Source organism: Pontibacter anaerobius, assembly GCF_026241195.1.
In the GTDB taxonomy this organism is placed as follows: Bacteria; Bacteroidota; Bacteroidia; order Cytophagales; family Hymenobacteraceae; genus Pontibacter; species Pontibacter anaerobius.
The window spans coordinates 115,343-230,685 of the sequence record NZ_JAPFQO010000002.1 but is presented as its reverse complement, the minus strand read 5'-3'; the positions used below and the strand labels follow the sequence as shown (position 1 = coordinate 230,685).

The window sequence follows — 115,343 nt, the reverse complement described above, 5'->3', positions numbered from 1 at the left end:
GAAATGCTCCATCTTGCGGGACTCATCCGAAAAACGGTCGCCGATGCGGCTATGAAGTATACTGGCCTTGCAAAGCGCCTCGTAATTTTCAGGGGCCTCAGTTATTACCTGCTCAAACAAGAGCAGGGCCTCGCTTTCTTTGTAGTTGCTCAAAAGCTGTTCTGCACGCTTCATTAGCTCTGTGTTGCCCGATGCACCACCTTCAGCCCAGGTAACTACCGGGGAAGATGCACAGAGTACACAGCTAAGTATAACAGCTTTAAAGTATCTTTTCATAAATAATTTTATACACGTAATCTACCAAGCACCAGGGACTTTAGCAAGGCTGCGGGAGATAAAATCAGAAAAGATCCAACTGCTTTTTCTCCTTCAGGGCCTTCTTCGCCTCTTCCGTGTCTGTCTCAATTTCTACGGCTTCAGCATCAAGAGGTTGGGTGCCACTGGCCCTTGCTGCCTCCTCGGCAAGCTCCTTCAATTTAGAAGGCAATGACACCGGCTCCTTTTTTACCGATTTCTTCGTTTTAGGCTTGTCTTCCTCGGGCTGCTCCACTACCTGCATTCTTGGCACGTCCACCTCAAATATCTTGTAATAATTGAGCTTATTACCCAACGCTTTCCAGCCTTTTACATCGATAAACTCGTTCAGCAGCAGCTTCTCGCTTTCGCGCTCGCCGCGTATAGAACGCTTGAATTTGATACTAGCCAGCGGCGCTGGGTGGGTAGACACGGCTTCCAGCCTGGAGTTCTTTGTTTCAGGGATGAAAGCAAAACGCTTGCCTATGGTAGTGGTCTCTATTTTGAAACGCTTTACATAGTACGTTTTATTGTCGCCTTCATAATAAATCGCAGAAATCACAAGCTCCGGATCAAACTTCTGAAGTACCTTCAGCTTCTCCACGGTATAGTGGTTTGCCAGGTCAAACGAAGTCAGCTCATAGGTGCCGTCCTCGTACACGGCAAGTATAGCATCATCCGTATTAAAGGATCCTAAGTAACGTCCTCGACCCTCGGTGTTCAGCCTTCCGATCACCTCGTCGTAGTAGATCTCACGACCACCCAGCGTGGACTCACCCAGGCTCTTCTGCACCACTTTCTTCACCGGATACTTGGTAACAATGTTACCGTTAGAGCCCTTGCCCTTGATCATCAGCTCGGCAAAATCAAAGTCGAACACTTTATTTCTGGCAGATGCATTCGGGGTGAGCGTAACTGTTACCACTTCCGACTCAGAGTTAGGGTTTGCCGTCAGGTAGTGCACCCTGGAGCCTTTGTTGCCTTTGGTCAGGTCATACTCCTTATCGCGGGTAATAGACTTTACAGAAAAGCGCTTGGCATACGACACCCCCGACTTACCATCCAGGTAAATCATGTTATAAACCATATGCTCATCGTTCTTATTGTATACCCCGGCAAGTATGATGTCCTTTCCTACAAAGGTCTTATCGGCTACTTTCGTCACCATGAATTTACCGTCTTTACGGAACACAATGATGTCGTCCATATCAGAGCAGTCGCAAACGAACTCGTCTTTGCGGAGGCCAGTACCGATGAAGCCGTCCTTGGCGTTCATGTACAGTTTCTGGTTGGCAATGGCTACGTTCTGGGCGTTGATCACATCAAAGGTCTTCACCTGCGTGCGTCGGTCTTTGCCCTGGCCATACTTCTTCAGCAAGCCCTCAAAGTATGAAATCGCGTAGCGGATCAGGTTCGCCAGGTTATCATCCACCTCAGCCATCTCCTCCTCCAACTTCTTGATGTACTCATCCGCTTTAAAGGAGTCATACTTAGAGATACGCTTGATCTTGATCTCCGTCAAACGGATAATATCCTCCTCGCTTACCTCGCGGCGCAGCAGGTGCTTGAACGGATTCAGCCCGGTATCAATGGCATTTAAAACGGCTTCCCAGGTCTCGCACTCCTCTATATCACGGTAAATGCGGTTCTCGATGAAGATTTTCTCCAGCGATGAGTAATGCCACTTATCCTCCAGCTCTCCTTTGCGGATCTCTAGTTCGCGCTTCAGCAGGTCTACTGTTTTGAAAGTAGAAATACGCAGCAACTCATCCACACCCATAAAGTGCGGCTTATCGTTGATGATCACACAAGCGTTTGGAGAGATAGACACTTCACAATCCGTGAAAGCATAAAGTGCATCCATCGTCAGGTCCGGAGAAACGCCGGCAGGCAGGTGCACCTGTATCTCTACATCGGCAGCGGTATTATCCACTACCTTCTTGATCTTAATCTTATTATTCTCGCTGGCCTTCACGATCGACTCCATCAAACCGGTAGTCGTGGTGCCATAAGGTACATCGCGGATAATGAGCATGGTCTTGTCAACCTTCTCGATGGTGGCGCGAACACGAATTTTGCCACCCCGCTGGCCGCCGTTATAGTTCGTAACATCTATCTGGCCGCCGGTCAGGAAGTCTGGCAGTAAAGTAGTGCTACGCCCCTTCAACACATCAATAGTGCCTTTGATCAGCTCCTTGAAGTTGTGCGGCATAATCTTAGTCGATAAACCTACGGCAATACCCTCCACTCCTTGTGCCAGCAGCAGCGGGAACTTCACCGGCAGCGTTACCGGCTCGTTCTTACGGCCGTCGTAGCTCAACTGCCACTGCGTTGTCTGCGGGTTAAACACTACATCCAGCGCGAACTTGGATAGGCGCGCCTCAATGTAACGAGGTGCCGCCGCACTGTCGCCGGTGCGCACATCACCCCAGTTACCCTGCGTCTCGATCAGCAAATCTTTCTGGCCAATATTCACCATAGCATCGCCGATAGAGGCGTCGCCGTGCGGGTGGTACTGCATGGTCTGACCAATCACGTTGGCTACCTTGTTAAAGCGACCATCGTCCATCTCGCGCATGGCATGCAGAATACGGCGCTGCACCGGTTTTAGGCCGTCCTCGATGGCTGGCACCGCACGCTCCAGAATAACATAAGAAGCATAATCGAGGAACCAGTTTTCGTACAGACCAGAGACAGGCGTTACGTTGTGGATGGTTTCTTCCTCACCGTCCGTGAACTGTACCTCCAACTCTTCGTTTTGCTCTAATTCTTCGTTGTTCAATTCTTCGTTATGCATATACTTCTTCAACTATATCTTTCTCAATCTTCAGGTTCTCGATGATGAACTGCTGACGATCTGGCGTGTTTTTACCCATGTAGTAGCTCAACATCTTCTGGATGGTGGTATCCTTGTGCAGGATCACCGGCTTCAGTTTGATGTTCTCACCGATAAATTTACCGAACTCATCCGGAGAGATCTCACCCAAACCCTTAAAGCGGGTGATTTCAGGCTTTTTGCCCAGCTTGTTGATGGCTTCCTGTTTCTCGGCTTCGTTGTAGCAATAGATTGTCTCCTTTTTGTTGCGCACACGGAACAGCGGCGTCTCCAGGATGTACACGTGACCGTTTCGTACCAGGTCCGGGAAGAACTGCAGGAAGAACGTGAGCAGCAGCAGGCGGATGTGCATGCCGTCCACGTCGGCATCCGTGGCAATTACCACGCGGTTATAGCGCAGGTTCTCCAGCCCTTCCTCAATGTTAAGGGCGTGCTGCAGCAGGTTAAACTCCTCGTTCTCGTATACCACCTTTTTCTTCATGCCATAGCAGTTTAGCGGCTTACCGCGCAAACTGAACACCGCCTCAATGTCCACGTTCCTGGACTTTGTGATGGAGCCGCTCGCCGAGTCGCCCTCTGTGATGAAGAGCGTGGACAACAGTGAGTTTTCGTGCTTATCCTCGTTGAAATGCAGGCGGCAATCACGCAGCTTACGGTTGTGCAGGTTAGCTTTCTTGGCACGCTGGTTAGCCAGCTTCTTCACGCCGGCCATGTCCTTACGCTCACGCTCGCTCTGCTCAATCCGCTTCTTCAGCGCCTCGGCTGTAGTTGGGTTCTTGTGCAGGTAATTATCCAGATGCTCCTTTACAAAATCATTGATAAAGGCACGCACAGCCGGGCCATCAGGCCCCATTTCAATGGAACCTAACTTGGTTTTAGTCTGCGACTCGAACACAGGCTCCTGCACACGCAGCGATATGGCACCAATAATGGAGCCGCGAATATCTGTTGCATCGTAGTCTTTCTTATAAAAATCACGCACCGTCTTCACCACCGCCTCACGGAAGGCCGCCAGGTGCGTACCACCCATGGTCGTGTACTGGCCGTTCACGAAGGAGTAGTACTCCTCACCGTAGTCGTTGCCGTGGGTCAGGGCCAGCTCAATATCCTCCCCTTTCAGGTGGATGATCGGGTAGCGCATACTTTCCTCGTCAGCCTTGTTGCGGAGCAGGTCCAGCAGGCCGTTCTCAGAGTAGTATTTCTTGCCGTTGAAATTGATCGTCAGGCCGGCATTGAGGTAAACATAGTTCCAGATCTGGTTCTCCAGGTAATCCGGGTTAAACTTATAGTTCTTAAAGATGGTGTCGTCCGGCGTGAACGTAGTAAGCGTTCCGTTGCGCTGGCTCGACTCCTGCACCTCCAGGTCCTCTGTCAGCACGCCTTTTTCGAACTCTGCGGCTTTCATCTTGCCCTCGCGCACCGACTGAATGCGGAAGTGGCTGGACAAGGCATTTACAGCCTTCGTACCAACACCGTTCAGACCAACAGACTTCTGGAAGGCTTTACTATCATACTTACCACCCGTGTTAATCTTACTCACACAGTCGATTACCTTACCCAGCGGAATGCCACGCCCATAATCACGGACCTGAACTTTATGATCCGAGATCTTTACCTCGATAGTCTTACCGAAACCCATCACGTGTTCGTCGATGGAGTTATCGATAACCTCTTTAACCAAAATGTAAATACCGTCGTCCGCCGAGGAGCCATCACCCAGTTTACCGATATACATACCAGGACGAAGCCTGATGTGCTCGCGAGGTTCCAGGGAGCGGATGCTGTCTTCGGTGTAATTATGCTCTAACTCTGCCATTCTGTAAGCGTAAGTGTAGTTGATTAGGTAATATCAATGCGAAAGATAGGAAAATATAAGAAGACAAGATGCAACTGAATAGTTCCTACCCAAGGCTAAATTAAGAAGTCTCCTTTAGTTTTACTAATTTTTTTAGTTTATTTCAGCCACTCTAGTGTTAGCCCCCTATACTAACAGCAAGAAGCAGGCGCAGGTTCAGGTGTAGACCATTATTTCCCTATCTTTTTAAGCTAACTTTTTTAGCAATTTTATATATTAATAATTATATGCTTTAACGCATAACATTTGCTTATTTTGAGAGGCAAAAGTAGGGTCTGGAATGAGAAATCAAACGTTATTGAATTGATAAATGGAAATAAAGCTTCCCAAGTACTTTAAATACACTGTTATACTTCTGGGCCTGGCCCTGCTCATCTTTATACTTCAGCAGTTCAAAGCTATTCTGATGCCGCTGGCCTTTGGGCTGCTGTTTGCCCTGCTGTTATTGCCCCTCTCCCGCGACCTGGAGAAGAAGCTGCGTTTCCCGAGGCCTCTGGCCATATTCACCAGCATACTGCTCGTGATCGTGATCCTAAGCCTAATTGTTTGGTTCCTGTCGATGCAGCTTGTTAGCCTGACCTCAGAACTGGACTCCATTGGTAAAAACATGCAGAAGCTGCTGTTTAAGGTGCAGGACTTCTTTTTAACTAATTTCGGTATTGCGCCCCCTAACAAATCCCAACTCATACAAAACGCCATTGGCGGGCTTCAGGAGTTTACTACCACGTTTCTGGGAAGCACCATTTCCATCACCACCGGCGCTATCACCATACTTACCCTGGTGCCTATTTTCGTATTCCTGCTGCTCTACTACCGCGACCACCTGGAGCAGTTCCTGTTTAAATTCGTGACGAAAGACAGGCGAGGCGGAGTGATCCATACTATAACCGACATACAGCATGTCGTGCAGAGTTATATCTCCGGGTTGATGATCGTGATTGTGGTGGTGGCGCTGCTGAACTCGGCGGGGCTGCTTATACTTGGCGTTAAGTATGCCATCTTCTTCGGCGTGTTCGCCTCCATACTTACCATTATACCATACATTGGCATACTTATAGGGGCCTCACTTCCTGCGCTGTTTACGCTGGCTACCACCGGCAACTTGCTGGATGCCGTGCTGGTGGTGATCGTGTTTATGTTCGTGCAGTTTCTTGAGGGTAATTTTATCACGCCTTTTGTGGTGGGATCAAAAGTGAGCCTGAACCCGTTTGCCGCTATACTTGCCCTATTGGTGGGCGGCGAAATATGGGGCGCAGCCGGCATGATTCTTTCCATCCCGATAATTGCCATGATAAAGGTAATCTTTGACGTATATGAGCCCCTGCAGCCCTTCGGCTTCCTGCTCTCCGACATAGACGAGGTAAAGCCCAACAAGAAAGGGCGGGTACACGGTTGGCTTTCTGAGTTTGTAAACGGCATCTGGCGGGGCAAAAAAGGACCAAATGCGTAAACTTGCTAATCCTATTTGCAGCAAAAAAGCAATTGAGGCGATTTGAAACGGAATACTAATAAATTTGGTTTAGGAGATAGCCCTGTAGCTAATGGCAAAGGGCCTGATGACCACGACCTAAACCAGAGCAACTTGTACGCGATAGTAGATATTGAGACAACCGGAGGCCAACCGCACCAGGACAAGATCACCGAGATTGCCATTTTTATACACGACGGGGAGAAGATAGTGGACAAATACCACACACTCATTAACCCCGAGAAACCCATCCCCTTCTTCATCACGCAGCTCACCGGCATTAAAGACGATATGGTGCAGGAAGCGCCGAAGTTTTACGAGGTGGCCAAAGAGATTGTGGAGTTTACCGAGGGAAAGGTTTTTGTAGCCCACAACGTGCGCTTCGACTATTCCTTCATCAAGAAAGAGTTTGCCGACCTGGGCTTCACCTTCCAGCGCAAAACGCTCTGCACCGTTCGCCTCAGCCGCGCGCTGATGCCGGGCCTACCCTCTTACAGCCTGGGCAAGCTTTGCAAAAGTATAGACATCCCGTTGAGCCAGCGCCACCGCGCCATTGGCGACGCCGAGGCAACTGCCATACTATTCGACAAGCTACTGAAGATTAACCGCCCTGTAGTAGACGGCAACATGAACATGGCCTCCGAGCATACCACGCAAGTGCTCAAGCAGGAAATCAAAACCTCGCTCCTGCCACCCGCCATCAGCAAAGAGCAGGTGGATGCGCTGCCGATGGTACCGGGCGTGTACTACTTCCACAACGAAGCGGGAGAGGTAATTTATGTAGGCAAAAGCATCAACATCAAAAAGCGCATAATCCAGCACTTCAATATCGACTACAAGAGCCGCAAATCACTGGACTTTAAGAATAACATAGCCGACATTACCTATGAGCTGATGGGTAACGAGCTGGTATCGCTGCTGTTTGAGTCGGCTGAGATAAAACGCATGAAGCCGCAGTATAACCGGCAACAGCGCCGCAGCGTGTTTAATACGGGCATTTTCTCGTACCTAGATGAAAACGGGTACAAGCGCCTTACGTTCGGTAGCGTGAACAAAGCCGATAACATAAGTATGACGCCGATCATAGCGCTGTCGAACCATTATAAAGCGAAAGGTTTCCTGTTCCATAAAGTGGCCAAGTATAACCTCTGTCAGAAACTGTGCGACCTGTACAAAACATACGGCGCCTGCTTTGATTACCAGGTGCACCAGTGCAGCGGTGCCTGCATTGGCAAGGAAAGCCCGGAGGAGTATAACAAGCGTGTAGAGGAGGCGATCGAATCGTTTACGTTTGAGCACAACAGCTTTGTGATAGTTGGTAAGGGACGAGAACCAGGAGAACGCTCGGTAGTAGTGGTGGAGCATGGCACCTACCTCGGCTTCGGTTTTGTAGACGATACCTTCTCAGCAAATAGTATGGAGGACTTTAAAGAAGCCATCAAGCGGTACAACGACAACAAAGACGTGCAGCAGATAATCCGGAATTATATGCGCGGCAAACACAAGGATAAAGTGCTTGTGTTTGATTAAGATAGAGCTCCGCTGAGGCAACGTTTGCTTTTACAGCAAAAGGCTCCTAAATTCATGTCGCAAAACGGAGGACCCTATACTTCCTCTGCTTTCAAACTAAATTAACCATCATTAAAAATAAATCTGTGAACGAAACAAAAACAAGATTCAGACCCGGCGTACTTTTTGGCGATGAAGTGACAGAGCTTTTTAAGTATGCGAATGAAAATAACTTCGCGCTTCCTGCCGTGAATGTGATCGGTACAAACTCGGTGAATGCCGTTTTGGAGACTGCCAAAGCCGTGAACTCACCAGTGATTATCCAGTTCTCGCACGGTGGTGCCCAGTTCTTCGCCGGCAAAGGCCTGTCCAACGACGAGCAGAAAGCCGCCATTGCCGGTGCAGTATCCGGTGCGCAGCACGTGCACCTGATGGCAGAAGCCTACGGAGTACCAGTGGTACTGCACACGGACCATGCCGCTAAAAAACTGCTGCCTTGGATTGACGGCCTGTTAGATGCCGGTGAAAAATACTTTGAGCAGCATGGCAAACCGCTGTACAGCTCTCACATGCTGGACCTTTCGGAGGAAGAGATCAAAGAAAACATTGAAACCTGCGCCAGCTACCTGAAACGCATGGACCGCATGGGCATGACCGTGGAAATTGAGCTTGGTGTAACCGGTGGCGAGGAAGATGGCGTGGATAACACCGGCGTAGACAGCTCCCGCCTGTATACCCAGCCAGAAGAAGTAGCCTATGCCTACGAAGAACTGAATAAGATCAGCACAAGGTTTACAATAGCGGCTGCCTTTGGTAACGTGCACGGTGTGTACAAGCCAGGTAACGTTGAGTTGCGCCCAGACATTCTTAAGAACTCACAAGATTACATCCAGAAGAAGTTCGGTACGGGCCCTAACCCGGTTCATTTTGTGTTCCATGGCGGCTCGGGCTCAGAAAAGCACCAGATTAAGGAGGCAATTGAGTATGGCGCTATCAAGATGAACATTGATACGGATATGCAGTGGGCTTTCTGGGATGGCATTCGTAACTACTACGAAGGCAAAAAAGGCTACCTGCAGGCGCAGATCGGCAACCCGGATGGCGATGATTCTCCGAACAAGAAATACTACGACCCGCGTGTTTGGCTGCGTGAGGGTGAGAAGAGCTTTATCGCTCGTTTGAAAGAGGCCTTTACGGACCTGAACGCAAATGACCGCAACTAATATTCCTTAAGTATGGCGAGGCGAAAACCTCGCCATACTTTTTTTACACCTTTTCCTTCTGCTCCTGCAGCCACTGGTAAATCTTGTCAGTGTCCTCTTTGCGGCAAAGCTCGGAACCGGGAGTCATGGTGGCCGCTGTTCCTGCTGCCACCCCGAACCGCACCATATCCTCCAGGCTGCCGCCCTGCAGTAGGCACAGCACCATACCTGCCACCATACTATCGCCAGCGCCCACGGCACTCTGCTGCGGCATGGTTGGCGGCACAACGTAACTTATACCCTCCTTAGATGCCAGCATGGCACCCCTTGGCCCCAGCGATACTACCAGCACCTGGCTCTTACCCTCATCTAGGACCTGTCGGGCGATTTCCTCCTGTTCCATAGCCGATATTTTCTCTTTACCAGCCAGTGCCGCCAGCTCACCCAAATTCGGTTTCAGCAAGTATACCCCTTTACCTGCCGCTTTGGTAAGCGCTGGCCCGGAAGTATCCACAATCAGTTTAAAGTTTTTCCGGTTGGCAACCCCTGCCAGTTGCTCATAAAAATCATCGGGCACGCCGGGAGGAAGGCTTCCGCTGGCAACTACATACCTGGGTATCTTCTGCTCAGGCAGTTTCTCCAGATCATCCAGGCACTGCCGCCATTCTGCCTCATACAACTCCGGGCCAGGCATACCAAAACGGTACTGGTTGCCGGAGTTATCCTCCATAACCATAAGGTTCTCGCGGGTCCAGTTCCTCGTTTTGATCGCCTTGAAGTCCACCCCTTCCTTCTCGAGCAGATTGCAGATACCCTCCCCTGCAGGGCCACCCACTAAAATCCACGCGCAGGAGCTGCCTCCAAGCTTTTTAAGCGCCCGCGACACGTTAATGCCGCCGCCGCCAGGCTCAAAGGTCGGCTCATCGCACCGGAGCTTTTTCTCAGGGATCACCTGTGCCACATGGGTACTTTTATCCAGGGCGGGGTTTAGGGTTATCGTGATGATGTCGCTCATGTTGCGTTCTAAAGTATAAACTGATTACCTGATAATATTAAACTCGCGCTGCTCTCCCCTCTGGAAAGTATAAACCTCTCCACGTACACCTATCAGCACTTCATTTGACCATCCCCGGTCGAAAGTGATTTTCATTTTTTCCTGCGTCACCTCCAGCGAGACCCAGTGGCTACGATAACGGATCTTGAAGTTCAGGAAACAAATCTCTTCCGGCAAAACCGGGTTCAGCCACAGCACGTTATCCCTTATCTCCAGGCCAGTGAAACCACGCTGCACCAGGTCTACCGTTCCCGCCATCGCACCCAGGTGTATACCCTCCGGTGTGGTTCCACCCTGCACATCTTCCACATCGCTCATCAGGGCAACTTTAAAGTTATTCCAGGCACGTTTACGGTCTGAGCGAGCCAGCACCCAGGAGTGCACGATCTTACTCAGCGTAGAGCCGTGTGAGGTTCTGTTCTCATAGTACTCAATATTCTCAGGTATACTTTCGGGCTTGAAATCGTAATTGAGCATCTTGAAAATCTGGATAAGCTCCTCGGAAGAAAACAGGTAAAACAGCATCAGTACATCGGCCTGCTTACTGGCTTTATACTTGTTCACGTTGTCGCCCTCGCTCTCCAGTATCCGGTCGAGGCGCATCGACTCGCCATGCTTCGCCTTATACACTTCCCACGGAAACTCCTGCAACTGCTCATACCCCTCAAACTGGGAAATGATCTTCGAGTCGCCGATGAAAGGCACATACATGGCCTCTGAGATATCCCGCCAGCGCTTCAGGTCCTGTTCCGTAATACCTAATTTAAGGTGCAGTTCCTCTACCCGGGAATCATCCAGTATGTCAATTAGCTTTAGTGCCGTCTGGATAACCCAGACAGCCATAATATTGGTGTAGGCATTGTTGTTAAGGCCGGGCTGTCCGGAATCGGGGTAGTCGGTGTGATACTCGTCAGGGCCTACCACGTTGTGTATCTCGAAACGGCCACGCTCCGGGTTGAAGACAGCTATGGTAGACCAAAAAAGCGCAATATCGAAGATCAGCTCGCCCCCCATAAAGGTCATGAAGGCCATATCTTCGTTGGCCTGGAAGTATTGCCATACATTGTAGGCGATCGCGGCGCTGATGTGCCGCTGCAGGTAAGTATTGTCCGGTAACCAGCGGCCGGACTCCGGGTTTAGATGTATGACCTGGCTCTCTTCGCGTCCGTTGCTGCCGCTCTGCCACGGAAACATGGCCCCGCGGTAGCCAGCCTGCGTAGCTGCATAGCGCGCCTCAGGTAAACGGCGATAACGGTAAAAGAGCAGCTCCCGCGTTAATTCGGGCAGGCGTAAGTTCAGAAAAGGGAAAATAAACAGCTCGTCCCAGAAAATATGTCCGCGGTAAGCTTCTCCGTGCAAGCCTCGCGCCGGCACCCCCACATCCATGCCTACGGTGTTAGCCGATACGGTTTGCAGCAGATGGAAGATGTGCAGCCGAAGAACAGACTGGGCTTTTACATTACAGTCCAGTGTCAAGTCGCAGCGGTTCCAGAGGCGTTGCCAGGCACCATTGTGTCGCTCCAGCAGGTGGACGAAGCTTCCCTGCCGGTCAATATTTTTGCGTGCTTCCTGTAGCGGCTCTGTTATAGCCTGATCTCGGGAGGTATGCAGCTGCACCACTTTCTCTACGTGAACCGTTTGCCCCTCCAGGCAGTTTACCTTTATTCGCTGCTCTACATACCCGGCTTCCTCCAGCAATTGGCGCTCCAGTGGCGGAGCGGCGGGCCCCATGAATACACGCGTTCTGGCAGCCTGAGCCATGAGCAACCGCGATTGAACCGTCGCTACCTCCAGGTAAATTGTTTCGTTGTTGTGCTGCCCTTGCGCCAGCGCCTGCAGGTGCTTCCCATTTAGTGCACGGTAGCGCCCGACACCGCTGTTTACTACCTGCCCGTCTAAGGCAGTGGAGATCTCCACCTCCCCGGACCAGTTCAATGGCGTAAGCTCCCACTCGATGGCTGCCACATGTTTATTAGCCATGCTTACCAGCCGCCGACTGTGCAGGGTACTCTCGCGCTCCTTTCCGTCGCGGAACTGCAACTGCCGTATTAGCAAGCCCTGCTGCATGTCCAGCTCCAGCCGAAAGCTGATCACTTCCACCCGTTTCAAATCAAACCACTCCTCCCCCGGGTGTCGGAATGAAAGCGGGAGCCAGTTAGGCCAGTTCACCAGGTCCTCGTTCTCAATCAATTTCCCGGCTATTTCAGTAATGAGCCGGTTGTAACCACCAGCCAGGTAAGTGCCCGGGTAATGTATACTTTCGTCTGCACTGGCTTCCTCAAAGGCACCCCGAGTAGCAAAATAGCCATTGCCGAGGGTGCAAAGCGCTTCCCGTAAAGGCTGTAGTTCAGGTGTCCACTCTTCATAAACTATTCTCCAATCTGGCATGACTTTACTTTTTTAGATATTTTGTCAGCGCTGCCAGAAACTCCTGAACCTCATCCACACTCTCCAACCTGAAGTCTGCGGCTGTTTCCTCATCGTGCTCACCTACCAGTATACTTATACCCTGCCCCTGCAAAGCGGCAAAGGCATCTTCGTCGGTCAGGTCGTCGCCAATATACATCGGTATAATACCGGGCTTGTTCAGTTCCAGTTCTTCCAATAGCCAGTGCACGGCTTTGCCTTTGTGCCAATCCAGGTTTGGCTTCAGTTCCAGTATCTTTTTACCTGGCCCCGGTTTCAGCTCTTTATACTTTGAGAGAACATCTTGCGCCACTTTCAGCACGTCATCAACCTGATCATCAGCCACGTTGCGGTAATGGACGGCTATGGCGTAGCGTTTCCGCTCAACCAAAGCGCCTTGTACCTGGTGCAGGCGCTCGTTCAACTCAGTTTGGGCTTTATCCAGAGCGGGAATGGCTGCGGCGGCTCCGCCCGGTTCGGTATGCATGTTATCAGGGCCTGAGATATCAAACCCGTGGGATCCGGCATAGTATAGATTATCCAGCTGCACCAGCTTCTCCACGTTCGCCCTGTCACGTCCACTAACAACGGCAACAGGGCAAACTTCCGCCAGCTGCCGCAGGGTATGCCGCATGCTGTCAGAAAGTATGGCCTTGTCAGGGTCTTTAACAATGGGGGTCAGGCAACCATCGTAGTCCAGGAAAACGGCAGGAGTTTTGCCCTGTAGTAAGGCCTCTATTTGGTTTAGAGCTGAAGGGAGCGTTATACCGTCCTTTTTGCGTACCTGGTTTTGGGGGGTGTTCTTCATAGTATGGCTTGGTATTTTTTGCAGCACCACATCGGCACCATGTTCTTTTAGTTCATTTGCTTCGCTTGTACGGTCAAGGCCCACCACCAGGGCAAAGCCGCCGGCCTTACCGGCCTCTACACCGGCCAGGGCATCCTCAAAAACAGCCGCCTGCTCCGGCTTTACCTGCAGCCTGCGGACGGCTTCCAGAAAAATATCCGGTGCCGGTTTCCCTTTCAGCCCCAGCTCCGCCGACACGATGCCATCTACCCGCACTTCGAACAATTTCTCAAGCCCTGCCGCGGCAAGTATGGACTGGCAGTTTTTGCTGGCAGAAATTACCGCCGTTCGCAGGCCCCGCCGACGCATCTCTCCAGCAAAGGCAACGGTGTCAGGGTACACGTCCACCCCTCCCTCCTGCAGTAACTCCTGAAAATACGTATTCTTAAGGTTTCCCAAACCGGCCACTGTTTCTTTTCCGGGTGCATCTTCTGGCGTGCCTTCGGGTAGCGTAATCCCGCGTGAAGCCAGAAAATTCCGCACGCCATCATAGCGCGGTATGCCGTCAATGTACCGGCGGTAATCAGTCGCTATACTTAGTGGCTCGTAAACTTTATCTTCACGTTGCCCACGCTGCAGCAGGTATGCATCAAACATACGCTTCCAGGCGTTTGCATGCACCCGGGCCGTTTGCGTTATCACCCCATCCAGATCAAATATCAGTGCTTTAATGTTTCTGAGTTCCAGAAGGTCGAAGAGATGTGGCTGGGACATGATCTGCTGCGTTTTACGGGTAATCGTACAGGGCTGTATTCATCAAAATCATACTATACTTAAGCACATTTGGTTTTTCCTTCGGTTTTATACTTGCTGAAGAATGTAAAAAGCAAAAGCGCCTCTTTTTATGGAAGAGGCGCTTTTGTGAAATATCCGAATCAACAAGAGTATACTTTGTTAGTTCAGGGAGGTAGCTTTCTGTGCTTTGAGTTCTGCAGCAAAACCCTTTATAACAATGTCGGCTCCTTTTGTTTCTAGTCTTTCCTGGTTAAGGCCGCGGTCTATGCCCACAATCAGGCCGAAGTCACCAGCCTTAGCTCCCTCTACACCTCCTTCGGTGTCCTCAAAAACAGCTGTCTCCTGAGGTTGCACACCAAGTCTGCGGGCCGCTTCCAGGTAAATATCCGGTGCAGGCTTGCTTTTCATCTTGAGTTCGTTGGCCACTACTTTATCTACGCGTACCGGGAAAAGCTTATCTAAACCGGCGCGGCGAAGTATGGTGAGGCAGTTGCGGCTACCCGAAACAATGGCTGTTTTCATACCTGCCTGCTGCTGCTCTTTTACCCACTGGATGGCATCATCGAACACCACGACACCGTTTTGCTTCAGCAGTTCATGAAAATAATAGTCTTTGCGTTCGCCCAGACCAACCAAGGTGTTGTTTCCAACCGAATCGCTAGGCTCTCCCTCCGGCAGCGTGATGCCACGGGAAGCCATGAAATTGCGCATGGCATCGATACGGGGCACATCGTGCACATAGGTCTGGTAATCTTCTTTCAGGTTGAAGGGCTCATAGGCCTTGCCATCCTGCTCGCTTCGCTGGCGCAGGAAGGAGTCACACAGCTTTTTCCAGGCTTCGGCATGAAGTCCGGCTGTGTTCGTTATCACACCATCCATATCCAGGATCAGGGCCTTGATATTTCTTTCTTGTATAAGTTTACTCAGATTACTCATAAAGTATAGGCTTTACTTGATAGGTTTTTACTATTAAATAGCAGGCGGTTATTTTTCTATCGGGGCTACTAACTAGCCTGTAGCGTGAACTTACCTGCCCCGGCTGCAGCACAACCACATTTATACTTTGTCCCCAGTTCAGCTGTCGCCAGCATTCATATGGCTCATCAAATATAGTCACATAGGCTCATAACTTCAGCATCTACGGCTATTAAATTGCTTATGTTTGGCATCTCTTTCTTACTGATAGTAGTTTATCCTGTTGGTGTGCGTGGACAAAAACCACCTTATAGTTTTCTATACGGCACCAAACGCACTACAGCTGCTTTTTTCTGATGAACCACTTATAAGCTTCTGCCACCCATACAACCAGGCTGGAAAGCAGGATTATGATCAACAGATCAAGTATAGGCAGTTCTTTAAACCTAAAGACACCGCTCAGCAAAGGTGTGTAGATTACAAGCAGCTGCAAGGCAACGGAGACTACAAAAGCTATGTTTACGTACCGGTTGCTGAATATGCCAATCTCAAAGACAGAGTACTCCAGCGAACGCATGTTGAATGTATTGAATACCTGCGTCATGGATATGACGATGAAAACACCGGTACGGGCAAGATTCTCCCCCTGAGGCAGGTAATAGGAAAACACAGCAAGGGTCAGCCCCAGCATGACCACGCTCATCAGCAGGAGGTACGGCACCACGCCTTTATCCAGTATGCTGGCATCGCGCGGAACGGGTGCGCGTTTCATTATCTCGCCGTGGCCGCGCTCGGTGGCTAGCCCTAGCTCCATCACTCCGTCGGTAACCAGGTTTACCCAGAGTATCTGGGTGGCGGTAAGCGGGAAAGGCCAGCCAAGCAGCATGGTTATGATAAATACCGCCACGAAGGCAAAGTTAGTGGTGAGCAGAAAAAAACTCGTCTGCCGCACATTCTGAAACACAATGCGCCCCTCCCGAATGGCCCGCACAATGGTGGCAAAGTTATCATCCGAGAGCACGATCTGGGAGGCATCTTTAGCCACATCCGTTCCGCGTATACCCATGGCTATGCCAACGTCTGCCCGCTTCAGGGCGGGGGCATCGTTCACGCCATCCCCGGTCATCGCCACCAGGTGGCCTTTACTTTGGAGATGCTCCGCGATGCGCAGTTTTGTGTTAGGGCTTACCCGGGTGAAAACCGAAACGTTATCTACCAGGTCTTCGAAGACGTTCTCCGGCGACTCCAGTTCATCTTCCTGTAAAGCTAATGGGAAAATTTCTTCTGTCTCGTCAGGGTCAAGTATGCCTACCTGCCGGGCAATGGCGGTGCCTGTTTTTTTATGGTCTCCTGTAACCATCATCACCCGGATGCCTGCCGTCTTGCAGTCGCTTACAGCTTGCTGCACCCCGCTGCGGGGCGGGTCTACAATGCCGGTGATGCCTACCCAGATCAGTTCCTGCACATGGTCCGTTTTTGCCTCATCCTGTATGCCATCAGCCTCGCGGTAAGCCAGGCCCAGCACACGCATGGCTTTATCGGCCCACTCATCGTTCTTGTCCTGCACACGCTGGCGCAATTCGTTTGTTAACACCTGGGGACCTTCCTGGGTCAGAATGCGGGTACTCAAAGAAAGGATTTTTTCCGGGGCGCCTACCACTAACAGCTCCCGCTGCCCCGCTACCTCTGCCAGTGTTGCCCTATACTTTTGTTCCGAGTTAAAAGGGAGATCGTCTATCACCTGCACTTCAGGCAGCAGGTTTTCCTGCTTCGCCTCCGCTTTTTTTGCCAGTACCAGCAGCGCTACCTCCGTTGGGTCACCTGTCACCTCCGGCTCACCCGTTTTGCCATCTTCTCCGCGCTTTGGCGCCCCGAAGTGGGCATTATTACATACTTTGGCAATTAGCAGCAGCTGTTGTAGCACCTTGTTGTCCGCAGGATTTATATTTTCTCCGTTTTGCGTCAGCTCTCCCTCCGGAGTGTAGCCTGTACCCGAAACTTCCAACTCCGAACCATCACCCAAAAACACCTTGCTAACCGTAAGTATACTTTTGGTGAGCGTGCCGGTTTTGTCTGTAAGTATAACGGAGACAGACCCAAGCATTTCAGTGGCTGAGAACTCACGGGTAATGGCATTTTGCCGCACCATACGGTTAGCCCCAATCGCCAGCACGATGGTAATCACGGCCGGCAGCCCCTCCGGGATGGAAGACACCAGGGTAGCCACGGTAATCAGCAGTACCTCCTCAAATGCATAATTGCGGACGAAGTAGCCAAGTATAAAAACTACCGCCGAAGTAGCGACAGAGATAACCGCCATCTGTTTTGCCAGCCGCTCGGTTTTCTTCCGGAAGTTAGTGGCCGTCGCTTTGATTGAACCCAGTGAGTGGGAAATTTTACCCAACTCAGTGTCGCCTCCAATGGCCGTCACCACGGCTTTGGCAGAGCCCCTCGCTACGTGTGTACCTTTCCAGAGCATGTTCAGCCTGTCGCCCAGATTGGTATTCTCCTCCAGCGGTTCGGTGTTTTTTTCAATCGGCAGCGACTCCCCTGTCAGCGAGGCTTCGATGGTTTGCAGGTTCTTGCCCCGTACCAGGCGGGCATCTGCCGGAACGCTGTCCCCCTCTTCAAGCACCACTACATCGCCGGGCACCAGCTCCCGCGCTTCCAAGGTTCTGATCCTGCCATCCCGCAGCACCTTCGTCTCCTGCTTCAGCATACTTTTGAGCGCCTGTATCGCCTTTTCAGCCCGGTACTCCTGAAAAAAACCTAGCACCGCATTAAACAGGATCACCCCAAATATCACGTACACATCCACCATATGGTCTGCATACCAGGCTACACCGGCCGCCAGCACCAACACCAGAATCAGGAAATCCTTGAACTGGTTTAGAAAGAGCACAAACGGGTTGATGCCTTCTTTGCCCGTCAGCTCATTAGGGCCATACTCCTTATGCCTCCTTCGGGCCTCCTCCTCCGTTAGCCCCTCCCTGTCGGACTGGAGCTTTTTCAGCGCCTCTTCCGTGCTAATGCTGTAGTAAGGGAATTTTTGATCCATTGCCATTTTTACGCCGGTTCTGGGTAATGATTCGGAATAGTTTTACAGGCTTACGGAATACCCTCTGTGCGCTCCTGCGGCGGCACGTCAGGCCCCTGCTCCGGCCTTGTAGACCGGTTTTCGCCCCCTGTAATGTAGCCGGTTGGTCCGGGAGGAGTGCGTTTGCCTTCATCCTCCTTCAATATCCCTTTTTTCTTTCCGGGTTTCTGATGGGCTTTTCTCTGCTCTTCCATAACAATTCTATTAAACTTAAACTTAGTAAATGATGAGGCAGCCTAAGTATGGCCTTAGCACACAGTAAACCAAACACTCTTTTCCATACTTAGGCATATGCCTACTTACCTACGCAGGCACAGGCATTTTGATGTTGCAAGCCACGTTATGCCCTGCACCAACCCTCCCCTTAAAAAGGAGTTAAATAAAATTTGCAGGATTTTCTAACTTTGGCACCGCAGCCTTTTACCTGCCCCACTTTATACGTAAAAACCGAACCGGCCGAAACACGGTATACCAAATCGAAATATGGATATCCGGGAGCCAAAATATCTCTAAGAAAAAAATATGCTAAAGAACTACTCTCCAACTAAAACCGAAGCCTGGAAGAAACTTGAGGAGCACTTTAACACCGTGCAACCGCAGCACCTGCGCGATATGTTTGCCCAGGATGCAAAGCGTTTCAACAAATTTACCTTCCGCCTGAACAACACGATCTACGACCTCTCCAAGAACCGCATTACTGCGGAAACGCTGCAGCTACTAACACAGCTTGCAAACGAAATGGAGGTATCAAAGGCCATTGAAAGTATGTTCAGCGGCGAGAAAATAAACGCCACTGAAGACCGCTCAGTGCTGCACACGGCCCTGCGTAATTTCTCGGATGAGCAACTGCAGGTTGATGGCGAAAATGCGCTTGAAGAGGTGCGCCAGGTACAGGAGCAGATGCGCACTTTCTGCAATAAACTCCATACGGGAGAGTGGACGGGCTACACCGGCAAACGCATGCAGAACGTAGTGAACATCGGCATCGGCGGCTCCGATCTAGGCCCTAAGATGGTAGTGGAGGCTCTGAAGAAGTACCAGAAACCAGACCTGGAAGTATACTTTATCTCCAACGTGGACGGCACCGACGCGGCCGAAGTGCTGCATAAGCTCGACCCGGAGACAACGCTATTCATCATCGCTTCCAAAACCTTCACTACTAAAGAGACCATTACCAATGCCGAAACGGCACGCGGCTGGTTCTTGCACAAGGCTGTGGACCGCGAGCACATAAAGAAGCATTTTGTGGCCCTTTCTACCAACATAGAGGCCGTAACTAAATTCGGCATTGCCGAGGAAAACGCTTTCCGCTTCTGGGACTGGGTAGGCGGACGCTTCTCGTTATGGTCTGCCATTGGCTTGTCAGTTGGCTGCGCTTTGGGCTACGATAAGTTCGAAGAGTTGCTGCGCGGCGCCGAGTCTATGGACAAGCACTTCCGTACGGCCCCGATGGAGGAGAACATTCCGGTGCTGATGGGGCTGCTGAGCATCTGGTACACTAACTTTTTTGGATGCCAGACGCACGCTATACTTCCGTACGACCAATACCTGCGCCTGCTGCCGGAGTACCTGCAGCAACTCCTGATGGAGAGTAATGGCAAAAGCACCGATCGCAACGGCAACCGCGTGGACTACCAGACCCAGCCTGTGGTTTGGGGCGCAGCGGGCACTAACAGCCAGCACTCCTTTTTCCAGCTCATCCACCAGGGCACCATACTTATACCTTGCGATTTTATAGCCCCCGCCGAGAGCCATAACCCGGTAGGCAACCACCACGCGCTGCTGCTTTCGAACTTCTTTGCCCAGACGGAGGCACTTATGAAAGGCAAAAATGCAGCCGAAGTACGCGAGGAGCTTACTAAGAAAGGCATGGCTGGCGAGGAACTGGAGCAGCTGCTACCGCACAAGCTGTTCGAGGGTAACAAGCCAACTACATCCATCATGATGAAAAAGCTGACCCCGTTTGAATTGGGCAGCCTGGTGGCCATGTATGAGCATAAGACGTTTGTACAGGGCGTGATCTGGAACATCTACAGCTTTGACCAGTGGGGTGTGGAACTTGGCAAGCAGTTGGCAGGCACGATCGAGGGGGAGCTATTACATGGCAAAGCCTCCAGCCACGACAGCTCCACCAGCGGCCTGATCGAGTACTACACCGGAAATAAGTAATTTTTAATAGTTAAGATTTGTGCGTTAAAAGTTAAAAGTAACTCATGTACTTTTAGTACCGCTTAAACTCTCAACCCATAAGCTTAACTTTATCTCTTAATTAAAATACATGAAGCGAGTGCTGATGGTGCTGTTTTGCAGTTTTGCTTTAAGCAGCTGCGCAGACGAAGATTTTTTTCAGCCCGATGCACTTGCCACATCAGAAGAAATAGGTGGAAAAGCCGCTGCCGGTCCGGATAGCGTCTGGGTTATACTTGGGCGCCACTACGATCGCAGCGGCTTTCACCGTTTTTTCTGGGGGAACCATAACCGCAAACTCTGGAACACCCCTGTAAAGCTGCCTGTTTTTAAACTAAACTCGCTGCACGGTGGGCTTATTGTTGTAGAAAAAGGAGGCGGCTACCAAACCACTAGTTTTGAACTGCAGGACAGCACAGGCCGACGCTACGCCCTGCGCTCATTAGACAAGGACCCCAGGCATGTCGTGAGTAAATTCTGGCAAGGCACATTTATTACCAACATCCTCCGCGACCAGACCTCCGCTGCCAACCCTTTCGGAGCGCTGGTGGTGCCTCCACTGGCAAAAGCCGTGGGCGTATACCACACCAACCCCAGGTTATACTATGTAGCCACGAACGACACAATCTTTGGGCAGTATAGCCACGAAGTGCAGGGCAAAGTGTTTATGCTGGAAGAAAAGTATAAACATCGGGCAGACATAGGCCCTGATTTTGGTAAAAAGGTGATAGGTTTTGAGGATTCTGAGGATGCACTGCGGCAGCGCTTCTCAAAAAATTCCCATCATTTTAACCAAAAGGCCTTCGCTAAAGCTCGCCTGCTAGACCTGCTCCTGGGTGACTGGGACCGGCACAAAGGGCAGTGGGATTGGGCACTGACGACACAGGGCGCAGACACTATTTATAATCCCATCCCGAAGGACCGCGACCAGGTTTTTCTGAAGATGAAGGACGGTGTGATCCCCTTTATTGCCACGAATAAATTACTGGCACGCAAGTTCCATACTTTCGACCATGACTTCAGCGACGTGAAAGCTTATATGATAAATGCAGCTTTTATGGACGAGCGGCTGCTTCATGAACTAAGCCTGAAAGACTGGGAAAGTATAGCAACAGAGATGCAGCAACAACTGACGGATGAAGTTATAGAAAATGCGGTGCAGCAGCTTCCGCCTCCTGTTTATACTTTAACTGGAGAGAAACTGGCGGCTAACCTCAAAAGCCGTCGCAACTTACTTCCTGATGCCGCCGCTAAAATGTACCATGTACTTGCCAGGAGAGTAACCATACCTGGCTCTGATGCAGAAGAACATTTTGAGGTGAAAAGGATAAATAATGGGCAAGTACAGGTTACGGTAACCCGACCTGCATCCGGCGAAGTGCCTGCCAGGCAGTTGTACAAGCGCACTTTCCTGAAAGATGAAACAGAAACCATCATACTTCATGGCCTGGCCGGCGACGATGAATTTATACTTGCAGGAGAAGTAGGCCAAAGTATACTTGTAAAGATCTACGGCGGGCTTGGTGAAGACGACGTTACAGACAACTCTTCAGTAAGCGGCTGGAAAAAGTATACCCATGTGTATGACACCGAGCGCGGCAACGACATTCTGTTCGGCTCTGAAACCAAAGACATGACCACTGAAGATGTCCGCGTGCATGCCTATGACCGTGAAGGGAATTAATTTATTTATTCGTTGTTGGTTATATTCGATTACATCCTTCACTTTTAACTAACAAGCAATAACGAACCACGATTACCGCCCTTTAGCACGCTTCACCAGGTAGGCATAAAGCACTTTATCGAAAGGCTCGCTGATATCAACGGGTACAAAGTCGATTTTGTACTGCCCGCACTTAAGGGCCAGCTCTTTTTTATAGTTCTCTACGGCGGTGCGGTAATGGTCGCGTACCTGCGAGGGTTGCAACTTCAACTCCTGCCCTGTTTCTACATCCACAAACACATAAGGCCTCTCGGCAAATTCAAACTCCTCCTCTGTTTTGCGGTCCATTACATGGAACAGCAGCACCTCGTGATTCTGGTGCTTGAGGTGCTGAAGCGAGGCAAAGCTGGCCTCCATGTCATCCACACGGCTCAGCATATCACTGAAGATGACCACCAATGATCGTTTCGGGATTTGCTGCGCGATTTGGTGCACAACTTCAGCTACGTTGGTATCCTTTGCAGTGGGCCTTTGCTCGAGCTGCTTTTGCAGTAGCATGAGCAATGTGTGAAGGTGTGAGGCGGTAGAACGGACAGGGGTTTGCTGCTCGATTTGATCGGAGAAGGTTACCAGGCCCACCGCATCGCGCTGCTTGCGCAGGAGCGTGGCCAGTGCAGCGGCACAGAGGGCAGAGAAAGTGATCTTCCCATTATCCTCCAGCGGGTAATACATGGAGGGCGACACATCCAGCAGAATATGGCAGCGCAGGTTCGTTTCCTCCTCGTAGCGCTTAATAAAGAGTTTATCAGTACGGGCAAAAACTTTCCAGTCTATGTGCCGGGTACTCTCCCCGCTGTTGTAGAGGCGGTGTTCCGAGAACTCCACCGAGAACCCATGGTAAGGCGATTGGTGCAACCCTGTGATAAAACCCTCCACCAGCTGCTTGGCCAGAAACTCCATGTTCTCGAATTTCTGCACATCGGCAAGTGTAAGGGCTTTTTTCATGATTTACTGCTTTGGAGTGGCTTCTGCTTCTGAAACGGCAAAAGGTGTTTCTTGTTGTGCCTCCTCAGGGGCAAGTTCTTTTATACTTACGGAGGCCGTACCGTCGCGCACCATGTCTAGTTCCTTGGCTGCGGCCCTGGAGAGGTCAATAAGGCGGTGGCGGCTGTGGGCCATGCGGTCGTTAATGCGCACAGTCACCGTTTTGCCATTCTTCAGGTTCGTTACCTGCACCTTTGTGTTAAAGGGGAGCGTGGCATGCGCAGCCGTGAGCAGGTTCTTGTCGTAACGCTCCCCGTTTGCTGTGCGCTGGCCATGAAAGCGGTCGGCATAGTAAGATGCTTTACCGTTTGCATTGTAGTCGGCCGGTCCTGAAGAGAACGAAAGCAGGAAGATCAATACTACGGAATATAGATTCATAGTATTACATAGTTGGTCCGGCTACAAATATAGAATTAAAATAATTTAAGCGAATTTTAAATTCTAAAACTTTTATATATCAGAAGTATATATTACTTTTAGGTTCTCAAGGTTGAATTTAACGTCTAATAACGGTGGAAGAGAACAACGAAAAAGCAGAAATTTATTCCCAGAGAGTAAGGGCCGGGAAGAGAACGTATTTCTTTGATGTGAAGTCAACTCGATCTAACGACTTCTACGTGACCATCACGGAGAGCAAGCGTAAGTTCAAGGACGACAGCTTCTCATACGAGAAACACAAGATCTTCCTCTACAAAGAAGACTTCGCAAAATTCTTGGAGGCGCTACAGGGAACAATTGACCACGTTAAATCCGAACTCTTGACAGAGGAGGCACTGGCTGCACTGGAAAACCCGGTTGTAGAAGGACAGGAAGCCTCTTTCGACGAAGAACTGAAGTGGGAGTAGTTTTTCCCCTACTTTGATAACTCATACCTGAAGCCCGCGGCAGTGCCGTGGGCTTTTTTGTTTCACCCCTATCCTGCCTCACGGCGAGTTAATAAAGACGGCAAATGGCACATGGCTGGCTAAATTGTTGTATATTTGCGCCCTGAAAATAAAGACTAAAGTATAAATGGGACTACGATGCGGTATTGTGGGCCTGCCAAATGTTGGCAAGTCTACCCTGTTCAACGCTATTTCTAATGCCAAGGCAGAGTCTGCCAACTATCCTTTCTGTACCATCGAGCCCAACGTGGGCGTGATAACGGTGCCCGATGAGCGCCTGCAGATTCTCGAGGAACTGGTGCACCCGGAGCGCGTGCTGCCAACGGTAATCGAGTTTGTGGACATTGCCGGACTGGTGAAAGGCGCCAGCAAGGGCGAAGGACTGGGCAACAAATTCCTGGCAAACATCCGTGAGGTGGACGCTATCATACACGTGGTGCGTTGCTTTGAAGATGAGAACATTGTGCACGTGGACGGCCAGGTAAATCCTATTGCCGACAAAGAAATCATCGACACAGAGCTGCAGTTGAAAGACCTGGAGTCTATTGACAAGAAGATACTCAAGGTGGTTCGCTCTGCCAAGTCAGGCGATGCCAAGGCTAAGAAAGAGCTGGCCAGCCTGGAGAAGTATAAAACGCACCTGGAGGCTGGCCTAAACGCCCGTAGCCTGGATGTGAACGAGGATGACCTGGAAGCTGTGGAAGACCTGAAACTGCTAACAGCCAAGCCTGTGATCTATGCTGCCAACGTAGACGAAGACTCTATGACAACAGGCAATAAATACTCTGAAGCTCTGCGGGAGCACGTAAAAGACGAGAACGCCCAGGTTGTGCTGATCTCTGCTTCTATCGAGGCTCAGATTGCCGAGTTGACAGATGAGGAGGAAAAGGAAATGTTCCTATCAGAGTATGGCCTGACAGAGGCTGGCCTGAATAAGCTTATCCGTGCTTCTTATGAGCTGCTTAACCTGATCACCTACTTTACTGCAGGTGTAAAGGAAGTACGCGCCTGGACGATCGAGAAAGGCTGGAAAGCCCCTCAGGCTGCAGGCGTTATTCACTCCGACTTTGAGAAAGGCTTTATCCGCGCCGAGGTTATCAAACTAAAAGATTACCAGGAGTACAAGACAGAAGCCAAGATAAAGGAAGCCGGTAAAATGGCCGTGGAAGGCAAAGAATACGTAGTGCAGGACGGCGACATCATGCACTTCCGCTTTAACGTGTAATTAGAAGTATAAATTATCAAAAACAGAAAAGGCAGGTTATTTAACCTGCCTTTTCTGTTTTTGATAGATTTCGAAGCCACTTTACGCCTTCTTCAGGTGTACCGTCTTCAGCAACACCTGCCTTGTGCCGATGCGGTATTCAACCTCATCTTCACTATCGGTCAAGCGGATATTTTTGATCACGTTGCCGCTCTTTAGTGTGTTAGACATGCCTTTAACCTTCAGGTCTTTAGTAACGACCACTGCATCACCGTCGTTCAGGATATTACCATTACTGTCTTGGACTTGCATAGCTTCGGCCACATGCATACTAAATCTAACGCGAATATGCGCTGTGTTGGTGGCATAAGTTTTTCTTCTATTCCTTAACCCGTTTTCTTCTATATCTTAACCCAAGCAACAGTTAAATACCCCATACTCCATTTCTACCTACTCATTCACATCTTTTACCGTTTCATATCAAGTATAAGGCGGTGATTTATAACCCAAATCATAACCAAACAAGCACTACTTAAAAGATTTTGCGTGTTTAACCACTGTATCAATGGTCTCAACTCTGCCCTGCAGTTCGATGCTCTCTACGAACACCCTTAAAAAATCGTCTTGCTGTATAGATTTCATAAAAGGTGGATATTTTTCCAGAAACATAAGGCGAGCCAGGATGATAGCATTGCTCTTCAAGTTGAAAATGCTATATATATCTGGATGCTTTTTCTTTTCAGCATAATTGTTGAGGGCATGTTTTAGTAGTCTATTCTTCTGCTCTGCAGAGAATTGGAAAAGAAAGACTTCCTGGGCAAGGACTGCTTCAAATAAGGCATAGTCAAGTGTATATCTTCCTACCTCGGTTTCACTTGTAAGTCCGCTGTAACAGGCTGGATTCATATGCTCATATCTTGCCAGTAAGGCAGCAGATGCATCACTTCTTCTGCTCAGTTCCTGAAACCCATTAAATATTCCCATTATTGACTCAACTCCAAGTTGATAAGTAGGCCAGGCAGTCATGTTTAACCGCAGAGGATATGTATAACAGGTTTCCACCAACCCTTCAGTAGAGATAGCTTGCATCACAGAATCAGGTAGCTGGGTTACAGCATACATTTCCTCGCCTGTTTGCAGTTTAGCCCATTCGGGTGTCCCCGGTAAGACAGGATAAGAATAAATATCCAACTGAGCAGAGGGCTGGTAAGGCACGCAGTCAGGCTTCGGACTGTCCTTTCTACAAGCAGAAGCCAGTATCAAAAATATCAGAAAAAGGGAAGTCAGCTTTGGTCTCATAAGGAAGAGCAATAACGTTTTTTAAATTATGTTACCTATTATAAATTATTAGCCAACTACCCTATAAACGTTATATCTGCATTTACTTCCTGTTAAAGAATAACCTGTCATACCCGATCAGCAGGTCGGCCCGGGAGCCGGGTGGACGGTAATAAATGAGGATGTCGTAGATATTATCTGTTTCAAAATGGCTTCCTTCAAAGTAGCTCTCATCAGCTGCGGCGGTACCTGGTTTCAAAGTATAGTAATAGTTATAGTAGCCCTGCTTCAGCAACAAACGGCCAGTGTAAGCCTGCCGCTCTGCATCATAACGTAATTTAGCTGCCTCTGTCTGGCGCCAGTTGGTAAGATCGCCCTGCAGGTATACATCACCGGGCACCTTGTCCGAAACCTGCAACTCAAAGTCCACCCAGGTATAATCTCCGTTTACATCGGCGTTGCCGTACTGGCGATTTCCGAAAATCCGCTTGCCATTTATATCCGGGTCCTGGCTATAGGCAAGGCCGCTGCGGCTTTTGTCGGACTGTAAGAATACCACCGGCGGGTTTTGCTGCAGATCTATGTTATCAACTCCAATTCCTTTGTAGTTTAGGCTACGTGTATCGAAGGCGCGGAACTCGCTGAGGCCTTTAAACAGCTCCTTGGGTTCAAAGAAAACATACTCCAGTCGGCGCTGGGCATCTTGTATGTAGGTTGGACGGGCTAGGCGCTTGGCGTTGTCCCAGCGGTAATTCTGGCGCAATACAGCCTTCACTTCTGCCGCAGGGTTCACCAACTCGTAATCGGCATAAAAAAGATTAAACTCTACTGGTTGCCTGGTCTCGCGCCCCTGCGGCCCCAGCGGAGCACCCAGTTTGGCAGCCACTGTCACCAGTTCCTGGTAAACCATAAAGCGCTGCGTCAGTAAAAGCTTGCCTCCCTCCTCCTGCACCACCAGCAAGTAGTTACCGCTCAATTTAACACGCGGCACCCGGAACTGGTAATGCACATAGGGCACATGCGTGTTTACTGAGTTTTGGGCATTGGTAATAAAGAACTCATTAAAATCATTCAGGAATTGGGTATCGCTGAGGGTGGAAGGGGTCCAGTTGGCATCGCAATGCACCAGTTTCGCCACCAAGCGATTAGGGGTCGCACTTAGCCGGTCAAACTCCAGCAAAATAGGTTTAGTCTGATTTATCGGCACCACAGGAGGCTCCAGCACCTCCTCTTCAAAACCAGTTGCCACATACGCCTGCACCGACTGTATGCTTTCGTCGTACACAAAATCCTCGTAGCGCAACTGTGCCTGAGTGCTGCTACTGCTTTGCACCTGCTGCTCTATGGGTACGCAGGCTACAGCGCCCACGGACAGCATTGCCGCAAGCAGGTAAGTATAAGTTGGTCTTTTCAGCATCTTTGTCTGTTCTGGCTATACTTTGCAGCACAGCCGGGTGGTTATCAGAACGAATATAGCTAAAAAGTATAAACCTGTATCAAAACAATGGTCGCACGTATTGCGGAGCAGTGCTTCTTTTTATAATTTCATAAGTACATATTTCAGGAGATATGAAGAAGGTTCTTTTGGCTGGGGCTACTGGAAATTTAGGCCGCCATATCCTACAAGCCTTGAAGCAAGGTGGTTTTGCTGTAACGGCACTGGTACGCTCTCAGCAAAAAGGAGCGACTCTCACTCCTCCTCCCGATCACTTTATCTATGAAGATGCCACATATGCGGAGAGCCTAGCTGGATGCTGCCGGGGTATAGATTTTGTTGTGTCTGCTCTAGGCAAAAGCATCAGTCTAAACGACCATAGCAGAAGTAGCTTCCATGAAATAGACTTCCAGGCCAACTATAACCTTTTGCAGGAAGCAAAAACTGCAGGTGTGCAGCAATTTATTTATATCTCAGCTTTTACAGCAGAGCAGCATCCGGCGCTTGCATATTTTAAAGCTCACGCAAACTTCTCGGAAGCTTTGAAACATTCAGGTATAAATTACATTATTATTCAGCCCACTGCCTTATTTTCGGCTTTCAATGAAATGGCCGCTATGGCTAGGAAAGGAAAATTAGGGGTAATCGGTGGTGGAGACAAGTCTACTAATCCTGTTTTTGAGGGAGATGTAGCAAAAGTTATTCTAGAAAGCATAGGTAGCCGCAATCAGGTTATTCCACTCGGGGGTAAAAAAGTATACACACGGCTGGAAATAGCCAATCTAGTAGCCAAAGCGGTAAACTACAGGGGCAAAACAATGCATGCACCGAAAGCAATTGTACTGATTTTGCTGCCGCTCTTAAAGCTTTTCAACCGCAACCTTTACCACAAACTGGCCTTTCTTACAGAAGTATCAACCCGTGATTGTGTAGCCCCTCAGATTGGGGCGCATTCCCTGGAGGCTTACTTCAAGCTTCCGGAGGAGCAAACCTAAGTATAACTTAGTTCTCTTCCAGCTTTGTTTCCACAGATATACCAGCCACCAGCGTTTTCTGCACCGGGCACTTGCTGGAGATCACTTTCAGGCGTTTGCGTTGCTCCTTTGTGAGGTCGCCGGTTAGGCGGAGATGCTTTGTAACATGGGTTAGCTTGGCCTCTTTCTCCTCGCAGTGGGCGCAGTCGTCGGCGTGTATGCGCTCATGCCGCAGGCTTACCTCTGCCCGCTCCAGTGGCCAGCCTTTGCGTTGTGCATACATGTGCAGCGTAATAACGGTGCAGGAGCCCAGTGCCGCTAAAATGTAATCATAAGGGTCAGCTCCCTCTTTTATACCTTCGCCTACGCCAGACTCGTCTATGGTCATGTTGTCTATGCCAGCACTGATGTGAGCCACCAAAGGGGCGCTGCTATCGGTGTACACTGTCACAAAACCTTCTTTTTCTTCTACGCTCATACTTTGTATTTTTTTGGGTGATGCTGCTATAGTATATGGAGCTGCTGCAGAAAGGTTTTAGCGAGGTAGACAATACGCTAGAGTAAGGGTTAATGATGTGATTAAATTAAAGACAGGGCATACGTACGACCTTAAAACCGCAGCAAAAAGGTGGTACCACGGCCGAGCTCTGACTGCACGGAAATGGTGCCCTTGTGTAGGCGCATCATCTGGCGGGACAGGCTTAGGCCGATGCCGGAGCCTGTTTTTTTGGTGCTGTAGAAAGGGATAAAGATCTTGGCCATGGCCTCCTCCGTCATACCCGGCCCGTTATCCGAAACAGAAATCGTGACACGGCTGCGTTCATCCAGGGAGGCACGCAATTCTATTTGCCCGTCCGGCTGCTCATACACGGCTTCGGTGGAGTTTTTCACCAGGTTAATCAGCACCTGCTCCACCATACTTCTGTCGGCAGTGAGCAACATGTTTTCGCGTGGGGCCTGCACAAACAACTGCACATGCTGCTGGGCCAACTGCTCACGCAGCAAAAGCTTTATCTCCTGCAGCAGCTCTCCCACATCAAAGCGACTCATCTTCGGAACCGAAATCGTGGTAAGGTTGCGGAACTCATTCACAAAACGAATTAACCCTTCGGAACGGCGGCTGATGGTCTGGAGGCACTGGCCTATATCAACTAGTTCGTCGCGCAGCAGCGTAATCTCCTCAGCCTCCGTATCGGTGTAACTATGGATCTCTTCGCAAGCGCTGGCCGACAGGGACGAAATGGGTGTCACAGAGTTCATGATCTCATGCGTCAGTACCCGAATCAGCTTGCCCCAAGCCTCCATCTCCTTCTCCTCCAGCTCCAGCTGAATGTTTTGCAGCGAGGCCAGCCGCACCCTATCCCCCAGCAGCGACAACTCCATCACATGCACCGAGAGGTTTGCCTGCTCCCCATCCTGCCGAACAGGCACCAGTACCTTTTCACCGCTCTCGAGCTGTTGCAGACCCAGCGTAAGCTCGGGGCTAACCTCCTGTAATTCCTGCACCTGCCGCAGTCGCCCTACCTGCAGCAGTTTCTTGGCCGCGTTGTTAAGTAAAAGTATACTTCCGTCAGGTTTGTAAGTGATAATACCGATGCCAATGTGCTGCACGATCACCTCAAAATACTGAAGGTGCGCCTCTTTCTCAGCACGCACCTCCCGGAACTTCATCATCACCTCATTCAGGCGCTGCGATAACTCCCGTTGTGTTTTCCCCTCGCTGCCAACATGGAACTGCTCCGAAAAGTCATCATATTTTATGGAGTTAAGAAAGCGCAAAAAAAGCCTGTTGGATCGCTCCATGTACCGCATTAGCAGCCACACCTGTAAAAGTGTAAAGAGCCCCAAGCCTATTAGCGTGCCCCTGTACTCCTGGCTGAATTCGATCTTAGCTAGAGCAAAAACAGTAGCGGCCAACAGTAGGACACGCAGCAGCAGTTGCAGCTTATAGTGTCTAAAGCTCATACTTCTCCAGTCTTCTGTACAAGGCTCCCCGGGAAAGCCCCAGCTCTTTGGCGGCTTTGGAGATGTTACCATCGTGCTTTTGCAAAGCCCGTTGCACGGCTTCCCGCTCCAGGTCATCCAGGTCCAGGGTTTGCGCACTTACGGCCGGGGCAAGAGGCAGGTCTTCTTCCGCCAGAAAAAAGAAGTCATCGGCCTGCAGTTCGCGGTTGTCGCTCATAATGGATGCGCGCTCCAGGGCGTGCTGCAACTCCCGCACGTTGCCGGGCCAGCTATAGCGCCTTAACCTGCCAAGCGCTGATTCTCCTAAGCGCTTAACCGGCTGTTTATACTTCTGGGCGTATACCTGCAGAAAATGCTCGGCAAACAACGGAATGTCATCCTGTCGCTCTCGCAGCGGTGGCAGGTGCAGCTCCACCGTATTGATGCGGTACAGCAGATCCTGGCGAAACTCCCCTCGCTGCACCATCTCCTTCAAAGGCATGTTAGTGGCACAGATCAACCGCACATTCACGGGGATGGGTTTGTTTGTACCTACACGTATCACCTCACGCCGCTGCAGCACCGTAAGTAATTTGGCCTGCATGGCCGGAGACAGGTTACCGATCTCATCCAGGAACAAGGTACCTCCGTTGGCTGCCTCAATACGGCCTACCCTATCCTCCTTGGCATCTGTAAAGGCGCCCTTTTTATGGCCAAACAGCTCGCTCTCGAAAAGCGATTCCGTAATAGCCCCCATATCCACGGTTACAAAAACCTTATCCACGCGGGATGATCGTTCATGTATGGTGCGGGCAATAACCTCTTTACCTGTCCCGTTCTCACCGAGCAAGAGAATATCGGCATCTGTTTTAGCCACCTTGTCGATGATGGAGAACAGCTGGCGCATGGCCTTGCTCTCGCCCTGGATAATGTCCTTGCCTGTATTAAGCTGTGAATTAAGTGTACGGTTTACTTCTTTCAGTTGGCTAACCTCGCGGTAGGAGTTTCGGAGCTTTGCCGCTGCCGACAAAGTAGCGACAAGCTTCTCGTTTTGCCAGGGCTTCAGTACAAAATCAGTGGCTCCCTCCTTCAGCGCCTTCACGGCCATCTCCACATCGCCATAGGCAGTAATCATCACCACCACAGCCGAAGGGTCATACTTCAGGATCTCCTTTAGCCAATAAAACCCTTCTTGCCCGCTGGTAATATCCTGGCTGAAATTCATGTCGAGCAGGATAAGGTCGAAATCTTCGTTAGAGAGCAGGAACGGGATCTTCTTCGGGTTCTTCTCCATTACCACTTCCTTTGCATGCCGTTTCAACAACATTTTGGCGGAGAAGAGCACGTCTTCGTTATCGTCTATCACCAGGATGCGGCCCAGGCTTTGTTCTTCCATAGTTCTCTTGTATATGCGTTATAAAGCGCTTAGTTGAATATCCAGCAATATAAAAATACTGTGCCAGCTTTAGATACTACCAATATAAAGAAAATGGAGCTGAAAGTATACTTTACAGTGTCCGGAGTTGGACAGAAAGTGTCCGGCCATGGACATAGCAGAAAAAATATACTTGCCCGTACTTGCAGTTTATAGGTATTTTTAGCTTTGGCACACCCCTTGGGTTAAGTAAAGTGCATCTGTAATTTAATTACCATCATACTTTGCTGAAACCTACTTCTAAAACTATGTTAAAACTGTATTTCCTCACCGCCGCCCGTTCGTTGCTCCGTAATAAAAGTTACAGCCTTCTGAACATAGCAGGTCTTGCGCTTGGTATCACCTGCAGCATCTTGTTGTTTTTGGTTATAAAGTATGAGTTGAGCTATGATACTTTCCACGATAAAGCAGATCGCCTGTACCGGGTAACGACAGCATATCAATCCGGGGATGGAATGGAGAAGCACTCCGGCATTCGTTTTCCGATTCCCAAACTGCTGCGAAGCAACGAGAACCTGGGTATGGAAAACCTGACACAGGTATTTGTGGAGGAATCTGTCCAGATTAACATTATCAGTGATAACGGCAATGCTCCCAAGCGTTTCCTGGAAGATAATCCGATTGGTTTTGTGGAGCCGGAATTCTTTGACTTGTTCTCTTTTGAGAGAGGCGAGGTGGACCCGCGTCCCAGCCTGGCTGAACCTAACAACGTGGTGCTTACCCAAAGTACGGCTGACATGTATTTCCCGAACGGCAATGCGGTTGGCAAGATGATCAAGTTCAACAACCTGATTACGCTCAAAGTGTCTTCCGTTATACCTGACCTGCCCTCCAACACTGACTTCCCTTTTTCAATGTTTGTTTCCTCCTCATCGCTGAAGAATTACTCTACTTTTGATCTGGATAGTTTTAACATGCTCTACAGCAACTATCAACTATATGTGCTGCTACCAGAGGGAGCATCAGCAGAGGCAAAAGGTAAAGAAATTACGTCTTTCGTGAGCAGCCACCGGCCGCAAGACCAGCGGGGGAAGGAAGACTACGTGCTACAGCCGCTAAGCGACCTGCATTTTAACCCCGACTTCGGAAACTTCGGACAGCGTACCATATCTCGGGAAATAATCTGGTCTATGGCGCTGGTTGGTATGTTTCTGGTGCTGGTGGCCTGTATCAATTTTGTTAACCTGGCTACCGCCCAGGCTGTGAAACGGGCAAAAGAAGTAGGGGTGAGAAAAGTACTTGGCAGCAGCAAAAACCAGCTGGTGCTGCAGTTTATGGGAGAAACATTCCTGATCACGCTGCTGGCTACTTTAATATCTGTTATACTTGTTGAGCTGACGCTGCCATACCTTAACAGCCTGATGGACTTGGAGATCACGTTCAGTATTTTTAATGATCCGGTAGTGTTAATTTTCCTGGTGTCAGAAGTACTGCTTGTAACTGTTTTCGCAGGATTTTACCCGGCCATGATATTGTCGCAGTTCCAGCCAATCAATGCGCTTAAGAGTAAAATAAACACACAGCAGGTAGCTGGCCTGCCTATCCGACAAGGACTGGTTGTGTTGCAGTTCACCATTTGCCAGGTACTGATTATCTGTACCATACTTGTAAACGAGCAGATGGACTTTTTTAGAACCAAATCGCTTGGCTTTGATAAAGATGCCGTGGTTACTGTGTTTCTTCCAAACCAGGCAAGCGAGCGGATACAGCCACTGCGTGAAGAAATGCTGAAAAACCCTGCCATACGAGGAATTAGTTTCGCTGGCACGCCACCCTCTTCTAACTTTACCTGGGGGTCAAACTTTTACTATAACAACTCCAGCGAAGACGCTCCCTTTGATGCGAACCTGAAGTTTGCAGATGAGCATTACCTTGACCTTTACGATATCAAGCTGGCTGCGGGTCGAGCCTACACCAACACCGACTCTACTTCCTTGCTGATTAACGAAACCATGAGGCGCAAGCTGGGTATCAAAAGCCCGGCAGACGCTGTGGGCAAGTCAATGAAAGTAGGCTCTGAGTTTAAGGCCACAATTGTAGGTGTTGTAGAGGACTTCCATCAAAACTCACTGCACCGGCCCATAGATCCTACCATAATGTTTACATCTCCAAAAAATTACCTGTTCCTGAACGCCAAAATAGACATGGGCCAGAAGCAGGAGGCAATCAATCACCTGGAGGAAGTATGGAACATGGCCTACCCGGATGACGTGTTCAGTTATAGTTTCCTGGATGACACGATAGACGAGTTTTACCAAGATGAGGCACGCCAGAGCCAACTGTTCAAAATTTTTTCAGTTATAGCCATCTTTATTGGCTGCCTTGGCTTGTATGGTTTGGTAGCCTTTATGGCAGCGCAGCGGACAAAGGAAGTAGGCATACGCAAGGTTATGGGTGCCTCTGTCTTCCACATCGCAGCGCTGTTCTCTAAAGAATTTATCAAGCTCGTGATGATCGCCTTCATCCTCTCAGCTCCTATCGCATACTACATCATCAGCCTGTGGCTTGAGGATTTTACCTACCGTATTAGCATTGGCTATTTTCCTTTTATACTTGCTGGCGTAGCCACTTTATTGATAGCCTTGATAACCATGAGCACAAAGGCCATTCAGGCAGCCCTAGCCAACCCCGTCCTATCGCTCAAAAGCGAATAGGTTGCCTATAATGCAAGAAGAGCCGTTCCAGATGGAGCGGCTCTTCTTACTTATACTTTGTTGTGCTGTGTCAGTAGTTTACCTCCGCTGCCGGCACATCCACCAAAATGAAAGTAGCCTCTGCATTACCGTGCAGGCTCACCACGTCTTTAGACTCTAGCCGTACCTGGTCATATTTTTCGGCCTCCACATTGTTAACCAGCATGCTGCCACTTAACACATACACCAGAGTCTTCCTTATCTTAAAGGTCTTAAAGTCTATCTCCTCCCCCTGCCCCACGTGGCCATAGTATACTGTGGAGTTTGAATTGATGAAAGGTATATTCTCCAGCACTTTTTGCCCGGTTACCAGCGGCACAAGCTTGTTTTTGGTATCCAGGAAATCAAGAGACATGTGTTCATAAGATGGGGCCAGGCCACGCTTGTTCGGCAGAAACCACAGCTGCAGTAGCTCAGTCTCGTTATCGGTATCGTTGTTTTCTGAGTGTGTAAAGCCTGTACCTGACGTCATACGCTGTACATCGCCTGCTTTGAGGGTAACTTCGTTCCCCAAACTGTCTTTGTGCGTCAGTTCACCATCCAGCACCACTGATACCACTTCCATTTCGGCATGCGGGTGCAACGGGAAACCATTATGGCCTAAAATACGGTCGTGGTTGAACACTCGCAGCGGACCAAACTGCACGTTAGCGGGGTCGTAATAATCAGCAAAAGAAAAGAGGTAGTGAGACTGCAGCCAGTCCCCTACATTCGCATTATGATGCTCTGCGGCAGGTATCAGTTTTATCATAGTTCGTGTTTGCTATAGTGCAAAGTATGGTAAGGCCCATGTTGCGCCTTTTCTGCTATGGCTTTACGGATGTTGCTAATTTCTTGTTAGCAAATGCTGTAAAACAGCCATTTCAGGCCATAAAAAAGGCCTGACACTGCAATTTCTGCTGCATCAGGCCCTTCTTCCTATAGCAATACGCTTATTCCGCCTTCTTGAGTTTTTGAACCTCTTTCTGCAGATCAAGCACAATGCTGGAGAGTTTGTCCAACGAAAGATCTGCAATAGGAAATGTAGAACTGATGTATGATTTTGCTTCCCAAATCTCTACCACATCCTCCACGTGTACCTCATAAGGTGAGTAAACTGGGTTATCAGAATGCAGACGCAGCGTGGAAGCATCCTTAATTTTGTTGAAGATGCGTTTAAACACCACCCCCTCTTTCTGGCTCACGATTATACATGGGGTGCCGTCTTTTAACTGGCTCCAGTCTTCAATAAAGCGCCCCACGATCACGGTACCCGAGGCTATAGGCAACATCGAGTCGCCGCTAATCTCGAAAGCGCGGTAAGTGCCGCCGGAGCCCAGCATTGGCAGGCGAAAACGGGGCAGCTCTTCGATGAATTCTGAATCGGCATACCCATTCAGGTAACCGGCACTTGCCTTGTAAGGCACCAACTCGATATTTTCATTTTCCTCCTGATCCACAGTAATAGCAAGCACGCGCAGGCTTCCTCCATTGGCACGGTCAGTTCCTTCGGAAACACCAGCAGGTGCTTCATGCACCAGATCACGGGTCACCAGGTCATCCAGTGAAACATCGAATAACCTGGCAACATTTACCAGCGTGCTTAGTTTCGGCTCAGCCCGGCCCTCCTCATAAGCTCCCACCAAAGAGCGTTTTATATCCAGCTTCTCGGCCAGCTGTGCCTGCGTATAGCCTGCATGCTTGCGTAAATGTCTTATATTAGATGTAACCAACTGCATAGTAGCTCCTTTAAATTACAAAGTGTGGATTAATCACAAATCCTACGCCCGTAAAACTAAAAAACTTTTAGCATTTATACTAATTATTTTAGCAGAATTAGCTAAATATCGCATAATTTATATTAATCTAAATTCTTGAATAAATTTGACATTTCTAACAAAATTTATACTTATTAGAAATGTTATGTTTTTTATAATTACTTCACACAACCTTTATTTTGATTTAATTCAAATATACCGGACTTTTAGACCATAAATTTAAAACAAACTCAAAACCAGATATTTAATTTGTAACACTACTACACCAGCAGTTTTCCTGAAGAGATACTAAAAAGTCCTAAATCTTCTATCTGAAGAGATTAAAAACAGCAGAGCTTTTCTGTTGACAGGACTACTATTGCTTATAATTTAACTTTTTAAATGCAATAGTTTAAATTTCCTTTAAAACCTGCCATGTCTAGTGAACTTTTTAAAGAATCACTCGGTTACGAGACTCAAGAAAATAAGTTTCAATTTTAAATTTCAACTTTTAGCCATTTTAATTTTCCAGCTATGAACAGAAAGTTCACCCTCAGACGCTCTATTGCACTAACTGCTCTGGCAGCTGCCGTATCCCTAACCGGATGCCAGAAAGACGAGTTAATGGAAAATCAGTTTGCCGAACCACAAGCTGCATTCTCCTCTCAAAACGGCCAGGCAATTGAAGGCCAGTATATAGTAGTGTTTAAGAATGGTAACCTGAGTGCCAGCAACAACCAGGGGCTGAAGGTTAGCAAAGTAGAGGCTGCTAAAATGCGCGAGCGTGTGATGAGTGCCTCTAACGTGGACTCCCGTGAAATTTCACAGGTATACGAAGGCGTAGTAAATGGCTTTGCGGCTCGCCTGAGCCAGGAGCAGGTAAGCGAAATCCGTAAGAACCCTGAGGTGGCCTACGTAGAGCAGGACCGCATTATAGCCCTAGCACCTAGCTGGAAAACTACTGCTAACGGAAACGGCAAGGGCAGCGGTGACGGCTCAACTGAAACAAACGGAGGTAAAGGAAACGGTAAGAACAAAACAACAGAACCGGCACCTACTGAGCCAGCCCCATCAGATTCTACTACCACTGAACCAGTACCAACCGAGCCGACTCCTGCTGACACCACCACCACAGAGCCGGCACCAACAACGCCAGCACCTGCTTATACCACTATCACACCGCTTGCCGGCGAAACCCTTCCTTGGAACATTGAGCGTGTAGGCTTTGGCGATGGTACGGGCAAAACTGTTTGGGTGATTGACTCAGGTATAGACACAGACCACGCGGACCTGAATGTGGATGTTGCCAGAAGTTTCTCGTTTATCTATGGTAACCCATCTATTGAGGATGGATTTGGCCATGGCACATCTGTTTCAGGTGTTATAGCTGCCAAAAACAATGGTTCAGGCATGATTGGTGTGGCAGCGAATGCTACAATTATTGCCCTGCGAGTGTTTGATGACGCCGGCGCTGGTACAGTGTCAAGAGCTATCTCTGCCGTAAACCACGTAAGCAACAATGGCAAACCTGGCGATGTGGTAAATATGAGCCTTGGTAGCGGCATCTCTTCTACCCTGGACAACGCCGTTCAAAATGCAGCAGCCAAAGGTATCTTATTCGCCATCGCGGCTGGCAACAGCGCTGTAGATTGCTCCGGCACGTCTCCTGCCCGTGTAAATGCTACGGGTGTTTATACTATCTCAGCCATGGATAGCTATAGCAGACTTTGGTCGTCTTCAAACTTCGGTGCAGGTGTTGATTTTGCTGCCCCAGGTGTGAACGTAACAGCTACTAGCAAAAACGGAAGCTTTGGCAGCGGTCACTACGGCACTTCGTTGGCCGCTCCGCACGTAGCCGGTATACTTGCACTACGTGGCGAGGTGCTGAGCCAGGGATTTGTGACAGAAGACAAAGACTCTACCCCAGACCCAATTGCTTCTGTGAAGTAATCAGAAATAAATGCATAGCAACAGAAAGGCCGCCCAAAATTGGGCGGCCTTTCTGTTGCTATGCATTTTATACTTTACTACCAGGCGTTTTCCTTTTTAAAGACAGAGATAGAAAGCCTGATCTTATAGTATTCATACTTCTCCCCCAGCGCCTCAAACAGATCCTTAAGTTTGGCCTCTACTCCTAAAGTCGCAATCGCCTTTGCTATGGCATTATACTCTGTTTTACTTACATACCTGGATAAATCTACCGCATAGCCCTGCTCATATAGCGTAGCCAGGTGAGAGAACACGGTAACAGGATTAAGATTACGTTCTTTTGCTATCAGCTCAGCACTATAGCCCTTCTGCAGCAGCTCCAGGGTAGCAAGGTGGGTAGCCCCCTTTATCTTGTTGCCTTTGTTCTGTTCCTCATTTATAAAATCAATAATCTCGGTGATGAAGGCATCTCCGTAGCGATCATACTTCTGCGCGCCCACACCCGAAATAGCCAGCATTGCGATTTTGTTTGTCGGGCGTTCGGCAGCCATCTCCTGCAGTGTTGTGTCGGTAAACACCACGTAAGGAGGTACCCCATATTCGTCGGCTAGGCTTTTGCGCAGGGTGCGCAGTTTCTCGAACAGGGCATCCTTGATCAGTTCGCGTTTTGGACGGGCCTTTACAGCCTGCTCCTCCTGCTTCGTTTCCTCAAACTTCACCAGTTGCACCCGCCGGTTTTCAAACAGCACCTGCTTGCTCTGCTCCGTCAGCTTCAAAGTATAGCCCTGATCATAAGCCATCTCGATCAGCCCCTCGTTCAGCATCTGGTGCAGGTAACGGTTCCAATCCAGCGTGCTGATGTCGTGGCCGGCGCCATAGGTCTTTACCTTGTCGAACCCACTCTGTAGCACCTGCGCGTTGCGGGCGCCCCGCAGCACATCTACCAGCAGACTCATGTTGGCGCGCTCCTGCGTGCGGGCAATGGCAGACAAGGCCTTCTGTGCGATCACTGTTCCATCGAACCTGGTAGGCGGGTTGCGGCAAATATCGCAGTTGCCGCAGTCTTTAGACATCGTTTCGCCGAAGTACTGCAGCAGTATACGCCGACGGCAAGCCGCTGCCTCGGCAAACTGTTGCATCCGCTCCAGCTTTACGAGCTGCAGCTCGGTCTGCGTCTCGTTCTGGTTATCCTGCAGCATACTGCGCATGCTCATCACATCGGCGTAACTGTAAAACAACAGCGCATCCGACTTGGCTCCATCACGGCCTGCACGGCCAATCTCCTGGTAATACCCTTCCACATTCTTCGGAAGGTTATAATGAATCACCCAGCGCACATTCGATTTATCGATGCCCATTCCGAAGGCAATGGTGGCGCACACAATCTGCACATCATCGTTCAGAAACTCCTCCTGCGCCTTGGCCCTCGCGTTAGCGGACATGCCCGCATGGTAATAGGTGGCGTTAAAGCCACTGCGCTTCAGCTTATCGGCTATGCTTTCCGTGGCTTTGCGGCTGAGGCAATAGATGATGCCTGGCTGATTTGGCTTTCTGGAGAGGAAATCTGTAATCTTGTTAAAACGATCACGCCCGGGCTTCACCATCAAGTTGATATTAGGCCTGTCGAAAGAGGAAAGGTATACCTGCGGATTGCGCAGGTACAGCTGCTCCTGTATATCCTTCTGCGTGAGCCTGTCGGCGGTGGCCGTAAGCGCGATAACGGGTATGTCTGGGAACTGCTGCTTCAGGGCCTTCAGCTGCGTATACTCCGGTCTGAAATCGTGGCCCCAGGAAGAGATACAGTGTGCCTCATCCACGGCAAATAGAGAAAGCTTTACACGACGAAGGAAAGCAAGGAAACCGGAGGAAAGGAGTTTTTCAGGAGAAACATACAGCAGCTTCAGCTTCCCCTCCAGGCACTGGTTCTCTATGGCATACTGCTGGTCGGCACTCTGGGAGCTGTTAATGTACGCAGCCGGAATCCCATTGGCCAGCAGCGCCTCCACCTGGTCCTTCATCAAGGCTATCAGCGGCGACACCACCACGCACATTCCCGGCTGCACCACCGCCGGCACCTGGTAGCAAACTGACTTACCACCACCTGTCGGCATCAGCACCACCACATCTTTCCCTTGCAGAACCCCCTCAATAATCTGCTCCTGCATCGGGCGGAACTGCTCGTACCCGAAGTATAATTTTAAGGCCTCTCTTGCCTCTCTTATTGTAGCCATAATTTACTTTCTCCAGCACAGGAGTTACCTGTTGCACCAGCATCTCTTTATCTTTCAAAGATAACCATAATGGCACGCAATAGCGAAATTGCAACCTGCTTTTAGCCACAGGATAACTATAGGCGTCTGCAACCGTACCTTAAAGTCATAAATCAAAATTTAAAGCTATGAAATCAGAGATAACAAACAATCTGGAGCATGTACTGATTAAATGCATGACCGCCTGCGAAACCTGCGCCACCCTGTGCTTGCAGGAAGACGACGTGAAAAAGATGGTTAAGTGTATTATGATAGATCGTGATTGCGCTGATATCTGTTTAATTACGGCTCAGTTTGTGGCCCGTAATTCACCGCATGCCAAGCATGTGATGAAGGAGTGCATTGAGATCTGTCGCTTGTGCGAGGAGGAATGCCGCAAGCACGATATGGACCACTGCCAGAAATGCGCCGATGCCTGCCGCGAGTGCGCCGATGCCTGCCAGAACTGGATGCAGCAGAAGTAAGTTACATTGCTTTTAAACGCAAAAGGCGGATCTGTTTGCAGGTCCGCCTTTTGCGTTTATACTTGTGAGTTATACTTAAAAGATCATATCAAGTATGGCAGTAATGATGGAAAGCACCAGGCTGAACAGCAATGCCCAGAGAAAGCCGTCTACCGTAAAACCAGGCACCAGAGAACTTGCCAGCAGGATGATCACCGCGTTTATAACCAGCAGGAACAAGCCCAGCGTCAGGATAGTGACCGGAATGGTAAGTATGATCAGAATAGGTTTAACAATAGCATTAAGTATTGCCAGCACCAGCGCTAATATAATAGCGGCTAAGAAGCCCGAAATATGCACTCCCGGCAGGATGTAGGAGGATAGCAACGCAGCGGCACCCACAATTAACAATCGAATTACAAATTCCATAATTTTAAAATATTAGATATAGCTTTTACTCATTATAGATGTTTGGCTATACATACGGGAATCATAGTATAAAGATAAAACAGGCGTCCTGACGAAGCATAAAAAAAGCCCGCAGCGGGTGCTGCGGGCTTTGAAGAAGTGTAAAGTTATACTTTGTACTTGTTAAAACTGAGCCTCCAGCCTTTTCTGCGAAACGGCCATCCAGTTACACAGCTTCATCAGCATGCGCGCTCCTACGTTGCCATTCCACTCGCTGTCGCCGGGAGCTACCTCGCATAGGTCGAAACCGATGATCTCGCGGCCTGACTTCACCAGCTGCTTAATCAGGAACACCGCCTGCTCGAACTCCAACCCTCCCGGCACCGGAGTACCCGTGGCAGGGCATAGTTTCGGGTCCAGCCCATCAATGTCGAAGCTGATGTATACTTTCTGCGGCAGCTGCGCAATGATCTTCTTGCATTCCTTCTTCCAGCTGTCGCCGCCATACATGTTTTCTTTCAGCGTGGCATCGTAAAATATGGTAACGCGGCCATTAGACTGCTCAGCCAGTTCTGCCTCTGCCTGGCAAATGTCTCTAATGCCTACCTGCACCAGCTTTTTTACCTGCGGCAGCTTCAGGGCGTTAAACATAATAGAGGCATGTGAATACTCAAAGCCTTCGTAGGCATCGCGCAGGTCAGCGTGTGCGTCTATCTGAAGGATTCCGTACTCTTCGTGCTTTTCGGCCAGTGCGTGCATCAGGCCCAGCGGCGTGCTGTGGTCTCCACCTAAAACGCCAACTAGTTTGCCCTGCTCCAGGTGTCCCAGAGCTCTCTGCTTCAGCCACTGCAGCAACTCTGCGCCTTTGGCCGTCACCTCGTTCGGCAGGTTCTCGAACTCCGCCCTCCCGATTTCCGGACTACCGGCTTCCAGCCAGTTGATGTAGGCTTCCGCCTTGTTGCGCAGGGTCTCGCTGGTAGCTGCCCACTCCTCAGAAATCTCCTCCATCGCAACGCCCAATTTCCAGGCATCTTTTATAACTGGCTCAAAGAGGTCGAGTTGCGGAGAGGCGTCTTTCACAGCCTGCGGGCCTTGGGCCGTGCCGGCGCTGTAAGACACCGTTACCTCCCAAGGCATCGGAATAATCACCACCTCCGACTCCTCCACGGTAAACGGAAGGCCAAAAAGGCCGCCGCTGATGTCGCCTACGCCGTTCGGATCGAAATTCTGTATTTTCTGCTCTTTGCTATTCATCTGTTGGTTCAGCTGAGTATGCTTCAATTGCTTTCTGAGACCCGCTGTTCAGCAGCTCCTTCACGAAGTTCGGAAGGGCGAAAGCTGCCGCATGAATCTCTTCGTTATAGTACTTCAGACCCTGCTCCTTAGACAATCTGGCTGCAGCCTCACGGTCGAACTGCAGCGGATGCGAGTTACCTTTTGACGAGTAAGAGAAGCTCCAGGTGCCGGTAGGGTACGTAGGGATAGCTGCCAGGTAGCAGTGCACGTTGTTATCGCCAAAAATCTGCTTGTACGTATCGTAGATCTCTACAAACACGGTACTGTTAAAGCGCGGCGACTCCGACTGCGTGATCATCACACCGTCCGGTGTCAGGCAGCGGTGCACCTGACTGTAGAACTCAGCCGTAAACAGGCCTTCGCCCGGGCCTACCGGGTCGGCAGAATCCACGATGATCAGGTCGTAGCGGCCATCCTCACACTCGTTGATGTACTTGATGCCGTCTTCTACCAGCAGGTTCAGGCGCGGGTTGTCAAAGGCAACGGCCGTCTCCGGCAGGTGCAGTTTGCAGGCCTCAATCACAAGTTCGTCGATCTCCACCAGCGTCACCTCCTCCAGTTGCTCGTAGCGCAGCAGCTCACGCACCGTACCGCCATCGCCTCCGCCAATCACCAGCGCTCTCTTGGCTTTGGTGTGGCTCATCATTGGCACGTGTGTGATCATCTCGTGGTATACGTACTCGTCTTTCTGCGTGCACATCACCATACCATCCAGCGTCAGCATGTTGCCGTAAGCAAGTGTCTCAAACATCTCCACACGCTGGTAAGGCGAGTCTTTCTTGTAAAGTTGATTGCCTGAGTGCTTCAGCGACAGGGCGATGTTCTCATCGCGCTCCGTAAACCACACATCGCGGGTAATGTTGCCCAGTTCCTCCTGCGGCTTCGGAGACACATCGCGCAGCGACTCCAGGTTAAAGTCGTTACGTTTCAGCAGGCTCAGCTGACCACGGCGTAGCTCCATCGAAGAACCATGCCCGGCCTCAAAGGCCTCTTTCAGGTAATTGTAAGACACCCAAGGATCTACGGAGTCACCGCAGGTGAAAAGATCCACGGCGGCGTAACCATACTCCGGCCAGGTATGAATGGCCAGGTGACTTTCCTGAATTACTACCACACCGGAAACACCATAAGGCGAGAAGTGGTGGAAGGTGCTGTTGATGACAGTGGCACCGGCTGTTTCGGCAGCGGCTACCATGCTGTTTTCGATATGAACTACATCGTTCATCAGCTCAGGAGAGCAATCGTAAAATTCAACTAAAATGTGTCTGCCTAAAGCGTTCATCAATGGGTATAGAAAGTTTAAAAATCGATAAGAGGGCAAAAAAACAAAATCTGCCTCTATTATCAAAAGTAAAACATGGGCACAAAGTTATACTTTATTGTTTACCAATGGGTTAATAATTTACAGCTATTGTTGCTAAAAAAGCTTTGTAGCCGCTTCCTAAATTATTTCTCCAGCAGCTCCTGCTTTACAATGTGCTCTACTTTAAACTCTTCGGTCATGTCTTCAAACACATCAAAGGCGTTATCGATGGCATTAAACTCTTTGAGCAGGTAAAACTGCGCCACATGGTAGATCAGGAAAAGCTCGGACTGCGTAAAATTGGCCTTTGTGATAAAGCTATAGTACTCCCCCTGGTCCTGCGTCTCAGCTTTGTACCTTTGGATCAGCTTGAAAAGAACGCTCAGGTTCTTAAGGTATGGGTTCAGCGAATTCTGGTAAAACGTGAAGTGGTAGGTAAAGTAATCCTGGAAGATGTGCAGCAGTTCCGCTTCTGTTTTTTCCTGAGGCTCCAGGCTCCGTACTTTCTGCACAAAGGAAGTCAGCACTTTTTCCTGAAAAAAGACGAAGAAATTAGACCCGCGCCAGTCGCTCTTGTTAATGTCGTAGGCTACCAGTGAGTCGATGATATCGTTATGTTTCTGGATAAAGCTAATGTATAACGTGGAGAAATTCTGTTGCTGAAAGATCTTTTGTGTTTTGTGCAGTTCAAAGCGCTGCAGCTCAAACTCGCGTTTCTGGTACGTTAGCGTGGCAAAAAAGAGGAAAACGCCTGCCAGTGCCCAGAGCGAACCTACAATGCCGCCAATAAACTCACCGTACTGGCCAAACACCCCTTCCCTATCCGCGGGGTCCAGGTAAAGCTCTTCCGTGAGGTTAAATTTTATAGTGCCCCAGACAAGCACCACCGCCCCTGTTAAGATCAGGATGTAACCGGTAATTTCATACTTACTGAGTCGGTGTTTCGGTTCTGGCATGAGAGAAGTATAACTTCATCTAAAATGAGCAGCGGCAGCACTGGCCTTCGCTTGTTTATACTTTAAAGCAACAGCTAACGGCATTCAGATAAGCTACCCTACTGCAAATTTGCTCAGTCGGTTTCCATCAGGTTGTTTTTCCCGAGGTCAAAATTGCGGATGATCTCGATAATGCGCATGAACGTTTTGGAATCGAAAAACAGCAGCAGCGGCAACTCTACGCTTCTGGAGTTATGGGTAAAGCGTGTAATTACGGTGAAAACAAGTGGCTGAAACAGCGGGTGCTGCACAAGTATATCTTTCAGAGAATCTGCGATATAGCCTTTAGGCGCTTTAGGGGGCGAACCGTAAATATTGGCTTTTAGGATGTTTGCCATTTGGGTGACCAATGCCCCGGTAATGATATTGCTTATCTCCAGCAGCAGCGATTCCTGCATAACGGAGAGCTCCCCCTTCTGCACATCCACCATTGCCAGACATACTTCTGAGAGGCGGACGATGTGATCATCGGAGAAAAGCATGAGCGTGGCGCCGTTAAATTCGCCTTTTATATCGGATTGAATGATGACATGGGTATCTTCATACTGCGACACCAGTTCCAGGAGTTCTTTAACTTCAATCAGTTTTATATCGGGCACTTTTAAGAGCACTTTGTCTTTTGCAATGGCTGCAAAAGAATCAGCGGCCCTCGCTAACCCGATATTGAGTATCTCCTTGATAATATCTCTCTCTAACTCCGAAATCTGAGTTGCCATCATCATAGTTGTCTCGTTAGTATTTGACTTACCCATCGCCTCAACCCTGCTTTCTATGTATAAAGTAGCGCGTTATCGCCGGCACATCCAACACCATGCATACTTTACCGGTGCCCAACAAGGTAACGCCTCCATAAATATCGATCTGATCCAGCGGCTTGCTTAGCGGCTTCACCACTATATCCTGCTGCCTGTACAATTTATCTACAATCAGGCCGAGCTTTCTGTTGTTGTAGGACACGATGATAATATTCTGCACCTGTCCGTTAAGCCGGCTTTTGTCTCCGAGGTTCATTTCCTGTTCCGGGGCGTTCAGGAGCTCGTTCAGGTAAACTACCGTAACGGTCTCCCCTTTCATGTCAGCAATAAGCACGCCGCCCACTTCATGTAGATCGTCCTTATCCATTGCCACCACCTGGTCTGTGTGTATAAGCGGTATGGCAAAGTATATACCTGCCACTTCAAACAGCAATGCGCCCTTCACGGCAATAGAAGATGGCAACTGCAGAGTAAAGGTAGTACCCTTCCCTTTTTCTGAGTTTACGTTAATACGGCCGCCAATGGAGTCAATTGCATTTTTAACTACATCGAGGCCTACGCCACGGCCAGAGAACTCAGTAATTTCCTTTGCAGTAGAGAAGCCGGGTTCAAACAACAGCGACAGCACCTCGTTATCAGCCATGCCTTTAGCTGCATCTGCAGTGATTAGCTGCTTCTCCACAGCAGATCGCTTTACCTGCCTCAGGTCTATGCCCCTACCGTCATCCTGCAACCTTATCAATACGTTCTCACGGTCGCTCTGTGCCGCCAACTTAAGCTGGCCTGTAACTTTCTTCCCTTTCGCCTCGCGCTCTTCCGGTCTTTCCAGGCCATGCGTAATAGCATTCCGGACCAGGTGCAGCAGCGAGTCCGCCATGATCTGCAGGATATTCCTGTCTATCTGTATGTCGTGCCCATGCAATTCCAGGTTCACCTGCTTGCCCTCAGCTGTGGCAACATCCCGTACAATACGCGGGAATTTATTGAACAGGGTTCCTATACTTACCAGGCGTGCGTCCATTACGCTGTACTGCAACTCTTCTGTGATGCGGTACAAGTGTGAACTCACACTCTTTAGTTCGTCATGATTGAGTTCGCGGCTGATGGACAGAACGCGGTCCCTATCTATCATCAACTCCCCAACCAAGTTCATCATATGGTCCAGCTTCCGGATCTGTATATAGATCAGTTCAGAAAGCGCCAGATTTTTTGATGTATTATACTTCTGTACTTTGGTTAGCTCGATCGTACTGTCAGAGAGATTCTCTACAATAATATCGAGGTTACGCAGCAGCACAGGATCCGGCTCCCCATACTTTGGGTTATCCACGTTGTGGATCAGTTCCCCGAGCAGGTCTATTCCGTCAAAGAGCACCTTCACAACCTCCTCACTAAACGTAAGTTCCTTGTTGCGGATAAGGCTGAAGGCCGTTTCCAGCTTATGGGATACGTCCGAGATCTGCAGGTAGCCGATTGCCTTGGAATTGGCCTTCAGGTTATGCAGCAAACGGAAGATCTCGGCTAGCGTCTCATCGCTTTCCGGCTCCTTCTCCAGCGTGCTGATATGCCTGTTAAGAGCATCAAAATACTCCAGGGCCTCGGCAATAAATATTTCTTTATACTCCTGTTCTCTCGATTTCATAGTTTCTGTCAGTTAAACTGACCTGCTGCACTGCCACATACTTGTTCAGGAATTTCGGAATTTCCTGTAGCGGCAGCACCTCGTTGATATAACCGCCATCAATAGCGGACTTGGCCATGCCAAATATGGTGGATGTTTCTTCGTCCTGTGCCACCATCAGGCCCCCACGTTCCTTTATGTAAGCGGCACCGGCGGTACCATCCTTACCCATACCTGTTAAAATCACACCCACTACCTGCTTTACCACACTCTGCGCTACTGAGCGCATCAGCAGGTCTATGGATGGCTGATCGAACAGAGAAGGCGTTTCGTCCGTGAAATTTATGATAAGGTTCGACTTGTTCCCCATCACGGACTGCACTACCATGTTCCGGCCTCCGGGCGCTACAATTACTTTGCCTGGCTTTAGTTTCAGTCCCTTCCGGCCTTCTACCACCTTAAGCGATGTTAGCGTTTGCAGTCGCTCCGTATACTTTTTGGTGAAACCGTGCGGAAGGTGCAATGCTATGAGCACGGTAGACTCCAGGTCTGGTGAAAGGTGCCTCACAATTTGCTCAACTGCCTGCGTGCCCCCCGTAGAAGCCCCGATCACAATCACCGTCTCTGCCAAATGGATACTATTTTTCGGCTCAGGTATCTCTTTCAGCAACAGCACCTCCTGATGCAATGCTTTGTAGCGGTACTCGGTATCATTAAGATCAGAGTTTCGCACGGCCATCACTTTCTGCAGTACCTCCTGGGCTATGCTTCTATAGTTGGTGTAAAAGCGGCTCTTGCCGGGTTTAAGCACCACACCATACACGCCAAGCTCTACGGACTGCTTAAGTACTTCGAGGTTTAGTTGCTCTTGTTGCAGCAGCAAAAGCACCGGCACAGGCACTTCACTAAAGATACGCTTCAGCGCAAGTAGATTCTCGTTCTTCGGCAGGTCATAGTCCAACACCACCAACTCTGCTTTATCAGCCTTCAGCGAGGCAATCAACTCATCTCCGTCAGCTGCCAGGTTGGTTATATGTACTTCTTCTGCAGCACCTATAATATCCTGCAACACCATTCTGGAATAACTGGAACCATCGGCTATCAGTACACGCAACATTGTTCCTTTCTCCCCCACTTCTATAAAGTATGAAGCACTCCCCCCAAAAAACTAAGAATTTACTGAATCGGCTCTTCTGCCAGCACTTTGCTCACCACCTCCAGCACATTCTCCTCAGAGAAGGGCTTTACGATGTATGATTTCGCTCCATTTTCCATGGCTTCGTTCACGATTACCTCTTGCCCCACGGCACTCACGATAATCACTTTTTGCTCTGGCTGCTCGGCTCTGATTCCCTTCAATACCTCCAAACCGGTATTATCGGGCAGAATAACGTCCAGCGTTATAAGGTCAGGCTTTGTCTCACGGGCGAGTTCAAGGGCTGTCTGCCCGTTCGGTGCTTCGCCCACAATTTCGTAGCCAGCGTCCGTAAGCATGTTTTTCAGCATGGTGCGCATGTAGAATGAATCATCTACAATCAATATTCTTTTCATACTTTATAAAGTATAGTTTCTTGGTTTATAAGTTCGGCAACTGGTTCACTTCATCCTGGGTCAGGATCTTGTGTATGTCCAGCACGATAATAAGCCTGTTATCTATTTTGGCAATACCCTCAATAAAATTCTCATTCACGCTTACATCATGTAAGAAGGAAGGCGTTTTATCGATCTTCGTTAACGCCAAGTTCAGAGACTGGGGCACCTCCTTCACATCTATCCCAATACTGTATTCATCTGCCTCAACTACCAACGTATAGCTGGATGGTAAAGCGGATGCTTCCGGCTTAGGCTTGATGTTAAAGCGCTTTTCCAGGTCGATGATGGCGATAATATCACCACGAATGTTCGCAACCCCTTTCACAAAATCAGGGGTGCGGGGCATGCGCGTTATGTTTGGCGTCACAGTTACCTCTTTCACCTGATCAATCCGGATGGCATATTCCTCAGTGCCTAACTTGAATACGATGAGGTGCACCATTTCCGGCGTTACATGTACGCGGGTAGCCTCTGTTGAAGAAGCTTCGTGTTTTTCTGAAACTTGATCCGATTTACTGGTTTCAGGATGTACCGCATCAGAAGCAGCTGGCGCCGCCTGCTTTTGCTCTTTAACTTCTTTTGCCATTACTTACTCTTGCCCTCTCCCAGTCTGGTTGCACCATTCATCTTTCGTGGTGAGTCAGTCGCCACGCGCTTATTACCGGTTTGGTTTCTCTGCTTGCGCTGGTTTGATGGTATAGAAGTCATCAATCCTTTTTTCTCATTGAAAACTAAGTTTCCATCGATAAGCTTAAAGGCGGAGATACTTACCTGCAGATCTGCTGCAATGTCGTTCAGGTTCTGAGAAGATGATGTCAGTTCCTGCATCGAGCCTGAAAGCTGCTTCGCAGTGCTTGCCACCTGCTGCGTACCCGATGCGGTCTGCTCGGCAATGGCTACCACTTCCTCCACGTACTTCACTACATCCCCGATGGTCGTTTTCTGTACTTCCGTCGCTGTAAGGATGTCCTGGGCAGTTCGAAGCGTTTCACCACTGGAGGCGGCAATATTTTTAAAGGCTCCGGATGCCTCAAATGTGGCATTCTTTCCTTTGAGTACCCGTCCCTCCATGGTGGAAATTGCCGTTGCAGCAGAGGCCGTATCTTTTTTCACGTCATCTACCAGCGTGGCAATCTCACTTGCAGAAATTCGGGAGCCTTCGGCCAGTTTCCTGATCTCTTCAGCTACCACGGCAAATCCGCGACCAGCCTCACCGGCACGAGCCGCCTCAATGGCAGCATTCAGGGCCAGAAGGTTTGTCTGGGCAGCAATGTCTGTGATTACACCAAGCGACTTTGATATTTCCTGAGAGCGCGTGCTCAATACCTCAATTGTTTTAGAAGTAAGGGCTGCTGAACTCGAGATCTCCTCCATGTTCTTCACCACTTCCGCTACTGTCTTAAGACCTATCTGAGAGCTTTCCTCACCAAGCAAGGCTGATTTGTTCACCACTTCGGCGCGGTTGGCAGTCTCCTTCGTTGCTTTCATGATTTCCTCAATCAATTTGAAAGCCTGGTCAGTTTTTAGGGCCTGGTTCTGCGCACCCTCAGCCATTTGCTGCATGGCAAGCGCCACATCCAGTGTTACCTTGTTCATTTCCAACCCTTTGGCAGCCATCTCTTCAGAAGAAGACCCAACTACCAGTGAAGAATCGTTGATTTCACCAAGGAGTGCATTCAGGTTGTCAACGGCAAGGTTTAGAGCATTTGCCATATCCAGGATATCACCGGCAGTCTGCGCTTCAACTTTCTGGGTTAGATCACCTTCAGAAATGGCACGTACTACGCGTGATACATCGAGCACTGGCGTTACGATGGATTCAAGCAGGTCGTTCAGCGTGTCTACCAGTTCTTTCCAGCTACCGCCCACACCTTGCAGGGTGGCGCGCTCTGTCAGTTTACCTTCCACACCCGCAACTCTGGCCACACGAGACACCTCACCAGCCAGTCGGTTCAGGTCAACCACCATCGTGTTGATCGTGTCGGCCAACTCAGCCATCTCACCTTTCGCTTCCAGCATCAGCTTCTGCGTCAGGTCACCTTTCGAAACCGCTGTTACTACTTTTACTATACCTCGCACCTGCGTTGTCAGGTTAGAGGCCATGGTGTTTACGTTGTCGGTCAAGTCTTTCCAAACTCCGGCCACGTTCGGCACGTTGGCCTGGCCGCCAAGGCGTCCCTCGGTACCCACTTCCAAGGCCACGCGGGTTACCTCCCCGGCGAAGATGTTGAGCGAGTCCACCATGCGGTTGATGTTCTCCTTCAGCTCACCCAGCTCGCCTTTCACGTCCACGGATACCTTCTGTGTCAGGTCACCCTTTGCTACCGCCGTCGCAACTTTGGCAATGTCACGCACCTGCAGGGTCAGGTTAGAGGCCATGGTGTTCACATTATCCGTCAGCTCCTTCCAGGTACCTCGTACTTTTGGCACGTTGGCCTGTCCACCTAAGCGTCCTTCCGTACCCACTTCACGTGCCACACGAGTTACCTCATCCGCAAAGATGTTGAGCGAGTCCACCATCTGGTTCAGGTTCTCCTTCAGGTCCAACAGCTCGCCGCGGGCCTCTACCGTAATCTTCTGGCTCAGGTCGCCTTTCGCAACGGCAGTGGCTACTTTGGCGATATCACGCACCTGAGAAGTCAGGTTGCTGGCCATGTAGTTCACGTTGTCCGTGAGGTCTTTCCAGGTTCCGCCTACGTTCGGCACGTTGGCCTGGCCGCCCAGCTTACCCTCGGTACCTACCTCGCGCGCCACACGGGTTACCTCGTCACCGAAGATATTGAGCGAGTCCACCATCTGGTTCAGGTTCTCTTTCAAGTCCAAGAGTTCGCCGCGGGCTTCAACAGTAATTTTCTGGCTCAGGTCGCCTTTGGCAACCGCTGTCGCCACTTTAGCTATACCCCGCACCTGCGTTGTCAGGTTAGAGGCCATGATATTTACATTATCGGTCAGGTCTTTCCAAACTCCGGCCACGTTCGGCACGTTGGCCTGGCCGCCAAGGCGTCCCTCGGTACCCACTTCCAGGGCCACGCGGGTTACCTCCCCGGCGAAGATGTTGAGCGAGTCCACCATGCGGTTGATGTTCTCCTTCAACTCGGCCATCTCCCCTTTCACGTCCACCGACACTTTCTGCGTCAGGTCACCCTTTGCAACAGCGGTTGAAACGTTAGCGATGTCGCGTACCTGAGAGGTCAGGTTAGACGCCATGGTGTTTACATTATCGGTCAAGTTCTTCCAGGTTCCGCCTACGTTCGGCACATTGGCCTGGCCGCCCAGCTTACCCTCGGTACCCACTTCGCGCGCCACACGAGTTACCTCATCCGCAAAGATGTTGAGCGAGTCCACCATCTGGTTCAGGTTCTCCTTCAGGTCGGCAAGCTCACCTTTCACATTCACTGTGATTTTCTGGCTCAGGTCACCTTTCGCTACCGCCGTCGCCACATTGGCGATGTCACGCACCTGCAGCGTCAGGTTAGAGGCCATAGAGTTAACATTGTCGGTCAGCTCTTTCCAGATACCGGCTACGTTTGGCACATTGGCCTGACCACCCAGTATACCTTCTGTACCTACCTCGCGTGCCACACGGGTTACTTCCGCGCCAAACACATTCAGTCGGTCCACCATCTCGTTCAGGATGTCCTTCAGTTCACCCAGCTCGCCTTTTACGTCAACGGATACTTTCTGGGTCAGGTCTCCCTTCGCCACCGCAGTCGCTACATTGGCGATGTCGCGTACCTGGGAGGTAAGGTTACCCGCCATCAGGTTCACATTATCGGTCAGCTCCTTCCAGGTGCCCTCTACTTTCGGCACGTTGGCCTGGCCGCCCAGTTTACCCTCGGTACCCACTTCGCGGGCCACGCGGGTTACCTCACCGGCGAAGATGTTGAGCGAGTCCACCATTTGGTTGATGTTCTCCTTCAGCTCGGCCATCTCACCACGCACATTCACCGTGATCTTCTGCGTCAGGTCGCCTTTGGCAACGGCAGTAGAAACGTTAGCGATGTCGCGCATCTGAGAGGTTAGGTTGCTGGCCATGGTGTTCACGTTGTCCGTGAGGTCTTTCCATACACCGCCGACATTAGGCACTTTGGCCTGACCGCCAAGGCGTCCCTCGGTACCCACTTCGCGGGCCACGCGGGTTACCTCACCGGCAAATATGTTCAGGGAGTCCACCATGCGGTTGATGTTCTCCTTTAGTTCACTTAGTTCTCCTTTAACATCTACCGATACCTTCTGGGTCAGGTCGCCCTTCGCCACCGCAGTCGCTACGTTGGCGATGTCACGTACCTGGAAAGTAAGGTTGGAGGCCATGGTATTCACATTGTCTGTGAGGTCCTTCCATACACCCGCCACGTTTGGTACTGATGCCTGGCCACCCAGCTTACCCTCGGTACCCACCTCAAGGGCCACGCGGGTTACCTCACCGGCAAACAGGTTCAGGTTGTCGATGGTGCGGTTGATGGTTTCGGCCATCACTTTAAAGTCGCCGGACACAGGGATCTGGAACGTCTCGTCGAGGTTACCGCGGGAGATGTTCTTAAGTACCTTGCCCACCTCAAGTACCGGAACCGCAATGGAATCCACCAGGCCGTTGATGTTGTTGATCATGTCCTTCCAGAAACCGGAAGCATTCTCGGCAGAGGCACGGGCTTTCAGGTTACCCTCCACACCAGCTACTTTGGAGATGCGCGAAACCTCGCCACCTACACCACCGATCATTTCCACCATCGAATTATAGGCTTCGGCGATGTCGGCAAATATATCGTCGTTCTGCTTTGTAAGGCGCACTGAAACGTCGCCTTTCTTAAAGGCATCGAGCGCATAGAGCACTCTGTTCAGCTGGTCGCTTATGTAATCCGGATTGCTTGGAAGCTTGCCTTGTCTCAGCTTTCTGGCTCCTGCCTGCTTGTCGGGTGACGGTTTTGCAGGCCCTACCGGCTGCTCCTTCGCTGCCGGTGCGGCAGTTTTTTCCGGAGCGTCTAACACAGCTGTGGTAGCTCCACCAGTCTCAGCCTTTGCCCTTGGAGTGGTTTTCTTCTCTTCTTTGGCTTTTTCGTCACTGATGAGCTTCTCTTTACTCAACTTCAAGTTTTTACCTAAGGCCATAATTTTTTGGTTGGAATAGGGTATCTCTAAACCTTTTGCAGTGCCCTGTCAGCAAGTATAAGCAAGCATCCATGGTTCCCACAGGTTTACAAGTAGTGCAATTTACTATTAAAAGTATAAAAAAATATGAATTTGGCGAAGTATTATCGTTTATACTTTCAGGTACTCCTCGGCCAGGGCGGCATAATCTTTGGCCCCGTAGGAGGCTGCGTCATAATCCAACACGCTTTTACCGAAGGAAGGTGCCTCGGCTAATTTCACGTTCATTCTTACCTGGCTTTGGAATATTTTCTCCTGCACGTTTTCCCGAAGGTACTCCAACACCTCTAGACTCAGCTTCCGCCGCACATCAAACATCACCACTACGATCCCTTTGATTTTTAGTTTCGGGTTAAATGCTTTTTTCACCTTCTGTACGGTGTTCATGATCTGGTCGAGCCCCTGTAACGTAAGCACCTCCATCTGCAAAGGTATAAGCACCTCCTGTGCCGCCGTAAGGGCGTTAAGTGTTAGCACTGAGAGAGATGGCGGGCAGTCTATGAATATATAATCAAAGCCCTTTGCCTGTGCCAATATACTTTTCAGGAACTTCTCACGGTCTGGCTGCGAAACCAGAGAAATCTCGATGTCTACCAACTCATTGGATCCCGGCACCACCCACAGGCCGTTCTTCTCCACCATGACATCGTTTATACTTTTTTCGCCTTGAAAGACCTCCGCCAGCGTACCAGTGGGGCTTGAGACTGCCAGCGAGTAAGAGAGGTTGCTTTGCGGGTCCAGGTCAATCAGCAGTACTTTTTTACCCAGTTTGCTGATGGCGCTGCCCAGGTTTATGGTTGTAGTTGTTTTACCAGTGCCGCCTTTCTGGTTTATCACGGCCACCACATTCGTCTTCATTACGTTGTGTTAAGGGTGATTATGGCAGTTACAGTACTGCTCATGCCACTAAACTATAGAATTAAAGTATAACTTGAAAGTATGCTCCGTTTAAGCTCACCCTTTGAAGTGATCCAGCAAATGACCGTTCGTCAGGTGAATATCCCGCCACTGCTCCAGCTCCACAGCCACAGCCACCACATCGGCAGGCTCCAGATAACCGAGCCTTAGCTCTTCCGTCAGTTCGCGGGCCAGGCGTGTAATACCGGGGTTGTGCGCCACCAGCAACACCTGCTTTACATGGTCAGGCAACTCGCCCAGGCTTTTCATCAACTGGCTTTCGCGGGCATTGTACAAGTCTGGGTTATACATAATGTGCTCCTCGTCGAAGTATAGACGGTTGGCAATAATACGTGCTGTGGCATTTGCCCGGGTAGCGGGGCTTGCCAGCAGCGCATCAGCTTTAGAAAATTTTTCACGCAGCCACTTGGCAGTATTTCGCGCCTGCTGCTGACCTGCGGGGGTGAGTTCCCGTTCAAAGTCTGGTTGCAGCGGAAAAGGGTCATATGCTTCGGCGTGGCGGCAAAGGAGTACAATTCTTTGCATATATTATTTAAAGTGACCGTATAGATTAAGCACCGGCTTGGCTTTGGGACCACCGGATTTTCAAGCATAGTTAAACCGATGTTATACGTATCGGGTTGTAATAGTTAGAAAAAAAATTTGAACTTTGGGCAAAATTTAGCCTTGTTCGCCCTGTAAATATAAAGGATGATAAAAAACTTAGTCATAGTAGAGTCGCCTGCCAAGGCCAAGACAATCGAAGGATACCTGGGGAAAGACTTTGTAGTGAAGTCCAGCTTCGGCCATGTGCGTGACTTACCTAAAGATAACAACGCCATTGACATAGCGCACGGTTTTAAGCCGACGTATGTCATCTCCAGTGATAAAAAGGATGTAGTATCGCAGCTGCGAAAGCTGGCAAAGGAGGCTGAAACAGTGTGGCTCGCATCGGACGATGACCGCGAGGGAGAAGCCATTTCGTGGCACCTGACCGAGGCGCTGAACCTGAACGATGTCAAAACGCGCCGCATTGTGTTCCGTGAGATCACCAAAAACGCCATTCTGAATGCCATCAACACCCCGCGCGGTATTGATATGGACCTGGTGAATGCACAGCAGGCACGCCGTATACTTGACCGTCTGGTGGGTTTCGAGCTGTCGCCGGTGCTGTGGAAGAAGATAAAAACGGGGCTTTCAGCAGGCCGCGTGCAGTCGGTGGCAGTACGCTTGGTGGTGGAGCGCGAGCGTGAGATAGAGCGCTTCAAAGCCGAGGCCACGTTCCGTATCACGGCTTCTTTTGATGTGCAGGGACGGACGCTGGAGGCAGAGCTTCCGCAGAAGTTCAAGACGGAGGAAGAAGCGCAGGCCTTTTTGCAGAAATGTATAGGCGCGGAGTATACGATAGAAAACCTGGAGCAGAAGCCGTTGAAGCGCAGCCCTGCCCCGCCGTTTACTACTTCTACCCTGCAGCAGGAAGCCAGCCGCAAGCTATACTTCTCGGTAGCCCAGACCATGACCATTGCGCAGCGTTTGTACGAATCAGGTAAGATCTCTTACATGCGTACTGACTCGGTGAACCTATCGGAAGAAGCTATTCAGGGGGCAACCAGAGAAATACAAAGCTCTTTTGGAGAGCGATTTGTTAAAACCAGGCGCTTCAAGACAAAGGCTGCCTCAGCCCAGGAAGCGCACGAAGCCATACGCCCTACAGATTTCTCGAAAATGGTGGCCAGCAGCGACCGCAACGAGCAGCGTTTGTACGAACTGATCTGGAAACGCGCCATTGCCTCTCAGATGGCTGACGCCGAAATCGAGAAAACAACCGTTACCATCGGCATCTCAACGCAACCTGACCAGAAGCTCCAGGCTACCGGTGAAGTCATCAAATTCGAAGGCTTCCTGAAAGTGTACATTGAGTCAAAAGACGATGAGGAAGAAGGAGCTGATGAGGATGTGAAAGGCATGTTGCCTCCGCTGAGCATTGGGCAAAGTATAAACCTGCGCCAGATGCTGGCCACGCAGCGTTACTCCCGCCCCGCCGCACGTTACACAGAGGCAAGCCTGGTGAAGAAGCTGGAGGAAATGGGCATCGGCCGTCCTTCTACATACGCACCAACTATCTCTACCATCCAGAAACGCGGTTATGTGGAGAAAGACAGCCGTGAGGGCAAAGAGCGTAATTACCAGGTGCTAACGCTGAAAGGCAACGACATTACCACCCAAACCAAGACCGAGGTGACAGGTGCCGAAAAAGCCAAACTGTTCCCAACAGACACGGCCATGGTGGTGAACGATTTTCTGGTGGAGCACTTCCCGAACGTGATTGACTACTCGTTCACGGCACGTGTGGAGGCTGAGTTTGACGAAATTGCGCAAGGTCACCAGGAATGGGAGAAAATGCTGGACCAGTTCTACCAGAAGTTCCACAAACGCATCGAGTCGAGCGAGAGCATATCCAGGGCTGATGTTTCCGGGGCGCGAGAGCTAGGCCAGGATCCGGTTACTGGAAAAACAATCGTAGCCAAGCTTGGTAGATTTGGCCCGTATGTGCAGCTGGGTGAGGAGAATGAAGAAACAGGGGAGAAACCAGTATACGCCAGCCTGCGGAAAGGTCAATTTATAGAGAGCCTTGCTCTTGAAGATGCACTGGAGCTTTTTAAGCTGCCACGCATTGTTGGTGTTTATGAAGATAAGGAAATGAAAGCCGCCATTGGCCGCTTTGGCCCGTACATCAGCCATAACAGCAAGTTCTATTCTTTACCTAAAACCCTGGATCCGCTAAAAGTTACTGCAGAGGAAGCCATTGCGCTGATTGAGGCCAAGCGTAAAGCAGATGCTGAGAAGCTGATAAAATCCTTCCCGGAGAACCCTGACATACAGGTGCTGAACGGACGCTATGGCCCTTACATTGTAGCAGGCAAAAAGAACGTGAAGATTCCGAAGGACAAAGAACCAAGCGAGCTGACGCTGGAGGAATGTATCGCGCTGGCGGAGGCCACGCCGGAGAAGAAAGGCCGCGGCGGCTTCAAGAAAAAAGCAGATGCTGACAAACCAGCCGCCGAGAAGAAAAAAACAACTACCAAGGCGAAAAAAGCACCGGCTAAAAAGACTACAACTGCCAAAAAGGCTGCGCCAAAGAAAAAGGCCTAGCTTTAAGTATAAATCAAACGAAAAGAGCACCTTCAAGAGGTGCTCTTTTCGTTTATATGCTGTTGTGATTATTCTGCCTCTGCCCCATTTCTCCTGGAGCCACGGTACAGTTCATACTTGAGCAGGCGGCACTCTATGGAGCCATTGTACAGCGGCACGCGGCGAGAGGTGCGCAAACCTACATTTTTGGCGGCTTCCAGATTACCGGTAAATACAAAGGCATCGTAACCCTGGTAATTATTCTTCAGTGCATCGCCAATGTTTTTGTACAGCAGGTTGATGTCGTCGGATTGGATACGCTCGTTGTAGGGTGGGTTCATCACCACAACGCCTTGGCCTTCCGGTGCTTTGGTTTCGAAGAAGTCTGCCTGTTCAACTTTTATGATCGCTCCCAGGCCAGCGTTCTCAATATTATTGCGTGCCGCTTCTACGTAATCCGCATCAAGGTCATAGCCAAGTATCTGTGCCTGCGGTGCTGATTTAGCCTTCGCCTCTGCCGTGTTCCAAACCAACTCAAAAAGCTGCTCATTGTAGTCTTTCCACTTCTCAAAGCCATAAGGGTCGCGGCGGAAGAGCCCGGGGGCCATGTTCTGTGCCATCAGGGCAGCCTCTATCAGGAATGTACCGGAGCCGCACATGGGGTCTATAAACGGTGATTTTTTATCCCAACCAGACAATTCGATAATTCCGGCAGCCAACACCTCATTAAGCGGGGCCACGTTGGTCTGCAAGCGGTAACCACGGCGGTGCAGCGAGTCGCCGGACGAATCAAGCGACAAGGTGACAAGGTTATCATGCATGTGCAAGTTCAGACGCACGTCCGGGCGTACACGGTCCACGGAAGGACGTTCACCGGTTTTTTCCCGGAATTGGTCCACGATGGCGTCCTTTGTTAGCTGCGACACATACAGCGAGTGTTCAAAGGTGGAATGGCTCACCACGGCATCTATGGCAAACGTCATACTCACGTCCAGTATTTCAGACCAGTCTGTTTTTTGCACCTGCTCGTAAAGGCTCTTCTCATCGCGGGCCTTAAACTGGCGGATGGGCTTGAGAATACGGATGGCGGTGCGGCACCACAGGTTGGCCTCGTAGAGTTGGCGCGTATTCCCGGAGCAGGTTACCACGCGGTTACCCACTTTCACAAACTCCATGTCCAGGTTGCGCAATTCCTCTGCCAGCACCTCCTCCAGGCCAAACAGGGTAGTTACAATTATATTAAAATTCTCGTTCTGTGTCTTCTTCGCCATACTTTATACTTTATTAAAGCACAAAGATAGGAGATTTAGAATTAGAGCGTTTGGGAGTTGATGAGTTTAGGCTTTTCGTTTGGTGCAAGACCCAGAGAAACCTCCATAGCTACGTATAAAAAATGTCAAACTAAAAGTAAATCAAGCTACAAAAGAAAGCTTTGATGCATAAAGCGTTCAAGTATAAAGCATCAGGTACAGCAGCCCTGAAGTATAAACTCTACCTGCATGTTACACCTGTCTAACTCAAAAAAGCTATCTTTGCCTTAAATAAACCCGCTTATGAAACTGCAGACAGACTTCTCTCTGAAACCTTATAACACCTTTGGCATAGATGTAAAAGCCAGGCTTTTCGCCCGCTTCGACTCGGTTGCAGAGCTACATGAGCTGCTGCAATCCCCTGAACTGAAGCAGGAGCAGAAGCTTATACTTGGCGGCGGCAGCAACCTGCTTTTCACGAAGGATTTTGACGGGCTGGTGCTGCAGAATGGCATAAAAGGCGTTGAGAAAGTAGCCGAAGACGAGGAACATGTATACCTGAAGGCAGGCGGCGGCGAAGTATGGCATGAGTTTGTGCTTCATACATTGAACATGGACCTTGGCGGCATAGAAAACCTGTCGCTGATACCGGGAACGGTGGGTGCCGCACCGCTGCAGAATATCGGTGCCTACGGCGTGGAGTTGAAAGATGTATTTCAGGAACTGGAGGCAGTGCATATAGAAACGGGCGAGGTGAAGACATTCGATAATGAAGCCTGCCGCTTCGGGTACCGCGAAAGCGTGTTTAAAAATGAGCTGAAAGGCCAGTACATTGTAACGCACGTTACCTTTAAACTACATAAAAAACACCACCTCAACACCTCCTATGGGGCCATCAAAACCACTCTGGAGGAAATGCAGGTACATGAGCCGAGCATCCACCTTGTGAGCGCGGCTGTTTGCCATATCCGACAAAGTAAACTCCCGGACCCAAAGCAGATCGGCAATGCGGGTAGCTTCTTCAAAAACCCCGAGATCCCCCTTTCAAAGTATGAGGAACTGCAGCGGCAGTATCCGGCCATCCCCTCCTACCCTGTTTCTGAAACAACGGTAAAAGTGCCTGCCGGATGGCTGATAGAACAGTGCGGCTGGAAGGGAAAGGTAATCGGCAACTATGGCGTACACAAAAACCAGGCACTGGTGCTGGTGAACTACGGCGGCGCTAAAGGTGAAGACATCCGAAAGCTGGCTTTCGAGGTGATCCAATCGGTAGAAGACAAGTTTGGGATTAAGCTGAGTCCTGAAGTAAACATCATATAACACAGCCTGTCTGCTTAGAAAATTTATAGTTCATTTTACCTAACTATTTACAGAATCCTGCGCTATATAGTGTACTAAAGACAACTATATGACCCTTTACAGCTTAACACTATGCGCACAAAAAACTACATACTCTACTTAATCCTATTCCTATCCGTTAACTTCCTGGTGTCCTGCGACGACGATGACGACGACAAAGACCCGGAACCATCTAAAACAGAACTCATTACATCCGGCGAGTGGAAAGGCGACAAGGTGCTGCTCAATAATATTGATGTAGCTGCTATACCTAATATCGGTGAAAATGCCACGACCTTCCAGACGCTTCGGCTTACGTTTAAGGAAGATAAAACCTACACGGCTATCTTTCAGGCGCAAGGAGACGAGCAGTCTTTTGGTGGCAACTGGGAGTTTAACGCCGATGAAACAAAGGTTACGCTGGACACACTCGGCGAACTCGACATCAAAACACTAACGCAGGACAACCTTGACCTGACCACCATCATCAGCACAGATAACATCAATCTGATCGGAGAGATCTTAGGCATTGACCCAAAGCTGATTGCAGTCTTTACCGGCGGAAACCCCGTGGAGGCTGAAATGAGGTTCGTGAAGTAAATGTGAAATCAAGGATAGCAGCAAGGCCGGTACTTCAGAGTATCGGCCTTGTTTGATTTACCCCTCCTTCTCCACTTCATGCGTTTCTACCTTCACGGCATTGTCCTGCGGGCGGATGCCGCGGTCGTGCTCATTTGAGTAAACCTGAGTAAACTCAGCCCCAAGCAGGAAAATGACGGAAGTATAGTATACCCACACCAGAATAAGCACCAGTGAACCGGCAGCACCATACGTATCGGCCAGCGGATCGTGCTGAAAGTAGATATTAAGTATGAATTTACCCACCACGAAAAGTATCGCTGTAACCGTTGCCCCTACCCACACATTGGGCCAGCGAATTTTGGCATCGGGTAGCACTTTAAATATGGCAGCGAATATAACTATGCTGATAAGTATGGAAATAACGACGTTACCTACCGTGATGAGGTACACGGCTATACCGGACAGCTCCTGCCGCAGAAACTCATTTATCAGGCCCATCACCACATCCACAGAAAGCGACACCAGCAACAGGAACCCCAAACTCACCACCATTGCCAGGGATAAAACCCTATCCACGATCAGCTTTACCCAGCCCCGTTCCGGCTTTGCACGCACCTCCCACATGGCGTTCAGGCTATCCTGGAGGGCCACAAAAACCGTGGTAGCAGAAAATATCATGGTAGATACACCGACAATGGTGCCGACAGTGGTTGCGGCAGAGCGGTCGGCATTCTCGATGATATTCTGTATCTGCTTTGCCCCGCCATGGCCAATAATGCCACCAATTTGCCTGGACAGTTCGCCCTGCACTGCCTCATCTCCAAACACAGCACCTGCAATCCGCAGCGTGATGATGAGTACTGCTGGCAGAGAGAAGATAGTATAAAACCCGATGATGGCGGCCCAATCGAGCGGGCGGTCATCGCTGAATTTCTTAAAAGTACGCTTGGTAAGGGTCCAGCCTAATTTGATTTTTTTGTCCATACGCCTAATTGCTTTAACCTATCGCTCAGGTATTCAGCTCCTGTTTACGGCGCACATGCAAGTATGATACCCACCCGCCTCAGGTATACCATTCACTTACCTCATCCAGCGGCTTTCGGCGAAGATCAGGCACCTGCACCTCATCGGCGGGATAGCCTACGGGCAGCAGCAGAAAAGGCCGCTCATTGTCGGGCCGCCCCAGTAATTTGGTAAGAAAATTCATAGGGCTTGGTGTGTGGGTCAGGGTTACGAGGCCAGCGTGATGTATGGCAGAGATAAGAAAGCCGCAAGCTAGCCCCACCGACTCGCTTACATAATAATTGTTACGTTTGGTACCATCTGGCTTCAGGTCGTAAGCTTTTTTAAATACCACAATTAGCCACGGCGCCACCTCCAGGAAGGGTTTATTCCAGTCGGTACCCAACGGAGCAAGGTCTTCGAGCCACTCCGGGGACATGCGGTGCTGGTAACTCTCATACTCCTCTTTCTCAGCAGCCTCGCGTATCTGGCTTTTTAAGTCAGGATTGGAGACAACGCAGAAGGTCCAGGGCTGTTTATGGGCCCCGGAGGGAGCCGTGGAGGCTGCTAGAAGGACCTGCTCTATAACTCCCCGCGGCACAGGCCTGTCTGAAAAGTCGCGAACAGAGCGGCGCCTGTCCATGAAGGTATAGTATTGATGGGCCCGCTCCAGCATCTCCTGCTCCGGAAAGGTATCAGGTTGATAGGGCACAAAAGGATAGCTTTTCGAAGGCATGGCGAGGAGTTTTTGTTTAACTAAAGCTAAGAAATTCTGGAGGAAAAACTAAGCTATCGCTAGCCTGGCAAGGTAATTACCGGCATCGCCCTCCAGTAGCAGCTCAAAAGTATAGCCCTGCTGCAGAGCGTAATCTTCCAGTATAGATGGATCGATGAAAAGCCAGTTGAACCAGCCGCTTTCCTGGCCTTTATACTTCATGTTATACTTTACCTCACCATAGTAGCCGGCATTCAGGTCCAGCAAAACAGATCCGTCTTCATCCTCATACATGTACAGGATATCCGACGACTCCAACAGAATCTGACCGCCTGGGTTCAGCAAGGTTTTGGCATGCTTCAGGAAGCGTTCTAACCCCTCCAGCGTGCCCGCAATACCGATTCCGTTCATCAGCATCAACAGGGTATCGAAATTGGCGCCTTGCAAGTCAAAAATATCCTTGTGAAGCACCTGCTTTACTCCCTGCTGTTGCATAGCCTCCACGGCGCCGGCAGCTATATCCATAGCAGTCACGTCCAAACCTCGCTTCTGCAGAGCCAATGCATGGCATCCGGAGCCTGCTCCTACATCCAGCACTTTTCCACGGCAGGCATTGAGGGCCAGCACTTCCATCTCGGGCATCTCTTCCTCAGTCCGGAACAGGTAGCCTACAGGTATGGCGTCATCCTCGGTTAAATTGCTTTCCACGGTTATCTCTTCGTCTGTTGCACCAGCCAAATAGTCAAGCAAAGCGGTGCCAATCGGGTCGTTTTTCATGTGTAAGTAGGGTTTAGTGTGGCAATTTCGTCACAAAAGAAATCATGCCAAACTCTTTTTATACTTATCTAATTATAATTTACACATGGTTTCTATACATACCACACAGCATCAGACGTTTATATAAAAAATAGCAGTACCAATATATTGCATATATGCTAAACTTATGTAGATTTAGCATCTGTTATTGAAACTAAGCCTATGTCATCAAACGCCTTCAGCCTAAACCTGCTTATGAATCCAAAACTTGAAGACAAGTACCTTCACCTGGAAGAATCGCGCAACCGCCTGCTGGATGAGTTGGCTGGCCTGGATGATGCACAACTTAACACTGCCACTTCCGCCGGAAAGTGGAGCATTAACCAGCATGTGGCGCACCTGGTTTTGGTAGAGGAACGTGCACTGGACAACATAAGGTACAAACTGAGCCGACAGGAGGAATTACAAAACGTAGGACTCAACCAAATCGTCAGGGCCTTCCTGATGAAGCTGGCTTTGCAATCTGGTCGCAAGTATAAGGCGCCGGCTGTGGTGGCCGCTGTACCCAACACCTGCCACCTGCCAGCGCTGCGCCAGCAATGGGACAAAGCCCGCTTTGAACTGGAGGATGAGCTAACCGGTTTCCCGAACCAGTTGCTGGAGAAGGGAATATTCAAACACCCTATGGTGGGCTACCTAACTATTAGCCAAACACTCACTTTTCTACAGGATCATTTTATACATCATAAGCGCATTATGCAGGCGCAAAAGCAGGCGCTGGTTGGGTAGTTTTGCCATTTAATTTGGGGCGCACCAGGCTGCACCAGGCATGTATTTTTTTTGAACCTATGCCAATTAATAACCTAAGTAGCGTCAGGCAGAAAGCCCACACAATATATTAACTTATAACCCTATACATCAACACATAAACAGAACAGCATTAAAGTTATTGTTGAACACAAACCATATCAAGCCTGTGTATTCGATACTTAATTTTCCAGAAAAGTTAAATCGTATTGCAGCATAAGATGGGTTCCCAATCTTGTCCCTGCTTTCAGTCACATCTCCAAATTACAACTACCAGAGCACTTTAGAAGTATAAACCCTGAAACTGCAGCTGCAGGCAACAAAGGATCTTTATGCAGGACAATCACCTAGGCGTGGACTACGGGTCTAAAATGGCTGGCACTACGGCAGTTGCCATGGTACAGAACGGCGAACTGTACCTTTGGCAATGTGCTAAGGATAAAGATGCAGACCTGTGGCTTCAGGGACTGGTGCAAGAACTAAAACCTGCCGTGGTATACATAGATGCTCCCCTAACGTTGCCCATGGTTTACTCACAGGATGTACAAACGCCGGAATCAGACTTTTTTTACCGTCAGGCTGACCGCGAGGTGCAGGCCATGTCGCCTATGTTTATTGGTGGTTTAACGGCAAGGGCCATGAAGCTCCGAACACAGCTTGCTGCAAAGGGCACTGCCATGCTGGAGACATACCCTACACAGGCTGTAAAGCTGCTGCTCCCGCACCTGCAAGGTTATAAAAAAGAACCCGCCGCCCTTCAGGCGTACGCTGAAGCACTGCAAGGCCAGCTAAAGTATCCTTTGCGACACCCTGCAGAAAACTGGCACCAAATAGATGCTATACTATGCTGGTTGTCAGGGTTTAGACACAATAACAACAAAGCTATACTTTATGGCAGGGCAACGGAAGGGCGTATTATAGTCTAATCACCATCCGATACGTCCGAGGCTGTCTCAAGTGTCCGGAACTCCATTTGCAGCGCCTTTATCTTCACTTCAGTATCGGTTGGAATATTGCCTGATATCTCGCTTTTACGATCATTCAGCTTCTCCATTACGCGCTTCGCCATTTCCCAATCCTCATCGTCCCAGGTACCTCTCTGCTGCCGCACGTTCTCCAGAAGAGTGATGTATGCCTCCCGCACGTTGTTCTCATTTATACTTGCCAGGTCCGCCCATCTGCCAAGCAGGTTACGCTCCCACTCGGAGAGGTCATCTTCGGTCAGGCTTTTCTGGTACTCCTCGTCGGCATCCTGAAACTCCTGCTTCAGGTTTTGATATTCCTGCTTCAGTTCGGCAGAAAACTGGTCTTCTTTCTGGTCTAACTCCTGCGTACGCATTTTAAAGTCTTCTCGCGCCCGTTTCCAGTCTTCTTCCGTACGATCGGCTACGTTGGAGGTGGTATTGCTTATCCAGGCCCTGAAGCCGGCCAGATCATCCTCTATCTGTTGCTCCCGTGTGGCAGAACATGCAAACAGGCTCACAGAAAATAGCATCACTATAAAAATTCGAAATATCCTTTTCATATTATGTCCTTGTTTAAATGGTTCCATACTCATCACTTACGGAATATCAGCTATATAAGATATTATAAATCAGCAGCAAGCATATAACAGATTAAACCCCACCTTTACCATCCTTCCCAAATATCATTTGGAGTGAATACTTTAAAAATTTATAACTATCCTCCCTAAGGAACGTAAAATCAAATGAGATTAGAAAAATCATAAATTACTATAACATAAGTATATTAAAGGATTCTAATTGTTCACCCCACCTCATTGCCTGTTTAGGCTAGCTCTGCAATAGCTTATACTTCGAGTATGCATTAGTACCGCACAAGTGAAGTATAAGCTATTTACTTTTTACCTCCAGCACCAAGTATTTACCGCTGAGGGCTACCTGTCGCAGCACGAGCTTGTCAGCTGTTAGCTCCCGCACCTCCCAGCGTGGCAGCATGGTTGTTAGTATGTCACTTCTATCAACTTGCCTCGTCTGCATACTGATGAACCTGTCCGCCGCCTGATACTTCCACCTACCCTCCTCATTACTTCCTGCGTCTGCCACGCCGTAATGACGGGCTAACGTATAGGTGCCGTTCTTCCTGAAGGTTATTTCTATTTTCTCATGAGGCAGCACTGGCTCCAATTGCCCTCTATGGGCATGAAACTGCTCGCGCAGCACCCAGGTTTTAGAGAGCATGGTTATCGTATCGGCCTCCTGCACCTGTAGCAAGTGCGGCAGTTCATAGAACTTTGCGGCAGGGTTTGCAGTAAGAGTCAGGGATAAAACCAATGTTAATAACATAGATCAGGATTTCTAAAGACCACAAGTATAACCTACGCAAAACGAAGCTTTTACGCTTCAGCACTGCAAGAAATTATGGAAAACAACCAAGCAAGACACGAGGAATTTATGCGGGAGGCGATCAGCCTTTCTGTAGAAAAAATGCGGGAAGGCTACGGCGGCCCGTTTGGGGCAGTGATTGTCCGGAACGGTGTGGTGATTGCCCGCGGCTACAACAAAGTATTGCACACCCACGACCCCACGGCTCATGCTGAGGTAGAAGCCATTCGCTCTGCCTCGCAAACCCTCGGCACCCACGACCTCTCCGACTGCGAGATTTACGCCAGTTCCCAGCCCTGCCCCATGTGTTTGGGTGCCATCTACTGGGCCAGGCTAAAGAAAATTTACTATGGCAATCCGCACCAGGAGGCGGCGCGCATCGGTTTTGATGATTCTTTCATATATGAGGAGCTGGAGAAACCCGTGGAGCAGCGGCATATTCCTACACAGCAACTACTGCCAGAAGAGGCGCACAAGGCCTTTGAAGTATGGGAACAGAAAGAAGATAAACAGCCTTATTGAAGTAGAGAGGCAAGGTATACTTGATGAGTTAAAAGTATAAGTATAAAAAAACCGCTGGCCATACCTTTAAGGGTATAACCAGCGGTTTTTATTTGAATGACAAGCCCTAAAGCAGGGTAGTCATTTGTGTTTTGTCAAAAAGAAATTTTTAAGGCCTAAAGAAGACTAACGCTGCTTCAGTAGGTTGGCCATGTTGCCGAGGCCGCCGCGCTTGCCAGACATCTTATTCATGGAGCGCATCATCTTGCGCATGTCATTGAACTGCTTCATCAGGTTATTTACCTGCGTTACGTCGGTGCCACTGCCTTTCGCGATACGGGCACGGCGGCTGCCACTGATCATGTCAGGGTTTTCGCGTTCCTGCGGGGTCATCGACTTAATGATCGCTTCAATCGGCTTGAAGGCGTTCTCGTCAATCTCCACATCCTTCAGGGCTTTGCCCACACCAGGTATCATGCCCACCAGATCCTTGATGTCACCCATTTTCTTGATCTGCTCCAGCTGCGTCAGGAAGTCGTCGAAGTTAAACTGGTTCTTGCGGATCTTCTTGTTGATTCGCTTCGCCTCGTCTTCGTCGAAGGCCTGCTGCGCGCGCTCCACCAGGGAAATCACGTCACCCATGCCCAGGATACGCTGCGCCATACGGTCAGGGTAGAACAGGTCCAGCGCCTCCATCTTCTCACCGGTAGAGATAAACTTGATCGGCTTCTCCACCACGGCACGGATAGAAAGGGCGGCACCACCACGCGAGTCACCATCCAGTTTCGTCAGCACCACGCCATCAAAGTTAATGCGCTCGTTAAAGGTCTTGGCTGTGTTCACCGCATCCTGGCCCGTCATGGAGTCTACCACGAACAGCGTCTCGGTTGGGTTGATAGCCTTCTTAATCTCGGCTATCTCTTTCATCATCGCCTCGTCCACGGCCAAACGACCGGCGGTATCGATGATAACTACCTTTTTGTGTGTTTTCTTTGCGTGCTCAATGGCGTTAAGGGCAATCTGCACCGGATTCTTGTTCTCCGGCTCCGTATAAGCCTCTACTCCTACCTGCTCTGCCAGCACCTGCAGCTGGTTTATCGCCGCCGGACGGTACACGTCGCAGGCAGCCACCATCACCGAGCGGCCCTGCTTCTTGATATAGTTAGCCAGCTTACCTGTAAAGGTTGTTTTACCGGAGCCCTGCAGACCAGAGATCAGGATGATAGCCGGATCGCCCTTCAGGTTGATGTCCTGCTTCTCGCCACCCATCAGCTCGGTCAGCTCCTCATGCATGATCTTCACCATCAACTGCCCCGGCGACACTGCGATCAGTACGTCGCGGCCCAAGGCTTTCTCCTTGATGTTATCGGTGACGGTTTTGGCAACTTTATAGTTTACGTCAGCATCTACCAGCGCGCGGCGCACTTCTTTAATGGTGGTAGCTACGTTTATCTCGGTAATGTTTCCCTGGCCTTTCAGCGTTTTAAAGGCACGGTCTAACTTGTTACTTAAATTATCGAACATGTTTTTTTCTAGATTTACCTACAAAAATAAGGATTATCGGCAAAAGTTACTACTTTATCTTACGACATAGGCTACAGCGGTTCTGGTTCCGGGCGAAGTATAAATACAACAGCAGCCACATTAGCGCGTAAAGCCATTATTAGAATGTTTTATTCGCTATATTTGAGACTCATTGCTTATTGCCGATCGCTTTGAAAGAAACTGACCTGACCGACATACTTTATATCTCCTACTACTGGCCCCCGTCAGGTGGTCCGGGTGTGCAACGTGGCCTCAAGTTCTGTAAATACCTGCCCCAGTTTGGCATTAGCCCCACCGTGCTCACCGTAGACGAGAAACAGGCCTCCTACCCTCTTCTGGACGAAACATTCACACAGGAGGTTCCGCAGGGGCTGCAAGTATACCGCACGGCCACGTCAGAGCCTTTCGAGTACTACAAGAAGCTTTCAGGCAAAAAAGAAATCCCATACTCCGGTTTTGCCAATCAGCAGTCCAAAGACACGCTGGTGGACAAGCTGTTCAAGTTTGTACGCGGGAACCTGTTTATCCCGGATGCCCGCGTGGGCTGGAACAAGCATGCTGTACGTAAAGCGGAGGAATTGTTGCAGAGCGGCAAGTATAAAGCCATCGTTACAACCAGCCCGCCCCACTCCACGCAGCTCATCGGCCTGAAACTGAAGCAAAAGTATAACCTGCCCTGGATAGCCGATCTGCGCGACCCCTGGACGAACATACATTATTACGACCAGCTGCTGCATACGCCCATCGCCAAGCGCCTTGATGAGAAGTATGAGCGGCAGGTGCTGGAGTTGGCTGATGCCATTGTGGTAACCAGCGAGGATACCAAGCGCCTGTTCCTGAACAAGCCGGCAAGTATAGATGCCCGTAAGATTCACGTTATCCCGAACGGCTACGATGGCGCTGACTTTGTATACCAGAGCAAGCCCCCTAAAAACGAATTTCTGATCACCTACACCGGCACCATTACAGAGCAATATAATATTGATGTGTTTCTGAAGGTGTTGGCTCACATGCTGTCGGTGCACAATGAGATCAACTATAAGCTGCGCTTTGTGGGCAAGGTGTCGGAGGGCATGAAAAAGCGCATAGAGAAGGCAGGGGTACTGGGTATCTGTGAGTTCATACCTTACGTGCCGCACCAGGAAGCCATCAAGTATATGATGGAGAGTACCGTGTTATTCCTGGCTATTGCCGACGTGGAGAACGTGTTCGCCAACGTGCCGGGTAAGCTGTTCGAGTACCTGGCTTCCAACAAACCCATCATTGCGCTGGGCCCGGTGCACTCTGACATGGATCGTATCATAGACGAGTGCGGGGCAGGCCGCCTGTTCCACTACACCGCCTACGACCTGATGCTGGACCACCTGAACCAGTGGAGTAAAGCCTGGAAGATCAATCCAAACTTGGATCTTCCCTACATCAACCATTCCCGCTTCTCGAGGGAGGCGCTGACGGAGGAATTAGCGAAGTTGGTGTTAAAGTTGGTGAGGAAGTAAAACATCGCACCCTAAAAATTTATTTCCTAAAACTAAAAAAACCTGCTCCTAACTGACCCAGGGTGCAACTCCCATCCGATTTTACTTCATATAGCCCACACACCTGAAGTTTGAAATCGTATTTATACTTCACTTAATTGTCTTAATCAGCAGGATTATTTCCCCAATATTAGCGGCTTATACTTGCCTCCACCAGAATCTGCTATTGTTTGAAATCGTATACAAATCCCTTAGATTATGCTTAAAAAAGGACAGCAGGTTTAAACTTTGTGGTTCGTATCTAATCCCTACAGACAATGCAAACCCTTTCCTATAGCCACGGAACCAGCACCACGCCCTTGCGAGGCGAAATCATTGGGCAGAGCCTGAGAAAAACAGTTGAGAAGTATGGCAACCGCGAAGCCCTCGTGATGGTGGAGCAGAATTACCGTGCCACCTACCAGGAGTTTTGGGAGCAGGTGGAGCAGGTGGCCAAAAGCCTGCTGGCCTATGGTATCGTGAAAGGCGACCGCGTGGGCATCTGGTCTCCGAACAGGTATGAATGGGTGCTGGTGCAATTTGCCACTGCCCGTGTGGGTGCTATACTTGTCACGATAAACCCCGGCTACAAAACAAACGACCTGCAGTACGCGCTCAACCAAAGCCAGATAAACCTGCTGATTGCCGCCCCAAATTTCCGGCAGACCAATTATATGGAGATGCTGGAGAAGATCCGCCCCCTTTGCGAGTACCCGGAGCAAACCGTTATCATGGACCATGACTGGCAAGATTTCCTGAAGGCGGGAGAAAGTGTAAGCACGGTGGAGTTGGAGGCACGCGAGCAAACCCTGCAGTTCGACGACCCGATCAATATACAGTATACTTCCGGCACAACCGGTTTCCCAAAAGGCGCCACCCTGTCGCACCACAACATCCTGAACAATGGTTTTTTTATAGGACAGATTTTAAAGTACACAGCAAAAGACCGGGTATGCATCCCTGTCCCCTTTTACCATTGCTTCGGTATGGTGATCGGCAATCTGGCCTGCATCACACACGGCTCCTGCATGGTGATTCCGGCAGCGTCTTTCGACCCGGAACAGGTGATGCAGACGGTACAGGATGAGAAATGCACTTCTCTTTATGGCGTACCCACCATGTTTATAGCCGAACTGGGGCACCCTAGTTTTCCTAAGTATGATTTCTCCACGCTGCGCACCGGCGTGATGGCCGGCTCCAACTGCCCCACCGATACCATGAAGAAGGTTCAGCAGCTAATGAACATGCAGGAGGTTACCGTATGCTACGGCATGACCGAGACCAGCCCTGTCTCCACCCAGAGCCGCACCGATGCCCCGCTGGACAAGCGCGTATCCACCGTCGGTACCGTGCACCCGCACCTAGAGATAAAGATTGTTGACCCGGAAATTGGCCAGGTAGTTCCGCGTGGGGAGCGCGGCGAGCTCTGTACCCGCGGATACTCGGTAATGCTAGGCTACTGGAATATGCCTGAAGCGACTTCCCGCGCCATTCGGAACGGCTGGATGCACACAGGAGACCTTGCCGTGATGGATGAGGAAGGATATGTGCAGATCGTGGGCCGCATCAAAGACCTTATTATAAGAGGCGGAGAAAATATTGCCCCTCGCGAGATTGAAGAGTTCCTGCTGACGCACGAAGACATTGTGGATGTGCATGTTATCGGGGTACCGGATGCCAAGTATGGCGAGGAAGTAATGGCCTGGGTAAAGTTAAAAGGAGGCATCACCCCAAACCCGGAGCTAATAAAAGCCTATTGCCGTGGCCAGATCGCGACCATCAAGATCCCAAAATACTGGAAATTCGTGGAGGACTTCCCGATGACCGTAACTGGAAAAATAAGAAAGGTAGAAATGCGGGAAATCTCAACGAAAGAACTGGGCCTGGAGAGCCCACAATAAGTATAATCCAGATTAAAAGAAGGCAGCCATCCCATCAAGCTGCCTTCTTTTAATGTTAAAAATCGAAACAAACCAGCCGTGCACCCTTCCGTTAAAATAAGTATCTTGCAGCATAATTGGGTGACCATCTTGCACCCAAAGTATAAAGCAAAAACGCAGCATGGCATTAGACCTTAATAACAAGGCAATATTGGTAACGGGTGGCACGGGCTCGTTCGGCAAGAAATTCGTGGAGATGGTGTACGCCCGCTTCCCGAACGTGAAACGAGTGGTGATTTACTCCCGCGACGAGCTAAAGCAGTTCGAAATGTCACAGGTTTTCCCGCACAGCAAGTATAACTCCATCCGTTATTTTATTGGTGATGTGCGTGATGGGGAACGCTTCAAACGCGCCTGTGAGGGTATCGATATCATAGTGCACGCCGCAGCGCTAAAGCAGGTGCCGGCCGCCGAGTATAACCCGATGGAGTGCATCAAGACCAACGTGCTGGGAGCCGAGAATGTAATAAACGCAGCACTGGATTGTGGCGTGAAGGATGTGGTGGCACTCTCCACAGACAAGGCTGCCGCACCCATTAACCTTTACGGTGCCACCAAGCTTTGTTCCGACAAGCTTTTTGTGGCTGCCAACAACATGCGCGGTAAGCGCGACATCCGATTTTCCGTAGTGCGTTATGGCAATGTAATCGGCTCCAGGGGCTCAGTAGTGCCATTTTTCATGAAGAAACGTGCTGATGGGGTACTCCCAATCACCCACCCGGACATGACCCGTTTTAACATTTCACTGGAAGAAGGTGTGGAACTGGTGTTTCATGCGCTGGAGCATCATTGGGGCGGCGAGATCTTCGTCCCTAAAATCCCATCTTACCGTATTACTGATGTTGCTGAGGCCATCGGACCTAACTGTGAGCAGGAAATCGTAGGCATTCGTCCGGGCGAAAAGCTGCACGAGGAGATGATCACGGAAACAGACTCCCTGAACACAGTGGAGTTGGACAAATATTATGTGATACTTCCGTCAACCCCGGTTTGGAGCACTGATAAGTTCCTGGAGGCGCATAAAGGAAAAATGACAGAATTGGGATTTAAGTATAACTCCGGCACCAATACCGATTGGCTAAGCGTAGAGCAACTGCGCGAGCAGATTCGCCAGCACGTTGACCCGAGTTTTGAAGTATAGTATCCTTAACACCTCCCTGGTTTAGGGCGAAAGCGTAGGATGTTCCACTCTCTGATTTTTAACCCGCTAACTTTCTAACACCTTTGTCAGAAGCTAAAAATAAAAGTATAAAACCTATTCCCTACGGCCGCCAGCACATCACCGAGGACGACATCCAGGCGGTGGTGGAGACCCTGACCTCGGACTTCCTGACGCAGGGGCCGAAGGTGGCCGAGTTTGAGGAGGCCTTTGCCGAGTACGTGGGCGCCAGGTACGCCCTGGCCTGCGCCAACGGCACAGCCGCCCTGCACCTGTGCGCGATGGCCCTGGGGGTGAACGAGGAGTCGCGGGTGATCACCACCCCCATCACCTTCGTGGCCTCGGCCAACTGCGTGCGCTACTGCGGCGGTGAGGTGGCGTTCGCCGACACCGACCCTAATACGGCCCTGCTGGACATAAACAAGGTGCGGGCCATGATCGAGGCCAAACCAAAAGGTTACTATGCCGGCATCATCCCCGTGGACTTCGCCGGCAACCCGGTGAACCTGGAGGAGTTTCGGAAACTGGCCGACGCGCACGGCCTGTGGGTTGTGGAGGACGCGGCCCACTCGCCCGGCGGCTACTTCTTCGACAGCCAGGGCGAGAAGCAGCACTGCGGCAACGGCAAGTACGCCGACCTGGCCATCTTCTCGTTCCACCCCGTCAAGCACATCGCAACCGGCGAGGGCGGCATGGTGACCACCAACGACGAGGATCTGTATAGGAAGCTGCTGCTCTACCGCACCCACGGCATCACCCGCGACCCGGAATTGATGGAGGAGAACCACGGCGGCTGGTACATGGAGATGCAGGAGCTAGGCTACAACTATAGAATACCCGACATGCTCTGCGCGTTGGGCCTCTCTCAGTTGCAGCGGGCCGACGCGGGCCTTGCCCGGCGCAGGGGCATCGCCAAGGTATACGACCATGCCTTCGCCGGCCTGCAGGGCATCGAGACGCTGACGACCACGGCGGCGGCAACGCACGACGGGGAGACCGGACATGCCTACCACCTTTACGTCATCCGCGTGGAGGACCGCAAGGGGTTGTACGATTACCTGCGCCAGCACAACATCTTCGCCCAGGTGCACTACATCCCCGCCCACACCATGCCCTACTATCGCAGCCTGGGTTACAGCAAGGGAGACTTCCCGGCGGCCGAGCACTACTACAGTGAGTGCCTGAGCCTGCCGATGTACCCATCGCTCTCACAGGAGGAGCAGGAATTTGTGATTGAGAGAGTGAAGGAGTTCGTGTGTGCGTAGCCTGGCCATCATACCGGCCCGCGGGGGCAGCAAGCGCATCCCCCGTAAGAACATAAAGGACTTCCTGGGCAAACCCATCATCGCCTACACCATCGAGGCGGCCCTAAACTCAGGGCTTTTCGAGGAGGTCACGGTCTCCACAGATGACTCTGAGATAGCGGAGGTGAGCCAAGGTTACGGTGCCGTGGTACCCTTTTTGAGGAGTACGGAGGCATCCGATGACTTCGCCACCACGGCGCAGGTGCTGGAGGAGGTGCTGGGGAAGTATGCAGAGGAAGGAAAGCACTTCGACTGCGCCTGCTGCCTCTACCCCACGGCCCCCTTCGTAACAGCCAAGGTACTGCGGGAAGCCTTCACAAAGCTTACGGAAGGGGGATTTGACACCGTCTTCCCGGTGCTGCGCTACTCCTACCCGATCTGGCGCAGCCTCAAAGTGGAGGGCGGCAGAGCCCTGATGAACTGGCCCGAACACCTCAACAGCCGCTCGCAGGACCTCCCCGCCTCCTTCCACGACGCCGGGCAGTTCTACTGGCTGTGGGTGGACAGGTTCCATGAGAGCGGGAGGCTGTTCACCGGGAACAGCGGCGTGGTGGAGCTCTCTGACCTCGAGGCGCAGGACATCGACACCGAGACAGACTGGAGGCTGGCAGAGCTCAAGTATAAATTGCTGCACGGAATTGGCTGAGACAGGCAAAGACATAAACCAAAAGGGACCGCGCGTCGTCTTCCGCGCCGACGGCAACAGCCGCATCGGGCTGGGGCACGTGGTGCGCTCGATGGCCCTGGCGCAGATGCTTCAGGGGGAGTTCTCCTGCGTGTTTGCCATCCAGCAGCCGGAGGAGTCCTTGGAGAAGCAGCTGTGCCAGGTGTGCACAGCGGTAGTCTTACTGCCTGTGCAAGATGTTGCAGAGAGAGAAGCGGCTTACCTGGCGGAGCAGGTACTGCGGCCTACGGACGTGGTGGTGCTCGACGGCTATCGCTTCGACAAATCCTATCAGCAGATCATAAAGAACCATGGCTGCGCGCTGGTCTGCATCGACGACATTCAAGCCTACCCCTTCGTGGCGGATGCTGTGATTAACTTTGCGGGTGGCGTAGTGAAAGATAGGTATAAAACAGCGCCTTATACCCGGCTGCTGCTGGGCCCGGAGTACGCGCTGCTGCGCCCCCCCTTCCTGGAGGCCGCCAAAGCGGAACGGAAGCTGCCGGATGGCGGGCTGCGCCTGCTGCTGAACCTGGGCGGGGCTGACCCGGAGAACCACACCCTGCGGCTGGCACAGGAGCTCAGCCAGCTGCAAGCCGTGGCAACCGTTGAGATTGTGGTGGGCGCAGCTTACCGGCACCTGCCCGAGTTGGAGGGGTGGTTAGTTGGATATCCAAGTATAAACCTGCACCGCAACCTGAGCGATGAGCAGATGCGCCACCTGATGCAGTCCTGCGCCGTGGCCGTCACCTCGGCCAGCGGCGTGGCCTACGAGTACGCCGCCGTGGGCGGTTTGCTCTACGTGCTGCAGACGGCCGATAACCAGGAAGGGCTCTACAGCTTTTTAACCGGAAAGGGAGTCGCACAAAAGTATAAGCAGCTACAAAGTATAAACCCTGCAAGTGTAGAGGGGGCGTTTAGCAAGCAGTTACAGGTTCAGCGGCAGTATTTCGACGGAAAAAGCGACGAGCGGCTACGGGAGGAGTTCCGCAGGCTCAGCCTCTCCGCCAGCCTCACGCTAAGGAAGGCAACGGCCGGCGACATGATGCTGGTCTACGACTGGAACAACGACCCGGAGGTGCGGCGGCACTCCTTCAACCCGGAGCTCATACCCCTGGCAAACCACCAGGCGTGGTTCGGCGCACGGCTAAGGGACGAGAGCACGCCCATCTACCTAGCGGAAGCAGCCGGGGAGCCGACAGCGCAGATACGCTTTACTCTCTCAGGGGGCATGGCTACCATCGGCTACCTGATCGCAAAGGAGTTCCGCGGCCAGGGGCTCGGGCACGTGGTGCTGCTGAAGGGGATAGCTAAACTGCTGCAGGACCATCCGGAGGTGAACCTGATAGAGGGGCTGGTGCAGCAAGAGAACATCGCCTCCGTGCGGGCTTTCGAGAAGGCCGGTTTTACCTACGGAGACCCGGACCCGGAGCACCCGCAGGCCCACCGCTTCGTGCTGGAGATCGGCACAAACAGTAACGCATAAACAGAAGAAAAGCATGATTCAAGATATCAACATCGCCGGCCGTATGGTCGGCCCAAACCACAGACCCTTCATCATAGCCGAGATGTCGGGCAACCACAACCAGTCGCTGGAGCGGGCCCTGGCTATCGTGGACGCCGCCGCCGATGCCGGCGCAGACGCCATCAAGCTGCAGACCTACACCGCCGACACCATGACCCTGCCCGGGGCGCTGACCATCGAGGACGAGGGATCGCTCTGGAAGGGCCGCGAGCTCTACGACCTCTACAAGGAGGCCTACACGCCCTGGGAGTGGCACCAGCCGATTTTCGAGCGGGCCAGGGAGCGCGGCATGCTCGCCTTCTCCTCCCCCTTCGACGAGACGGCGGTGGACTTTCTGGAGGAGCTAGGGGCACCGGTCTACAAGATCGCCTCCTTCGAGAACACCGATCACCCGCTGCTGCGCAGGGTGGCCGCCACGGGCAAGCCCGTGATAATGAGCACCGGCGCGGCCACCGTGCAGGAGGTGGCCGAGGCGGTGCAGGTGCTAATGGAGGCGGGCTGCAAGGAGCTTATCCTGCTCAAGTGCACCTCTACCTACCCGGCCACGCCGCAGAACACCAACCTGCGCACCATCCCGCACTTGCGCGAACTCTACGGGGTGCAGGTGGGCCTCTCGGACCACACCATGGGGGTGGGCGCCGCCGTGGCCGCCGTGGCCCTGGGCGCAACGGTCATCGAGAAGCACTTCACCCTCAATAGAGCAGACGGCGGCGTGGACTCCGCCTTCTCCCTGGAGCCCGGGGAGCTGCACACGCTGGTGGTGGAGTCGGAAAGGGCCTGGCTGGCGATGGGCAGGGTGCAGTACGGCGTGCAGCGCGCCGAGGAGAAGAGCCGCCTCTTCAAGCGCTCGGTGTACGCGGCAAGGGACATCAAGGCAGGCGAGCCGCTGACGAAGGAGAACATCCGCGTCATCCGCCCGGGGCTGGGCCTGGCGCCAAAGCACTACGATGCGCTGCTGGGCAAAACGGCCAAACAGGACATCAAGGCCGGAACACCGCTTAACTGGAGCCTCGTGTAAACATGCGTAAATGGTATGCCCTCTATAGCAACATCCTTTACCTGCACTTTTCGGAGGCATTTCTACAACTGCCCGAGAGCGCAAAAAATGCCGTATCGCCCCAAAATCCGCTGATGCGTTTGGGTAAAATGCTTGGCTATACTTTGGTGCGACTCTTTGGCAACCTCTTTCATTCAGTGGAGAATGGAGAAAAGCTGCAGGGCAAAGTATGGCTGTATGTGGTAAGCCAGAATAACTACGATAGTTTAAAATTTATCCAGGAAGGTCTTGAAGGAGCTGTTTTCGTAGCCGGGCAAAGCAAAGCGATTGGGAAATATAATAAGAAGGTGGAACGTATTTCGCTGCGGCGAAAAATTTTATACTACCACAAGTTTCCTCCCCTATACTTTGAATTTCTGAAGTATAAAAAAGAAAGCACCCTGCGTTTTACAGATGTGCTTTTTGATGCCGTAGGCTTTTATGAAGTATACCTGCGTAAGCTGCAAAAGTATAAACCAGCGGCCATTGTGTTTGCCAACGACCACAACCCCGATGCTCGTGCCATGTTGTTGGCGGCAAAAAGTATGGGCATCAAAACAATCTACATTCAGCATGCGAGTGTTAGCCCTATGTTTCCGCCGCTGGAGTATGACCTGATTCTGCTGGAGGGTCAGGATGCGCTGGACAAGTATAAAATGTGCGGTTCTGTGACGGGGCAGGTGGAGCTGATCGGCATGCCCAAAGCAGATGCATACGTTCCTTTCCGCAACAAGAACCAAACTATCCTGACCATTGGCATAGGCTGTAATTTGATGGATGACTTAAAGGAGGTAGAGAAGTTGGTAAGGCAACTCACAGCTTCTTTTCAGGAACTCCTGATCATCCTTAGGCCCCATCCGCGCGACACCCGTAATTTTGGACTCTTCACAAGTATAAGCCCGAACGTAACCCTCTCCGACAGCCGCAGCATACCCACGTTCGATTACCTGCGCCAGATCGATGTGCAGATCAGCGGCAATTCCGGCATTCACCTGGAGGCGGTGCTGCTTAATGTTTGGTCGATCTTCTACGATTTTAATCCAAAGCATAAGCTGGAGGATTATTACGGTTTTGTACAAAATGGGCTTATAGAGGCTGCCTCAGGACCGGATGAGTTAATATTTCTACTTAGAGAGAATATTGCGCATAAACCCAGCGTTTACAGTAGAGCAAGCTACTATAACGCAACCGTAGGTACACAACATGATGGCCAAAGCGGCATTCTCGCTTTAGAGTACATCCGGCGTTTCCTGCTATAATACCATATGAATTACATTTACGATTACGCCCTACTTCATTTCCACCTCCTTTACCCCAAAGCTAGAGATATTTCCTTTACCTACGGCGAAGCAGGAACAGCCAAGATTACCATAAAGAAGTATACCGGGAGCTTTTTCGAGAAGAAACGGCCACGACCGCAACAGGTTTTCTGGAAAGAGTGGAACGGCGCAAAACTGCCTTTCTTTTTTGAGGAGGATGACGAGCGGGAACTGATTACGTATTACCCAGACGGCTCCGCAAGTATAAACTACGACATCATTGCCTCAGCTTTTTACCTGCTCAGCGGCTGGCAGGAGTACTACGGCCCGGAGCGCGACCGCTTCCACCGCTATACTTACAAAGCCAGTGTGCAGGCCCGTTACAACTTCATCACCATACCGGTGGTGAACTATTACTTCGAGATGCTGCGTGAGGTAATGGAACGGGTGCATGGTATAAATCTGCAGCAGGACCACTGGGGCAACAACGGCATGGCTACCTGCCTCACCTGCGATGTAGACCGCCTGCATAGCGCCTGGCGCGTAGCCGGCAAGCAGCTCCTGTTTCATGCCAAAGCGCTGGACCTCACCATGGTGCTGCTGCAGAAAGCCGTGGGCAGAGACGCCTGGAACAACCTGCCCGAGGTAATGGCCACGGCTGAGAAGTATGGCGCGAAAACAACCTTCTTTTTCCTGCCGAGCAACCAACGTTACAATGGCCATCCCAACGCCGACCACGACCTTACAAAGTTGAAGTATCAAAACCTAATGCAGAGGATCTCAGACCGTGGGCATGAAGTGGCGCTGCACGGCAGCTTCGGTACGGCCAACGACCTGGTGCAGCTGAAGTCGGACCGTAGCAAACTGGCGCAGCAGGCACAAGGCAACCGCTTCCACTACCTCTGCTTCCAGCCAGAAACAACGCCCCAGGTACTGCAGCAAAGCAACCTGGCCTATGACAGCACCCTGGGTTTTTCGGAGCACATCGGATTCCGGAACTCTTACTGCCACCCCTTCTTCCCGTTTGATTTCCAGAACCGGAGGGCGCATAAGTTTGTAGAGCTGCCCCTGATGCTGATGGATGCCACGCTGTATGACGTGAACTTTATGCACCTAAAGCCGCAGGAGGCGCTGGAGAAAATAAAGCCTATGCTGCAGGAGATCCAGAAATTCAAAGGCCTGTTCACGCTGCTGTGGCACAACGAGAATTACTCCAAATACAACGAGTACGCCGTACCAAAAGGAGAGCCAGGCTGGCGCGAGGTATTGGAGAAAATACTGCAGCAACTGAAGGCGGCTGACTCCGTGTTTTATACTTGTGCCGAGGCAGCAGCCATAGCAAAAGGAGAGCCCCAAGAATAACTATCCGCAGATAACCACCAACTAATATACAGATTTACTATTTTTGTGGTTCACTCTTTAGCCAATGAGCAGAACCTTACAGCGCGAAGGAATCTGGAACACCACCATTTCGTATGCCGGCATCCTGATCGGGTATGTGAACACGGTGCTGCTCTTCCCTAATTTTATGGACGAGGCGGAGGTGGGCCTCACGCGCCTGCTCTTGTCTATCTCCGTGATGTATGCACAATTCTCTGCCCTGGGATTTGTGAACATGAGCGTGCGTTATTTCCCATACTTCAGGGATAAGGACAAGCAACACAATGGTTTTCTGTTCCTGCTGCTCTCGGTGCCGCTGCTTGGGTTTATACTTACCACAGCACTTTTTCTGCTCTTTAAGCCGGTTGTGGTCGGTTATTATGCCGAAAACTCCCCGCTCATCATCGACTATTATTATTACCTCATCCCGCTGTCGCTGTTTGCGCTGCTGTTCAACATGTTCACCGCGTATCTGCGGTCCCTGTACAAAACCATCGTCTCTTCTTTTGTACAGGACTTTCTGCTGCGCATACTTACCACGGTGCTTATCAGTGTGTATGCCTGGGGCGTGATGGAGTTCCATACGTTTGTGCTGCTATACATTATCGTGAACTCAGTGGGGGCGCTGGTGCTGGCAGGCTATACTATTTGGCTGAAGCAGCTGTATTTAAAGCCCTCGCTGGCCGTGCTCAGCATCATCCCCATCCGGGAGCTGTTCTACTATGGCTTCTTCACGTTGCTCGGCAACATCTCCACCACCATTATCACCACCGTAGACCAGGTCATGATCTCCTCTTACAGCCTCTCGGACAACGGTATTTACACCACTGCCTTTTTCATGACGAGTGCCATACTTGTACCAGGCAGGTCTATACTGAAGATCGCCCACCCGCAGGTGGCGGAGTTCTGGAAAGAGAAGGACATGAAAGGGATGGGAACCCTCTACCAGGACGTGACCATGATCAACCTGATCGTGGGGCAGCTGCTCTTTATCGGCATCTGGGCCAACATCGATAACATTTACGATTTTATGCCGGAGAGCTACCGTGCCGGCAAGTATGTCGTGCTTTTCCTGGCCCTGGCCCGCCTGGTGGATCTGGCTACCAGTTTGAACGGGGCAATTCTGGCCACTTCTGAAAAGTATAAATGGGACCTTGGCTTCAACATCGTGCTGGCAGGCCTCACCATCTGGACAAACTGGTACTTTATTCCGCGCTATGGCATTGAGGGAGCAGCCTTGGCTTCAATGTTGTCTTTAGTGACCATGAACTTGGCGCGCCTCCTGTTCGTGAAGTTTATTTACCACATCCAACCTTTCACCTGGAGTGCGCTAAGTATTACGGCCATCGCTGCCGCCACTTTAGGCGCCTCTTACCTTCTGCCCTACCTCGGCAACGTGTTCCTTGACATCATCATACGTTCCTTGCTTATAACAGCCATTTACATGGCGCTGGCCTTGAACCTGAATATTTACCCGGAAATGAACACCTGGCTGCGTAAGGTTATCCACGGAATCACCGGCTGGAGGCTGTAGCCATACCTTAATTCCGCATCAGGAGCTCTCCTTAACATAATCTACCACATGTTGACAAATATAGCTTAGCTGATCCTCCTTCAGTTCAGAGTGTATGGGCAGCGAAAGGACGCTTCGGCTCAGTAGTTCAGCAACAGCGAAATCACCTTGCTTGTAGCCAACAGCCTGGTAAGCTTCCTGAAAGTGTAGTGGCTCTGGGTAGTAAATCATACTTGGAATATGGTTATCGCGGAGGTATTGCTGCAGCCCGTCGCGCACACCTGGCGCCACCCGAATGGTATAGGCCACAAACGTATGCGAGCTGTGAACCGAACGTTTCGGGGGATGAATAAGCCCTGTTTCTCCCAAAGCATGATCATAATACTGAGCAATGTTTAGACGTGAAGCATTGTACTCATCCACATACTTCACCTTCACATCTAACATGGCTGCCTGAAGGGCGTCAAGTTGGGAAACTTTATACTTACTATTGTCCGATACGATGTGTTGCAAACGTTCAGCAAGGTCATCATTATCCGTAAATACGGCGGCGCCCTCCCCTGTTCCAGCCTCCGGTTTTGCGTTGAAAAAAGAAGTAACTCCCATATGCCCCATAGCCCCTGCGCGGCGCTTTATCCCATCGGACCGAGTATAAACAGCCCCAAAAGCTTGGGTACTGTCTTCAATTAGCCATAACTTATACTTCTCTGCTATAGTTAGCAATGCATCCATGGGCGCAGATTGCCCAAACATATGTACGGGTATAATGGCCGCCGTAGCCGGTGTTATAGCACGCTCCACTGCTGCTGGGTCCAGGGTAAAGGTCTGTTCATCTACATCTGCAAAAACTGGCTTTAGCCCCATCTGTACCACAACTTCCGCAGCAACAGCATAGTTGAAAACTGGTATAACCACCTCCGCCCCTTCAGGTAATGGCAGGGCCATTAGTGCTAGCTGAAGCGCTTCCCTGCCATTGGTACAAGGCATGGCATGTTGCACACCTTGTATATTAATTAAAGTATGTGCCAGCTGCTTTACCTGGGCATTTCCTTCAAAATCCATACTACCCATAACAGCACTAAAAGCCGCATCTAACTCGGATTTTAGTTTGGCATAGATTGCCTTGGAGGCGGTCATTTTTATGTCTTCCATGGGTATGAATGATGTGGTAGCCAAAGATAGGCATAGTTAAGCATTTAACAGAACCTACTACAGGTACGCCTATACTTCGTAACCCCTTCTGAGTCTGCCGCGTTAGCCAAATCTAAAGCAAAACCATTCAACTATGTATAAATGTAAGCATATACTCATAGCAATAGCCATTCCGCTTCTACTTAGCGCCTGCAACGGCCAGGACGCTGAAAAAGCAGCTGAGAATGAGCAGGCCCTGACAGAATACCGCGACTATGTAACAAGTTTTGAGACCGACAGCCTGAGCGAGGTGGAAATGAGAGCCCTGCAGCAGTCAGCGGATGATTCTACGGCCTGGGAAACAGAGAAAGCCAAATTGCAGGAGATGTATGATGAAAGACGGGAACGTGTAGAGAAAAACCTGGAAGAGCTGACTTCAGAGCAACAAGCCGAAGCACAGCAACTGGAGCAGCGTTACAACAACGCGCTTGCTACACGTGAGCAACAGTACAGGGACGCCAGCCATAGGTACAGACTCCGCCGCGACCTGCTTGGCCTTGAGATAAAGGAAGATGACCTAAGCGACGTTACCGCGGCAAACATTGGCGCCACCTATGATCGCTTTGTTACAAACCTGCAGCAGAATGCAGAAAAATATAAAGACCGTGATTGGGAACTGATTGAGGGCTGGTGGAGTGCCCTAAACAGCCGTTACCGCACCTTAGAGGGGAAACTTCAGTCCGGCACTAAAAAAATCGTGCAACAGGCACAGAATCAGTACAAAGAGATCAGGCCGAAGGTGGATATAAACGGTAATGAAGAATAACGCCTGAGCTATTATTCTAAAACGTGCAAAGCAAGAAAGTTAATCTTTCTGCTAGTAGCCGTTTACCAGGGTAAACTCCTCTACCTTAGAATCCAGCACACGGCCGCTCTCGCATTTCAAAACACGCTGCGGGTAGCGCTGTATAATCTCGTAATTATGGGTAGCCATCAGCACGGCGGTACCATGTTTGTTGATCTCCTGGAAAAGCTTCATGATACCGTCGGCTACCATAGGGTCGAGGTTACCGGTAGGCTCATCTGCGAAAAGTATAACAGGTTCGTTAAGCAAGGCGCGGGCAACCACCACACGCTGCTGCTCACCACCCGACAGCTGATGCGGCATCTTATTCGCAGCCGCATCCAGCCCCACGCGCATCAACACCTCCGAGATTCGCTGCTTCCGCTTCGACTTGTCGCTCCACCCGGTGGCTCTCAGCACAAAGGCCAGGTTCTCAGCCACGCTGCGGTCCGAAAGCAGTTGAAAGTCCTGAAAGATAATTCCTACCTTGCGGCGCAGGTACGGAATCTGCTTGCGGCGCAATTTACCTAACTGAAAATCAGCCACAGCAGCGCTACCTGTCTGCAGGGGTAGATCAGCATACAGAGTCTTTAGCAGTGAGCTCTTACCGCTTCCCGTGCGGCCCACCAGGTACACAAACTCCCCTTTCTCCACATCAAAACTTACATTGCTGAGAATAGTATTAACGTCCTGGTAAATAGTGACATCGCGTAACGAAACCACCGGTGAAGAGGAAAAACTCATACGTACTGCTTAAATATCTAATTTCTGTAGTTTGCCGAACTCCAGTGAGTCGATCAGGGCTGCCAGCGCATCTTCTTTTCCCTCCAGACCATAGCGGTCAAGATTTTTAAGCGGACGGTCAGCCCTAAAGTATGCAATTAGCACAAAATTCTCATCGCGGAGCTGGATATAGTCCGGAATTTTGGCTTTGCCTTTAACTTTGATGATATACATCTTTTTTATTGAATGAATAATGAATTGTGACTAATGATTAATTGCTAGGGCATAAAATGGATAATGATGAATGAAGTAAAGTGTATAAGATTCAAGCCTTATTCAGTACTCTTCATTAATCATTTCTCATTAGTCATTCATTATTACTTATTGCCTTTGGCATGGTCAGCCAGGAACTTCTCCAGACCGATATCGGTCAGCGGGTGCTTTAGCAGGCCGGTAATCACATTTAGCGGACAGGTTACCACATCGGCACCTACCTCAGCGCATTGCACCAGGTGCATCACGTGGCGCACAGAGGCAGCCAATACCTGCGTCTGGTAACCATAATTGCTATAGATCTGCACAATTTGCTCAATCAGCTGTATTCCGTCCGTCGAAATATCATCTAAGCGGCCAATAAAAGGTGATACGTAGGTAGCGCCTGCCTTGGCAGCAAGTATAGCCTGCCCGGCAGAGAACACCAGCGTACAGTTTGTCTTGATACCTTTTTCGCTGAAATAACGGATAGCCTTCACGCCGTCGCGAATCATTGGCACTTTCACCACGATATTAGGGTGCAGTTCAGCCAGGAACTCACCTTCGCGCACAATCCCATCAAAATCGGTGGCAATTACCTCTGCGCTGATGTCGCCATCAACAATTTCGCTGATTTGTTTATAGTGGGCGATAACATTGTCGTGTCCGAAAATTCCCTCTTTTGCCATCAGGGATGGGTTAGTGGTAACGCCATCAAGCACGCCGAGGTCATGCGCCTCCTGAATTTCCTGCAGGTTTGCTGTATCGATAAAGAATTTCATAGTCACAGATGCTTAAGTTGTATTTACAAAGCTAAAGCATTAATCCAGAATCCGGAAAGAAATGTGAGAAATTTGCGAGGCTGTCAGAGCCTTGAGGTAGGGGCAAAAAAAAAGTGGCAAACCAACATCGCGCCGCTACAACCGTCTACCCTTGCTACCTTCCGGTCCTGGGGGAGTTCGACGGGAGCTGGCCGTGCCGATTTGCCGTTACAAAAGTACGAATAATTACTTCAAGTGCAAATCTCAAGTATAAAAAATATCGCTTTTCAAGCTGAATTCAACCGATCCTACTGATGGATAAGAGGTTAAATCATGATGTGTACTAATCCAGCCAAGAGCTCCAACGTAATTGCCTTTCGCCAGCACCAACTCAGTTATGAAATTGAGGAGTTTTGCTAATAGGTGCCCCACCATTCTTGGCTAAGGAGAGCAACCTGTAACTACTGTGGCTAAAGTACAAGTTCTATGGCTGCTGGTGTAGCGCGTACAGGTCGCGACCTGTACGCGCGAAGGTGTAAACCCACCCCTAGCCCCTCCCGAGAGGGGAATTTAAGCAGGCGATTACATCCCCCTGCCCCCTTCGAAGGGGGACTTGGTTCTCTCTCTTTTTTTGTCATCCTGAAAGGATCTTGGTAGCAGATAGCATAGGCTTAACCTCCTATCAACCAAGTTTCTTTACAGAATGACAGTAAATTTTCAGCACGTTTTCTAAGAATTTAACGGCCTTACCTTAGAAGAGGGACTTGGTTCAACCTCCGTCAGCGGTGGCTATCGAACTGTTCCCAGTCTTTCTGTGGGGGTAGGGGCCCTCGTATAAAGAGCGCCTTTGGAGTTTTTCCGGTGCCCGTAAGGGCATTGCGACGCAGGAGCAAAGGAAAAAGTCCCAGCGCGATGCGGGAAGACGAGCCCTCCCGGGCTAGAGGGCGCCAAGGCAGGAGGTGCAACTGTAGGTAAATAAGACTAAGGATCAGCAGCGGCTAGTAAGGATAGCTTGCTTTAGGCTGAGGGAAGCAGCGGCTAAAATACTAATGTAAAGGCATAAAAATATAGACTAAGTAGAAAGTATGGCTATAGTTGAGTTACAAACGCAACATCATTAAAAGACACGAGTTGCAAACTCGCGCCAGCGAGGGTCGGAAAACTTGCGCCAGAAGGGATTACCCTCTGCTGTTCCGGACTTCTTGTCCGGAACAGCAGAGGGTACAGACAACACTTATACTTATCAGCTCATTCACCACCTAAAATCAGCAATACATTTAAGCTATTAAGCGAGTAATCCTCAAAATTAATTGCCTTATACCCCCAAACTACCTTACCTTTGCACATGCCAGAAAAAATTCTCATCCTCGATTTTGGTTCGCAATACACCCAGCTAATTGCCAGAAGGGTACGCGAACTTAATGTTTACTGTGAGATTCACCCGTACAACCATGTACCGGAACTTACAGACGAAGTGAAAGGCGTGATTCTGTCGGGCAGCCCCTGCTCGGTACGCGACACCGAACATCCTACCATCAATCTAGATCAGTTCCTAGGTAAGCTCCCTGTTTTGGGCGTTTGCTACGGCGCGCAGCTGATTGCCCATGAGCACGGCGGCGAAGTGACGCCATCCACCATACGTGAGTATGGACGGGCACGCCTGAACGAACTGCACAACCACGACCGCCTGCTGAAAGAGCTGACGTTAGGATCGGTGGTCTGGATGTCGCATGGAGACACGATCAAGGAGATTCCGGACAATATAGAGGTGATCGCCAGCACCGAGAGTGTGCGTGTGGCCGCTTATAAGCTAAAGGACCAGGAGACTTACGGTATTCAGTTCCACCCGGAAGTTACGCATTCCGATGAAGGCAAAACCCTGCTGCGCAATTTTGTGGTGCACATATGCGGTTGCCAGCAAGACTGGACATCAGAGCAATTTATCGAAGCCACAGTAGCCGAATTAAAGACACAGATAGGTAACGACAAAGTAGTTTTGGGCCTTTCGGGTGGTGTAGACTCCAGCGTAGCTGCCATGCTGATCCATCAGGCCATCGGCAAAAACCTTTACTGTATATTTGTAGATAACGGCCTGCTGCGCAAAGACGAGTTCGAGACCGTGCTCGACTCTTATAAGCACATGGGCCTGAATGTGAAAGGTGTAGATGCAAAAGAGAAGTTCTACAGCGCCCTCGCGGGCCTGACTGATCCGGAGCAGAAGCGCAAGGCCATTGGCCGCGTGTTTATTGAGGTATTTGATGACGAAGCGCACCAGATTGAGGATGTGAAGTGGCTGGCGCAAGGCACTATTTACCCCGATGTGATCGAATCGGTAAGCGTTAAGGGACCATCTGCCACCATCAAGTCGCATCACAACGTGGGCGGTTTGCCAGACTTCATGAAACTGAAGGTGGTGGAGCCGCTTAAAACACTTTTCAAGGATGAAGTTCGTTTAGTAGGCAAGGCGCTGCATATCGACGATATCATTATCGGCCGCCACCCGTTCCCGGGCCCTGGCCTGGCCATCCGTATACTTGGCGACGTTACGCCGGAGAAAGTGCATGTGCTGCAGCAGGTAGACCATATCTTTATCAGCAACCTGAAAAAGTCGGGGCTGTACGACGAAGTATGGCAGGCCGGCGCTATACTTACACCGGTACAATCTGTGGGAGTAATGGGCGACGAGCGCACATATGAGAACGTAGTGGCCCTTCGCGCCGTGACCAGTGTGGATGGCATGACCGCCGATTGGAGCCGCCTCCCGTACGAGTTCCTCGCCGATGTCTCGAACGAGATCATCAATAAAGTAAAAGGTGTAAACCGCGTAGTATACGATATCAGCTCAAAACCACCGGCTACTATTGAGTGGGAATAAGTATAAATAAGTAAATTTTGGATGAGTGATTGAATGAATGAAGCTTTGCACCCATTCACTCAGTCACTCATTCGCTTATAAAAAAACTAACCTAAGTATGAACAGAAGCTTCTGTAAGAAATTAGCGAGCCTTGCATTGCTGAGCGCCTTGGCCCTCCCCGCTCAGGCACAGACCCAAGACCCGGCCACAACCTATAGCAATGGCAAAGTACTGCTGCAGCAGGAACGCTACGATATGGCTATGGCTGAACTGATGCCACTTACGCAGAAGGGCGGCACCTACGCTCCTGAGGCTTCTTATTTCTACGCACTGGCTGCCCTGAAAGCGAATAAACCTGATGAGGCCTACCAGATGCTGCTGCAGTTGCAGAACCAGCATCCTAACTGGGGCGGAATGGCAGATGCCGATTACCTGCTGGCCAATGTGCTTTTTGAACTGGGTGAGTACGAACGCGCCCTAAGCAAACTACAGGAACTGCAGGGTACTGCCCTTGCCAACGATGCTGAAGGCTTAAAGCGCTATTACCTGACCCGCCTGAACGACCGCCCAAAGTATGAGGCATTGATGCGCCGTTTAGGATCTGATAAAACGGTGGCACAGGTTTTCGCGGACAAGCTTGTAGGTGGGTGGTACCGCCCCGAAGACAAAAGAATACTGGAGAGCCTGGTGCAGGAGTTTAAACTGGACCGCAACCGCTACCTAAGTAAGAATGCGCTGAGTAGCCAGGGATATGATATAGCCTTGCTCCTTCCCTTCCAACTAAGTCAAAATTTCTCGACCACAGCTCGCAAAAGTCAGTTTGTGACGGATATGTATGCGGGCATGAAGCTGGCGCAGGACTCGCTGCTGCAACAGGGTATTAAGATAAACCTCTTCACATATGATACCGGCACGGATACCATGAGCGTAAAGCGGGTGCTGAAGGAGCCCGAAATGCAAAGTATGGATCTTATCATAGGCCCTGTTTACAAATCAACGGCAAGGGTGGCGGCCCGTTACGCGGCACAACACAACATAAATGTCATCAACCCGCTGTCTCAGGACCTGGAGATGGCAGCCGGTAACGCTAATGTTTTTCTATTCGAGTCTTCTGTGGCAACCCAGGCACGGCAGGCGGCTACCTACGCATACCAGAACTTCTCGCCAAAAACGGTAGCCATACTTTTTGAGAACGCGAAAGACGACACCACCTTCGCCTACCATTACCGCAAGCAGTTTCAGCAATTGGGTGGCAAGGTAAAGGTATATAAGAAATTCCGGCCAACCGAGGCTTCTGCTACGGCAGCCACGTTCCGGGAAATCAATTTAGATGGACTGGGCCACATGGCCGTTTTCTCGGATAAAATGACGGCCGCCATGAACGCGACCAGCCTGCTGCAGGGGAAGGCTCCGGAACTACCACTCGTTACGTACGAAAGCTGGCTGGACATCAACCAAATCACGCTGCAACAGCTGGATTACCTGCAGGCTTACTTTATCAGCCCGAAGCATGTAAACCAGCTGAACCCAGCCAACAAGCGCTTCCGGGAGAAGTATGTGAGCAAGTATAACTTGCCGCCTTCGCAATATGCCTACGCAGGTTTCGAGATGCTCTTTTACTTCGGGCAGTTACTGTATCAGTACGGTCCGCAGTTTAACGGTCAACTGACAGTAACAGGCATTCAACCTGGTGTATTCTATAGCGGGATCGGTTATACTGATCTGAGCCAGCGCAAGCAACTACAGCCAGACAACCAATATGTACCCATCCTAAAACTGGAGAACCTGGAGCTGACGGTAGTTAATCCATTGTTCTAATTAAAAGCAACACACAAGACTTTTTATACTTATGATACAAGCACCAAAAAGCAACGAGCTTTTCCTTCGCGCACAGAAAACGATTCCCGGAGGCGTAAACTCGCCGGTTCGTGCCTTCAGAGCCGTGGGCGGCAACCCGCGTTTCATGGTATCAGCCAAAGGCCCCTATATGTTTGACGAAGACGGCAATCGTTACATGGATCTGATAAACTCCTGGGGGCCGATGATCCTGGGCCATGCGGCAGAGGTGGTGAATGAAGCCGTGCAGAAAGCTATTCCAAACTCACTGTCGTTTGGGGCTCCTACGCGCAAGGAGATCGAGATAGCGGAACTTATCGTGAGCATGATGCCAAGTATAGAAAAGGTGCGTATGGTGAACTCCGGAACGGAGGCTACCATGTCGGCTGTACGTGTGGCGCGTGGCTACACTGGCCGCGATAAGCTCATCAAGTTCGAGGGCTGCTATCACGGTCACGGCGATTCTTTCCTGATCTCGGCTGGCAGCGGTGCTATTACCCTCGGAGTGCCAGACAGCCCAGGTGTAACCAAAGGCACCGCCAACGATACGCTCACGGCTCCCTACAATAACCTGGAGGCTGTACAGACACTGATAGATGCCAACAAAGGCCAGGTGGCCACCATTATACTGGAGCCAGTGGCTGGCAATATGGGGCTTGTAACGCCAGCAGAAGGATTCCTGCAAGGCCTCCGTGACTTGTGCGACAAAGAGGGCATCGTGTTGATCTTTGACGAGGTGATGACCGGCTTCAGACTATCAGCAGGTGGCGCGCAGCAGCTGTATGGGGTTACGCCAGACATGAGCACCATGGGCAAGATCATTGGCGGCGGCATGCCTGTTGGTGCCTATGGCGGCAAAAAAGAGATTATGGACTTTGTAGCGCCAGCCGGTCCAGTTTACCAGGCAGGAACCCTTTCTGGTAACCCGATAGCTATGGCGGCTGGTATGGCCATGCTTACCTACCTGCACGAGCACCCTGAAGTATACACGCAGCTGGAGCAGACGACATCTAAAATGGTAGCAGGTATGAAACAGAACTTGCAGAAGCTGGGGCTCAACTATACTTTAAACCAGGTCGGGTCTATGTTCAGCATTTTCTTTACAGATCAGCCTGTGTACGATTTTGATACGGCCAAGACCTCTGATACAGCGCAGTTTGGCCGCTATTTCAATGGCATGCTGCAGCGTGGCATTTACCTGGCGCCTTCCCAGTACGAATCGCTTTTTGTATCCACAGCTATAAATGATGAGTTGGTGGAGCAATACCTGCAGGCAAATTTCGAGGCCCTGAAGGAGTCGTTAAATTCCTAACACGTAAAAAACCCACAGTAAGCGGCAGTACTTGCAAAGGTGCTGCCGCTTTTGTTTTATTAAGTTTGAATCATAGAACGGTTCTCCTTACTTTTACAGTCCAAAATACCCACCCATATGATTTTATCAGATAAGCAGATACTGGAGGAGATGGAAAAAGGCACCATTCTGGTAGAGCCTTTTGACCGCGCCAGCCTAGGAACCAACTCCTATGACGTACGCCTGGGCCGCTATTTGGCCTTGTACAAAGATGAGGTGCTGGATGCCCGTAAACACAACGAGATAGAGACGTTTGAAATTCCGGAGGAAGGATACGTGCTGGAGCCGGGAAAACTATACCTGGGTGTGACCCTGGAGTATACAGAAACTCATGCGCACGTGCCTTTTCTGGAAGGCAAATCAAGTGTGGGCCGCCTCGGTATAGACATTCATGCTACCGCTGGTAAAGGCGATGTAGGCTTCTGCAACACCTGGACACTAGAGATATCTGTTTCGCAAAAGGTACGTGTATACTATGGCATGCCAATCGGCCAATTGATTTATTTTGAAGTGAAAGGCGGCATAGAGAACTATTATAACAAGAAGAAAAACGCTAAATATAATCACCGCACCATCACTCCTGTAGAATCTATGATGTGGATGAACGAATGGTAGCATAACTCATTGGAAATAAAGCCAAAAAGCCCGTTTAATTAAGTTTAAACGGGCTTTTTGGCATGGTATCTGCACTATATTAGGTAGAAAAATAATTACAATGGTCGGAATTTTTTATCCATTTTCATTCGTTGTAAGTATAATTAAGAACAAAGATAAAACTAAGAAAGGAAGATTATGAAAAAGCTATTGGTAATGATTTGCATGATGTTTGGGTGTGTTTTCGCAACGAAAGCTAACGGAGATAAGTCTTCGAAGGCAGTAGCTGCGGCCAGAGCAAACAACCTGTCTGATCAAATGATCAGGGGCTTGCGTCTGAATAACTTCCAGTCAAAGAAAGTTAGAGAAATTAACCTTCAGGTTGCTGAGCAAGTTACCGCTATCGAGCAGCAGCATGCAAATAATCAGAAAAAGATAGATGAGCTTTGCAAAAGCGTTTATGCCGAGCGCGACCAGTTTCTAGAAAACGTGCTTAGCACCGTGCAGTACAATGACTATTTCGGTGATAGAAAAGTATATAAAGCAGCTGACCAAAAGTTTGTTGCCTCACTTAACAACCAGAATAACGCTGGTAGCGTAGCCGTAGCCGATAACGCTACAGCAGACATAAACGTGAACTAATAAAAAACATCTTGCAAGCTTATCACTAGTATTCTAGTATAAAAACAGTTAAGCCGCCCCTGATCAGGGGCGGCTTAACTGTTTTTATACTTTTGGGCAACTATTGCTTGCCTTCCTTATCATTCTTCAGGCGGTCCTGCTCCACATGATCGGTCAGTTCCTGGCAAAGCGCGCGGATTTTCTGGGCCATTATCTGGTCGTTAGTGGCCGTGGCAATACTCTGTGCCATAGCACCCATTGTATCGATGTAAAAGTATTTCATTTCATCTACAGGCATGTCCTTTGTCCAAAGGTCAATCTTCATGGTACCGGCCTCATCGCGGTCCCAGAGGGAGATGTTTATGGCCTTGGCAAAGTGTATTTTATCACCCGCATCCGTCGCGCGCCAGCTAATGGCCTCCGGAATACGGTTATCGTCTAAAGCAATGCTAAAGTATATTTCTGACTTCTTCATGAGCTCAATTTTAAACTTTATTGTATAGTGTTCTCGTAATATGGGTATAAAATATGACAGCACAAAGTTAAGCGATGCGCCACGGAATTAAAACCCTCTTCATTTTTTTTACCATCCTCACCCTTATTGGATGTTCTAAGTTGCCTATAAGCTCTAAAAAAGGAAAGCTACACACGATAGCCTTCTATAATACAGAGAAGCTATTCGACACCAGGAACGATCCCAAAACCAGCGATGACGCCTTTACCCCTGACGGGGAAATGCAGTGGACGGAAGAGCGCTACCAGCTAAAGCTGAAGCAAATTGCCTCGGTTATAGCTGGCATTGGCGGCGAAAATGGCCCTGCTGTTGTTGGCTTAAGCGAAATTGAGAACCGACAGGTGCTGGATGACCTTTTGGAAACATCGCCACTCCGCAAGCTTGGCTACAATGTCATACACCAGGACATGGCTGATGAACAAGGCCTGGACATTGCGCTGCTTTACAAGCCTCGCGTGTTTAAGCCTTCCTCTACCCAATACATTAAGATAAACTTCAGAGAACGGAATTATACTTCCCGGGATATTTTACAGGTGAAAGGGGAGCTACAGGGAGAGTTGGTGACGATCTATGTGAACCACTGGCCACCCCGTAGCCGCTCGCGACGAGGAAGGCAGGATGAGAGCCGTTTACAGGCTGCCGCTGCTACCCTGCGTCAGGAAATTGACAAGCAGCAGAAGATAGACCCAAATGCAAAGATTATTGTAATGGGAGACTTTAACGCAGAGCCGCGCTCCAGTGTTGTGCAGCAGACGCTAAAAGCCACCGGACGCCCGAACCCAGCCTACAACGAGGAGCTTTTTAACACGCACTACCTGGATTACGTGAATGGCCTGGGCAGCTACCTGAGCCGTGGCGATTTCCAGATGCTGGACCAGGTGATGGTTTCCAAATCATTGATTGATCCAAAACAGGGGCTGGTGTACGTGAGGGGGTCCGCCAAAATCTATGACCCGGTTAACATCAAGTATACTTTAGGTAAATTTAAAGAAGCTCCTCGCAGCACCTACAGCGGCAATGTATACTTGGGAGGATATTCTGACCACTTCCCGGTGTTCATCCAGGTGCGGCGGGTAAAGTAATGCGATATTTGTAATACAAAAGAGTTTACAAGTATCTGCAAAGTATAAAAACAGAAAAGGCGAACCGTAATGGATCGCCTTTTCTGTTTCAATAAGTATAAATTTTAAACGTAGTTGTTCAGCATCACCGGCATCACCAGCATCAGCACATCCTCAGCCTCCTCGTTTACGATCGGCATCAGCAAACCAGCACGGTTTGGCGTAGACAGTTCAAACGTGATCTCGTCTGAATCGATGTTGTTGAGCATCTCCATCAGGAACTTGGCATTGAAGCCTATTTCCATGTCCTCACCGTCATACTGGCAAGTTAGGCGCTCATTCGCCTCGTTAGAGAAGTCCAGATCCTCGGCAGAAACCTGCAGCTCAGAGCCAGATAGTTTCAGGCGGATTTGATGCGTTGTTTTATTTGAGTAGATCGAGATACGCTTTACTGAGCTCAACAGGTCAGAGCGGTCGATCACCAGTTTATTCGGGTTCTGCACCGGAATCACGTTCTCATAATCCGGGTAACGCTCATCTATCAGGCGGCAGATCATCCGGATGTTGTCGAAGCTGAAGAAAGCGTTGGACTGGTTGAACTCCATTCGCACGGCTGTTGCCTCAGATGGCAGCGTAGTCTTCAGCAACGTAAAGGCCTTGCGCGGCACGATAATAGAAGCCTCCTGGGCTGTACCCACGTCCGTGCGGCGGTAACGCAGCAGGCGGTGTCCGTCTGTGGCTACGAAGGTCACGCTCTCATTGCGCAGCTGCACGAAAATACCCGTCATGGCCGGGCGAAGTTCGTCGTTGCTTACCGCGAAGATCGTCTTGTTAATGGCTCTTGCCAGCACGTTAGAAGGAATCTCAATGGAGTTGCCACCCTGTACCGAAGGCACGCGCGGGAAATCCGTAGCATTCTCACCAGATAGTTTATAACGGCCATTGGAAGAGCTGATCTCGATAGTATACGTCTCTTCGTCTATGGTGAAGGTTACTGGCTGGTCTGGCAGGTTCTTCAGGGTCTCCAGCAGGATTTTGGCAGGAGCGGCAATGCGGCCATTTTCCTTTGCCTCCACTGGCAGCTCCGTGATCATGGATGTTTCCAGGTCGCTGGCTGTGATAGTGAGCTTGCTGTTGTTTATCTCGAACAGGAAGTTCTCGAGGATGGGTACAACCGGGTTATTGGTTACCACACCATTTATGCTGGATAGCTGCTTCAGAAGAGCAGATGAAGAGACGATGAATTTCATTATGTATACCTATAATGTTATTTAGGCAAAGTTAAAAATATTTCGTTTTTCTCCTAAGCCTTTTGTCACTCCTTTTTCGGGGCAGACTGTGTTATAAGAAGATAATTTTAAAAGCGCTCATACTTACGCTTACGCAGATAATAGCGTACCACACCAAACAGCCCCAGCAGCACGATTGGCGCCACTAAATTGAGTAGTTGCCAGTAGGCTTTCTCCTCCCGCACCCGCACCCTGTCCAGCGGGCGCAGCGCAATTTCCTTGCTCCGTACATTGATCAGGCCTTCGGAATCCAGCAGGTAGTGCACCGTGTTCATGGCCAGCTCTTTGTTGGCAAAGGTCATGTTATTGTACCTGTCAAAACCGAGTTCGTAGGCTTGACCGGTTCGTGGGTTTACGTCGTTACGCACAAGATCCCCATCCGAGAACACGGCAATCTTCGTCTCCACGCCCTGCTCCTGCACCCTCGTGTTCTGTACTCCAGCGGGGGAGCGGCGGTTTCTGAAAAGTGAGGTAAATTTGCCTTCCAGCAAGTATCCTACTGGTTGCTGCCCCGCCTGGTACTGCTCTGGATTTACCTCCATGCGCGCCTCCTCCAGCGTCAGCGGCACAGGCGCATCCATAATGCGGGAGTAGGTAGAAGTATAAACCAGCGGCGTTTTTCGGACTCCATCAGCCTTCACGGTGTCCATGGTACTCACAAACTTGGTGTACACGGCATCCAGGTTTCGGGTGATGGGGTGCTTGCTGAAATTATTAAGTAGCGGGTAGAAACGCCAGTTCACCATCTCCGTCTGCGGCTTATCGCCCATGTAGCCTGTTACCAGAGGGATGAAACCGGAGTTCAGGTCCATGATCAGGTTCGGGTTGAGGCGTACGCCGTAGCGGAAAAACAGGTCATCCAGGTTCAGGTTGTACGGCATGGCAAAGGTCCCTCCTCCCCCAACGCTGTCCATGTTGGCGTTTATAGCATCCACGAATAACACTGCTTTGCCGCCTTTCATGATAAACTGGTCAATTTTATACTTGTCCGCCTCACTGAAAGGCTGTGTCGGTTTAGCAACAATTATCAGGTCAAGCTTCTCCAGTGAGGGCATTGGTAACTGAGACAGCTCGCCTCGGGCCACACGGTAGTATTCCCCAAGCGACCCTATCAGATCCGTAACCTGCTGTTGCTCCAGTTCACCATGGCCTTCAATATAGCCGATTATTTTGCTGCCCTGAGAAGCCAGCTTACGGATAGCCGCAGCCAATTCATACTCCACCCCCTCTACTGACTGGTTCAGGCGCTCATCCGAAGAGGCAGCCAGATTCCCTTTCAGCAGGTTTACAGCGGTTTCCTTGCCGTTATACTTTACCACTGCCCCCGGAAACACCAGGCGCTCCACCTGCTTGCCATCCTCGGTAGCACGTAAATTGGTAGGCATAATGCCTTTCTGGGCAAGCGAAGTATAAAACTCGTTGCGCTGCTGCTCATCCGTTATCTCTGTCGGGTCGATGAAGTTGTACCGCAGGTTGCCGCCGGCGTAAATCCGGAATTCATCCAGGGTCTCGCGTACCGATTGCTGCAAGCGCTTAAAGCCAGCCGGGAAATCGCCCTCCAGGTATACATCCACCACCACCTCGTTTTGCAGGTTGCCCAGCATCTGCTTCGTAACCGGAGCAATGGTGTAGCGCTTGTCCTCCGTCAGGTCCAGCCGGAAGAACAAGCTGGATGCCAGTACATTCAAAAGTATGATTCCGGCCACCCAGGCCAGGAACAGCATGATATCACTGCCGCGTCTGCTCTTGTTCTGCTCCGTTACCATTTTCTGCTCCTCAAGATAAGTTTAGTGGCCAGCACCATAATAGCAATCACGCTCAGAAAGTATAAAACATCCCGAGAATCGACCAGTCCTTTGCTAATGGCTGTGTAATGGTAAGAAATACCTAACTGGCTTATAAAATAGCTATAGCCGCCCCACACAGGTATGGAAGCAATGGAATCGAAGCCGGTGTAGATGATGAAGCACAGGAAAACCGCAATCACAAATGAGATGATCTGATTATCTGAGATAGCGGAGGCAAAAACACCAATGGCGGCAAACACACCCGCCAGAAAAATTAACCCTAAGTAGGAGCCGACCACGGCGGCAGAATCCACGTTACCCTGCGGATTGCCCAACTCATAGACAGAGTAGTAGTACAAGAGTGTAGGCAGCAGTGCAAACAGGGCCAGCAGCAGCGCCGCAAAATACTTCCCAAGTATAAGCCGCAAGTCGGTGATGGGTTTGGTGAGCAGCAGTTCTATGGTTCCCTCCCGTTTTTCCTCGGCAAAGGTGCGCATGGTGATGGCCGGTATCAGGAACAGGAAAACCCATGGTGCCATGTTAAAGAGCGTCTGCATGTCGGCGAAACCGTACTCCAGCACGCTACTCTCGGGGAATACCCACATAAACATGCCAATAGCCACCAGAAACACCGCGATCACGATATAGGCAATCATCGAGTTCAGGAAGCCGTTAAATTCTTTCTTTAAGATTGCGAACATTAATTAATGATTAATGACAAATGATTAATGAATAATTCATCAGATAAAGTTTACTCATTATTCATTCTTTGTGAGTTGCTGGAAAATTTGCTCGAGAGAGCTTTCCTCCTGTTTGAGGCCTACCAGCGGCCATTTGCGCTCGGCAGCGATGCGGAACACGTTAGAGCGCACGTCCGCCTCTTTGTTGGAGATGATGCGGTAAGTATGGTGCTGCGCCAACTCCACGCGCTGCACCCCAGGTATACGTTGCAGATCCTGCACTTCTACCGGAGCCTCAAACTCAACCAGTGTCACCTTCTCGTTTTGTCCTTCTGTTCGCAGGCTGGCCACATCGCTGTTGGCCACCAGTTTACCCCGGTTAATGATCACCACACGGTCGCAGATGGCAGTTACCTCCTGCATAATGTGGGTCGAGAAAATAACGGTTTTGTTCTGCCCGATCTGTTTTATAAGCGAGCGTATCTCCACGATCTGGTTTGGGTCGAGACCAGTGGTTGGCTCATCCAGGATCAGCACCTGAGGGTCGTGCACGAGCGCCTGCGCCAGTCCCACCCGTTGCCGGTAGCCTTTGGATAAGGCGCCTATCTTCTTGCCCTGCTCCAGCGTTAGCCCGCACAGCTCCACCATCTCCTGCACCCTCGCTTTGGCATACTTCCCCTTCAGGCCATAAACCGAGGCAACAAACTGAAGGTACTCGTGCACATACATATCCAGGTAAAGCGGGTTGTGCTCAGGCAAGTACCCCACGTTCCGGCGCACGGCAATGGAATCCTGAACAACATCATGGCCAGCCACCAGCACCGTACCCGATGTCGGGGGCAGATAACAGGTCGCAATTTTCATGGTCGTCGATTTCCCGGCGCCGTTTGGCCCCAGAAAACCAAGAATCTGCCCCTGCTCCACTGTAAACGAGATATCATCCACAGCGCGCTGCGCCCCATATATTTTCGTAAGGTTCTTTACTTCGACTGACAATTCAGTGGTATTTATACTTTGTGTTCCATCGGCCAACGATCATCCCGTAAGCCTGCAGCAAAATTACGATACAAATTTGGTATGGCGAATATCTTTTTAGCTATCCCCACTTTGTCGTTCCTCTATTTTCAGCGCTTACTTCTGGCGCTTACCCTTAGGCATAAGCGGACGCACCTCAATATCGACGTGGTGGTAATTGGGATGGGATTCCAGGGCATGCATGATTGTGGAGGCAATATCTTCCGGGCGCATCATGTTTTCATTCACCGTCACGCTCTCAATGTTATCGAAAAAGTTGGTTTGCACAGAGCCGGGGTAGATGCAGGTAACCTTTACGCCATATTCGCGCACCTCTTTGTAGAGTGAGTGGGAGATGCCACGCACGGCATGCTTGGTGCCGCAATAGCCGGACATCTGCTCAATGCCCGTCGTGCCGGCAATGGAGGAGATATTGATGATGTGGCCTTCTTCCAGCTCCTTCATGCCTGGCAGCACCAGGCGCGTGCAATAGAAGATCCCGTTCACGTTGGTCTCAAACATCTGGTGCCAGTCATCCAGACTCATGTCCTCTAAGAGCCCGGACAGGCCCAGACCGGCATTATTGATCAGCACCTGCACGTGTGTCCCTAAATGTGCAATGGTTTGGTCGAAAGCTGTTTGAACAGACTCGCTATAGCGTACATCACATTCAAAATAATGAAAGTTCTCATGCTGCAGGTCCGGTGCATTGCGCCCCCAGCCCGCCACGATAGCGCCTTTCTCCAGCAGCGACTTTACGGTAGCCAGGCCTATACCTTTGCTAACGCCGGTCACTACCGCTATTTTGCCTTCTAAGTTCATAGTTCTTTAAATTTAATGAATGAGGTAGCTAATTTTCAGATTTTACTTTCTGATTTTATATTTCTCTAACTTACAGATCCCCCAATTGAGGCCTTATCAGCAGTTCCTCTACCACACTGTTCTCTGATAAAGTATAAGCCCCCCAAACAGACATGGCTACGTCTTCAGCTTTCACAAAGCGCTCAGGCGGCAGGTCCACGCCGTCCCAACTGGCGGTGAGGGTGGCGCCCGGAAGTATAGCCGTTACGCGTACATTATGCTCCTTCAGCTCCTCCCGCAGCACTTTGCTCATGCCATACATAGCAAACTTAGAGATGCAATAAGAGCCTCCGTTAGTGTAAGCGGTTATACTTGCCGTGGAGCACATGTTAAAGATATGGCCGGACCGGCGGGCGATCATATCGTGCACAAAAGCCCGGGTCATGTAGTAGGCGCTGTACAGGTTGGTGTTGATCATGAACGGCAGCGCCTCCTCATCCTCCTCGGTGATCTTGCCCGGAATAAAAAGGCCGCTGTTGTTCACCAGCACATCGATCTGCACATTCAGTCCCTGCACATACTTTGCAAACTGCTTCAGGGAGTTACGGTCGCTAAGGTCGGCTTCGCGGTAGAACACCTTCGAGAAAGTATAGTTTCGCTCAATATCCAGCTTCAACTTTTGCAGGTCCTTTTCATTTCGGGAACAGGTGATGATGTGAAAACCCTCTTTTGCGAATTGCTCAATAATGGCTCTGCCGATGCCTTTTGTTCCTCCTGTAACCAAAATATATCGATGCATGATGTGCTCTGTATTGTATGTTTTCTAATTTTATCCGTAATATAGGTATTTAACACTATTTTTGCCTAAAAACGCGTAGTTTAACCTGTTTTACAAACCCTGAGCACCGCAAAATGTTGCAGAATTTCGGAAAGTACCTTCTGTTCATGAAGAGCCTCGTCTTCCGGGGAGAATCATTCAAGATCTTATTCAAACGCACTATAGATGAAGCCATACTTATCGGAATCAATTCTATTTTTATAGTTGCACTGGTATCTACGTTCATAGGCGCAGTGTCAACCGTGCAGGTGTCTTACAACATGGTAAACGCCCTGATTCCCCGTTCCACAATAGGTTTTATTGTACGGGAGATGGTGATATTGGAGCTTGCCCCTACCATTACATCTATCGTGCTGGCCGGCAAAGTGGGCTCAAGTATAGCTGGCGGACTGGGTACAATGCAGATAACCGAGCAGGTGGATGCGCTGGAGGTGATGGGCATCAATTCAACATCGTACCTGGTGCTGCCCAAGATTATTGCGGCCCTCTTTGTGTTCCCGATGCTGGTGATTATTGCCATGTTCCTAGGCTTGCTGGGCGGCTACCTGGCCGGCACCGTAACTGGGCAGCTCACAGCGCAGGAATACATCTCAGGCATCCGGATCGATTTCATCCCTTATAACGTCGTGTTCGCCCTTATTAAGTCCTTTATTTTTGCGTTCCTGATCTCTTCTATCTCCTCTTTCCGGGGATACTTTACCTCTGGTGGAGCCCTGGAAGTAGGCGCGGCCAGTACCTCTGCCGTTACACACAGCGTTATTGCAGTACTGATCGCGGACTTTATCAGTGCCCAATTGCTGCTCTAACAGCCGTATAATAAATGCGGCCTTATACTTTACTTACTTCTTACGGATTTCCCTTACATGATCGAAATACATAACATACATAAAAGCTTTAACGGCAAAACTGTACTGGATGGCATTAGTGGGGTGTTTCAGACCGGTAAGACAAACCTGCTGCTGGGCGCCAGCGGTACCGGAAAAAGCGTGCTGCTCAAGTGTATCGTCGGGCTGATAAAGCCCGACATAGGCAGCGTGACGTTCGATGGCACTTACTTCACCAACAATAAACTGGACATCCGCCAGGAAATACGTCGTAAAATAGGCATGCTTTTCCAGAGCTCTGCCCTATTCGACTCCATGACTGTGGAGGAAAACGTGGAGTTTCCGCTGAAGATGCTGACCGATATGCCAAAGGAAGAGCGCATAGACCGTGTGAATTTCTGCCTGCAGCGCGTCGGATTAGAAGGCACAAACAAGAAGATGCCCGCTGAGCTCAGTGGAGGTATGAAAAAACGAGTAGGTATTGCCCGCGCCATTGCCCCTAACTGTACTTACCTCTTCTGTGACGAGCCGAACTCGGGCCTGGACCCTCTCACCGCCCTCAAGATTGACAAGCTCATAAAAGAAATTACCGAGGAGTATAACATCACGACCATCGTGGTGACCCATGACATGAACTCCGTAATTGAGATCGGGGATAATATAATGTTCCTCTACGAAGGCAAAAAGCTATGGGAGGGCACCAGCGATAACATCCTCGACTCAGACGTACCGGAGCTGAACGAATTTATCTTTGCCAACCGCCTGATGCGTGACGCCAAGAAAGTAGAAGAAGACGAAGAAAAACAACATTTTAAATAAATGGTAGCCTAGTATAAGACTACAAATAAAAAGCTCCTCCTGCCAATGTTAGCAGGAGGAGCTTTTTTTATACTTGTAAGTATAATTTATACTTGTCAGGTGCAATTAAAGCACATACAGCATACCAGCTATCGTCGCCGTCATCATACAGGCAAGGGATGCACCAAGTAGGGCCAGGAAGCCAAGCTTAGAAAGGTTACCCTGCTGGTTTGGAGCCATACTTCCGATACCACCGATCTGAATAGCAATGGAGCTAAAGTTAGAGAAGCCCGCCAGCGCGTACGTAGACATTACCAGCGCTTTGTCGCCAAGTGTCCCGGCTGCCTTCATATTAGCCAGGTCCAGATAGGCTACAAACTCGTTTACGGCTGTTTTTTGTCCTAAAAGGCTACCCACCTGAAGGGTATCCTCCCAAGGCACGCCCATGATAAAGGCAAAAATCCTGAAAATCTGGCCAAGTATGTACTGGAACGAGAAACCGTCGAACTGGCCATTCGTGCTGGCCACTACAAATTCGTTCAGGCCAACCAAACTACCAATCTTAATCAGCACATAGTTCAGCAGCGCGATTACGGCAATAAAAGCAAGTAGCATACCGCCCACATTGGCAGCCAGTCTCAGGCCATCGGCGGCACCACGGCTCAGCGCATCCACCAGGTTTACCCCCAGCTGCTCTTCGTTCACCTCCAGCTCTGTGTTGATCTTCTCCGGCTCTGTTTCCGGTACCAGTATCTTAGCCAGTACAATACCGGCCGGGGCATTCATGATGGAGGCCGTCAGCAGGTGCGCCGCAAAGATGGCCTGCTGGTTAGGGTCATCGCCGCCCAGGAAAGCCACATAAGCCGCCAATACACCGCCAGCCAGTGTTGCCATACCGCCTGTCATCAGGCACATCAGCTCTGACCTGGTCATGCGGGAGATAAACGGGCGCACCAGTAACGGTGCCTCTGTCTGGCCCAGGAAAATGTTACCTGCCGCCGACAAACTCTCGGCACCAGACATACGCATGCCTTTGGACATAACCCAGGCTATACCGAACACGATCTTCTGAAGCACGCCCAGGTAGTATAATCCGGCCGAAACAGTAGAGAAAAAGATGATGGTAGGCAGTACCGAGAAGGCGAAGATAAAGCCAAGACCGCCGTTATTGGATGGGTTAGCCAGGTTACCGAAAAGAAACTGGGCACCGGACTGGGAGAAGCTAAGTAGTTTTACAAAAAGCCTGCTGACAAAGGCGAAGCCGTCTGCCACCAGGGGCACCTGCGTCACCAGCACACCGAAAAGTATCTGGAGGAAAAGGCCAAAGCCAACCAGTTTCCAGTCAATGGATTTCCTGTTTTTTGAGAAAAGAATAGCTATGCCTACTAAGACTAACAGGCCACCAGCACCCCGAAGAATATCGTACATTTATTGTTGGTTGAAAGACAAAATCGGCCAAAATTAAGCCGATTATCTTATAAAACAAAAAGGTTCGATGCCTTGGGGCACCGAACCTTCCGATTTTATACTTTAGTTTAAATCAGTTTCGCTTGTTTAGCTCATCTCGTATTTTGGCTGCCTTTTCGTAGTCCTCTTTTTCGAGGGCTTCGTTCAGCATCTTGTTCAGCTCATCTACAGAGGTTTGGTTCAACGACTCCTTAGATGCACTAGAGGTTGATCCCGAGGAACTGCTCTTAACAGCCATCTCCTCGTTTTCCTCCTCTTCTTCTTCCAGGTCGCTAAGTATAATGCCAGCCTCCGACAGCACGCTCTCAACCGTATAGATTGGCACCCCGAAGCGAAGGCCAATGGCAATGGCGTCTGAAGGGCGGGCATCCAACTCAAACTCCTTAGAGCCGTTGGTGCACACAATCTTAGAGTAAAACACTCCCTCCTTCAGGTCAGAGATCATGATCTCCGTTACGTGTACATCCATCTCCTCTGCAAACGACTTAAACAGGTCGTGCGTGAGCGGTCGGTTGGGGTTTATCTTCTCGATCTGTATAGCGATAGACTGGGCCTCAAACATGCCGATGATGATGGGCAGCCTTCTATTCCCCTCTCTCTCACCCAACACCAGGGCAAAAGACCCTGTCTGCGACTGGCTGGAGGAAAGGCCAAGTATCTCTAACTGAATTTTATCCACAGTATCTTTATCTAAAGTCTATTTGTCTAAAGCTTTTGCAGCTTCTATTAATTTAGGAACAACCTCAAAAGCATCCCCTACAATGCCATAATCAGCGGCTTTGAAGAACGGAGCTTCCGGATCCTTATTAATAACGACAATCACTTTAGAAGAGTTAACCCCCGCCAGGTGCTGAATGGCACCAGAAATACCGATAGCGATGTATAGGTTAGGGCTTACTGTGATACCAGTCTGGCCAACGTGCTCGTGGTGCGGTCTCCAGTCCATATCAGAAACCGGCTTAGAACAGGCTGTGGCTGCGCCCAGTGCTTTCGCCAGATCCTCCACCAGGTGCCAGTTCTCCGGGCCCTTCAGGCCACGACCGCCCGAAACAACGATCTCCGCCTCCGGTAGCAGCACGCCACCCTCTGTGTCCTGCATCACGGTATCTTTCGGAGCAGCGGCAAAGTCAGCATCGGTCAGATCAGCAGAAAGCTTCTCGATAGTTGCTGCGCTTCCAGCATTATGGGTAATCTCAACAGAGTTTTTCTTAACTGCGATGATCTTCACATCAGACGTAAGGGCCACATCGGCAAAAGCTTTACCGGAGAACACGCCACGTGTCACTGTGAAGGATCCACCATCCGTTTTAGGCAGAGAGGTTACGTTAGTAGCCAGTGAGCCTTGCAGACGAACCGCCAGTTTTGCACCTACGGCAGCGCCGATGTTGGAGTTAGAGAACACCAGTACTTTAGCGCTCTCCTGCTGTGCCGCCTTGGCTATTACTTTTACATAGGCATCTGCCACAAACTGCTTCAGGCGATCGTCGGCATCGTACAATACCTTGCTGATTCCCTGTTCGCCCAGTCTGGCCAGCGCCTCTTCGTGCACCTCGCCAATGGCAACGGCCGTAGCAGTGGTGCCCAGTTGCTGTGCCACCTGGCTACCGTAAGAGGCAGCCTCCAAAGAGGACTTCTTGATCTCTCCGTTAAGACCTTCTACAAATACTAATACAGACATAGTTATAGTACTTTAGCTTCGTTTCTCAATAATGTTATCAGTTCTCCGGCATTCTCCGGGTCAATCATCTTCACGCCGCCCTTTTTCTCAGGCTTACTGAAGTTCACGTACTCGGCCTTCGCCTCGGCGCCTACCGGCTCCTTCACAGCCAATGGTTTGGTACGGGCCGTCATGATGCCGCGCATGTTTGGGATACGGGGCTCAGACATAGGCTGCTGTGCACTGGCCACAAACGGCAGCTTCACCTCCACCACTTCTTTGCCACCCTCAATCTCGCGCTCCAGGCGGGCAGTGCTGTCATCTACCATATCCAGCTTAAAAGCCGGAACTACCGATGGAATACCCAGTATCTCGCCAACCATACCATGCACCTGCGAGCCATTGTAGTCAATAGACTCCTTGCCCATCAGGATCATGTCGTAGTTGTTTTCTTTGGCGATGGCAGCGATCTGCTGCGCCACGAAGAAAGCATCTACCGGTTTAGCGTTTACACGGATGGCATCATCTGCGCCAATGGCCAGTGCCTTGCGTATGTTTGGTTCGGCATCGGCCTCGCCTACGTTTAATACTGTAACGGTGCCGCCTTTCGCTTCTTTCAGCTCAATGGCTCTTGTCAGTGCGTATTCATCCCATGGGTTGATCACGAACTGTACACCGTTTTTGTCAAATTCTTTGTTATCAGCCGTAAAGTTTATCTTGGATGTAGTATCCGGTACGTTACTGATGCAAACTAATATTTTCATGGTTAGAAATGTTAGCTTTTTAAATATAGATTTGTGCGAAGTTAATTAAAATATAGCCAATTCGAAATGAACGAAAGCAGATTACAGCAGCTCTTCAAATTTCTGGAAGACGACCCGAATGATGCCTTTACCCTCTACGCGATAGCTACAGAGTATCGCAAGGAACAGCCGCAGAAAGCACTGGAATACTATGAGCGGTTGCTGGCTGAACATGAGAATTACGTGGGCACTTACTACCACGCTGCCAAGCTATACGAAGAGCTGGGCCAAAACGATGTAGCCGAGCAAACTTATAAAAAAGGAATGCTCATCAGCCGCCGCGAGGGCAACATGCACGCTTTCTCAGAACTGCAGCAGGCCTATAACAAAATGATGGGCCTGGACTACGAGGACGATTAACCGGCCGCTAACCTCCCCGAACCGCTTGCACCAAAAATAGTATGCATGCAGCATATTTGCAAGTATACTTTGTACTTCGTGAAACGGTTACGGTTTATACTTTAACAACGGGTCTATACTTTGGTTTTGGGATTTGGTGCAGGTAGTAAAATTACTTGTATAGATATATAAAACGCGGCTTAAGTACATTCTTGTTTTTTTATACATTAATCACCGTTTCTTATGAATTTATACAAGCTATACCTTCTAGCTGCTGTTAATCCACAGCCTTATGAACCCATCGTTTCATTTCTAGCCTTGGCTCCCTCAGCCCGGGAGGGCTCGTCTTCCCGCATCGCGCTGTGTACATTTCCTTTGCTCCTGCGTCGCAATTTCGCTGAAGCGAAACCGGAAATCTACAAGGCGCTCAACGGAAAGACTGGGATCAGTTCGATAGCCCCCGCTGACGAAGCTTCAGCAAAGTCTCCCTTCGAAGGGGGCAGGGGATGTAATCGTCTGTTGAACTCCCTCTCCTGTTCTCATGGAAATAGGGAAAACTCCCCTACTCTGAGGGGCAGGAGTGGTTGGCATCAGACACATTGAATAAACCCAATAATGGCTGCCTTATACTTTAAAAACTACAGGAGAAGGCGCGAGGTCAGAGTCCTTATAACTTTCTCCTACTCCCCCACCAGCTCAAAAAACCTCACCTTCGTTTTGCCCGGCACCAGCTGCAGCCCCTTCGGTATACCGCTGTGCGCTTCTTTCATGTGGTTCTTGTACCAAACGGTGTAGCTTTGCTCATCCTCCCAGTAAGTCAGCAGCCAGATCTCGTTTGGGTTATCCTGCGGCACCATCACATTCATTTTTATAAAACCGGGCGCATTGTCTACCAGGTGGGGGCGGTTGATAAAAGCTTCTCTTACTTCAGGAGCCATGTCATTGGCAATGGTAAAGGTACTGGATGCTACAAACATAAATTAGAAAGTTAGCAGCGGCTTTCAGTTTTACCGCTGCAGGTAAGTTTAAATTGATTTTACACTTTCAGGCACACTGTAAACGTAGTTCCCTCGCCGAGGGTGCTTTTTACCTGAATATGGCCACCGAGTGCCTCCACCTGCACCTTCGTCAGGTAGAGGCCCAGCCCTTTGGCATCTTTGTTCTTGTGGAAGGTGCTGTACAGTCTGAACATCTTATGCCCTACCTTCTGTAGATTTATCCCTACCCCGTTGTCCGTAACAGCGAAACATACCAGATGCTGCTCCTGCCATGACTTTATAAGTATAATAGGCTTCCTTTCCGGAGAACGATATTTTAAGGCGTTAGACACCAGGTTGTGCATGATACTCTCGAGGTATACTTTGGGTGCTATAAGGGTTTTTACCTGCAGGTCTGTTTCTACCTGTGCACCGGTTTCCAATATAACCGCCTGCAGGTTCTGCAGTTCCTTCTCTACAACATCCGGCAGGTACACTTCCTGGTAGGTCAGTTTCTGCCCCAGATCGCTTTCAAGTATCAGGTTGAGGTCGTCCAAGGTGTTACTCATGTTCACAATCATATTCCCCATCATATCCATCACCTTATTGCTCGTTTCCTCTTCTGGATGGGCGTTATAAAAGTGGGAAAGCCCCAGCATGTTGCTTAGCGGGGAACGCAGGTTGTGGGCGATAATCTGCGTAAAATCTTCCAGGCGGCGGTTTTTAGCCTGCAGTATTTCAGAACTATGCGACAACCTGTTGTTGAGCGACTGCAGGTTGTCCTGCTGGTTTTTAAGGACAAGGGCGACCAGATCTTTCACCAGAATTTGCGCCGTATCTAGCTCATTCAGCGTCCAGGGCACTGATTTTCCTTTCACCACCTGCTCCCACTTGGCGAAGGATTTGCGCGGCTGTATGCGGCCTGATTTCTCCTGATTCATTTTTTCAGGCTGGCCTGCCCATACTTTCGTTTCGGAGAGCTCCGGCTTAAAGTAGAGCAGGTATTCTTTGTTGAACTTCGAAAGCTCCACCACAAGCAAACCGCTTGCCCGCTCTCTAAAAGCATCTGCCGGTGCATATACTTTGCTTAGCTCGCGGGTGTGGAAGATGCCATCGGATACATTCTCTGAAACCCACTCAATCAGTTTCTCCAGTTCTGCTTTATCAGGGATTATGCCGGCTGTGTAAACCTTACCGCCAAGTGTAAGGGCCACCCCTGTTGCCTCTGACAGCTCCAGAAAAGTATGGCTTTGCTCCAATAGCCCCTCGTGCAGGTTAGGGCTTTGCGCTAACTCCCGTAGCAACAGCCCTTCTTTTACCCTATACTCCTCCAACTGCTGCAGGTCCCGCTTTTCCTGGTGCGCCAACACCACATTGGCGAAAGCCTGTGCTATATGCTGGCAAAGTTGCCGCTTCCAGTAATTTAAAAACTTAGCTGCTTTATGCTGGCAGGCCACAATTCCCCACAGCTTGCCATTCACGATGATGGACACGGAAAGCGTTGCCTGCACCCCCATGTTCTGCAGGTACTCCAGGTGTATCTCGGAAGGGTTGCGCAACTCGGATCGGATGATATTGGAAGGGGAGCCCGTTTCAGGGTTGATATAAGGTATGATGTTCACGGCGGCGGCCGACACATTGGCTATCTGCCGCACAGTCTTCTTCAGCAGCAGTTCACGGGCCTGTGCCGGTATGTCTGTTGCCGGAAAATGGTGGTGCAGGTACGAATGCTGGCCCGGACTAACTTTTTCAGCGATCACCTCCCCGTTCCAGTCTTCATCAAACCGGTACAACATTACCTGGTCATAGTCGATAGCCTGCTGTACAAAACGCACCGTCAACTCCGCCTGCGCAACCAGTGATTCCTGCCGGTCCAGCTCTGCCTGAAAGGTGGTATAAGCCCCCGTTAGCTCCAGAAACTCCTGCCCTCCCTGGGGTTCTACATAAGGTTCGCACTCCAGCACCAAACTACCCTGAGAAGTATGCAAGAAACCAAAAAACTGCTCTCCCTGCAGCTCCAGTATAACCAGGCTAACCTCTTTTTCGTCCAGGGTAAGTTTTTGCTTAAGTTTTTCATACTCTGCCGGAGTGGCAAGCACCTCCAGCGTTTGCCCGGCAAGTATGGCTGCATCAGTTTGCAGAAACTCGCCTATATTTTCGCTCACCTGCTCCACCTCCAGGGTGCCTTTGTTCAGTATAAGCATAAATCCGTGCGGTTGGATTCTCCCGATGATATGAATGGGCTCCTTATCGCAATTGGAGAGGTCAACGTTGTAGTTCTGATAATTCTGCATCAGGTGTTCAGGTGCTGCTTTCAGGGTTGTTGAGCGTGTAAGTTAGTTAAATTGTTATTGAATGCAGCATCGCAAGGCGAGAGGTTTGTACTTGGTGAATATTCATACTTTGCTATACTTTATACTTTGCAGTTATAACAGCAAAGCCAACCCCAATACGGGAGTTGGCCTTGTAAGGATAACCTAATTTATACTTTTAATTCTACGCCAGCGTCAACACGAGATCATCGGTGTTTACCAACTCGCCTTCAGGTAAAGTTATACTTGCCACCTCCGCATCTGCCGAGGCGGTGATGGTAGTCTCCATTTTCATGGCCTCTATTACAAAGAGCGGCGTGTTCTTTTTCACCTTCTGCTCCTTCTCCACCAGTATCTTCGAAAGCATGCCCTGCAGCGGCGCGCCAATCTGCTTGGGGTTGCTCTTGTCTACTTTCTGGTGCTCCACGCGCTCCACTTTCACGGAGCGATCCCGCACGTCGATGTTGCGGCTCTGACCGTTCAGTTTAAAGAACACGGTGCGCATGCCATCCTCGTTCACATGGCCCATCGACTGATACTTCACTACAATAGATTTACCACGCGCGATGTCGATAATAGCCTCCTCGCCGGGCTGGAGTCCGTAGAAAAACAGACGGGTCGGGATTTTGGACACATCGCCATACTGCTCCAGGTGCTTGTAGTAGGCCTCATATACTTTCGGGTAGAGTTGGTACGACAGGAAATCTGTGAACCTGGTCTCTTTTCCGAACTTCTCCTGAAACGCTGCAAATTCCTTCTCAAAATCCACTGGCTCCAGGTGCTCGTTCGGACGATCGCTAAATGGTTTATCCTCTTTAAGAATAATGTCCTGCAGCTTTTTAGGGAAGCCGCCTACCGGCTGGCCCAGTTCGCCTTTAAAAAAAGACTGCACCGACTCCGGGAAAGAAATCTGAGCGCCCCGATCCAGCACATCCACCGTTGTCAGGCCATTGGACACTAAGTATAAAGCCATGTCACCCACCACTTTAGAACTTGGCGTCACCTTCACCACATCTCCGAACAGTTGGTTTACCTCAGCATAGGTCTCCTTTATTTCCTGCCACTTATCGCCCAAGCCTAATGCATTCGCCTGCGGACGGAGGTTGGAGTACTGCCCTCCCGGAATCTCGTGGCGGTATACTTCGGCTGTGCCCGCCTTCAGGCCAGACTCAAACGGGTAATAATACTCGCGCACTGTTTCCCAGTAATTGGAGTGCTGGTTCAGGCTTTTTTGGTCGAACTCGCGGTGGCGCTCCTGGAAACGCATCATCTCTACAATAGAGTTAAAGTTCGGCTGCGAAGTTAGCCCGGACATAGAGCCCAAGGCCACATCCACCACATCAACACCGGCTTCAATGGCCTTCAGGTAAGTGGCTGATTGTACGGAAGATGTATCGTGGGTATGCAGGTGGATTGGAATCTTTACCGTATCACGCAGAGCGGTGATCAACTCAGAAGCAGCGTAAGGCTTCAGCAGGCCAGCCATGTCTTTCACTGCCAGGATATGCGCGCCGGCATCCTCCAACTGCCTAGCCAGTTGCAAGTAATACTCCAGGTTATACTTTGTCTTCTTCGGGTTCAGGATGTCGCCGGTGTAGCAGATGGTGCCTTCGGCCAGGCCTTGCGTACGCTTGCGCACAAAGTTGATGCACGGCTCCATACTTTTCATCCAGTTCAGCGAGTCGAAGATGCGGAAAATGTCCACGCCCGTCTCCCACGATTTCTCCACGAAAGACTCGATCAGGTTATCCGGGTACGCCTTGTACCCAACGCCGTTGGAGCCCCGGATGAGCATCTGTAAAAGTATGTTCGGCACGCATTTCCGGATCTGTGCCAGCCGGTCCCACGGGTCTTCGTGCAGAAAGCGCAGGCACACATCAAAGGTAGCACCGCCCCATACTTCCATACTAAAGGTTTGCGGATGATCCTTGGCGTAGGCCTCGGCTATCTTCAGCATATCAAAGCTGCGCATGCGCGTGGCCAGCAACGACTGGTGCGCATCCCGGAAGGTGGTATCGGTATAATGTATATGCGGGTCTTTGCGTAACCATTTAGAGAATTCCTCCGGCCCCAACTCCGTCAGCAAATCTTTGGTGCCTTTTTCGTAAGGCTTACTCGTGTTGAAGCTATGGAAATCAGGCTTTCGCAGCACCTTGTCATGGTCCACCTGCTTCACGTCCGGGTTGCCGTTCACCATCACATCGGCCAGGTAGGTTAGCATTTTCGTAGCCCTGTCCTTGCGCTGCTTAAACACAAAAAGCTCGGGGTGGCTTTTTACAAAATCAACCGTAGAATCGCCTGAGATAAACTCCGGGTGACCGATAATGTTCTGTAGGAACTGAATGTTGTGCTTCACGCCTCTGATGCGGAACTCATCCAGCGTACGGGCCATTTTAGTGGCGGCAAGCGGCAGCGTGGGTGCATGGGTGGATACTTTTACTAGGAGCGAGTCAAAAAACGGGCTGATTTTGGCGCCGGGGTATACACTACCCTGGTCCAGGCGGATACCGAAACCACCTGCACTTCGGTAGGCGATGATGGTTCCGTAATCCGGCTTAAAGTCGTTTTCAGGGTCTTCTGTGGTAATGCGGCACTGAATAGCCACCCCGTTTGCCCGCACAATGTGCTGCGGCCCCAGCAACACCTCCTCATCATCGAGCCTATAGCCGTCGGCAATGTAGATCTGTGTTTTTATTAGGTCGATGCCGGTGATCATCTCCGTTACTGTGTGCTCTACTTGTATACGGGGGTTCACCTCAATAAAATAGATGTTGTTGGTGTGTGGCTCCACCAGAAACTCCACTGTGCCCACGTTATTGTAGTTCACGGCCTGGCAGATGCGTATGGCGTAGTCGTAGAGTTTCTGCCGTGTCTCCTCGTCCAAGCTAATGGCCGGGGCCACTTCCACCACCTTCTGGAAACGACGCTGCACGGAGCAATCGCGCTCGAACAGGTGCGTGATATTACCATAGGCGTCAGCCACGATCTGCACTTCTATGTGTTTGGGATTCTCCACGTACTTCTCCAGGAAAACCGTGTCGTCGCCGAATGCTTTTAGTGCCTCATTCTTCGCCTCAAAAAAACCTTTCTCCAGCTGCTCGTCATCCCGGATCACGCGCATGCCTCTGCCACCGCCACCGGCAGCTGCCTTCAGCATAAGCGGGTAGCCAATGCGGTGCGCCTCCTCCAGGGCTGTCTCATAAGTGTTCAAGTCCAAATCGTTACTCTGGATAATAGGCACGTCGCAGCTGATGGCTACTTTCTTGGCCGCAATCTTATCTCCCAAAGAGGCCATTACCTGCGGCTTCGGACCAATGAAAATAATACCGTTATCAGCGCACTTCTGCGAAAAATGCTGGTTTTCGGACAGGAAGCCATAGCCCGGGTGAATGGCATCCACGTTATTCTCCTTGGCAATTTTTATGATGCCGTCTATATCCAGGTAAGGCTGCAGCGGCTGGTTGTCTTTGCCAACCTGATAAGCCTCATCGGCTTTGTAGCGGTGCAGCGAGTACCGGTCCTCATACGTGTAAATGGCCACTGTTTCGATGTTCATCTCTGTACAGGCGCGCAGCACCCTGATCGCGATCTCGCCACGGTTGGCAACAAGCACTTTTTTAATTTTCATGGAAGGTGAGATGTTGTAAAGGTTTAGTTTGAAATTCCAGATTTAAAGGCAGTTTCCACTGTTCCGCAGCATGTGCCGGCAAAAAGCTGCCTGAGTTCAATATTAGGGTAGCATGATATAGTTTATCAGATCCTGATAATACAGTAATTTTTACCAGAAGGTTATCTGCCTTTGGTTGGTGGAATAACACTGAAAATAGGGCGGGATGGTCTCCGATAATTTGATTCTAGTAATTCCTCAAAATCAAATTTAAACTAATTTAATTAGCATTTCTAACCATATTAGCTAACTTTGTTGCATATGATGAAGGCTGATGAATTTCTGAAAGGGCGTGGCGCTCAATATAATCCTCAAAACCCTTACCTGAAACAAGAGTATGTGGCAGAGCATGTGGAAGGGCTGGATGAACCCATGTTGAGCAATTCTAAAACGGAGTTTCTAAAAGAACACCCTAAAAAAGTGGTGAACAAAGTTGACAGCCCTGATGTGGGCTTGGGATACTCGCTTAACCCCTACCAAGGCTGTGAGCACGGCTGCGTGTACTGCTACGCCCGCAACACACACCAGTACTGGGGTTATGGTGCCGGACTCGATTTTGAGCGTAAGATCATCATAAAAGAAAACGCACCTGAAACGCTGGCAAAGCAGCTGGAAAGCCCCAACTGGCAGGTGATGCCTATTATGCTGGCAGGCAATACCGACTGCTACCAACCGATTGAGGCCAAAAAACAACTGACGCGCCGCATCCTGGAAGTGCTGCTGCAATACCGCCACCCGGTCAGCATCATCACTAAAAATGCGCTTATACTTCGTGACCTGGACCTTTTGCAGGAGCTAAACAAGTATAACCTGGTGCACGTCAACATCAGCATCACCACGCTGGATGAGAAGCTGCGGCAGAAACTGGAGCCTCGCACGGCATCTGCAACCAAACGCCTGGAGGTAGTGCGGCAGCTTAGTTCGGCAGGC

General features: G+C 50.2%; 95 protein-coding genes and 1 other RNA gene (2 of these 96 running past the window's edge). 38 read left to right on the top strand and 58 right to left on the bottom strand.

Annotated elements, in window-relative coordinates:
- The 3 genes from OO017_RS04355 to OO017_RS04345 all read right to left on the bottom strand — a co-directional run.
- Positions 1-276, bottom strand: partial view of a tetratricopeptide repeat protein gene (locus OO017_RS04355; protein WP_266051226.1) — the 5' end (the start) only. The gene continues 513 nt to the left of window position 1, outside the view; the window shows 276 of its 789 coding nt (coding positions 1-276); its start codon is at positions 274-276; the stop codon falls past the left edge of the window.
- A gap of 64 nt (positions 277-340) precedes the next feature.
- On the bottom strand, positions 341-3,091 hold the full coding sequence (locus tag OO017_RS04350) for a DNA gyrase/topoisomerase IV subunit A (RefSeq protein ID WP_266051225.1): 2,751 nt from the start codon (positions 3,089-3,091) through the stop codon (positions 341-343).
- Positions 3,084-4,946 carry a DNA topoisomerase IV subunit B gene (locus OO017_RS04345; protein ID WP_266051224.1) on the bottom strand — a complete coding sequence of 621 codons (1,863 nt, stop codon included), beginning with the start codon at positions 4,944-4,946 and terminating at the stop codon, positions 3,084-3,086. The genes OO017_RS04350 and OO017_RS04345 overlap by 8 nt, the downstream gene beginning before the upstream one ends.
- Before the next feature lie 349 nt (positions 4,947-5,295).
- On the opposite strand from OO017_RS04345, the gene OO017_RS04340 reads away from it, so the two are divergent.
- The 3 genes from OO017_RS04340 to fbaA all read left to right on the top strand — a co-directional run bounded on the left by OO017_RS04340 (position 5,296) and on the right by fbaA (position 9,185).
- The gene (locus OO017_RS04340) at positions 5,296-6,435 is read left to right on the top strand and encodes an AI-2E family transporter (protein ID WP_266051223.1); all 1,140 of its coding nucleotides are present in this window, start codon (positions 5,296-5,298) and stop codon (positions 6,433-6,435) included.
- Positions 6,436-6,477: 42 nt separating this feature from the next.
- A complete protein-coding gene (locus tag OO017_RS04335) occupies positions 6,478-7,983 on the top strand; it encodes an exonuclease domain-containing protein (protein WP_266051222.1) in 1,506 nt (501 codons plus the stop codon).
- A 125-nt stretch (positions 7,984-8,108) separates the two neighbouring features.
- The gene (gene fbaA / locus OO017_RS04330; protein ID WP_266051221.1) at positions 8,109-9,185 is read left to right on the top strand and encodes a class II fructose-bisphosphate aldolase; all 1,077 of its coding nucleotides are present in this window, start codon (positions 8,109-8,111) and stop codon (positions 9,183-9,185) included.
- Between the two features lie 43 nt (positions 9,186-9,228).
- On the opposite strand, the gene OO017_RS04325 is transcribed toward fbaA, so the two are convergent.
- The 6 genes from OO017_RS04325 to OO017_RS04300 form a co-directional block, all read right to left on the bottom strand.
- Positions 9,229-10,179 (bottom strand): 1-phosphofructokinase family hexose kinase, encoded by a 951-nt coding sequence (locus OO017_RS04325; protein ID WP_266051220.1) that lies wholly within the window; start codon positions 10,177-10,179, stop codon positions 9,229-9,231.
- 24 nt (positions 10,180-10,203) lie between these two features.
- Entirely contained in the window at positions 10,204-12,606 is a 2,403-nt protein-coding gene (locus OO017_RS04320) for a glycoside hydrolase family 65 protein (protein ID WP_266051219.1), read from the bottom strand.
- Positions 12,607-12,610: 4 nt separating this feature from the next.
- Complete coding sequence (gene otsB / locus OO017_RS04315) at positions 12,611-14,185, bottom strand: trehalose-phosphatase (RefSeq protein WP_266051218.1); 1,575 nt, start codon at positions 14,183-14,185, stop codon at positions 12,611-12,613.
- A gap of 180 nt (positions 14,186-14,365) precedes the next feature.
- Positions 14,366-15,142, bottom strand: a complete 777-nt coding sequence (locus OO017_RS04310; RefSeq protein WP_266051217.1) for an HAD family hydrolase — start codon at positions 15,140-15,142, stop codon at positions 14,366-14,368.
- A 316-nt stretch (positions 15,143-15,458) separates the two neighbouring features.
- Positions 15,459-18,179 carry a cation-translocating P-type ATPase gene (locus OO017_RS04305; protein ID WP_266051216.1) on the bottom strand — a complete coding sequence of 907 codons (2,721 nt, stop codon included), beginning with the start codon at positions 18,177-18,179 and terminating at the stop codon, positions 15,459-15,461.
- A gap of 50 nt (positions 18,180-18,229) precedes the next feature.
- Entirely contained in the window at positions 18,230-18,412 is a 183-nt protein-coding gene (locus OO017_RS04300) for a hypothetical protein (RefSeq protein ID WP_266051215.1), read from the bottom strand.
- Positions 18,413-18,740: 328 nt separating this feature from the next.
- Between OO017_RS04300 and pgi the strand changes: the two genes are divergently transcribed.
- The gene (gene pgi / locus OO017_RS04295; protein WP_266051214.1) at positions 18,741-20,387 is read left to right on the top strand and encodes a glucose-6-phosphate isomerase; all 1,647 of its coding nucleotides are present in this window, start codon (positions 18,741-18,743) and stop codon (positions 20,385-20,387) included.
- Between the two features lie 109 nt (positions 20,388-20,496).
- The gene (locus OO017_RS04290; protein WP_266051213.1) at positions 20,497-22,089 is read left to right on the top strand and encodes a hypothetical protein; all 1,593 of its coding nucleotides are present in this window, start codon (positions 20,497-20,499) and stop codon (positions 22,087-22,089) included.
- Between the two features lie 72 nt (positions 22,090-22,161).
- Here the strand turns inward: OO017_RS04290 and OO017_RS04285 are convergent, their stop codons facing one another.
- Positions 22,162-23,073, bottom strand: coding sequence for a DUF58 domain-containing protein (locus tag OO017_RS04285; protein ID WP_266051212.1), 912 nt, complete (start codon positions 23,071-23,073; stop codon positions 22,162-22,164).
- A gap of 3 nt (positions 23,074-23,076) precedes the next feature.
- Complete coding sequence (locus OO017_RS04280) at positions 23,077-23,490, bottom strand: septal ring lytic transglycosylase RlpA family protein (protein WP_266051211.1); 414 nt, start codon at positions 23,488-23,490, stop codon at positions 23,077-23,079.
- A gap of 134 nt (positions 23,491-23,624) precedes the next feature.
- Between OO017_RS04280 and OO017_RS04275 the strand changes: the two genes are divergently transcribed.
- Positions 23,625-23,957 carry a DUF3276 family protein gene (locus OO017_RS04275; protein WP_266051210.1) on the top strand — a complete coding sequence of 111 codons (333 nt, stop codon included), beginning with the start codon at positions 23,625-23,627 and terminating at the stop codon, positions 23,955-23,957.
- Between the two features lie 166 nt (positions 23,958-24,123).
- Positions 24,124-25,221 carry a redox-regulated ATPase YchF gene (ychF, locus tag OO017_RS04270; RefSeq protein WP_266051209.1) on the top strand — a complete coding sequence of 366 codons (1,098 nt, stop codon included), beginning with the start codon at positions 24,124-24,126 and terminating at the stop codon, positions 25,219-25,221.
- 81 nt (positions 25,222-25,302) lie between these two features.
- Here the strand turns inward: ychF and OO017_RS04265 are convergent, their stop codons facing one another.
- The 3 genes from OO017_RS04265 to OO017_RS04255 form a co-directional block, all read right to left on the bottom strand.
- Entirely contained in the window at positions 25,303-25,512 is a 210-nt protein-coding gene (locus OO017_RS04265; RefSeq protein WP_266051208.1) for an alkylphosphonate utilization protein, read from the bottom strand.
- Between the two features lie 216 nt (positions 25,513-25,728).
- Positions 25,729-26,499, bottom strand: coding sequence for a hypothetical protein (locus tag OO017_RS04260; protein WP_266051207.1), 771 nt, complete (start codon positions 26,497-26,499; stop codon positions 25,729-25,731).
- 82 nt (positions 26,500-26,581) lie between these two features.
- Positions 26,582-27,895 carry a type IX secretion system plug protein gene (locus OO017_RS04255; RefSeq protein WP_266051206.1) on the bottom strand — a complete coding sequence of 438 codons (1,314 nt, stop codon included), beginning with the start codon at positions 27,893-27,895 and terminating at the stop codon, positions 26,582-26,584.
- A 152-nt stretch (positions 27,896-28,047) separates the two neighbouring features.
- Here OO017_RS04255 and OO017_RS04250 point away from each other — a divergent pair, with 152 nt between their 5' ends.
- The gene (locus OO017_RS04250) at positions 28,048-28,908 is read left to right on the top strand and encodes an SDR family oxidoreductase (protein WP_266051205.1); all 861 of its coding nucleotides are present in this window, start codon (positions 28,048-28,050) and stop codon (positions 28,906-28,908) included.
- Between the two features lie 7 nt (positions 28,909-28,915).
- On the opposite strand, the gene OO017_RS04245 is transcribed toward OO017_RS04250, so the two are convergent.
- The 3 genes from OO017_RS04245 to OO017_RS04235 all read right to left on the bottom strand — a co-directional run bounded on the left by OO017_RS04245 (position 28,916) and on the right by OO017_RS04235 (position 32,227).
- Complete coding sequence (locus OO017_RS04245) at positions 28,916-29,365, bottom strand: OsmC family protein (RefSeq protein WP_266051204.1); 450 nt, start codon at positions 29,363-29,365, stop codon at positions 28,916-28,918.
- Positions 29,366-29,496: 131 nt separating this feature from the next.
- Positions 29,497-30,852 carry a sensor histidine kinase gene (locus tag OO017_RS04240; RefSeq protein ID WP_266051203.1) on the bottom strand — a complete coding sequence of 452 codons (1,356 nt, stop codon included), beginning with the start codon at positions 30,850-30,852 and terminating at the stop codon, positions 29,497-29,499.
- A complete protein-coding gene (locus tag OO017_RS04235) occupies positions 30,842-32,227 on the bottom strand; it encodes a sigma-54-dependent transcriptional regulator (protein ID WP_266051202.1) in 1,386 nt (461 codons plus the stop codon). Before OO017_RS04235 ends, OO017_RS04240 begins: the two co-directional genes overlap by 11 nt.
- Before the next feature lie 287 nt (positions 32,228-32,514).
- Between OO017_RS04235 and OO017_RS04230 the strand changes: the two genes are divergently transcribed.
- The gene (locus OO017_RS04230; protein ID WP_266051201.1) at positions 32,515-34,920 is read left to right on the top strand and encodes an ABC transporter permease; all 2,406 of its coding nucleotides are present in this window, start codon (positions 32,515-32,517) and stop codon (positions 34,918-34,920) included.
- 70 nt (positions 34,921-34,990) lie between these two features.
- Here OO017_RS04230 and OO017_RS04225 read toward each other — a convergent pair whose 3' ends face one another.
- Positions 34,991-35,710 carry a pirin family protein gene (locus OO017_RS04225; protein WP_266051200.1) on the bottom strand — a complete coding sequence of 240 codons (720 nt, stop codon included), beginning with the start codon at positions 35,708-35,710 and terminating at the stop codon, positions 34,991-34,993.
- A 181-nt stretch (positions 35,711-35,891) separates the two neighbouring features.
- On the bottom strand, positions 35,892-36,677 hold the full coding sequence (locus OO017_RS04220; RefSeq protein ID WP_266051199.1) for an XRE family transcriptional regulator: 786 nt from the start codon (positions 36,675-36,677) through the stop codon (positions 35,892-35,894).
- Positions 36,678-37,229: 552 nt separating this feature from the next.
- On the opposite strand from OO017_RS04220, the gene OO017_RS04215 reads away from it, so the two are divergent.
- A complete protein-coding gene (locus OO017_RS04215) occupies positions 37,230-38,645 on the top strand; it encodes a S8 family serine peptidase (protein ID WP_266051198.1) in 1,416 nt (471 codons plus the stop codon).
- A 77-nt stretch (positions 38,646-38,722) separates the two neighbouring features.
- On the opposite strand, the gene recQ is transcribed toward OO017_RS04215, so the two are convergent.
- On the bottom strand, positions 38,723-40,855 hold the full coding sequence (gene recQ, locus OO017_RS04210) for a DNA helicase RecQ (protein ID WP_266051197.1): 2,133 nt from the start codon (positions 40,853-40,855) through the stop codon (positions 38,723-38,725).
- A 167-nt stretch (positions 40,856-41,022) separates the two neighbouring features.
- Here recQ and OO017_RS04205 point away from each other — a divergent pair, with 167 nt between their 5' ends.
- Entirely contained in the window at positions 41,023-41,358 is a 336-nt protein-coding gene (locus OO017_RS04205) for a four-helix bundle copper-binding protein (RefSeq protein ID WP_266051196.1), read from the top strand.
- A gap of 75 nt (positions 41,359-41,433) precedes the next feature.
- Here OO017_RS04205 and OO017_RS04200 read toward each other — a convergent pair whose 3' ends face one another.
- The 12 genes from OO017_RS04200 to OO017_RS04145 all read right to left on the bottom strand — a co-directional run bounded on the left by OO017_RS04200 (position 41,434) and on the right by OO017_RS04145 (position 55,896).
- Complete coding sequence (locus OO017_RS04200) at positions 41,434-41,766, bottom strand: phage holin family protein (RefSeq protein ID WP_266051195.1); 333 nt, start codon at positions 41,764-41,766, stop codon at positions 41,434-41,436.
- 162 nt (positions 41,767-41,928) lie between these two features.
- Positions 41,929-42,999, bottom strand: coding sequence for an agmatinase family protein (locus tag OO017_RS04195; RefSeq protein ID WP_266051194.1), 1,071 nt, complete (start codon positions 42,997-42,999; stop codon positions 41,929-41,931).
- The gene (gene speE, locus OO017_RS04190; protein ID WP_266051193.1) at positions 42,992-44,323 is read right to left on the bottom strand and encodes a polyamine aminopropyltransferase; all 1,332 of its coding nucleotides are present in this window, start codon (positions 44,321-44,323) and stop codon (positions 42,992-42,994) included. Before speE ends, OO017_RS04195 begins: the two co-directional genes overlap by 8 nt.
- Positions 44,324-44,487: 164 nt before the next feature.
- On the bottom strand, positions 44,488-45,300 hold the full coding sequence (locus OO017_RS04185; protein WP_266051192.1) for a putative phage abortive infection protein: 813 nt from the start codon (positions 45,298-45,300) through the stop codon (positions 44,488-44,490).
- Positions 45,301-45,413: 113 nt separating this feature from the next.
- Positions 45,414-46,061: a chemotaxis protein CheC gene (locus tag OO017_RS04180; protein ID WP_266051191.1), complete on the bottom strand. Its 648-nt coding sequence runs from the start codon at positions 46,059-46,061 to the stop codon at positions 45,414-45,416.
- A 34-nt stretch (positions 46,062-46,095) separates the two neighbouring features.
- Positions 46,096-47,736, bottom strand: coding sequence for a chemotaxis protein CheA (locus tag OO017_RS04175; protein WP_266051190.1), 1,641 nt, complete (start codon positions 47,734-47,736; stop codon positions 46,096-46,098).
- Positions 47,711-48,832 carry a chemotaxis protein CheB gene (locus OO017_RS04170; protein WP_266051189.1) on the bottom strand — a complete coding sequence of 374 codons (1,122 nt, stop codon included), beginning with the start codon at positions 48,830-48,832 and terminating at the stop codon, positions 47,711-47,713. Before OO017_RS04170 ends, OO017_RS04175 begins: the two co-directional genes overlap by 26 nt.
- A 59-nt stretch (positions 48,833-48,891) precedes the next feature.
- Positions 48,892-49,266 carry a response regulator gene (locus OO017_RS04165; RefSeq protein ID WP_266051188.1) on the bottom strand — a complete coding sequence of 125 codons (375 nt, stop codon included), beginning with the start codon at positions 49,264-49,266 and terminating at the stop codon, positions 48,892-48,894.
- A 25-nt stretch (positions 49,267-49,291) separates the two neighbouring features.
- Positions 49,292-49,894 carry a chemotaxis protein CheW gene (locus tag OO017_RS04160; protein ID WP_266051187.1) on the bottom strand — a complete coding sequence of 201 codons (603 nt, stop codon included), beginning with the start codon at positions 49,892-49,894 and terminating at the stop codon, positions 49,292-49,294.
- On the bottom strand, positions 49,894-54,396 hold the full coding sequence (locus OO017_RS04155) for a HAMP domain-containing protein (RefSeq protein WP_266051186.1): 4,503 nt from the start codon (positions 54,394-54,396) through the stop codon (positions 49,894-49,896). The genes OO017_RS04160 and OO017_RS04155 overlap by 1 nt, the downstream gene beginning before the upstream one ends.
- 168 nt (positions 54,397-54,564) lie before the next feature.
- Complete coding sequence (locus tag OO017_RS04150) at positions 54,565-55,311, bottom strand: ParA family protein (protein ID WP_266051185.1); 747 nt, start codon at positions 55,309-55,311, stop codon at positions 54,565-54,567.
- 96 nt (positions 55,312-55,407) lie between these two features.
- On the bottom strand, positions 55,408-55,896 hold the full coding sequence (locus tag OO017_RS04145) for a SixA phosphatase family protein (RefSeq protein ID WP_266051184.1): 489 nt from the start codon (positions 55,894-55,896) through the stop codon (positions 55,408-55,410).
- A gap of 165 nt (positions 55,897-56,061) precedes the next feature.
- Here OO017_RS04145 and topA point away from each other — a divergent pair, with 165 nt between their 5' ends.
- Positions 56,062-58,503, top strand: coding sequence for a type I DNA topoisomerase (gene topA, locus OO017_RS04140; RefSeq protein WP_266051183.1), 2,442 nt, complete (start codon positions 56,062-56,064; stop codon positions 58,501-58,503).
- A gap of 68 nt (positions 58,504-58,571) precedes the next feature.
- On the opposite strand, the gene OO017_RS04135 is transcribed toward topA, so the two are convergent.
- A complete protein-coding gene (locus tag OO017_RS04135) occupies positions 58,572-59,753 on the bottom strand; it encodes a THUMP domain-containing class I SAM-dependent RNA methyltransferase (protein ID WP_266051182.1) in 1,182 nt (393 codons plus the stop codon).
- 282 nt (positions 59,754-60,035) lie between these two features.
- On the opposite strand from OO017_RS04135, the gene murB reads away from it, so the two are divergent.
- Both murB and OO017_RS04125 read left to right on the top strand, forming a co-directional pair.
- A complete protein-coding gene (murB, locus tag OO017_RS04130) occupies positions 60,036-61,052 on the top strand; it encodes a UDP-N-acetylmuramate dehydrogenase (RefSeq protein ID WP_266051181.1) in 1,017 nt (338 codons plus the stop codon).
- A 111-nt stretch (positions 61,053-61,163) separates the two neighbouring features.
- The gene (locus tag OO017_RS04125; RefSeq protein ID WP_266051180.1) at positions 61,164-61,670 is read left to right on the top strand and encodes a DUF5004 domain-containing protein; all 507 of its coding nucleotides are present in this window, start codon (positions 61,164-61,166) and stop codon (positions 61,668-61,670) included.
- 57 nt (positions 61,671-61,727) lie between these two features.
- Here OO017_RS04125 and OO017_RS04120 read toward each other — a convergent pair whose 3' ends face one another.
- The 3 genes from OO017_RS04120 to OO017_RS04110 form a co-directional block, all read right to left on the bottom strand.
- Positions 61,728-62,636 (bottom strand): YihY/virulence factor BrkB family protein, encoded by a 909-nt coding sequence (locus OO017_RS04120; RefSeq protein ID WP_266051179.1) that lies wholly within the window; start codon positions 62,634-62,636, stop codon positions 61,728-61,730.
- Between the two features lie 79 nt (positions 62,637-62,715).
- Positions 62,716-63,390, bottom strand: coding sequence for a nitroreductase family protein (locus OO017_RS04115; protein WP_266051178.1), 675 nt, complete (start codon positions 63,388-63,390; stop codon positions 62,716-62,718).
- A gap of 48 nt (positions 63,391-63,438) precedes the next feature.
- The gene (locus tag OO017_RS04110; protein WP_266051177.1) at positions 63,439-64,146 is read right to left on the bottom strand and encodes a class I SAM-dependent methyltransferase; all 708 of its coding nucleotides are present in this window, start codon (positions 64,144-64,146) and stop codon (positions 63,439-63,441) included.
- A gap of 234 nt (positions 64,147-64,380) precedes the next feature.
- Between OO017_RS04110 and OO017_RS04105 the strand changes: the two genes are divergently transcribed.
- Both OO017_RS04105 and OO017_RS04100 read left to right on the top strand, forming a co-directional pair.
- Complete coding sequence (locus tag OO017_RS04105) at positions 64,381-64,914, top strand: DinB family protein (protein ID WP_266051176.1); 534 nt, start codon at positions 64,381-64,383, stop codon at positions 64,912-64,914.
- 350 nt (positions 64,915-65,264) lie between these two features.
- The gene (locus tag OO017_RS04100; protein ID WP_266051175.1) at positions 65,265-65,858 is read left to right on the top strand and encodes a DUF429 domain-containing protein; all 594 of its coding nucleotides are present in this window, start codon (positions 65,265-65,267) and stop codon (positions 65,856-65,858) included.
- Here the strand turns inward: OO017_RS04100 and OO017_RS04095 are convergent.
- On the bottom strand, positions 65,855-66,457 hold the full coding sequence (locus OO017_RS04095; RefSeq protein WP_266051174.1) for a DUF2059 domain-containing protein: 603 nt from the start codon (positions 66,455-66,457) through the stop codon (positions 65,855-65,857). The two genes, OO017_RS04100 and OO017_RS04095, sit on opposite strands and share 4 nt — an antisense overlap.
- 328 nt (positions 66,458-66,785) lie before the next feature.
- Positions 66,786-67,238, bottom strand: a complete 453-nt coding sequence (locus OO017_RS04090) for a hypothetical protein (RefSeq protein WP_266051173.1) — start codon at positions 67,236-67,238, stop codon at positions 66,786-66,788.
- A gap of 75 nt (positions 67,239-67,313) precedes the next feature.
- Here OO017_RS04090 and OO017_RS04085 point away from each other — a divergent pair, with 75 nt between their 5' ends.
- A complete protein-coding gene (locus OO017_RS04085; RefSeq protein WP_266051172.1) occupies positions 67,314-67,799 on the top strand; it encodes a nucleoside deaminase in 486 nt (161 codons plus the stop codon).
- A 165-nt stretch (positions 67,800-67,964) separates the two neighbouring features.
- Here OO017_RS04085 and ffh read toward each other — a convergent pair whose 3' ends face one another.
- A complete protein-coding gene (gene ffh, locus OO017_RS04080) occupies positions 67,965-69,302 on the bottom strand; it encodes a signal recognition particle protein (protein ID WP_266051170.1) in 1,338 nt (445 codons plus the stop codon).
- Positions 69,303-69,493: 191 nt separating this feature from the next.
- On the opposite strand from ffh, the gene OO017_RS04075 reads away from it, so the two are divergent.
- The 10 genes from OO017_RS04075 to OO017_RS04030 all read left to right on the top strand — a co-directional run bounded on the left by OO017_RS04075 (position 69,494) and on the right by OO017_RS04030 (position 82,638).
- A complete protein-coding gene (locus OO017_RS04075; RefSeq protein WP_266051169.1) occupies positions 69,494-70,819 on the top strand; it encodes a glycosyltransferase family 4 protein in 1,326 nt (441 codons plus the stop codon).
- Between the two features lie 296 nt (positions 70,820-71,115).
- Positions 71,116-72,738 carry an AMP-binding protein gene (locus OO017_RS04070; protein WP_266051168.1) on the top strand — a complete coding sequence of 541 codons (1,623 nt, stop codon included), beginning with the start codon at positions 71,116-71,118 and terminating at the stop codon, positions 72,736-72,738.
- A 160-nt stretch (positions 72,739-72,898) separates the two neighbouring features.
- Complete coding sequence (pseB, locus tag OO017_RS04065; protein WP_266051167.1) at positions 72,899-73,918, top strand: UDP-N-acetylglucosamine 4,6-dehydratase (inverting); 1,020 nt, start codon at positions 72,899-72,901, stop codon at positions 73,916-73,918.
- 83 nt (positions 73,919-74,001) lie between these two features.
- Positions 74,002-75,201, top strand: coding sequence for a UDP-4-amino-4,6-dideoxy-N-acetyl-beta-L-altrosamine transaminase (pseC, locus tag OO017_RS04060; RefSeq protein WP_266051166.1), 1,200 nt, complete (start codon positions 74,002-74,004; stop codon positions 75,199-75,201).
- Positions 75,194-75,886, top strand: coding sequence for a pseudaminic acid cytidylyltransferase (gene pseF, locus OO017_RS04055; protein ID WP_266051165.1), 693 nt, complete (start codon positions 75,194-75,196; stop codon positions 75,884-75,886). The genes pseC and pseF overlap by 8 nt, the downstream gene beginning before the upstream one ends.
- Positions 75,879-77,390 (top strand): UDP-2,4-diacetamido-2,4,6-trideoxy-beta-L-altropyranose hydrolase, encoded by a 1,512-nt coding sequence (gene pseG / locus OO017_RS04050; protein ID WP_266051164.1) that lies wholly within the window; start codon positions 75,879-75,881, stop codon positions 77,388-77,390. The genes pseF and pseG overlap by 8 nt, the downstream gene beginning before the upstream one ends.
- A gap of 13 nt (positions 77,391-77,403) precedes the next feature.
- Positions 77,404-78,447: a pseudaminic acid synthase gene (gene pseI, locus OO017_RS04045; RefSeq protein WP_266051163.1), complete on the top strand. Its 1,044-nt coding sequence runs from the start codon at positions 77,404-77,406 to the stop codon at positions 78,445-78,447.
- 2 nt (positions 78,448-78,449) lie between these two features.
- Entirely contained in the window at positions 78,450-79,724 is a 1,275-nt protein-coding gene (locus OO017_RS04040; RefSeq protein ID WP_266051162.1) for a glycosyltransferase family protein, read from the top strand.
- Positions 79,725-79,730: 6 nt separating this feature from the next.
- The gene (locus tag OO017_RS04035; RefSeq protein ID WP_266051161.1) at positions 79,731-81,086 is read left to right on the top strand and encodes a polysaccharide deacetylase family protein; all 1,356 of its coding nucleotides are present in this window, start codon (positions 79,731-79,733) and stop codon (positions 81,084-81,086) included.
- Positions 81,087-81,150: 64 nt separating this feature from the next.
- Positions 81,151-82,638, top strand: coding sequence for a lipopolysaccharide biosynthesis protein (locus OO017_RS04030; RefSeq protein ID WP_266051160.1), 1,488 nt, complete (start codon positions 81,151-81,153; stop codon positions 82,636-82,638).
- An 18-nt stretch (positions 82,639-82,656) separates the two neighbouring features.
- Here OO017_RS04030 and OO017_RS04025 read toward each other — a convergent pair whose 3' ends face one another.
- Positions 82,657-83,769 carry a DegT/DnrJ/EryC1/StrS family aminotransferase gene (locus tag OO017_RS04025; protein WP_266051159.1) on the bottom strand — a complete coding sequence of 371 codons (1,113 nt, stop codon included), beginning with the start codon at positions 83,767-83,769 and terminating at the stop codon, positions 82,657-82,659.
- A gap of 133 nt (positions 83,770-83,902) precedes the next feature.
- Between OO017_RS04025 and OO017_RS04020 the strand changes: the two genes are divergently transcribed.
- Entirely contained in the window at positions 83,903-84,574 is a 672-nt protein-coding gene (locus tag OO017_RS04020; protein ID WP_266051158.1) for a hypothetical protein, read from the top strand.
- A gap of 51 nt (positions 84,575-84,625) precedes the next feature.
- Here the strand turns inward: OO017_RS04020 and OO017_RS04015 are convergent, their stop codons facing one another.
- The 4 genes from OO017_RS04015 to ffs all read right to left on the bottom strand — a co-directional run bounded on the left by OO017_RS04015 (position 84,626) and on the right by ffs (position 86,557).
- Entirely contained in the window at positions 84,626-85,336 is a 711-nt protein-coding gene (locus tag OO017_RS04015; protein ID WP_266051156.1) for a cell division ATP-binding protein FtsE, read from the bottom strand.
- Between the two features lie 9 nt (positions 85,337-85,345).
- Positions 85,346-85,549 (bottom strand): fructose-6-phosphate aldolase, encoded by a 204-nt coding sequence (locus tag OO017_RS04010; RefSeq protein ID WP_266051155.1) that lies wholly within the window; start codon positions 85,547-85,549, stop codon positions 85,346-85,348.
- 143 nt (positions 85,550-85,692) lie between these two features.
- Positions 85,693-86,349: a fructose-6-phosphate aldolase gene (fsa, locus tag OO017_RS04005; RefSeq protein ID WP_266051154.1), complete on the bottom strand. Its 657-nt coding sequence runs from the start codon at positions 86,347-86,349 to the stop codon at positions 85,693-85,695.
- Between the two features lie 110 nt (positions 86,350-86,459).
- Positions 86,460-86,557, bottom strand: an RNA gene (ffs, locus tag OO017_RS04000) — signal recognition particle sRNA small type.
- 1,116 nt (positions 86,558-87,673) lie between these two features.
- Between ffs and guaA the strand changes: the two genes are divergently transcribed.
- From guaA to OO017_RS03975, 5 genes are all read left to right on the top strand, one after another.
- The gene (guaA, locus tag OO017_RS03995; protein ID WP_266051153.1) at positions 87,674-89,203 is read left to right on the top strand and encodes a glutamine-hydrolyzing GMP synthase; all 1,530 of its coding nucleotides are present in this window, start codon (positions 87,674-87,676) and stop codon (positions 89,201-89,203) included.
- A 97-nt stretch (positions 89,204-89,300) separates the two neighbouring features.
- Positions 89,301-91,001 (top strand): ABC transporter substrate-binding protein, encoded by a 1,701-nt coding sequence (locus tag OO017_RS03990; protein ID WP_266051152.1) that lies wholly within the window; start codon positions 89,301-89,303, stop codon positions 90,999-91,001.
- 31 nt (positions 91,002-91,032) lie between these two features.
- On the top strand, positions 91,033-92,331 hold the full coding sequence (hemL, locus tag OO017_RS03985; protein WP_266051151.1) for a glutamate-1-semialdehyde 2,1-aminomutase: 1,299 nt from the start codon (positions 91,033-91,035) through the stop codon (positions 92,329-92,331).
- 117 nt (positions 92,332-92,448) lie between these two features.
- Entirely contained in the window at positions 92,449-92,985 is a 537-nt protein-coding gene (gene dcd / locus OO017_RS03980; RefSeq protein ID WP_266051150.1) for a dCTP deaminase, read from the top strand.
- 177 nt (positions 92,986-93,162) lie between these two features.
- Entirely contained in the window at positions 93,163-93,606 is a 444-nt protein-coding gene (locus tag OO017_RS03975) for a DUF4890 domain-containing protein (protein ID WP_266051149.1), read from the top strand.
- Positions 93,607-93,706: 100 nt separating this feature from the next.
- Here the strand turns inward: OO017_RS03975 and gldC are convergent, their stop codons facing one another.
- Entirely contained in the window at positions 93,707-94,060 is a 354-nt protein-coding gene (gene gldC / locus OO017_RS03970; RefSeq protein WP_266051148.1) for a gliding motility protein GldC, read from the bottom strand.
- Between the two features lie 74 nt (positions 94,061-94,134).
- Between gldC and OO017_RS03965 the strand changes: the two genes are divergently transcribed.
- Positions 94,135-95,181 (top strand): endonuclease/exonuclease/phosphatase family protein, encoded by a 1,047-nt coding sequence (locus OO017_RS03965; protein WP_266051147.1) that lies wholly within the window; start codon positions 94,135-94,137, stop codon positions 95,179-95,181.
- A 104-nt stretch (positions 95,182-95,285) separates the two neighbouring features.
- Here the strand turns inward: OO017_RS03965 and dnaN are convergent, their stop codons facing one another.
- From dnaN to OO017_RS03935, 6 genes are all read right to left on the bottom strand, one after another.
- Complete coding sequence (gene dnaN, locus OO017_RS03960) at positions 95,286-96,410, bottom strand: DNA polymerase III subunit beta (protein WP_266051146.1); 1,125 nt, start codon at positions 96,408-96,410, stop codon at positions 95,286-95,288.
- Between the two features lie 107 nt (positions 96,411-96,517).
- The gene (gldG, locus tag OO017_RS03955; protein ID WP_266051145.1) at positions 96,518-98,215 is read right to left on the bottom strand and encodes a gliding motility-associated ABC transporter substrate-binding protein GldG; all 1,698 of its coding nucleotides are present in this window, start codon (positions 98,213-98,215) and stop codon (positions 96,518-96,520) included.
- The gene (gldF, locus tag OO017_RS03950; RefSeq protein ID WP_266051144.1) at positions 98,209-98,937 is read right to left on the bottom strand and encodes a gliding motility-associated ABC transporter permease subunit GldF; all 729 of its coding nucleotides are present in this window, start codon (positions 98,935-98,937) and stop codon (positions 98,209-98,211) included. The genes gldG and gldF overlap by 7 nt, the downstream gene beginning before the upstream one ends.
- Positions 98,938-98,994: 57 nt before the next feature.
- Entirely contained in the window at positions 98,995-99,912 is a 918-nt protein-coding gene (gldA, locus tag OO017_RS03945; protein WP_266051143.1) for a gliding motility-associated ABC transporter ATP-binding subunit GldA, read from the bottom strand.
- A 135-nt stretch (positions 99,913-100,047) separates the two neighbouring features.
- A complete protein-coding gene (locus OO017_RS03940) occupies positions 100,048-100,752 on the bottom strand; it encodes an SDR family oxidoreductase (RefSeq protein WP_266051142.1) in 705 nt (234 codons plus the stop codon).
- A 70-nt stretch (positions 100,753-100,822) separates the two neighbouring features.
- Positions 100,823-101,530, bottom strand: coding sequence for an SDR family oxidoreductase (locus tag OO017_RS03935; RefSeq protein ID WP_266051141.1), 708 nt, complete (start codon positions 101,528-101,530; stop codon positions 100,823-100,825).
- Positions 101,531-101,643: 113 nt separating this feature from the next.
- On the opposite strand from OO017_RS03935, the gene OO017_RS03930 reads away from it, so the two are divergent.
- Positions 101,644-102,375 (top strand): MlaE family ABC transporter permease, encoded by a 732-nt coding sequence (locus OO017_RS03930; RefSeq protein WP_266051140.1) that lies wholly within the window; start codon positions 101,644-101,646, stop codon positions 102,373-102,375.
- A gap of 57 nt (positions 102,376-102,432) precedes the next feature.
- Positions 102,433-103,212: an ABC transporter ATP-binding protein gene (locus tag OO017_RS03925; protein ID WP_266051139.1), complete on the top strand. Its 780-nt coding sequence runs from the start codon at positions 102,433-102,435 to the stop codon at positions 103,210-103,212.
- Between the two features lie 105 nt (positions 103,213-103,317).
- Here OO017_RS03925 and OO017_RS03920 read toward each other — a convergent pair whose 3' ends face one another.
- The 4 genes from OO017_RS03920 to OO017_RS03905 all read right to left on the bottom strand — a co-directional run bounded on the left by OO017_RS03920 (position 103,318) and on the right by OO017_RS03905 (position 107,079).
- On the bottom strand, positions 103,318-104,619 hold the full coding sequence (locus tag OO017_RS03920; RefSeq protein ID WP_266051138.1) for a NupC/NupG family nucleoside CNT transporter: 1,302 nt from the start codon (positions 104,617-104,619) through the stop codon (positions 103,318-103,320).
- A gap of 112 nt (positions 104,620-104,731) precedes the next feature.
- Positions 104,732-105,337, bottom strand: coding sequence for a bifunctional nuclease family protein (locus tag OO017_RS03915; RefSeq protein WP_266051137.1), 606 nt, complete (start codon positions 105,335-105,337; stop codon positions 104,732-104,734).
- An 18-nt stretch (positions 105,338-105,355) separates the two neighbouring features.
- Positions 105,356-106,336, bottom strand: coding sequence for an electron transfer flavoprotein subunit alpha/FixB family protein (locus OO017_RS03910; protein WP_266051136.1), 981 nt, complete (start codon positions 106,334-106,336; stop codon positions 105,356-105,358).
- 2 nt (positions 106,337-106,338) lie between these two features.
- Positions 106,339-107,079 carry an electron transfer flavoprotein subunit beta/FixA family protein gene (locus tag OO017_RS03905; RefSeq protein ID WP_266051135.1) on the bottom strand — a complete coding sequence of 247 codons (741 nt, stop codon included), beginning with the start codon at positions 107,077-107,079 and terminating at the stop codon, positions 106,339-106,341.
- A gap of 66 nt (positions 107,080-107,145) precedes the next feature.
- Here OO017_RS03905 and OO017_RS03900 point away from each other — a divergent pair, with 66 nt between their 5' ends.
- Positions 107,146-107,478, top strand: a complete 333-nt coding sequence (locus tag OO017_RS03900) for a tetratricopeptide repeat protein (protein ID WP_266051134.1) — start codon at positions 107,146-107,148, stop codon at positions 107,476-107,478.
- Positions 107,479-108,137: 659 nt separating this feature from the next.
- Here OO017_RS03900 and OO017_RS03895 read toward each other — a convergent pair.
- The 3 genes from OO017_RS03895 to OO017_RS03885 form a co-directional block, all read right to left on the bottom strand.
- On the bottom strand, positions 108,138-108,434 hold the full coding sequence (locus OO017_RS03895; RefSeq protein WP_266051133.1) for an antibiotic biosynthesis monooxygenase family protein: 297 nt from the start codon (positions 108,432-108,434) through the stop codon (positions 108,138-108,140).
- Between the two features lie 59 nt (positions 108,435-108,493).
- Positions 108,494-110,728: an ATP-binding protein gene (locus OO017_RS03890; protein WP_266051132.1), complete on the bottom strand. Its 2,235-nt coding sequence runs from the start codon at positions 110,726-110,728 to the stop codon at positions 108,494-108,496.
- A gap of 202 nt (positions 110,729-110,930) precedes the next feature.
- Positions 110,931-114,374, bottom strand: a complete 3,444-nt coding sequence (locus OO017_RS03885; RefSeq protein ID WP_266051131.1) for a pyruvate carboxylase — start codon at positions 114,372-114,374, stop codon at positions 110,931-110,933.
- A gap of 303 nt (positions 114,375-114,677) precedes the next feature.
- Between OO017_RS03885 and OO017_RS03880 the strand changes: the two genes are divergently transcribed.
- Positions 114,678-115,343: the 5' portion of a PA0069 family radical SAM protein gene (locus tag OO017_RS03880; RefSeq protein WP_266051477.1), read on the top strand. The gene runs 396 nt beyond the window's last position; the window shows 666 of its 1,062 coding nt (coding positions 1-666); the start codon lies at positions 114,678-114,680; its stop codon lies beyond the right edge, outside the window.

Excerpts from the sequence above, each read along its gene's own strand:
- OO017_RS04350 (WP_266051225.1), bottom strand. The coding sequence starts at position 3,091 with ATGCATAACGAAGAATTGAACAACGAAGAATTAGAGCAAAACGAAGAG.
- OO017_RS04345 (WP_266051224.1), bottom strand. The coding sequence starts at position 4,946 with ATGGCAGAGTTAGAGCATAATTACACCGAAGACAGCATCCGCTCCCTG.
- OO017_RS04340 (WP_266051223.1), top strand. The coding sequence starts at position 5,296 with ATGGAAATAAAGCTTCCCAAGTACTTTAAATACACTGTTATACTTCTG.
- OO017_RS04325 (WP_266051220.1), bottom strand. The coding sequence starts at position 10,179 with ATGAGCGACATCATCACGATAACCCTAAACCCCGCCCTGGATAAAAGT.
- OO017_RS04320 (WP_266051219.1), bottom strand. The coding sequence starts at position 12,606 with ATGCCAGATTGGAGAATAGTTTATGAAGAGTGGACACCTGAACTACAG.
- otsB (WP_266051218.1), bottom strand. The coding sequence starts at position 14,185 with ATGTCCCAGCCACATCTCTTCGACCTTCTGGAACTCAGAAACATTAAA.
- OO017_RS04310 (WP_266051217.1), bottom strand. The coding sequence starts at position 15,142 with ATGAGTAATCTGAGTAAACTTATACAAGAAAGAAATATCAAGGCCCTG.
- OO017_RS04305 (WP_266051216.1), bottom strand. The coding sequence starts at position 18,179 with ATGGATCAAAAATTCCCTTACTACAGCATTAGCACGGAAGAGGCGCTG.
- OO017_RS04300 (WP_266051215.1), bottom strand. The coding sequence starts at position 18,412 with ATGGAAGAGCAGAGAAAAGCCCATCAGAAACCCGGAAAGAAAAAAGGG.
- pgi (WP_266051214.1), top strand. The coding sequence starts at position 18,741 with ATGCTAAAGAACTACTCTCCAACTAAAACCGAAGCCTGGAAGAAACTT.
- OO017_RS04290 (WP_266051213.1), top strand. The coding sequence starts at position 20,497 with ATGAAGCGAGTGCTGATGGTGCTGTTTTGCAGTTTTGCTTTAAGCAGC.
- OO017_RS04285 (WP_266051212.1), bottom strand. The coding sequence starts at position 23,073 with ATGAAAAAAGCCCTTACACTTGCCGATGTGCAGAAATTCGAGAACATG.
- OO017_RS04280 (WP_266051211.1), bottom strand. The coding sequence starts at position 23,490 with ATGAATCTATATTCCGTAGTATTGATCTTCCTGCTTTCGTTCTCTTCA.
- ychF (WP_266051209.1), top strand. The coding sequence starts at position 24,124 with ATGGGACTACGATGCGGTATTGTGGGCCTGCCAAATGTTGGCAAGTCT.
- OO017_RS04265 (WP_266051208.1), bottom strand. The coding sequence starts at position 25,512 with ATGCAAGTCCAAGACAGTAATGGTAATATCCTGAACGACGGTGATGCA.
- OO017_RS04260 (WP_266051207.1), bottom strand. The coding sequence starts at position 26,499 with ATGAGACCAAAGCTGACTTCCCTTTTTCTGATATTTTTGATACTGGCT.
- OO017_RS04255 (WP_266051206.1), bottom strand. The coding sequence starts at position 27,895 with ATGCTGAAAAGACCAACTTATACTTACCTGCTTGCGGCAATGCTGTCC.
- OO017_RS04250 (WP_266051205.1), top strand. The coding sequence starts at position 28,048 with ATGAAGAAGGTTCTTTTGGCTGGGGCTACTGGAAATTTAGGCCGCCAT.
- OO017_RS04245 (WP_266051204.1), bottom strand. The coding sequence starts at position 29,365 with ATGAGCGTAGAAGAAAAAGAAGGTTTTGTGACAGTGTACACCGATAGC.
- OO017_RS04240 (WP_266051203.1), bottom strand. The coding sequence starts at position 30,852 with ATGAGCTTTAGACACTATAAGCTGCAACTGCTGCTGCGTGTCCTACTG.
- OO017_RS04235 (WP_266051202.1), bottom strand. The coding sequence starts at position 32,227 with ATGGAAGAACAAAGCCTGGGCCGCATCCTGGTGATAGACGATAACGAA.
- OO017_RS04230 (WP_266051201.1), top strand. The coding sequence starts at position 32,515 with ATGTTAAAACTGTATTTCCTCACCGCCGCCCGTTCGTTGCTCCGTAAT.
- OO017_RS04225 (WP_266051200.1), bottom strand. The coding sequence starts at position 35,710 with ATGATAAAACTGATACCTGCCGCAGAGCATCATAATGCGAATGTAGGG.
- OO017_RS04220 (WP_266051199.1), bottom strand. The coding sequence starts at position 36,677 with ATGCAGTTGGTTACATCTAATATAAGACATTTACGCAAGCATGCAGGC.
- OO017_RS04215 (WP_266051198.1), top strand. The coding sequence starts at position 37,230 with ATGAACAGAAAGTTCACCCTCAGACGCTCTATTGCACTAACTGCTCTG.
- recQ (WP_266051197.1), bottom strand. The coding sequence starts at position 40,855 with ATGGCTACAATAAGAGAGGCAAGAGAGGCCTTAAAATTATACTTCGGG.
- OO017_RS04205 (WP_266051196.1), top strand. The coding sequence starts at position 41,023 with ATGAAATCAGAGATAACAAACAATCTGGAGCATGTACTGATTAAATGC.
- OO017_RS04200 (WP_266051195.1), bottom strand. The coding sequence starts at position 41,766 with ATGGAATTTGTAATTCGATTGTTAATTGTGGGTGCCGCTGCGTTGCTA.
- OO017_RS04195 (WP_266051194.1), bottom strand. The coding sequence starts at position 42,999 with ATGAATAGCAAAGAGCAGAAAATACAGAATTTCGATCCGAACGGCGTA.
- speE (WP_266051193.1), bottom strand. The coding sequence starts at position 44,323 with ATGAACGCTTTAGGCAGACACATTTTAGTTGAATTTTACGATTGCTCT.
- OO017_RS04185 (WP_266051192.1), bottom strand. The coding sequence starts at position 45,300 with ATGCCAGAACCGAAACACCGACTCAGTAAGTATGAAATTACCGGTTAC.
- OO017_RS04180 (WP_266051191.1), bottom strand. The coding sequence starts at position 46,061 with ATGATGATGGCAACTCAGATTTCGGAGTTAGAGAGAGATATTATCAAG.
- OO017_RS04175 (WP_266051190.1), bottom strand. The coding sequence starts at position 47,736 with ATGAAATCGAGAGAACAGGAGTATAAAGAAATATTTATTGCCGAGGCC.
- OO017_RS04170 (WP_266051189.1), bottom strand. The coding sequence starts at position 48,832 with ATGTTGCGTGTACTGATAGCCGATGGTTCCAGTTATTCCAGAATGGTG.
- OO017_RS04165 (WP_266051188.1), bottom strand. The coding sequence starts at position 49,266 with ATGAAAAGAATATTGATTGTAGATGATTCATTCTACATGCGCACCATG.
- OO017_RS04160 (WP_266051187.1), bottom strand. The coding sequence starts at position 49,894 with ATGGCAAAAGAAGTTAAAGAGCAAAAGCAGGCGGCGCCAGCTGCTTCT.
- OO017_RS04150 (WP_266051185.1), bottom strand. The coding sequence starts at position 55,311 with ATGAAGACGAATGTGGTGGCCGTGATAAACCAGAAAGGCGGCACTGGT.
- OO017_RS04145 (WP_266051184.1), bottom strand. The coding sequence starts at position 55,896 with ATGCAAAGAATTGTACTCCTTTGCCGCCACGCCGAAGCATATGACCCT.
- topA (WP_266051183.1), top strand. The coding sequence starts at position 56,062 with ATGATAAAAAACTTAGTCATAGTAGAGTCGCCTGCCAAGGCCAAGACA.
- OO017_RS04135 (WP_266051182.1), bottom strand. The coding sequence starts at position 59,753 with ATGGCGAAGAAGACACAGAACGAGAATTTTAATATAATTGTAACTACC.
- murB (WP_266051181.1), top strand. The coding sequence starts at position 60,036 with ATGAAACTGCAGACAGACTTCTCTCTGAAACCTTATAACACCTTTGGC.
- OO017_RS04125 (WP_266051180.1), top strand. The coding sequence starts at position 61,164 with ATGCGCACAAAAAACTACATACTCTACTTAATCCTATTCCTATCCGTT.
- OO017_RS04120 (WP_266051179.1), bottom strand. The coding sequence starts at position 62,636 with ATGGACAAAAAAATCAAATTAGGCTGGACCCTTACCAAGCGTACTTTT.
- OO017_RS04115 (WP_266051178.1), bottom strand. The coding sequence starts at position 63,390 with ATGCCTTCGAAAAGCTATCCTTTTGTGCCCTATCAACCTGATACCTTT.
- OO017_RS04110 (WP_266051177.1), bottom strand. The coding sequence starts at position 64,146 with ATGAAAAACGACCCGATTGGCACCGCTTTGCTTGACTATTTGGCTGGT.
- OO017_RS04105 (WP_266051176.1), top strand. The coding sequence starts at position 64,381 with ATGAATCCAAAACTTGAAGACAAGTACCTTCACCTGGAAGAATCGCGC.
- OO017_RS04100 (WP_266051175.1), top strand. The coding sequence starts at position 65,265 with ATGCAGGACAATCACCTAGGCGTGGACTACGGGTCTAAAATGGCTGGC.
- OO017_RS04095 (WP_266051174.1), bottom strand. The coding sequence starts at position 66,457 with ATGAAAAGGATATTTCGAATTTTTATAGTGATGCTATTTTCTGTGAGC.
- OO017_RS04090 (WP_266051173.1), bottom strand. The coding sequence starts at position 67,238 with ATGTTATTAACATTGGTTTTATCCCTGACTCTTACTGCAAACCCTGCC.
- OO017_RS04085 (WP_266051172.1), top strand. The coding sequence starts at position 67,314 with ATGGAAAACAACCAAGCAAGACACGAGGAATTTATGCGGGAGGCGATC.
- ffh (WP_266051170.1), bottom strand. The coding sequence starts at position 69,302 with ATGTTCGATAATTTAAGTAACAAGTTAGACCGTGCCTTTAAAACGCTG.
- OO017_RS04070 (WP_266051168.1), top strand. The coding sequence starts at position 71,116 with ATGCAAACCCTTTCCTATAGCCACGGAACCAGCACCACGCCCTTGCGA.
- pseB (WP_266051167.1), top strand. The coding sequence starts at position 72,899 with ATGGCATTAGACCTTAATAACAAGGCAATATTGGTAACGGGTGGCACG.
- pseI (WP_266051163.1), top strand. The coding sequence starts at position 77,404 with ATGATTCAAGATATCAACATCGCCGGCCGTATGGTCGGCCCAAACCAC.
- OO017_RS04040 (WP_266051162.1), top strand. The coding sequence starts at position 78,450 with ATGCGTAAATGGTATGCCCTCTATAGCAACATCCTTTACCTGCACTTT.
- OO017_RS04035 (WP_266051161.1), top strand. The coding sequence starts at position 79,731 with ATGAATTACATTTACGATTACGCCCTACTTCATTTCCACCTCCTTTAC.
- OO017_RS04030 (WP_266051160.1), top strand. The coding sequence starts at position 81,151 with ATGAGCAGAACCTTACAGCGCGAAGGAATCTGGAACACCACCATTTCG.
- OO017_RS04025 (WP_266051159.1), bottom strand. The coding sequence starts at position 83,769 with ATGGAAGACATAAAAATGACCGCCTCCAAGGCAATCTATGCCAAACTA.
- OO017_RS04020 (WP_266051158.1), top strand. The coding sequence starts at position 83,903 with ATGTATAAATGTAAGCATATACTCATAGCAATAGCCATTCCGCTTCTA.
- OO017_RS04015 (WP_266051156.1), bottom strand. The coding sequence starts at position 85,336 with ATGAGTTTTTCCTCTTCACCGGTGGTTTCGTTACGCGATGTCACTATT.
- OO017_RS04010 (WP_266051155.1), bottom strand. The coding sequence starts at position 85,549 with ATGTATATCATCAAAGTTAAAGGCAAAGCCAAAATTCCGGACTATATC.
- fsa (WP_266051154.1), bottom strand. The coding sequence starts at position 86,349 with ATGAAATTCTTTATCGATACAGCAAACCTGCAGGAAATTCAGGAGGCG.
- guaA (WP_266051153.1), top strand. The coding sequence starts at position 87,674 with ATGCCAGAAAAAATTCTCATCCTCGATTTTGGTTCGCAATACACCCAG.
- OO017_RS03990 (WP_266051152.1), top strand. The coding sequence starts at position 89,301 with ATGAACAGAAGCTTCTGTAAGAAATTAGCGAGCCTTGCATTGCTGAGC.
- hemL (WP_266051151.1), top strand. The coding sequence starts at position 91,033 with ATGATACAAGCACCAAAAAGCAACGAGCTTTTCCTTCGCGCACAGAAA.
- dcd (WP_266051150.1), top strand. The coding sequence starts at position 92,449 with ATGATTTTATCAGATAAGCAGATACTGGAGGAGATGGAAAAAGGCACC.
- OO017_RS03975 (WP_266051149.1), top strand. The coding sequence starts at position 93,163 with ATGAAAAAGCTATTGGTAATGATTTGCATGATGTTTGGGTGTGTTTTC.
- gldC (WP_266051148.1), bottom strand. The coding sequence starts at position 94,060 with ATGAAGAAGTCAGAAATATACTTTAGCATTGCTTTAGACGATAACCGT.
- OO017_RS03965 (WP_266051147.1), top strand. The coding sequence starts at position 94,135 with ATGCGCCACGGAATTAAAACCCTCTTCATTTTTTTTACCATCCTCACC.
- dnaN (WP_266051146.1), bottom strand. The coding sequence starts at position 96,410 with ATGAAATTCATCGTCTCTTCATCTGCTCTTCTGAAGCAGCTATCCAGC.
- gldG (WP_266051145.1), bottom strand. The coding sequence starts at position 98,215 with ATGGTAACGGAGCAGAACAAGAGCAGACGCGGCAGTGATATCATGCTG.
- gldF (WP_266051144.1), bottom strand. The coding sequence starts at position 98,937 with ATGTTCGCAATCTTAAAGAAAGAATTTAACGGCTTCCTGAACTCGATG.
- OO017_RS03940 (WP_266051142.1), bottom strand. The coding sequence starts at position 100,752 with ATGAACTTAGAAGGCAAAATAGCGGTAGTGACCGGCGTTAGCAAAGGT.
- OO017_RS03935 (WP_266051141.1), bottom strand. The coding sequence starts at position 101,530 with ATGCATCGATATATTTTGGTTACAGGAGGAACAAAAGGCATCGGCAGA.
- OO017_RS03930 (WP_266051140.1), top strand. The coding sequence starts at position 101,644 with ATGTTGCAGAATTTCGGAAAGTACCTTCTGTTCATGAAGAGCCTCGTC.
- OO017_RS03925 (WP_266051139.1), top strand. The coding sequence starts at position 102,433 with ATGATCGAAATACATAACATACATAAAAGCTTTAACGGCAAAACTGTA.
- OO017_RS03920 (WP_266051138.1), bottom strand. The coding sequence starts at position 104,619 with ATGTACGATATTCTTCGGGGTGCTGGTGGCCTGTTAGTCTTAGTAGGC.
- OO017_RS03910 (WP_266051136.1), bottom strand. The coding sequence starts at position 106,336 with ATGTCTGTATTAGTATTTGTAGAAGGTCTTAACGGAGAGATCAAGAAG.
- OO017_RS03905 (WP_266051135.1), bottom strand. The coding sequence starts at position 107,079 with ATGAAAATATTAGTTTGCATCAGTAACGTACCGGATACTACATCCAAG.
- OO017_RS03900 (WP_266051134.1), top strand. The coding sequence starts at position 107,146 with ATGAACGAAAGCAGATTACAGCAGCTCTTCAAATTTCTGGAAGACGAC.
- OO017_RS03895 (WP_266051133.1), bottom strand. The coding sequence starts at position 108,434 with ATGTTTGTAGCATCCAGTACCTTTACCATTGCCAATGACATGGCTCCT.
- OO017_RS03890 (WP_266051132.1), bottom strand. The coding sequence starts at position 110,728 with ATGCAGAATTATCAGAACTACAACGTTGACCTCTCCAATTGCGATAAG.
- OO017_RS03885 (WP_266051131.1), bottom strand. The coding sequence starts at position 114,374 with ATGAAAATTAAAAAAGTGCTTGTTGCCAACCGTGGCGAGATCGCGATC.